Annotated in this window: 105 protein-coding genes, 1 tRNA gene, 5 pseudogenes and 1 riboswitch (2 of these 112 cut by a window edge); of the genes and pseudogenes, 49 read left to right on the top strand and 62 right to left on the bottom strand. The window is 55.7% G+C overall.

Features of this window, described 5'->3' with window-relative positions:
* Positions 1 to 993, top strand: partial view of a heavy metal translocating P-type ATPase gene (locus tag BC777_RS08895; RefSeq protein ID WP_100367710.1) — the 3' end only. Its footprint begins 1494 nt before the window's first position; the window shows 993 of its 2487 coding nt (coding positions 1495–2487); the start codon falls outside the window, past its left edge; the stop codon is at positions 991 to 993.
* Positions 990 to 1394 carry a Cu(I)-responsive transcriptional regulator gene (cueR, locus tag BC777_RS08890; protein ID WP_100367709.1) on the top strand — a complete coding sequence of 135 codons (405 nt, stop codon included), beginning with the start codon at positions 990 to 992 and terminating at the stop codon, positions 1392 to 1394. The genes BC777_RS08895 and cueR overlap by 4 nt, the downstream gene beginning before the upstream one ends.
* A 44-nt stretch (positions 1395 to 1438) precedes the next feature.
* On the opposite strand, the gene rpsU is transcribed toward cueR, so the two are convergent.
* Positions 1439 to 1645 (bottom strand): 30S ribosomal protein S21, encoded by a 207-nt coding sequence (gene rpsU, locus BC777_RS08885; protein ID WP_100367708.1) that lies wholly within the window; start codon positions 1643 to 1645, stop codon positions 1439 to 1441.
* Positions 1646 to 1752: 107 nt separating this feature from the next.
* On the opposite strand from rpsU, the gene BC777_RS08880 reads away from it, so the two are divergent.
* Positions 1753 to 2451, top strand: coding sequence for a COQ9 family protein (locus tag BC777_RS08880; RefSeq protein ID WP_100367707.1), 699 nt, complete (start codon positions 1753 to 1755; stop codon positions 2449 to 2451).
* Between the two features lie 13 nt (positions 2452 to 2464).
* Entirely contained in the window at positions 2465 to 3436 is a 972-nt protein-coding gene (locus BC777_RS08875; RefSeq protein WP_100367706.1) for an NAD(P)H-quinone oxidoreductase, read from the top strand.
* A gap of 7 nt (positions 3437 to 3443) precedes the next feature.
* Here BC777_RS08875 and rnhA read toward each other — a convergent pair whose 3' ends face one another.
* The 6 genes from rnhA to BC777_RS08845 form a co-directional block, all read right to left on the bottom strand.
* The gene (rnhA, locus tag BC777_RS08870; RefSeq protein ID WP_100367705.1) at positions 3444 to 3896 is read right to left on the bottom strand and encodes a ribonuclease HI; all 453 of its coding nucleotides are present in this window, start codon (positions 3894 to 3896) and stop codon (positions 3444 to 3446) included.
* 1 nt (position 3897) lies between these two features.
* Positions 3898 to 4491 carry a class I SAM-dependent DNA methyltransferase gene (locus BC777_RS08865; RefSeq protein WP_100367704.1) on the bottom strand — a complete coding sequence of 198 codons (594 nt, stop codon included), beginning with the start codon at positions 4489 to 4491 and terminating at the stop codon, positions 3898 to 3900.
* Positions 4491 to 4940 (bottom strand): DUF3429 domain-containing protein, encoded by a 450-nt coding sequence (locus tag BC777_RS08860; protein WP_100367703.1) that lies wholly within the window; start codon positions 4938 to 4940, stop codon positions 4491 to 4493. The genes BC777_RS08865 and BC777_RS08860 overlap by 1 nt, the downstream gene beginning before the upstream one ends.
* Positions 4937 to 5551, bottom strand: a complete 615-nt coding sequence (locus tag BC777_RS08855; RefSeq protein ID WP_100367702.1) for a LysE family translocator — start codon at positions 5549 to 5551, stop codon at positions 4937 to 4939. The genes BC777_RS08860 and BC777_RS08855 overlap by 4 nt, the downstream gene beginning before the upstream one ends.
* Entirely contained in the window at positions 5551 to 6501 is a 951-nt protein-coding gene (gene ispH, locus BC777_RS08850) for a 4-hydroxy-3-methylbut-2-enyl diphosphate reductase (protein ID WP_100367701.1), read from the bottom strand. The genes BC777_RS08855 and ispH overlap by 1 nt, the downstream gene beginning before the upstream one ends.
* A gap of 109 nt (positions 6502 to 6610) precedes the next feature.
* A complete protein-coding gene (locus tag BC777_RS08845; protein WP_100367700.1) occupies positions 6611 to 7186 on the bottom strand; it encodes a LabA-like NYN domain-containing protein in 576 nt (191 codons plus the stop codon).
* A gap of 112 nt (positions 7187 to 7298) precedes the next feature.
* Between BC777_RS08845 and folK the strand changes: the two genes are divergently transcribed.
* From folK to recO, 11 genes are all read left to right on the top strand, one after another.
* Entirely contained in the window at positions 7299 to 7886 is a 588-nt protein-coding gene (gene folK, locus BC777_RS08840) for a 2-amino-4-hydroxy-6-hydroxymethyldihydropteridine diphosphokinase (protein ID WP_100367699.1), read from the top strand.
* 98 nt (positions 7887 to 7984) lie between these two features.
* Positions 7985 to 8338 (top strand): DNA-directed RNA polymerase subunit omega, encoded by a 354-nt coding sequence (gene rpoZ, locus BC777_RS08835; protein WP_100367698.1) that lies wholly within the window; start codon positions 7985 to 7987, stop codon positions 8336 to 8338.
* 40 nt (positions 8339 to 8378) lie between these two features.
* A complete protein-coding gene (locus tag BC777_RS08830; protein WP_100367697.1) occupies positions 8379 to 10529 on the top strand; it encodes a RelA/SpoT family protein in 2151 nt (716 codons plus the stop codon).
* Between the two features lie 6 nt (positions 10530 to 10535).
* The gene (locus BC777_RS08825; RefSeq protein WP_100367696.1) at positions 10536 to 11177 is read left to right on the top strand and encodes a DUF2062 domain-containing protein; all 642 of its coding nucleotides are present in this window, start codon (positions 10536 to 10538) and stop codon (positions 11175 to 11177) included.
* Positions 11178 to 11204: 27 nt separating this feature from the next.
* Positions 11205 to 11948, top strand: a complete 744-nt coding sequence (locus BC777_RS08820; RefSeq protein WP_100367695.1) for a pyridoxine 5'-phosphate synthase — start codon at positions 11205 to 11207, stop codon at positions 11946 to 11948.
* Positions 11945 to 12346 carry a holo-ACP synthase gene (acpS, locus tag BC777_RS08815; RefSeq protein ID WP_100367694.1) on the top strand — a complete coding sequence of 134 codons (402 nt, stop codon included), beginning with the start codon at positions 11945 to 11947 and terminating at the stop codon, positions 12344 to 12346. The genes BC777_RS08820 and acpS overlap by 4 nt, the downstream gene beginning before the upstream one ends.
* A gap of 52 nt (positions 12347 to 12398) precedes the next feature.
* Positions 12399 to 13244 (top strand): signal peptidase I, encoded by an 846-nt coding sequence (lepB, locus tag BC777_RS08810; RefSeq protein WP_100367693.1) that lies wholly within the window; start codon positions 12399 to 12401, stop codon positions 13242 to 13244.
* Positions 13241 to 13921 (top strand): ribonuclease III, encoded by a 681-nt coding sequence (rnc, locus tag BC777_RS08805; RefSeq protein WP_100367692.1) that lies wholly within the window; start codon positions 13241 to 13243, stop codon positions 13919 to 13921. The genes lepB and rnc overlap by 4 nt, the downstream gene beginning before the upstream one ends.
* On the top strand, positions 13918 to 14835 hold the full coding sequence (gene era / locus BC777_RS08800; RefSeq protein WP_100367691.1) for a GTPase Era: 918 nt from the start codon (positions 13918 to 13920) through the stop codon (positions 14833 to 14835). The genes rnc and era overlap by 4 nt, the downstream gene beginning before the upstream one ends.
* Positions 14832 to 15158 carry a DUF1491 family protein gene (locus BC777_RS08795; RefSeq protein WP_100367690.1) on the top strand — a complete coding sequence of 109 codons (327 nt, stop codon included), beginning with the start codon at positions 14832 to 14834 and terminating at the stop codon, positions 15156 to 15158. The genes era and BC777_RS08795 overlap by 4 nt, the downstream gene beginning before the upstream one ends.
* A 69-nt stretch (positions 15159 to 15227) precedes the next feature.
* Positions 15228 to 15956 (top strand): DNA repair protein RecO, encoded by a 729-nt coding sequence (gene recO, locus BC777_RS08790; RefSeq protein ID WP_100368073.1) that lies wholly within the window; start codon positions 15228 to 15230, stop codon positions 15954 to 15956.
* Positions 15957 to 15969: 13 nt separating this feature from the next.
* Here recO and BC777_RS08785 read toward each other — a convergent pair whose 3' ends face one another.
* Positions 15970 to 17655, bottom strand: coding sequence for an acyl-CoA dehydrogenase family protein (locus tag BC777_RS08785; protein ID WP_100367689.1), 1686 nt, complete (start codon positions 17653 to 17655; stop codon positions 15970 to 15972).
* Positions 17656 to 17803: 148 nt separating this feature from the next.
* Here BC777_RS08785 and BC777_RS08780 point away from each other — a divergent pair, with 148 nt between their 5' ends.
* Entirely contained in the window at positions 17804 to 18574 is a 771-nt protein-coding gene (locus BC777_RS08780; protein WP_100367688.1) for a sulfite exporter TauE/SafE family protein, read from the top strand.
* Between the two features lie 368 nt (positions 18575 to 18942).
* Positions 18943 to 19098, top strand: a pseudogene (locus BC777_RS08775) (transposase); the annotation flags it as partial.
* Positions 19099 to 19191: 93 nt separating this feature from the next.
* Here the strand turns inward: BC777_RS08775 and BC777_RS08770 are convergent.
* Positions 19192 to 19878 carry an outer membrane protein gene (locus BC777_RS08770; protein WP_100367687.1) on the bottom strand — a complete coding sequence of 229 codons (687 nt, stop codon included), beginning with the start codon at positions 19876 to 19878 and terminating at the stop codon, positions 19192 to 19194.
* Between the two features lie 1123 nt (positions 19879 to 21001).
* Here BC777_RS08770 and BC777_RS08765 point away from each other — a divergent pair.
* Together BC777_RS08765 and BC777_RS08760 are read left to right on the top strand one after the other, a co-directional pair.
* Positions 21002 to 21490: a MarR family winged helix-turn-helix transcriptional regulator gene (locus tag BC777_RS08765; protein WP_100367686.1), complete on the top strand. Its 489-nt coding sequence runs from the start codon at positions 21002 to 21004 to the stop codon at positions 21488 to 21490.
* Between the two features lie 155 nt (positions 21491 to 21645).
* Positions 21646 to 22603, top strand: a pseudogene (locus tag BC777_RS08760) (integrase core domain-containing protein).
* Between the two features lie 260 nt (positions 22604 to 22863).
* Here the strand turns inward: BC777_RS08760 and leuS are convergent.
* From leuS to BC777_RS08735, 5 genes are read right to left on the bottom strand one after another with little or no spacing between them, the layout of a single operon-like run.
* Positions 22864 to 25320 (bottom strand): leucine--tRNA ligase, encoded by a 2457-nt coding sequence (gene leuS, locus BC777_RS08755; protein ID WP_211095343.1) that lies wholly within the window; start codon positions 25318 to 25320, stop codon positions 22864 to 22866.
* Between the two features lie 17 nt (positions 25321 to 25337).
* Entirely contained in the window at positions 25338 to 26051 is a 714-nt protein-coding gene (locus BC777_RS08750) for a hypothetical protein (protein WP_100367685.1), read from the bottom strand.
* Entirely contained in the window at positions 26048 to 27763 is a 1716-nt protein-coding gene (locus tag BC777_RS08745) for an asparagine synthetase B family protein (protein ID WP_100367684.1), read from the bottom strand. The genes BC777_RS08750 and BC777_RS08745 overlap by 4 nt, the downstream gene beginning before the upstream one ends.
* A 2-nt stretch (positions 27764 to 27765) precedes the next feature.
* Complete coding sequence (locus BC777_RS08740) at positions 27766 to 28035, bottom strand: hypothetical protein (RefSeq protein WP_100367683.1); 270 nt, start codon at positions 28033 to 28035, stop codon at positions 27766 to 27768.
* A complete protein-coding gene (locus BC777_RS08735; RefSeq protein ID WP_133122532.1) occupies positions 28032 to 28895 on the bottom strand; it encodes a nucleotidyltransferase domain-containing protein in 864 nt (287 codons plus the stop codon). The genes BC777_RS08740 and BC777_RS08735 overlap by 4 nt, the downstream gene beginning before the upstream one ends.
* A gap of 649 nt (positions 28896 to 29544) precedes the next feature.
* Here BC777_RS08735 and BC777_RS08730 point away from each other — a divergent pair.
* The 10 genes and pseudogenes from BC777_RS08730 to BC777_RS19610 all read left to right on the top strand — a co-directional run.
* Positions 29545 to 30516 carry a radical SAM protein gene (locus BC777_RS08730; RefSeq protein WP_100367681.1) on the top strand — a complete coding sequence of 324 codons (972 nt, stop codon included), beginning with the start codon at positions 29545 to 29547 and terminating at the stop codon, positions 30514 to 30516.
* A 282-nt stretch (positions 30517 to 30798) separates the two neighbouring features.
* Positions 30799 to 31983 (top strand): MFS transporter, encoded by a 1185-nt coding sequence (locus tag BC777_RS08720; RefSeq protein ID WP_168769114.1) that lies wholly within the window; start codon positions 30799 to 30801, stop codon positions 31981 to 31983.
* A 266-nt stretch (positions 31984 to 32249) separates the two neighbouring features.
* Entirely contained in the window at positions 32250 to 32915 is a 666-nt protein-coding gene (locus BC777_RS08715; RefSeq protein ID WP_168769113.1) for a CPBP family intramembrane glutamic endopeptidase, read from the top strand.
* Positions 32912 to 34534, top strand: coding sequence for an SDR family oxidoreductase (locus BC777_RS08710; RefSeq protein WP_100367677.1), 1623 nt, complete (start codon positions 32912 to 32914; stop codon positions 34532 to 34534). The genes BC777_RS08715 and BC777_RS08710 overlap by 4 nt, the downstream gene beginning before the upstream one ends.
* Positions 34531 to 36057: an aldehyde dehydrogenase family protein gene (locus BC777_RS08705; protein ID WP_100367676.1), complete on the top strand. Its 1527-nt coding sequence runs from the start codon at positions 34531 to 34533 to the stop codon at positions 36055 to 36057. The genes BC777_RS08710 and BC777_RS08705 overlap by 4 nt, the downstream gene beginning before the upstream one ends.
* Positions 36058 to 36076: 19 nt before the next feature.
* Positions 36077 to 37285 carry a KamA family radical SAM protein gene (locus BC777_RS08700; protein WP_211095342.1) on the top strand — a complete coding sequence of 403 codons (1209 nt, stop codon included), beginning with the start codon at positions 36077 to 36079 and terminating at the stop codon, positions 37283 to 37285.
* Complete coding sequence (locus tag BC777_RS08695) at positions 37282 to 38619, top strand: ATP-grasp domain-containing protein (RefSeq protein ID WP_168769112.1); 1338 nt, start codon at positions 37282 to 37284, stop codon at positions 38617 to 38619. Before BC777_RS08700 ends, BC777_RS08695 begins: the two co-directional genes overlap by 4 nt.
* Positions 38616 to 39326 (top strand): 2OG-Fe dioxygenase family protein, encoded by a 711-nt coding sequence (locus BC777_RS08690; protein ID WP_168769111.1) that lies wholly within the window; start codon positions 38616 to 38618, stop codon positions 39324 to 39326. Before BC777_RS08695 ends, BC777_RS08690 begins: the two co-directional genes overlap by 4 nt.
* The gene (locus BC777_RS08685) at positions 39323 to 40549 is read left to right on the top strand and encodes an MFS transporter (RefSeq protein ID WP_100367673.1); all 1227 of its coding nucleotides are present in this window, start codon (positions 39323 to 39325) and stop codon (positions 40547 to 40549) included. Before BC777_RS08690 ends, BC777_RS08685 begins: the two co-directional genes overlap by 4 nt.
* A gap of 241 nt (positions 40550 to 40790) precedes the next feature.
* A pseudogene (locus BC777_RS19610) lies at positions 40791 to 40976 on the top strand (DDE-type integrase/transposase/recombinase); the annotation flags it as partial.
* Positions 40977 to 41031: 55 nt separating this feature from the next.
* Here BC777_RS19610 and BC777_RS08675 read toward each other — a convergent pair.
* From BC777_RS08675 to BC777_RS08650, 6 genes and pseudogenes are all read right to left on the bottom strand, one after another.
* Positions 41032 to 41340: pseudogene (locus tag BC777_RS08675) on the bottom strand (transposase); the annotation flags it as partial.
* 230 nt (positions 41341 to 41570) lie between these two features.
* Positions 41571 to 41645 (bottom strand) — tRNA-Gln (locus BC777_RS08670).
* A 64-nt stretch (positions 41646 to 41709) separates the two neighbouring features.
* Positions 41710 to 42996, bottom strand: coding sequence for a mechanosensitive ion channel domain-containing protein (locus BC777_RS08665; protein WP_100367671.1), 1287 nt, complete (start codon positions 42994 to 42996; stop codon positions 41710 to 41712).
* A gap of 50 nt (positions 42997 to 43046) precedes the next feature.
* Positions 43047 to 43880, bottom strand: a complete 834-nt coding sequence (kdsA, locus tag BC777_RS08660) for a 3-deoxy-8-phosphooctulonate synthase (protein ID WP_100367670.1) — start codon at positions 43878 to 43880, stop codon at positions 43047 to 43049.
* Complete coding sequence (locus tag BC777_RS08655) at positions 43880 to 45433, bottom strand: KpsE/RkpR family capsule polysaccharide export protein (RefSeq protein ID WP_100367669.1); 1554 nt, start codon at positions 45431 to 45433, stop codon at positions 43880 to 43882. The genes kdsA and BC777_RS08655 overlap by 1 nt, the downstream gene beginning before the upstream one ends.
* Positions 45411 to 46070, bottom strand: a complete 660-nt coding sequence (locus BC777_RS08650; RefSeq protein WP_100367668.1) for an ABC transporter ATP-binding protein — start codon at positions 46068 to 46070, stop codon at positions 45411 to 45413. The genes BC777_RS08655 and BC777_RS08650 overlap by 23 nt, the downstream gene beginning before the upstream one ends.
* Positions 46071 to 46205: 135 nt before the next feature.
* On the opposite strand from BC777_RS08650, the gene BC777_RS08645 reads away from it, so the two are divergent.
* Both BC777_RS08645 and BC777_RS08640 read left to right on the top strand, forming a co-directional pair.
* Positions 46206 to 46802 carry a uracil-DNA glycosylase family protein gene (locus BC777_RS08645; RefSeq protein WP_245834211.1) on the top strand — a complete coding sequence of 199 codons (597 nt, stop codon included), beginning with the start codon at positions 46206 to 46208 and terminating at the stop codon, positions 46800 to 46802.
* A complete protein-coding gene (locus BC777_RS08640; RefSeq protein ID WP_100367667.1) occupies positions 46799 to 47575 on the top strand; it encodes an SseB family protein in 777 nt (258 codons plus the stop codon). The genes BC777_RS08645 and BC777_RS08640 overlap by 4 nt, the downstream gene beginning before the upstream one ends.
* On the opposite strand, the gene BC777_RS08635 is transcribed toward BC777_RS08640, so the two are convergent.
* The 8 genes from BC777_RS08635 to BC777_RS08600 all read right to left on the bottom strand — a co-directional run bounded on the left by BC777_RS08635 (position 47572) and on the right by BC777_RS08600 (position 56968).
* Positions 47572 to 48504: a 2-hydroxyacid dehydrogenase gene (locus BC777_RS08635; RefSeq protein WP_100367666.1), complete on the bottom strand. Its 933-nt coding sequence runs from the start codon at positions 48502 to 48504 to the stop codon at positions 47572 to 47574. The genes BC777_RS08640 and BC777_RS08635 overlap by 4 nt on opposite strands.
* Positions 48504 to 49643, bottom strand: a complete 1140-nt coding sequence (gene rodA / locus BC777_RS08630) for a rod shape-determining protein RodA (RefSeq protein WP_100367665.1) — start codon at positions 49641 to 49643, stop codon at positions 48504 to 48506. The genes BC777_RS08635 and rodA overlap by 1 nt, the downstream gene beginning before the upstream one ends.
* A complete protein-coding gene (gene mrdA / locus BC777_RS08625; RefSeq protein ID WP_100367664.1) occupies positions 49640 to 51580 on the bottom strand; it encodes a penicillin-binding protein 2 in 1941 nt (646 codons plus the stop codon). The genes rodA and mrdA overlap by 4 nt, the downstream gene beginning before the upstream one ends.
* Complete coding sequence (locus BC777_RS08620) at positions 51577 to 52116, bottom strand: rod shape-determining protein MreD (RefSeq protein ID WP_100367663.1); 540 nt, start codon at positions 52114 to 52116, stop codon at positions 51577 to 51579. Before BC777_RS08620 ends, mrdA begins: the two co-directional genes overlap by 4 nt.
* Entirely contained in the window at positions 52109 to 53032 is a 924-nt protein-coding gene (mreC, locus tag BC777_RS08615; RefSeq protein ID WP_100367662.1) for a rod shape-determining protein MreC, read from the bottom strand. Before mreC ends, BC777_RS08620 begins: the two co-directional genes overlap by 8 nt.
* Before the next feature lie 24 nt (positions 53033 to 53056).
* Positions 53057 to 54094: a rod shape-determining protein gene (locus BC777_RS08610; RefSeq protein WP_100367661.1), complete on the bottom strand. Its 1038-nt coding sequence runs from the start codon at positions 54092 to 54094 to the stop codon at positions 53057 to 53059.
* A 306-nt stretch (positions 54095 to 54400) separates the two neighbouring features.
* A complete protein-coding gene (locus BC777_RS08605; protein WP_100367660.1) occupies positions 54401 to 55960 on the bottom strand; it encodes a 2-isopropylmalate synthase in 1560 nt (519 codons plus the stop codon).
* Between the two features lie 246 nt (positions 55961 to 56206).
* Positions 56207 to 56968, bottom strand: a complete 762-nt coding sequence (locus BC777_RS08600) for a YjiK family protein (protein ID WP_100367659.1) — start codon at positions 56966 to 56968, stop codon at positions 56207 to 56209.
* Between the two features lie 62 nt (positions 56969 to 57030).
* Between BC777_RS08600 and BC777_RS08595 the strand changes: the two genes are divergently transcribed.
* Together BC777_RS08595 and BC777_RS08590 are read left to right on the top strand one after the other, a co-directional pair.
* The gene (locus BC777_RS08595; protein ID WP_100367658.1) at positions 57031 to 57693 is read left to right on the top strand and encodes an SDR family NAD(P)-dependent oxidoreductase; all 663 of its coding nucleotides are present in this window, start codon (positions 57031 to 57033) and stop codon (positions 57691 to 57693) included.
* On the top strand, positions 57690 to 59213 hold the full coding sequence (locus BC777_RS08590; RefSeq protein ID WP_281251785.1) for a cryptochrome/photolyase family protein: 1524 nt from the start codon (positions 57690 to 57692) through the stop codon (positions 59211 to 59213). Before BC777_RS08595 ends, BC777_RS08590 begins: the two co-directional genes overlap by 4 nt.
* A 61-nt stretch (positions 59214 to 59274) precedes the next feature.
* Here the strand turns inward: BC777_RS08590 and BC777_RS08585 are convergent, their stop codons facing one another.
* Positions 59275 to 60687, bottom strand: a complete 1413-nt coding sequence (locus BC777_RS08585) for an MORN repeat-containing protein (RefSeq protein WP_100367656.1) — start codon at positions 60685 to 60687, stop codon at positions 59275 to 59277.
* Positions 60688 to 60827: 140 nt separating this feature from the next.
* Here BC777_RS08585 and BC777_RS08580 point away from each other — a divergent pair, with 140 nt between their 5' ends.
* From BC777_RS08580 to BC777_RS08565, 4 genes are all read left to right on the top strand, one after another.
* Entirely contained in the window at positions 60828 to 62489 is a 1662-nt protein-coding gene (locus BC777_RS08580) for an NAD+ synthase (protein WP_100367655.1), read from the top strand.
* A gap of 43 nt (positions 62490 to 62532) precedes the next feature.
* Positions 62533 to 62961 carry a DUF1801 domain-containing protein gene (locus BC777_RS08575; RefSeq protein ID WP_100367654.1) on the top strand — a complete coding sequence of 143 codons (429 nt, stop codon included), beginning with the start codon at positions 62533 to 62535 and terminating at the stop codon, positions 62959 to 62961.
* Positions 62962 to 63079: 118 nt separating this feature from the next.
* Positions 63080 to 64405, top strand: coding sequence for a glutamate--tRNA ligase (gene gltX, locus BC777_RS08570; protein ID WP_100367653.1), 1326 nt, complete (start codon positions 63080 to 63082; stop codon positions 64403 to 64405).
* A 53-nt stretch (positions 64406 to 64458) separates the two neighbouring features.
* A complete protein-coding gene (locus tag BC777_RS08565; protein WP_100367652.1) occupies positions 64459 to 65871 on the top strand; it encodes an MATE family efflux transporter in 1413 nt (470 codons plus the stop codon).
* On the opposite strand, the pseudogene BC777_RS08560 reads toward BC777_RS08565, so the two are convergent.
* The 3 genes and pseudogenes from BC777_RS08560 to BC777_RS08550 form a co-directional block, all read right to left on the bottom strand.
* Positions 65842 to 66397: pseudogene (locus BC777_RS08560) on the bottom strand (gamma-glutamylcyclotransferase). The gene BC777_RS08565 and the pseudogene BC777_RS08560 overlap by 30 nt on opposite strands.
* Positions 66394 to 68910, bottom strand: coding sequence for an ABC transporter permease (locus BC777_RS08555; RefSeq protein WP_100367651.1), 2517 nt, complete (start codon positions 68908 to 68910; stop codon positions 66394 to 66396). Before BC777_RS08555 ends, BC777_RS08560 begins: the two are co-directional and overlap by 4 nt.
* Positions 68907 to 69599 (bottom strand): ABC transporter ATP-binding protein, encoded by a 693-nt coding sequence (locus BC777_RS08550; RefSeq protein ID WP_100367650.1) that lies wholly within the window; start codon positions 69597 to 69599, stop codon positions 68907 to 68909. The genes BC777_RS08555 and BC777_RS08550 overlap by 4 nt, the downstream gene beginning before the upstream one ends.
* On the opposite strand from BC777_RS08550, the gene BC777_RS08545 reads away from it, so the two are divergent.
* From BC777_RS08545 to BC777_RS08535, 3 genes are read left to right on the top strand one after another with little or no spacing between them, the layout of a single operon-like run.
* Positions 69577 to 70281, top strand: coding sequence for an arylesterase (locus BC777_RS08545; protein ID WP_100367649.1), 705 nt, complete (start codon positions 69577 to 69579; stop codon positions 70279 to 70281). The genes BC777_RS08550 and BC777_RS08545 overlap by 23 nt on opposite strands.
* A 21-nt stretch (positions 70282 to 70302) precedes the next feature.
* Entirely contained in the window at positions 70303 to 70866 is a 564-nt protein-coding gene (locus BC777_RS08540) for an SOS response-associated peptidase (protein ID WP_245834209.1), read from the top strand.
* 42 nt (positions 70867 to 70908) lie between these two features.
* A complete protein-coding gene (locus BC777_RS08535) occupies positions 70909 to 71109 on the top strand; it encodes a dodecin family protein (protein ID WP_100367647.1) in 201 nt (66 codons plus the stop codon).
* 60 nt (positions 71110 to 71169) lie between these two features.
* Here BC777_RS08535 and BC777_RS08530 read toward each other — a convergent pair whose 3' ends face one another.
* The 20 genes from BC777_RS08530 to BC777_RS08435 all read right to left on the bottom strand — a co-directional run bounded on the left by BC777_RS08530 (position 71170) and on the right by BC777_RS08435 (position 91509).
* Positions 71170 to 71379, bottom strand: coding sequence for a cold-shock protein (locus tag BC777_RS08530; RefSeq protein ID WP_100367646.1), 210 nt, complete (start codon positions 71377 to 71379; stop codon positions 71170 to 71172).
* A gap of 232 nt (positions 71380 to 71611) precedes the next feature.
* Complete coding sequence (locus BC777_RS08525; protein WP_008231132.1) at positions 71612 to 71818, bottom strand: cold-shock protein; 207 nt, start codon at positions 71816 to 71818, stop codon at positions 71612 to 71614.
* A gap of 213 nt (positions 71819 to 72031) precedes the next feature.
* Positions 72032 to 73501: a mannitol dehydrogenase family protein gene (locus BC777_RS08520; protein ID WP_211095341.1), complete on the bottom strand. Its 1470-nt coding sequence runs from the start codon at positions 73499 to 73501 to the stop codon at positions 72032 to 72034.
* Between the two features lie 29 nt (positions 73502 to 73530).
* Positions 73531 to 74304 (bottom strand): L-iditol 2-dehydrogenase, encoded by a 774-nt coding sequence (locus BC777_RS08515; RefSeq protein WP_100367644.1) that lies wholly within the window; start codon positions 74302 to 74304, stop codon positions 73531 to 73533.
* On the bottom strand, positions 74301 to 75305 hold the full coding sequence (locus BC777_RS08510) for an ABC transporter ATP-binding protein (RefSeq protein WP_100367643.1): 1005 nt from the start codon (positions 75303 to 75305) through the stop codon (positions 74301 to 74303). Before BC777_RS08510 ends, BC777_RS08515 begins: the two co-directional genes overlap by 4 nt.
* A gap of 12 nt (positions 75306 to 75317) precedes the next feature.
* Positions 75318 to 76148, bottom strand: coding sequence for a carbohydrate ABC transporter permease (locus BC777_RS08505; protein ID WP_100367642.1), 831 nt, complete (start codon positions 76146 to 76148; stop codon positions 75318 to 75320).
* 4 nt (positions 76149 to 76152) lie between these two features.
* Positions 76153 to 77016, bottom strand: a complete 864-nt coding sequence (locus BC777_RS08500) for a carbohydrate ABC transporter permease (protein ID WP_100367641.1) — start codon at positions 77014 to 77016, stop codon at positions 76153 to 76155.
* A 124-nt stretch (positions 77017 to 77140) separates the two neighbouring features.
* On the bottom strand, positions 77141 to 78454 hold the full coding sequence (locus BC777_RS08495; protein WP_100367640.1) for an ABC transporter substrate-binding protein: 1314 nt from the start codon (positions 78452 to 78454) through the stop codon (positions 77141 to 77143).
* Positions 78455 to 78548: 94 nt separating this feature from the next.
* Positions 78549 to 79574 (bottom strand): LacI family DNA-binding transcriptional regulator, encoded by a 1026-nt coding sequence (locus BC777_RS08490; protein ID WP_100367639.1) that lies wholly within the window; start codon positions 79572 to 79574, stop codon positions 78549 to 78551.
* A gap of 188 nt (positions 79575 to 79762) precedes the next feature.
* Positions 79763 to 80632, bottom strand: coding sequence for a type IV pili methyl-accepting chemotaxis transducer N-terminal domain-containing protein (locus tag BC777_RS08485; protein WP_168769110.1), 870 nt, complete (start codon positions 80630 to 80632; stop codon positions 79763 to 79765).
* A 391-nt stretch (positions 80633 to 81023) separates the two neighbouring features.
* Entirely contained in the window at positions 81024 to 82103 is a 1080-nt protein-coding gene (locus tag BC777_RS08480; RefSeq protein ID WP_100367637.1) for a BMP family ABC transporter substrate-binding protein, read from the bottom strand.
* 30 nt (positions 82104 to 82133) lie between these two features.
* Complete coding sequence (locus tag BC777_RS08475) at positions 82134 to 83048, bottom strand: ABC transporter permease (protein ID WP_100367636.1); 915 nt, start codon at positions 83046 to 83048, stop codon at positions 82134 to 82136.
* 25 nt (positions 83049 to 83073) lie between these two features.
* Positions 83074 to 83415, bottom strand: coding sequence for a hypothetical protein (locus tag BC777_RS08470; protein WP_100367635.1), 342 nt, complete (start codon positions 83413 to 83415; stop codon positions 83074 to 83076).
* Positions 83412 to 84491 (bottom strand): ABC transporter permease, encoded by a 1080-nt coding sequence (locus BC777_RS08465; RefSeq protein ID WP_100368069.1) that lies wholly within the window; start codon positions 84489 to 84491, stop codon positions 83412 to 83414. The genes BC777_RS08470 and BC777_RS08465 overlap by 4 nt, the downstream gene beginning before the upstream one ends.
* Positions 84492 to 84578: 87 nt before the next feature.
* Positions 84579 to 86102, bottom strand: coding sequence for an ABC transporter ATP-binding protein (locus BC777_RS08460; protein WP_100367634.1), 1524 nt, complete (start codon positions 86100 to 86102; stop codon positions 84579 to 84581).
* On the bottom strand, positions 86099 to 86836 hold the full coding sequence (gene xdhC / locus BC777_RS08455) for a xanthine dehydrogenase accessory protein XdhC (protein ID WP_100367633.1): 738 nt from the start codon (positions 86834 to 86836) through the stop codon (positions 86099 to 86101). The genes BC777_RS08460 and xdhC overlap by 4 nt, the downstream gene beginning before the upstream one ends.
* A complete protein-coding gene (gene xdhB, locus BC777_RS08450) occupies positions 86833 to 89160 on the bottom strand; it encodes a xanthine dehydrogenase molybdopterin binding subunit (protein ID WP_100367632.1) in 2328 nt (775 codons plus the stop codon). The genes xdhC and xdhB overlap by 4 nt, the downstream gene beginning before the upstream one ends.
* Positions 89157 to 90512: a xanthine dehydrogenase small subunit gene (xdhA, locus tag BC777_RS08445; RefSeq protein ID WP_100367631.1), complete on the bottom strand. Its 1356-nt coding sequence runs from the start codon at positions 90510 to 90512 to the stop codon at positions 89157 to 89159. Before xdhA ends, xdhB begins: the two co-directional genes overlap by 4 nt.
* 197 nt (positions 90513 to 90709) lie before the next feature.
* The gene (locus BC777_RS08440; protein WP_100367630.1) at positions 90710 to 91174 is read right to left on the bottom strand and encodes an SRPBCC domain-containing protein; all 465 of its coding nucleotides are present in this window, start codon (positions 91172 to 91174) and stop codon (positions 90710 to 90712) included.
* Positions 91175 to 91176: 2 nt separating this feature from the next.
* Positions 91177 to 91509: an ArsR/SmtB family transcription factor gene (locus BC777_RS08435; RefSeq protein WP_100367629.1), complete on the bottom strand. Its 333-nt coding sequence runs from the start codon at positions 91507 to 91509 to the stop codon at positions 91177 to 91179.
* 104 nt (positions 91510 to 91613) lie between these two features.
* Here BC777_RS08435 and dnaE point away from each other — a divergent pair, with 104 nt between their 5' ends.
* Positions 91614 to 95111 (top strand): DNA polymerase III subunit alpha, encoded by a 3498-nt coding sequence (gene dnaE / locus BC777_RS08430; RefSeq protein WP_100368068.1) that lies wholly within the window; start codon positions 91614 to 91616, stop codon positions 95109 to 95111.
* Positions 95112 to 95151: 40 nt separating this feature from the next.
* On the opposite strand, the gene BC777_RS08425 is transcribed toward dnaE, so the two are convergent.
* On the bottom strand, positions 95152 to 95355 hold the full coding sequence (locus BC777_RS08425; protein WP_100367628.1) for a SlyX family protein: 204 nt from the start codon (positions 95353 to 95355) through the stop codon (positions 95152 to 95154).
* A 163-nt stretch (positions 95356 to 95518) separates the two neighbouring features.
* Between BC777_RS08425 and hisS the strand changes: the two genes are divergently transcribed.
* From hisS to hisG, 3 genes are read left to right on the top strand one after another with little or no spacing between them, the layout of a single operon-like run.
* Positions 95519 to 97153, top strand: coding sequence for a histidine--tRNA ligase (gene hisS, locus BC777_RS08420; protein WP_100367627.1), 1635 nt, complete (start codon positions 95519 to 95521; stop codon positions 97151 to 97153).
* Positions 97153 to 98232 (top strand): ATP phosphoribosyltransferase regulatory subunit, encoded by a 1080-nt coding sequence (locus BC777_RS08415; RefSeq protein WP_100367626.1) that lies wholly within the window; start codon positions 97153 to 97155, stop codon positions 98230 to 98232. The genes hisS and BC777_RS08415 overlap by 1 nt, the downstream gene beginning before the upstream one ends.
* The gene (gene hisG / locus BC777_RS08410; protein WP_100367625.1) at positions 98226 to 98915 is read left to right on the top strand and encodes an ATP phosphoribosyltransferase; all 690 of its coding nucleotides are present in this window, start codon (positions 98226 to 98228) and stop codon (positions 98913 to 98915) included. Before BC777_RS08415 ends, hisG begins: the two co-directional genes overlap by 7 nt.
* Positions 98916 to 98924: 9 nt before the next feature.
* On the opposite strand, the gene BC777_RS08405 is transcribed toward hisG, so the two are convergent.
* The 3 genes from BC777_RS08405 to BC777_RS08395 form a co-directional block, all read right to left on the bottom strand.
* Entirely contained in the window at positions 98925 to 99716 is a 792-nt protein-coding gene (locus tag BC777_RS08405; protein ID WP_100367624.1) for a YkgJ family cysteine cluster protein, read from the bottom strand.
* 61 nt (positions 99717 to 99777) lie between these two features.
* The gene (locus BC777_RS08400) at positions 99778 to 101310 is read right to left on the bottom strand and encodes an AMP-binding protein (protein WP_100367623.1); all 1533 of its coding nucleotides are present in this window, start codon (positions 101308 to 101310) and stop codon (positions 99778 to 99780) included.
* Positions 101311 to 101357: 47 nt separating this feature from the next.
* Positions 101358 to 101789 carry a DUF1489 family protein gene (locus tag BC777_RS08395; RefSeq protein WP_100367622.1) on the bottom strand — a complete coding sequence of 144 codons (432 nt, stop codon included), beginning with the start codon at positions 101787 to 101789 and terminating at the stop codon, positions 101358 to 101360.
* Between the two features lie 216 nt (positions 101790 to 102005).
* Here BC777_RS08395 and BC777_RS08390 point away from each other — a divergent pair, with 216 nt between their 5' ends.
* The gene (locus BC777_RS08390; RefSeq protein WP_100367621.1) at positions 102006 to 105410 is read left to right on the top strand and encodes a ribonucleotide reductase barrel domain-containing protein; all 3405 of its coding nucleotides are present in this window, start codon (positions 102006 to 102008) and stop codon (positions 105408 to 105410) included.
* Here BC777_RS08390 and BC777_RS08385 read toward each other — a convergent pair.
* The 5 genes from BC777_RS08385 to BC777_RS08365 all read right to left on the bottom strand — a co-directional run bounded on the left by BC777_RS08385 (position 105407) and on the right by BC777_RS08365 (position 110725).
* Complete coding sequence (locus BC777_RS08385; protein ID WP_100367620.1) at positions 105407 to 106462, bottom strand: FecCD family ABC transporter permease; 1056 nt, start codon at positions 106460 to 106462, stop codon at positions 105407 to 105409. The two genes, BC777_RS08390 and BC777_RS08385, sit on opposite strands and share 4 nt — an antisense overlap.
* Positions 106463 to 106465: 3 nt before the next feature.
* Positions 106466 to 107401 carry an ABC transporter substrate-binding protein gene (locus BC777_RS08380; protein WP_100368067.1) on the bottom strand — a complete coding sequence of 312 codons (936 nt, stop codon included), beginning with the start codon at positions 107399 to 107401 and terminating at the stop codon, positions 106466 to 106468.
* A gap of 10 nt (positions 107402 to 107411) precedes the next feature.
* Positions 107412 to 108194 carry an ABC transporter ATP-binding protein gene (locus BC777_RS08375; protein WP_100367619.1) on the bottom strand — a complete coding sequence of 261 codons (783 nt, stop codon included), beginning with the start codon at positions 108192 to 108194 and terminating at the stop codon, positions 107412 to 107414.
* Positions 108191 to 108598, bottom strand: coding sequence for a DUF1636 family protein (locus BC777_RS08370; protein ID WP_100367618.1), 408 nt, complete (start codon positions 108596 to 108598; stop codon positions 108191 to 108193). The genes BC777_RS08375 and BC777_RS08370 overlap by 4 nt, the downstream gene beginning before the upstream one ends.
* A gap of 119 nt (positions 108599 to 108717) precedes the next feature.
* Positions 108718 to 108935, bottom strand: a riboswitch (cobalamin riboswitch).
* Positions 108936 to 109114: 179 nt separating this feature from the next.
* Positions 109115 to 110725, bottom strand: a complete 1611-nt coding sequence (locus BC777_RS08365) for a GMC family oxidoreductase (protein ID WP_100367617.1) — start codon at positions 110723 to 110725, stop codon at positions 109115 to 109117.
* Positions 110726 to 110815: 90 nt separating this feature from the next.
* Between BC777_RS08365 and BC777_RS08360 the strand changes: the two genes are divergently transcribed.
* From BC777_RS08360 to BC777_RS08345, 4 genes are all read left to right on the top strand, one after another.
* Positions 110816 to 112048: a TRAP transporter substrate-binding protein gene (locus tag BC777_RS08360; RefSeq protein WP_100367616.1), complete on the top strand. Its 1233-nt coding sequence runs from the start codon at positions 110816 to 110818 to the stop codon at positions 112046 to 112048.
* 121 nt (positions 112049 to 112169) lie between these two features.
* Positions 112170 to 112838 carry a TRAP transporter small permease gene (locus BC777_RS08355; RefSeq protein WP_100367615.1) on the top strand — a complete coding sequence of 223 codons (669 nt, stop codon included), beginning with the start codon at positions 112170 to 112172 and terminating at the stop codon, positions 112836 to 112838.
* Positions 112838 to 114196 carry a TRAP transporter large permease gene (locus tag BC777_RS08350; RefSeq protein ID WP_100367614.1) on the top strand — a complete coding sequence of 453 codons (1359 nt, stop codon included), beginning with the start codon at positions 112838 to 112840 and terminating at the stop codon, positions 114194 to 114196. The genes BC777_RS08355 and BC777_RS08350 overlap by 1 nt, the downstream gene beginning before the upstream one ends.
* Positions 114197 to 114214: 18 nt before the next feature.
* On the top strand, positions 114215 to 114982 hold the full coding sequence (locus BC777_RS08345; RefSeq protein ID WP_100367613.1) for an IclR family transcriptional regulator: 768 nt from the start codon (positions 114215 to 114217) through the stop codon (positions 114980 to 114982).
* Here the strand turns inward: BC777_RS08345 and BC777_RS08340 are convergent.
* Positions 114979 to 115343: the 3' portion of a hypothetical protein gene (locus tag BC777_RS08340; protein ID WP_100367612.1), read on the bottom strand. Its footprint extends 301 nt past the window's final position; only the last 365 of its 666 coding nucleotides appear in the window; the start codon falls outside the window, past its right edge — the gene reads right to left on this strand; the stop codon is at positions 114979 to 114981. The two genes, BC777_RS08345 and BC777_RS08340, sit on opposite strands and share 4 nt — an antisense overlap.

Genomic DNA, 115343 nt, shown 5'->3' with positions numbered 1-115343 from the left:
TTTGATAAGACAGGGACATTGACCCAAGGGCGGCCAGAGGTCACGACCATGTCCTTTGCCCCGCAGGTGGATGAAGCAAAGGTGCTTGGGCTTATCGCCAGTGTTGAAGCGTTGTCGGAACACCCCATCGCCGCCGCCATTGTGCGCAAAGCGGAAAAGCAAGGATATGTGCAGCAAGATGCTGACGCGTTCCGCGCAGAGGCCGGCTTTGGTGTCAGCGGTACCGTGGCAGGTTACCGTGTTCTGGTGGGGGCGGACCGGTTGATGCAGCGTGAAGGGATCATGACTGATGCGTTTGCGGCGCGCGCGGCACACATCGCTGAGGCAGGCGAGACCCCGTTTTACGCGGCTATCGATGGGCAGCTTGCGGGTCTGATTGGCATTTCCGACCCGATCAAACCAACAACACCCAGCGCAATTAGGACGTTGCATCAGTTAGGCCTTCGCACGGCTTTGATCACTGGTGACAGTCGCGCCACAGCACATGCAATTGCCTCTGAGGTGGGCATCGACACGGTTGTGGCAGAGGTTTTGCCAGATGGGAAAGTGGCGGCATTGGATGAGCTTGCGAAGACTGGTGAAAAGATCGCTTTTGTTGGTGATGGGATCAATGATGCGCCTGCTTTGGCTGCTGCCGATGTGGGCATAGCCATCGGCACAGGCACTGATGTGGCAATTGAAACTGCGGATGTGGTTTTGATGTCTGGCGACATTCACGGCGTGTGTCATGCATTTGAGGTCAGCAGGCGCACGATGCGTAACATCCAGCAAAATCTGTTTTGGGCCTTTGCCTATAACACCGCTCTTATTCCCGTCGCGGCAGGGGTGCTTTATTTATTTGGTGGGCCGCTTTTGTCGCCCATGCTGGCGGCAGGGGCGATGGCGTTGTCAAGCGTCTTTGTCCTGTCAAATGCGTTGCGTCTGCGCTGGGTGGCGTTGGGCCGATCAGCGGTGCAGAACGAACAAGCGCCCTACAGGGAGGTCACGGCATGAACATCGGAGAAGCTGCCGCAAAAGCAGGTTTGCCCGCCAAGACCATTCGCTATTATGAGGATATCGGTTTGGTCAAACCGGGGCGTGATACGAACGGATACCGCGCCTTTGTTGCGGCAGATGTTCACAAGCTGACCTTTCTGGCGCATGCGCGGACTTTGGGCTTTTCCATCGAAGACTGCCGCGACCTTCTCGCGCTTTGGGAAGATACAGACCGGGCCAGCGCGGATGTGCGCAGGATTGCGCAAGACCATCTGGCCCGGATCGAGGCAAAGATCGTTGATTTGCAAAATATGCGGGACACGCTGAAAACCCTGGTACGTGACTGTGCGGGGGATGACAGGCCAGATTGTCCGATCCTGCAATCCTTGGGTGACCCGCATAAGAAAACCCCCGCCTGATTGCTCAGTCGGGGGTTTGTTGATCGTAACGTCGAAAGGTCGCCTTACAGCATACCTTCGCGCTGGAGCTTCTTACGTGCCAGCTTGCGCTGACGACGGATCGCTTCTGCTTTTTCGCGCGCTTTACGGACGGACGGCTTTTCGAAATGTTGCTTGAGCTTCATTTCACGAAAAACGCCCTCACGCTGAAGCTTTTTCTTCAGAGCACGCAACGCCTGATCGACGTTGTTATCACGAACACTAACCTGCATGTGGTTTTCACCACCTCTCTAAGTTAAATTTGCAAAAATTGCAGGAAGTGGGCAGATAGCAAAGGCGGACTAGTTTGTCTAGTGCGCACGAATTGCAGGAGTGACCCATGACAAATGCCCCAAATGACCCCACCCTGGACCATTTATTGGATGCCGCCCTGCCGCATGTGGCTTTTGATGGCTGGTCGCCCGCGACATTTGAGGCAGCAGTTGCGGACGCCGGGATTGACCCGGCAGTCGCAAAAACCCTCTGCCCACGCGGTGCGACTGGTTTGGCGATTGCATACCACCAGCGTGGCGATGCGGCGATGGTGGAAGCCCTTGCCAAGGCTGACCTGCGCGACATGCGTTTTCGCGATAAGGTGGCCCATGCCATTCGCCTGCGCTTGACAGTCATTGACGACAAAGAGGCCGTGCGCCGTGGCACGACGCTTTTTGCCTTGCCACATATGGCTGCTGATGGGGCCAAGCTGATCTGGGGCACGGCGGATGCAATTTGGACGGCACTGGGGGATACATCACGTGATGTGAACTGGTACACCAAACGGATGACGCTTTCGGGTGTTTATAGTGCAGTCGTGCTTTACTGGCTGGGTGATGACAGTGTTGATATTCAGGCGACAGATGCGTTCATTGACCGTCGTATCGATAACGTCATGCAGTTTGAAAAACTCAAGGCACAGGTCAAGAGCAACCCTTTGCTCAAGCCATTAACGGGTACGTTGGACCGCATGATGGCGTCGGTCAAAGCGCCGGGTGCTGCGGCTGATCCAAACCTGCCGGGCATGTGGCGCGACCCGCGGTAAGGACGATTTGGCGATGAAAGCGATAGAGATTTCCCAACCGGGCGGGCCTGACGTGTTGCGCTTGGCCGATCGGCCGATGCCTGCACCCGCGTATGATCAGGTGGTGATCAAAGTGGCCTATGCTGGGGTCAACCGCCCCGACGCCTTACAGCGCGCCGGCCTTTATAATCCACCAAAAGGGGCGAGTGACCTGCCTGGGCTGGAAGCGTCGGGCGAAGTAGTGGCCTGCGGCGATGGTGTTGCGGGTCTGAAACCGGGTGATCAGGTTTGCGCGCTTTTGCCTGGTGGTGGCTATGCGGAATATGTGGCTACCCCTGCCACCCATTGCTTGCCGATCCCCGGTCGGCTGAGCTTGAAACAAGCGGCCTGCTTGCCAGAGACATTCTTTACGGTGTGGTCCAATGTTTTCATGCGTGGTGGACTGCGCGCAGGGCAAAGGTTCTTGGTGCACGGTGGCAGTTCGGGGATTGGCACAACGGCGATCCAACTGGCCAAAGCCTTTGGTGCACGCATCTTTACGACCGCCGGATCAGACGAAAAATGCACGGCTTGCGCGGCGCTTGGAGCCGAGGCCGCCTTTAATTATCGCGATGCCGATTTTGTAGAGGAGATGCGCGCCGTTGGTGGGGCTGACCTGATCCTTGATATGGTAGGTGGTCCGTACATCCAGCGTAACCTCAAAGCGCTTGCGGATGACGGCACCTTGGTGCAGATCGCTTTCCTGCAAGGACCGAAGATTGAATTGAACCTCGTGCAATTGATGACGCGGCGATTGACGATCACTGGATCAACCCTACGACCTCAATCAGATTACGCCAAAGCGCGAATTGCGGATGACCTGCACAAGCATGTCTGGCCGTTGATCGTCGCGGGCAAAGTGGCCCCGGTTATGGATCAGGAATTCGCGTTAGAAGATGCCGCTGCAGCGCACAGCCGCATGGAAAGCAGTACCCATATTGGCAAGATCGTTTTGAAGGTCAGCTAAACGACTGTCACGGCTTGAACGGCTCCATCCCAGCCCGTGCCAACTCATCCGCCCTTTCGTTCTCGGGATGCCCTGCGTGGCCCTTGACCCATTCCCATGTCACATCGTGGCGGTTGGCGGCATCATCCAGCCGCTTCCATAGCTCTTCGTTTTTGACAGGTTTCTTCGCGGCTGTCTTCCAACCACGCGCTTTCCAGCCATGAATCCACTTGGTGATCCCGTCTTTGACGTAGGAGCTGTCAGTGACAATCGTGAGCGTCGTTGGCCGGTCGAGTGTTTCTAACGCATTAATCGCGGCCAGCAACTCCATCCTGTTGTTGGTCGTCTCCGACTCGCCGCCGCTGAGTTCGCGTTCTTTCAGCACTTTGTCGCCATCGCGCGCGATCAGCAGCGCACCCCAGCCGCCAGGGCCTGGATTGCCTGAACACGCGCCGTCAGTATAGGCAAAAAGCTTGGGCATATCAGGGCTTTTCCCCGCGCATGATTGCAAAGGGATCAATTGTGCCAGCAAGACCTGCCTCTTTCCCTTCTTTCACAAAGGTCACGGCATAGCCTGCATCTGTGAACAAGCGCGACAAGTCACCTACGGTGACGTAAGTATAAAGTCGGTTGATCGCATCACGCGCTGTGCCTTCACCGGTTTTCATGCCCACATGCAGAACACCGCCGGGTTTTGTCGCTTGAAAGAGTGCATTGAAATAGCGTGGCAGATCATCGCGTGGGGCGTGAAGCAGGCTGAAATTGGCCCAAACACCATCATAAATCGCCACGCCTGCAACGTCATCAAACTGGCCGAGGCGTGCGTTAAGTCCAAATTTTTCCTGCGCAATCGCGACCATCTTTTCTGAGGCATCAATTGGGTCGGGAACCAGCCCTGCGTTTTGCATATGAAAAGAGGCCGCACCGGGGCCACAGCCAAGATCAAGGACTGCGCCGCCCTTTGGGAGCAGGTTGATGAAATCCTGCAGGCTTTGGTCCGGTTGATCGTTTGTCACGATCCGGGCGTATTCCTGTGCTTTTGCGTTATAGGTCGCGATGGTGCGTGCATCACTCATCAGAATACCAAGGGCAGGAAGGTGAGGATGACAATGGCCGTCAAAAGCCCCCGCAAATGCATCCACCATGCGGGTGCAAGGCCCAGCTTCCAAAAATGCCAGTCAAGCAAGAGCAGTCCAATAAATCCTACGATCATGTTCATTGCCGCAGTGGTCGGTCCACCGCCTGTCATGAAAAACGCCCACAATGCGGGAATGACGGACAGCACGTAACTTGCCGTGGCCGTCTGCCCTGCGGCCCTAGTTGCAAAGCCCCAAAGCACACCGGACATGAATGATAAAATCACAGCGCCATAGAAAAGCTGCACAAAAGGGCCGATGAAGCGTCCCCCAAGGGTCATCTGCCCCCAAAGGCCAAGGTCAGGCAGCAGCACCGTGGCCGCCCCCCACAGAAACGGGAGTAAGCCAGCAAGGCCAAGAAGCAGAGCAGAGCGTGGAATTGCGTTCATGCTTTTTCGAACGCCAGCCGCAATCCAAGTGCCGCAAAGATGCCTGCGAAAGAACGCGAGAGCCACTTCATTACTGTTTCGCTTTGCAACAGCCAGTCGCGTGCAATGGCGGCAAAGGCACCATAGAGCACAAAAATCACAAAGGTCAGCGCCATAAAGATACCGCCTAACATGACCATTTCGGCCGTTGCAGTAGCTGGGTTGCCGGACAGGAATGGGGGCAACAACGCCAAAAAGAAGATCGACAGTTTAGGGTTCAAAATGTTGATCAATGCGCCCCGCCGTGCGATCTTTAACGCTGATTGGGCCACCCCGTAAGGCCGTATTGCCAGCGCACCATCTGATTTAAGGGCCTGCCACGCCAGATAGAGCAGATAAGCAACACCCGCGAACTTGACGATCTGAAACAGTAAGGCGCTTGTATGCAAAAGTGCAGCCAGCCCCAGTGTGGCCGCAGCCAAGTGAGGCACGATCCCAAATGTGCAACCTGCTGCTGCCGCAATTGCGGCGCGCCGTCCTTGTCCCAACCCCAAGGCGAGTGTGTAAATCACACCGGTGCCGGGAGCGATGCAAACGACAATTGCCGTAATGAAGAACTGCAGGCTGATCATCAAGCTGGCTCCCGCAAGACACGCGGCACTTTGAATTCAACGTTTTCTTCTGCCGTGACCACCATCTCTACCGTGGTGTTGAAACGGTCTTTGAACGCGTCGATCACTTCGGTGATCAGCACTTCGGGGGCCGAGGCACCTGCCGTGATCCCCATGGATGTGATCCCTTCCAACGCGCGCCAATCGATATCCGTCGCACGTTGTACTAGCTGCGCATAGTTGCACCCAGCGCGCGCGCCCACTTCGACCAAACGCTTCGAGTTGGAAGAGTTGGGGGCGCCGACTACCAGCATCGCATCACATTTGGGTGCCATGGCTTTGACGGCTTCCTGACGATTTGTGGTCGCATAACATATGTCTTCTTTATGAGGCCCGACAATCTTGGGGAAGCGGTCATACAGTGCTGTGACGATATCGGCCGTGTCATCGACAGAAAGCGTTGTTTGGGTGACAAAGGCCAGCCTGTCCGGATCGCGGACATTTACTGATGCCACATCAGCCACCGTTTCAACCAAAAGCACTTCACCCTCGGGCAATTGTCCCATGGTGCCAACTGTTTCCGGGTGCCCTTCATGCCCTATCATAATCATTTGCAAGCCGTTATCGGCATGGCGCTGTGCTTCGATATGCACTTTGCTGACTAAAGGGCAGGTCGCATCGACATAGACCATTTCGCGTTTCGCGGCAGCGGCAGGTACTGACTTCGGCACACCATGGGCAGAAAAGATAACAGGGCGGTCATCGGGGCATTGATCAAGTTCTTCAACGAACACGGCGCCTTTGTCGCGCAGCGCATCAACGACAAATTTGTTGTGCACGATCTCATGACGCACATAGACGGGTGCACCCCATTTATCCAAGGCCATCTCGACAATCTTGATGGCCCGGTCAACGCCCGCGCAAAAACCACGGGGTGCGGCCAGATAAAGGGTAAGTGGTGGTTTTGTCATCATGCGCTCCGGTTACGATACCAGAGGTAAGGGTTTGATCCACGCAGGTCCAGCACCAGATGGTGCGACCCATTGCGGCGAAATGCACAGCGCCGCAATGGATGCTAGGTCAGGTCTCTTGTGTGACGTCTTCGCGTTCTACTTCCGGGCGCGGTTCACGGGCCGGGCGGCCCACTACGTCACGGAGTTCATCAAGCTCGATGAAACTATCGGCCTGCCGACGCAATTCATCAGCAATCATCGGCGGCTGACTGCGAATCGTTGAAACAACAGAGACGCGTACGCCTTTGCGTTGCAATGATTCAACCAAAGGTCTGAAATCGCCGTCGCCGGAAAATAGCACAATGTGGTCAACATAAGGGGCCAGCTCCATCGCATCGACAGTCAGTTCGATGTCCATGTTGCCCTTCACCTTACGGCGGCCCATGCTGTCTGTGTATTCCTTCGCAGGCTTCGTCACCATGGTGAAGCCGTTATAGTTCAACCAATCCACAAGTGGTCTGATAGGGGAGTATTCGTCGTTTTCGAGCAGTGCTGTGTAATAAAAAGCCCGAAGCATTTTCCCGCGACGCATGAATTCCTGTCGCAAGAGTTTGTAATCGATGTCAAAGCCAAGCGACTTCGCCGCTGCATAAAGATTTGATCCATCGATGAAGAGCGCCAATCGCTCGTCCCGATAAAACATAGAGTCGTCCTTCCAAATGTAGTCTTGCAAGCAGTTTTTTTCCGTGAGTGTTATGGAAGCTGCAAGATTGTAAAATTAGTAAAGGTTTTCACATTTGAGACAAGAGAGGAAAATGTCCCAAGTCAGCCAACATGCGCTGATCGCCCTTGGTAGCAACGAAAACTCGGCCTGGGGTGACGCAAAGGAAACTGTACAAAAGGCCATGCATTTGATCGCGGCACAGTCGTCGGGCGGTGCGCAGATCAGTGGATTATTCTCCACGCCGGCGTTTCCGGCAGGTACTGGGCCGGTCTATATCAACGCTGCGATGGCAATAGAAACCGCGCTTTCGCCGACTGACTTGCTCGATATTTTGCACGAAATTGAGGCGAAAGCAGGCCGCAAACGCATAAAACGTTGGGGTCAGCGCTCACTTGACCTTGATCTGATTGCGCTGGGCGCGTGCGTTTTTCCGAATGCGCAAACGCATCAGACGTGGCGCAACTTGCCGCTCCATGATCAACAGGTCATGTCGCCAAAGGAGTTGATCTTGCCGCATCCTCGGCTTCAGGATCGGGCCTTTGTTTTGGTGCCAATGTTGGACATTGCACCCGATTGGGAACACCCGATTTTGCGCCGCACGATTGCGCAACTCTGTGCCGACCTCCCCGCGGAATTACGCGCAGAAGCTACACGATTGAGTGATCCGGACAGCCTTTAGAAAACTACCCCGGCGCATACCTTAGCCTCTTGTCATTCTGGCGCGAAGCCACTAAGCAGACGGCTTCCAACATCATATGATCCGACTGGAGTTCGCCAATGGCCCGCGTCACCGTAGAAGATTGCGTCGATAAAGTTCCGAACCGCTTTGAGCTTGTTATGCTCGCAGCACATCGTGCGCGTGAAATTTCCTCTGGTGCACCGATCACCGTTGGTCGTGACAACGACAAAAACCCTGTGGTGTCGCTGCGCGAAATCGCGGAAGAAACACAGCAGGCCGCTGATCTGCGCGAGCGTATGATCGAAGCAAACCAAACGCAGATTGAAGTTGATGAACCCGAGGAGGACAGCATGTCTTTGCTTATGGGCGCTGAAACCGACAAACCTGCCGAGGACGACATGTCAGAAGAGAAACTGCTGCGCGCATTGATGGATGCGCAAGGGCAGCGCTAAGGCCGCCAAACCGGCCTTGCATGGATAGGCGCGGGACCAGATGACAACTGCAGATGATCTGATTGCTCTGGTCCGCACCTACAACCCGAATTCCAACCAAAAATTGCTGCGTGACGCCTTTGCCTTTGGTGCTGAAATGCATGAAGGGCAGTTTCGTCATTCGGGTGAGCCGTATTTTACACATCCTGTTGCTGTCGCGGGCATTCTGGCCGAACAGCAGATGGATGACGCGACCCTGATCACCGCGTTGCTACATGATACGATTGAAGACACCAAAGCGTCTTTTGCAGTGGTTGAAAAGCGCTTTGGCCGCGAGATTGCCGAGCTTGTTGATGGTGTGACGAAGCTGACCAATTTGCAGCTGACCTCGACCCAAACCAAACAGGCTGAAAACTTTCGCAAGCTGTTCATGGCCACGTCGCGCGACTTGCGCGTGACCCTTGTGAAACTGGCTGACCGTTTGCACAATATGCGCACGATCAAATCCATGCGCCCCGAAAAACAGGCACAGAAAGCCCGCGAGACGATGGATATCTTTGCGCCGCTTGCAGGCCGCATGGGTATGCAATGGATGCGTGAAGAACTGGAAGACCTGTCCTTCCGTGTCCTGAACTCCGAAGGCCGCAATTCAATCATCCGCCGCTTTATTACGTTGCAACGCGAAACCGGCGATGTGATCCAAAAGATCACCGCCGACATGCGGGTTGAGATGGAGAAGGCGAGTATCACCGCCGATGTGGTTGGTCGTGCGAAGAAGCCTTATTCGATCTGGCGCAAGATGCAGGAGAAGGAACAGGGTTTCAGCCGTTTGGCCGACATCTATGGCTTTCGCATCATCGTGGCGACTGAGGCTGATTGCTATCGCGTATTGGGCGCCATTCACCAGCGCTGGCGCGCCGTACCGGGCCGGTTCAAGGATTATATCAGTCAGCCGAAGTCCAATGGCTATCGTTCGATCCATACGACTGTATCTGGTCGCGATGGCAAGCAGGTCGAGGTGCAGATTCGCACCCGTGAAATGCACGAAGTGGCCGAAACGGGGGTGGCGGCGCATTGGTCGTATAAGAACGGTGAGCGGGTCGAGAACCGCTTTGCCGTTGATCCTGTGAAATGGATTTCGTCGCTGACCGAACGATTGGACGAGGATCAGGATCACGATGAATTCCTCGAAGCGGTCAAGCTTGAGATGTACCAGGATCAGGTGTTCTGCTTCACACCCAAGGGCGATGTGATCAAGCTGCCGCGCGGGGCGACGCCGATTGATTTTGCCTATGCGATCCACACGCGGATCGGGTCGGCCTGTGTGGGTGCCAAAGTCGACGGTCTGCGCGTGCCGCTTTGGACACGACTTAAGAACGGACAATCGGTAGAGGTGATCACGGCTGAGGGGCAAACGCCCCAAGCGACCTGGATTGATATCGCTGTCACGGGGCGTGCCAAAACTGCGATCCGTCGTTCGCTGCGCGAAGAGGACCGAGAGCGCTTTGTCCGGTTGGGGCGCGAGTTGGCCCGTGTCGCGTTCGAGAATGTGGGCAAGAAGAGTACCGAGAAGGCGCTGCGTACGGCAGCAAAAGCATTGGCGATTGACGGCGTCGAAGAACTGCTCGCCCGTCTTGGAAGTGCCGAGATTACGGGGCGCAAGGTTGTCACCGCGATCTATCCAGAGTTGGAGCACGCCCAAGGCGAAGAAATTGATCAAGGGCGTGCGGTTGTCGGGCTGGCGCCGGATCAGACCCAACAACGCGGCGCGTGCTGTCAGCCGGTGCCGGGGGAACGCATCCTTGGTATCACATTCCGGGGGCAGGGCGTTGTGGTGCATGCGATCGACTGTGCAGCATTGGCCGATTACGAGGATCAGCCGGAACGCTGGATTGACCTGCATTGGCAGGAAGGCACACACGGACCTGTGAATACCGTCACCTTTGACATCACGATTGCCAATGATTCTGGCGTGTTGGGACGTATTTGCACATTGATTGGTGAACAGAACGCCAATATCTCTGACCTCAAGTTCATTGACCGGAAACCAGACTATTTTAGATTGTTGATTGACGTAGATTTGCGCGACGCGGAGCATTTGCACCGCATCCAGACCGCGCTTGAGGCAGAAAGCAACGTGTCGACGATTACACGGCACAAGGATCCGGGGCTTGCAGCGCTGGGCGCGGGGACACCCCGCAGAGAAGGATGACGAGTATTGGTCTTCAAACGCAGGGATAGACGCGCGATCTGGCAGATCGTGCTGGATTTCTTCTATCCCCGCGGTGGCTGGACCCGTGCGTTTGAATACGTCAAACACCGGGTGCGCCGACTGCCGGATACGCCGCAAAAGATTAGCCGGGGCATCTGGGCAGGCGTCTTTATCTGCTTTACGCCGCTCTTTGGTCTCCATTTCGTGTTCGGGGCGATCATCGCCCGCCTGCTGCGCGGCAATATCTTTGCCGCACTCATGGCAACCTTCTTTGGCAATCCGCTGACTTTTCCGCCTATCGGGTATTTGTCGATCAGTCTGGGGTCGTGGATGTTGGGGTTGCCGCCGGGTGGCAATGACAGGCTGGGACAAAAATTTGCCAATGCCAGTTATGATTTGTGGAACAATATCATTGCGATCTTCACGCCTGATCGGATCAGATGGCACGGCCTGCGCGTGTTTTATGATGATGTGTTTTTTCCCTATCTTGTGGGTGGCATCATCCCTGGCCTGATTACTGCGACGCTTGCTTACTACCTGTCGGTGCCCGTCATCAGCGCCTATCAAACGCGCCGTAAGAAGGCGCTATTGGCAAAGCTTGACCAGTTGAAGAAAAAGGCATCACCTAGCGATCAATCCAGCAACTAACCAGCCTACGATAAAAGAGGGTGAAGGATGACACAAAAACTACGCCTTGGCGTGAACATCGACCACGTGGCGACCGTGCGCAACGCGCGCGGTGGGGCTGTCCCTGATCCTGTACGCGCTGCCGTGATGGCCGAAGAGGCAGGGGCCGACGGCATCACCGCGCATCTGCGCGAAGACCGCCGCCATATCTCCGACACTGATATTGAGGGGCTGATGGATGCTCTCAAAGGTCCGCTGAACTTTGAGATGGCAGCAACCGCCGAGATGCAGGCGATTGCTCTGCGTCACAAGCCACATGCAGTTTGCATCGTCCCGGAAAAACGCGAAGAGCGGACGACTGAAGGCGGACTAGAGGTCGCACGAGAAGAGAATTCACTGGCTCATTACATCGCACCTTTGCGTGATGCGGGCTGCCGTGTGTCCATCTTTATCGCCGCCGATCAACGCCAGATCGAAGCGGCGCACCGGATAGGCGCTGAGGTGATTGAGTTGCACACCGGTGCCTATTGCGACGCCCATGCCGAAGGGCGTTTTGAGGCGCGTGATGAAGAACTGCGTAAGCTGACCGATATGGCGGCCTTTGCGGATGATCTGGGGCTAGAGGTGCACGCGGGTCACGGGCTGACCTATGATTGCGTTGGTCCTGTCGCGGCCCTGCCACAGGTGATCGAGGTGAATATCGGGCATTTCATCATTGGTGAGGCTATTTTCCGCGGCCTTGGCCCTGCCATTGCTGAAATGCGCCGCGTGCTGGATGAGGCCCGCGCGTGATCCTTGGTGTTGGCACCGATCTGGCCAATATCGAACGGATCGCCGGAACGCTGGATAGGTTCGGCGACCGCTTTCGCGACCGCGTGTTCACCGAGATTGAACAAAGCAAGGCAGAGCGGCGCAAGGACGTGGCCGGAACCTACGCCAAACGCTGGGCGGCGAAAGAGGCCTGCTCAAAGGCGCTGGGTACGGGGCTGCGCATGGGCATTTCGTGGAAAGACATGGCCGTGTCCAACCTATCCACCGGCCAGCCTGTGATGGCTGTCACAGGATGGGCTAAGGAAAGGTTGAATCAGATGACACCAGAGGGGCATGAGGCGACTATTCACGTGACTTTGACCGATGATCACCCTTGGGCACAGGCCTTTGTGGTGATCGAGGCGCGCCCCATCGCTTGACAGTGCAGGCGCACACCCTCATGTAACCCCAAATCACAATAAGGATCGGGCAATGGCTGAAAAAGCTGAACAAGTAGGATTTATTGCCTGGCTCATTGAGACAGTGAAAACCGTTTTCTGGGCGCTGGTCATTGCGGGTATCTTTCGTACCATCTTCTTTCAACCTTTCTGGATTCCGTCCGGGTCCATGAAAGACACTTTGCTGATCGGGGATTTCCTGTTCGTCAACAAAATGGCCTATGGTTATTCCTACGCGTCCTGCCCTTCGATCCGCATTCCGCAAGTGGGGCTTGATCTGGGCGCGGATGACTTCTGCGGCTTTCTTGAGGACCGGGAAGACCGGATTTTTGGCTCTGATCCAGAGCGCGGTGATATTGTCGTCTTCCGCCATCCTGTGGATGGTCGCGATTTTATCAAACGCCTGATTGGTGTGCCCGGTGACCGTATCCAGATGATCGACGGTGTCCTGCACATCAATGATCAGGCTGTCGTGGTCGAGCCCGCAGGAACATTCACCGAAATGATGGAACCGCAAGGGCCGCTTGGTATGAGCCCACAATGCGCAAATGGCGCCGTTGGTTTGGGGGCGATCTGCGAAAAACAGCGGTTTATCGAAACGCTGCCCAATGGGGTCAGCCATGCTATCCTGAATATTGGACCTCGGCCAACCGACAACACAGGCGTTTTCACTGTGCCTGAAGGCCAGTTCTTCTTCATGGGTGACAACCGCGACAATTCAACCGACAGCCGTGTCGCGCAAACAGCGCGTGGTGTTGGTTTTGTGGAGCGTAAGGATATTGTGGGCCGCGCTGATCGTGTGATGTTCTCATCTGCGGGACGTTCCATGTTTGCTTTCTGGACATGGCGGTCTGATCGTTTCTTCAAGGCGCTGGATTGAAGCTCTCAGCTGAATTGAACGCCTTTTCCCAAAGGCTGGGGCATAGTTTCACCAAGCCCGAGATCTTGATACGTGCGGTCACGCATTCCTCTATCGTCAGCCCGCACCGTGATGACAATCAGCGGCTGGAGTTTTTGGGTGACCGCGTATTAGGGCTGGTGATGGCAGAGGCTTTGTTAAAGGCAGACCCATCTGCCCCTGAAGGCCTGCTTGCTCCACGATATAATGCGCTTGTTCGTCGCGAAGCCTGTGCGGATGTCGCGCGCCAGATTGATCTGGGCGCGGTGTTGAAACTGGGGCGGTCTGAGATGAAATCAGGCGGGCGCCGCAAGGAAGCACTGCTTGCTGACGCTATGGAGGCTGTGATTGCGGCGGTTTATCAGGACGGCGGGTTTGATGCCGCCCGCTCCGCCATTTTGCGCCTGTGGGGGGACAGGATTCACAATGTTGCCGCAGACGCACGCGACGCCAAGACAGCGCTGCAGGAGTGGGCGCAGGCCCGCGGAGAGGTTCCGCCGCAGTATGTTGAGGTTGCCCGCACTGGACCGGACCACCAACCGGTGTTTACCATTGAGGTGCGTTTGGCATCCGGTCCGTCCGAACGGGCGACTGCCGGGTCGAAGCGTCATGCCGAACAAGCCGCAGCGACCGCCCTTTTGAAGAAAGTTGATATATGACCGAGGCCCCAACCAAAGCTGGATTTGTCGCCCTGATCGGTGAGCCCAACGCGGGCAAATCAACATTGCTGAACCGCATGGTCGGCGCGAAAGTGTCGATTGTGACGCATAAGGTGCAGACGACGCGCGCGCGTATCCGCGGTGTAGCGATGGCCGAGAATGCGCAACTGATCTTTGTAGATACGCCGGGCCTGTTCAAACCGCGCCGCCGCTTGGACCGTGCCATGGTCGCGGCCGCATGGGGCGGAGCGGCGGATGCCGATGTGGTGGTGCTGATGATCGAAGCCCATCGTGGGATCACCGATGGTGTGAAAGCGATCTTGGAGACCCTTTCGGAACGGGCGGGAAAATCACCCGTCGCCTTGGCCATCAACAAGATTGATAAAGTGAAGTCCGAGGTGCTGCTGGCGCTGACGAAAGACATGAATGAAGCCTTTACCTTTGCGGAAACCTTTATGATCTCGGCTGAACGCGGGCATGGCTGCGACGACTTGCGCGATTGGCTGACGCGCCAGGTTCCCGAAGGACCGTATCTGTACCCCGAAGATCAGATCGCTGACCTGCCCATGCGTATGATCGCAGCAGAAATGACGCGCGAGAAATTGACGCTCCGCCTGCATCAAGAACTGCCTTATGAGCTGACGGTTGAGACGGAGAATTGGGAAGAACGCCCCGACGGATCGGCCCGGATCGATCAGTTGATCTATGTCGCCCGCGATGGTCATAAGGGGATCGTGCTGGGTAAAGGCGGCGAGACGGTCAAGGCGATCAGTCAAGCCTCGCGCTTGGAGCTTGAAGAGTTTCTGGGCCGCAGGGTGCATCTGTTTGTGAAGGTAAAGGTCAGGCCCAATTGGCTGGAAGAGTCTGAACGATACTCTGAAATGGGTCTTGATTTCAAAGACGGCAACGCTTGAAGCTGACGGCTGAAATATGGGTTTCGGCCTATCTGACACGGCTGCGATTGATCGAAATTCCGGCATTTATTGTGCAACGTGGCGACGGCACGGCTGGGGCTGTGCTGATCAAACTCAACACATTGGATGGGCAAGCTTGCTGTTATCAGCGCAGCTTTGATTTGATGACCGGCGACCGAAAGTGGATGGTCTTGGTTGAAGGTGCCGAGGCGGACGTTGATGCGTCAATCGCCAAGCAATGCAGCTTTGATCCTGACCTTTGGGTGATCGAGGTGGAAGATAAACAGGGCCGTCACTTGCTGGATGAACCGGGGCTTGATTGACTTTTATGCCTCCGGCGGGAGTTTATGGGCCAAGATGAAGAGCTGTTTGATCATAAATGGTTTGTCCCGATGATCGCTTGGCAAGATGAAGCTGCGGTGCTGGCGACACGCCCCTTTGGCGAAACCTCGGTCATTGTTGAGGTGTTCAGTGCGGCACATGGGCGGCATGTCGGCGTGGTGCGGGGCGGGACCAGCCGTAAGATGGCACCGATCTTGCAACCCGGTGCGCAAGTTGCCGTCGCGTGGAAGGCAAGGCTGGAAAGCCATTTGGGCAGTTTCACCGTCGAGCCTGTGCGCAGTCGTGCCGCTGCGGCGATGGGGGATCGTCTGGCTTTGGCGGGTTTGAATGCCGTGTGCGGCTTGCTGGCGATGGTTCTGCCAGAGCGCGAGGCGCATCTGCCGCTTTACCAGCGCACAATAGGCTTGCTGGATTTGCTGGGGCAGACAGAGCTTTGGCCGCTGGCTTATCTGCGGTGGGAGCAGGCGCTTTTGGAAGAAATGGGGTTTGGGTTGGATTTGTCGGCCTGCGCTGTGCGCGGGGTGAATGAGGATTTGATTTATGTCTCACCCAAGTCTGGTCGGGCCGTCAGCCGTGAGGCAGCGGGCGAATGGGCTGATCGGATGTTGCCGTTGCCAGAGGTCTTGGCTGGCAAAGGTGATGCATCCCCGGCTGAGGTGGTGAAGGCGCTAGGAACCACTGGTTACTTCATCGAAAACCGGTTGATGAAAGGGCTTGGTGATCGCCCCATGCCTGTCGCGCGCGCGCGGTTGATTGACGCAATTTCCCGCGCGACCTGATTGGTCACAGACCTTAGTCAAGCAGGCGACGTGCGATCACCTGCGCCTGAATTTCTGCAGCACCTTCAAAGATATTCAGGATGCGTGCATCGCAAAGGATGCGACTGACCTTATATTCAAGGGCAAAGCCGTTACCGCCGTGGATTTGCAGCGCATTATCCGCACAGGCCCAGGCCACGCGTGCGCCAAGCAGTTTGGCCATGCCCGCCTCAAGATCGCAGCGCCGGTCGTTGTCTTTCTCGTCAGCGCTGAAATAGGTCAATTGTCGCGCGACCATGATCTCAACCGCCATCATCGCCAGCTTGCCCGCGACGCGGGGAAAGCTGATCAGCGACTTGCCGAATTGTTTGCGGTCTTGGGCGTATTGCATGCCCACATCGAGCGCGGATTGTGCAACGCCGACGGCACGTGCGGCCGTCTGGATGCGTGCGCTTTCAAACGTCTGCATCAGCTGTTTGAAACCCTTGCCGGTTTCACCGCCCAAGAGGTTCTCACCTTTGATGGCGAACCCGTCGAATGCCAGTTCATATTCTTTCATGCCGCGATAGCCGAGCACTTCAATCTCACCACCTGTCATGCCGGGGGTGGGGAATGGGTTGTCTTCGGTGCCGGGTGTCTTTTCCGCCAGGAACATGGACAGGCCGCGATAATCTGTTGTGTCTGGGTCGGTCCGCGCGAGCATCGTCATGACATGGGTGCGGGTCGCGTGCGTGATCCATGTTTTGTTTCCTGTAACCTCCCAATCATCGCCTTTCTTGACGGCGCGGGTGCGCAGGCTGCCAAGGTCAGAGCCTGTGTTGGGTTCGGTGAAGACCGCCGTCGGCAGGACCTCAGCAGAGGCGAGGCCGGGCAGCCATTTTTGCCTTTGATCTTCGGTGCCGCCGCACAAGATTAGCTCTGCTGCGATCTCGGACCGGGTCCCAAGGGAGCCAACACCGATGTAGCCGCGCGACAGTTCTTCGGAGACAACGCACATTGACGCTTTGGACAGACCAAAGCCGCCGTATTCTTCGGGAATCGTCAGACCAAAAACGCCCATTTCGGCCATCTCGTCGATGATCTCAAGCGGGATCAATTCGTCTTTGAGGTGCCAGTCATGTGCGTCCGGTTCGACCCGTTCAATGCTGAAACGGCGGAATTGTTCGCGGATCATCTCAAGTTCTTCATCAAGGCCGGACGCGCCGACGGTGATGTTTGCCGATTGCTCTTCCATCAGCGCGACCAAGCGCATCCGCGCGGGTTGGGTATTGCCGGATTGGGTGAGTGTCATCACGGCAGGCTGCATCAGCGCACGCATATCGTCCTGTGACAGGCCAATGTCTTGCAGGCGCATGATTTCACCTTGGCTCATCGGGATGCCACCATAGATCTGCCAGAGGTATTCGCCAAAGGCGATCTGGTAAATCAGTTGTTCGATTTCGCCGAACTTGCCAGCCGCCTGCAAACGTGCGGCCCAGCTCTGCATCTGGTGCAACGACTGCGCATAGGTGGCCAGCCAGGCAAGGCCATGGGCCGCAGTCTGGTTTTCCTCGATCAGCTTTCCCGAAATACGCCCGCCGTCTTCGACGATTGCGCGCACAGCGTCTTTCGCGCGGGCCAGAACATCGTCAACGGCAGGAAGTGCTGCGGCCGTCAGCGCCACCAGATCAGCCAGAACCGGATTTTGTTTCAAAGTCATATCCTGACCATCATGCGCCATTTCGCGACTCCCTTCAATTTGCAGGCGCAGAGATAATCATTTTGCAGGTGCGGCGCAATAATTATTCGTATGTTTAGTTTAATGCGCACAAAAGTGTCGCATCAAATTTTCAAGCTGGTATGTCCTGCGCAATGTCGTAAGACGAAGCATGGCCATGTTTGTCCCCGATATCACCCTCGCGATTTTTGCATTTGCTTGCGTCGTGACGCTGGTTGGCGGCTTTGTAAAAGGTGCCGTCGGGTTTGCGATGCCGTTGATCATGATTTCCGGTATGGGTATTGTGATCCCGCCGGAACTGGTGGTCGCCGGGATCGTTATTCCGATCGTAATCAGCAATGGCCTTCAGGTCGCCCGTTCGGGTGTCGGTAATGCACAGGCGGCGCTGAAAGAGCATTGGCGCTATATTCTAGTCGTTTGCGTCATGATCCTTGTGGCGGCACAGTTTGTGCGCAGCATCCCCGGCAACGTCATGTTTATCGTACTTGGGGTGCCGGTTGTGGGTCTTTGCTTTATCCAATTGATCGGTTGGCGCCCGCAGATTACGCCACGTTGGCGACGTCCTTTTGAGTGGGTTGCGGGATGGCTGGCAGGTGTCCTTGGTGGATTGGCCGGCACCTGGGGTCCGCCCACGGTGCTGTACCTGCTTGCGCTGAACACGCCGCGGGACAAACAGATGTCGGTGCAGGGGGTGATTTACGGGTTGGGGGCGGTCATGCTTTTGCTAGGGCATTTGCAATCGGGCATCCTGAACGCACACACTTGGAGCTTCTCGGCCGCCCTTGTTCTGCCCGCCCTTATTGGCATGTGGTTGGGGTTCCGTCTGGGTGATAAATTTGATCAAGAACGGTTTCGGCGCGTGACGTTGTGGGTGCTGATTATCGCGGGGGTGAACCTGATCAGACGGGGTGTTATGGGTTAGGTGTTGTGACGATGTCCAAGCTGGCGGCTATCGTAGGGCAGTTGTCTACCCACAGTGCGTCGATCAACGCAGGATCGGCAAAAGTTTTAATCCTTATGCGATCGGGTGCGCGTTCAAGCCGTTCCTCCATCGACATGACAATGCGGAAATGTGTCAACCCATCCCACTCAACCGAACGCGTCAGACAGGTATCCGCCGCAGTTGTCTATGTCCTGTATCATCCGTCAGTAGAAACCCGTTTATCATTGTATCGCGAGTCTTTTCTGGGCCCCGCCATATCTCGGTGTTGAGCTTGAAGACGCTTTGGTCATAGCGGAAGCAATCGAAATATAGAAAATTTGGCTGCCTTAGTGGGCGGCCCAAAGTCGATGTCAAATCCGCAGCTTGGCGCGAAGGAGCTTTGCCGTAAGCACGGTGTCAGCGATGCGACGTTTTACAAATGGCGGTCCAAGTATGGCGGAATGGAAGTGTCAGACGCAAAGAAGCTGAAGGCCCTTGAGGCCGAGAACGCGCACAAAAGGCGCAGACCACTTTTCAAAACGAATGAGACTACTTCGATTGTGACTAATTGCGCCAAGCCAACACCGCTATTAGTACCATTAAATATGGCGGCGCAATCAAAACTGGAATAGTGCGCGGAGGGCTAAGGTCTCAAGTTCAGAATCTTCGATCGAAAAGTCAGAAGCATGGTCAAGATCACCGGATTGATCGCGCCGATAATACTCTAACCCTAAGGAATAGCGGGACCCAATCGCATAGTCGAAGCCCACACCATAGCTCATGCCATTCAGCGTGAAATAATCGCTGTCATTTTCTGAAAGTTGCGAAGCACTGTAGCCAACCGCACCATAGATCAATACAGAACCGATCGCGTAGCCAGCACGTGCCTTTACATCTATGATTGACGCATAGTCTAATTCAAGGCTGGCAAACTCATCAGATTGATCATAACTGATATCGCCAAAGCTTACATTTACTTCACCACCATACACGAAGCTACCACGCTGCGCATTGAAGCCCCCGACGATTCCTGTGACGGTGCCTTCCGAGTCAAATGGCCCACTAAAACTGGATCCATCTTGATAAAAGTTAAAGGTATCCTCGCCTTGTGAGAGCGACAGACCTGCATAAGGGCCACTCCAATCATGAACCGCCGTATGAGCGCCCACTGGCGCTGTCAGTGTTGGGATCACCACCGGGGTAATTACAGCATCATCCAAGCCACCAGCAAACGCGTTTCCCGTCGCCAAAGCACCTGCGAATGAAGTGATTATCATTATGGAGGATTGTTTTACTTGAGGCATGACTGATCTGCTCCCTGAGAAAAGATGATATCCAGATTTTTATTTCTGTCTCTCTGAACGTAATTTAAATTGTCAATCTTGAAACACGGCGGCACTTCCATCAAGTAGTGAAACGGCAGGTGGAATAGCTGGTCTACCAGCGGGTGTTGGAAATAGCGGGTTAGCAGCAGGTCTCTGATTTTCTGCTCTGTTTCTTGGTGTATTTCTTAAAGTGGCATGGATTCGAGGCAACCTAAACCCTGGGAAATCTCTCTGAAGCTGAGCGTTTGTCGCCTGGACTAAATTTGGCGTAGTAGTTTGGGCGGCAAGTAGTTTAGGAAATTGTGTTTTGAACTTTCTGATCGACCATCCCGGTTGTCCTACCGGTTTCGTTACCCTGACGATGCGCCAAGTAACTCTAATCAAATTTGGGCAGTAACTATATAGGTTATTCGAAGTTGCAAGAATAGCCCAAGGGGTCCTGGATGCCTGCACCCAATATTGAATGCAATACCAATACGCTACTTTCCCTCTGTGACGACGATCAAAACGATAAAACTCAGTTAAATAACGGTTAAGTCGTGTTTCAATTGTTGCATGATTTCTGTTTGCAACCGTAGTCAACGCAACCAAGTTGCACCAATTAAAACCGGATCCTCCCCAATAACCATTGATTAAGTGCCCCCTCACCCAGCGCGGACCTGCATCCATTGTGAAGTGAAGGGGCGGTGCATTAAGATGGCGCCAAGGTATATCCCATCCTGGGCCTCTTGCCGTCGGAGGGTTTGATGGTCTGTTGACCTGCTTCGTGATATCAGGGCCAAGCAAGAGACAAGCACTCGTTCCCCCGAATTGTACCCCTTGCCACCGTGCCGGTGGACCATATCTACCGTTTGCTGCCACGAACAAATCAGCGTCAGGTATCCAGCTGTGACCATCATACTGAAGTCCCGTCATCCAGTCGCCTTCCCAAAGGTAGGCCTAAATCCATCAAGAACCGAACACTTTTTATCAATCAGTTCATAGGTCGAGTATGTGTTCATCGGTATGTTCTTCTTTTAAAATAGGGTTTGGCGGTCACTTCTAACGTCCCTTGAAGTAGTCTATAACTCCATATGATTTAACTTTTCAAGTGAGTATCTTAATGGTGAAGGTAATAAATGCCGAGGATAAAGCCTTAGACAGTCTGAATGTTGCATCGCGAGCCGTATACATCGCAGTGGATGTGCTAGAAGATACAATTGCAGCACAACTTGGTGTTCATCGCAGCGACCTCAGGTGTCTGAATGTGCTCGGGAAGGGATCACTTACTGCAACCGAGATTGCCCGGCAGACTGGTTTGACAAGCGGTGCCGTTACGGCATTGATCGATCGACTTGAAAAAGCCCGCTTTGTCGAGAGGACGCGTTCACTAACGGACCGACGCTCTGTTGTTGTGGCCATACGCCCGGAAGCATATCCTAGCATTTCGTCTTTGTATTCGCACATTGGGCATGCACTATCGCGTCAATTCTCTGCTTCGGGAAAGTCAGATATTACTGTGTCGACCGAGGTATTGATCACCTTCTCCGAGGCTTGTCGTGAGGCGGTCAGAACCATGACCAAAGATACTCAAGATGTGCAGAAGGACTGACCTGACTGCTTTGGGCGACATGTCCGGAAATCTCAATCCGCTATTTTGCAAAGGTCTAAGAAGACGCGATGGGATAGAAACTCTTCCAGAGTGACCTGCTCCCCTGAAAAGTCCTGTGTTTTGAGTTAGCCTGTTCTCCAACAAGGAGACAGACGATGAAGAGAAGCCGTTTCAGCGAAGAGCAGATAATCGGGATATTGAAAGAGCATCAGGCTGGGCTTGGCGCGAAGGAGCTTTGCCGTAAGCACGGTGTCAGCGATGCGACGTGTTACAAATGGCGGTCCAAGTATGGCGGAATGGAAGTGTCAGACGCAAAGAAGCTGAAGGCCCTTGAGGCCGAGAATGCCAAGCTGAAGAAGTTACTGGCTGAGCAGATGATGGATGTGTCGACGCTTAAGGAAATGCTGGGAAAAACTTTTGAGGATGTGGCCATTTCCGCCATTGGTCCGAGGACAATGGACGCATGATCGCGACGCAATGCTGCGGCCTGGGCCATGAAAGAGAAGCGATACAATCAAAAGCGGGCCTGCGCCTTGGCTGGGATCGACCCGCGTGTTTATCGGCGTGTGTCGAAGCGGTCAGCGGATACTGACCTGCGAGACCGATTGAAGGAACTGCCATCTGAAAGACGGCGTTTTGGATATCGGCGGCTGCACATCTTGCTCAAACGTGAAGGCTGGGTGGTGAATTGGAAGAAGCTGTATCGGATCTACCGCGAAGAAGGGTTAACAGTGCGTAAACGGGGCGGACGCAAGCGTGCAGTTGGCACCAGAGCACCGATGGCGGTCCCGCAAGGGCCGAACCAGCGGTGGTCGCTGGACTTCGAATGCGATCCTGAAATGGCAGGAATACCGCAACGTTGACTGGCATTACATCGCCCCGGGGCGGCCCATGCAAAACGGGTTTGTGGAAAGCTTCAACGGGAGAATGCGGGACGAGTGTTTGAACGAACACTTGTTCGACAACCTGCGCCATGCCCGCCATCTGATCGCGACGTGGCGCACCGACTTTAACCATCACCGCCCGCACACAAGCCTCGCTGGCATGACGCCAGGAGAATATGCTAACCGGTCTAACGAAGGCCAAAACCTGAACAGAGCTAACCTAAATTAGCGGACTCAATGGGGAGCAGGTCACCTCCTTATCCTAAATAATAAGAAGTGCATTCATGCGCGCACACCCTTTGTACCACGATTTGATGGTAGTGATCGGTGGTTACAGTCAGCCTTTGTTTCCAGAAAACCGTTATCATTAGGGCATATAATTGGCATGCATCACGCGGCATGATTTCCGTCCGAGCGATATAACGATAATCTACTTTGCTGTCGACTTAGAGTCGGACCTATTGATTTATTACCAATCCCCAAGAAAGTTCACCTACAGGTCACATAATTGATGATCTTGTCCGGTACGAAAACGACCTTCTGAGCTGTCGCCGCTTCAATCGCAACTAGCTTTTGGTCGGCACGAATAGCGGTACGAACCATGTCCTCAGCAGCGCCGCGTGCGACCTGCACGCTCCCGCGTCGTTTGCCGTCCACTTGGACGACCACATTGACCGTTTCATTGACGCAGAACGCCGCGTCATAAGAGGGCCAGCAGGCATGTTCAAAAATGGAGGATTGTTCGCCAAGAACAGTCCATGCCTCTTCCGCGAAGTGGGGCGCAAAGGGTGCAAGCATGATGACAAGGGCCGTAGCTTCTTCGCGTGTCGCGGCGCGTTTGCGTGCTCGGATAGCGGAGGAGAGTTCCATCAGTGCGGCAATTGCTGTGTTATATCGCAATGCGACAACATCCTGCGTCACTTGGCGGATGGTATTATGTAGTTTGGCAAGATCGTCGCCAGAAATCGTTGCCGGCTGTGCCGCTCCGACCTGCCCCCATAGCCTGCGGAGAAACCGGGTGATCCCGATGATTCCGCTCTCCTGAAAGTCGCCCCCCTCGGTAAACGGGCCCATGAACATCAGATAACATCGGAGCGCATCGGCACCGAAACGACCCAAGTAGTCGTCCGGACCGACGACATTCCCTTTGGACTTTGACATCTTCTGTCCGTCCTTGACGATCATGCCGTGCGGGCGAAAGCGCAAGAACGGCTCTTCAAAGGGTAACTTGCCCAAATCACTCAAAGCCATGGTCACAAAACGTGCATACATCAGATGCAGTACGGCATGTTCTTGTCCGCCAATATAAAGGTCAACAGGCAGCCACTTGCGCGTCATATCAGGATCAAACGGTGCGGTGTCATCGGTGGTGCTGGGGTAGCGTAAGAAATACCACGCACTGTCGAGAAACGTGTCGGAGACATCGACTTCTCTTTGTGCCGGTTGACCGCAAGTCGGACAAGTGGCAGCAACAAATTCCTGTGCGCCCGAGAGAGGGCTTATACCGTCATTTTTCGCCTCGAAGTCGGGCAGGTCCGGCAGCTCAACAGGCAGATCATCCTCTGGGACAGCCTGTGGGCCGCAGGTGTCACAATAGATGATCGGGATGGGCGGCCCCCAATATCGTTGCCGGGATATGCACCAGTCCTTGAGTTTGTAAGTCGTCGATGCCACTCCCTGACCCAGAGTTGTGAGATGGGCAATGATTTTGACGCGTGCCTCTACCGGCGAAAGGCCGTCAAACGTGTCCGAATTTATAATGCGATCATCGGGATGCACGGCGGTATAGGCCTCCTCTGCATCAGTATTACCCGGTGTCTGGATCACAGGACGAATGGGCAGCGATCGCATTTTCGCAAAACGAAAGTCCCGGTCATCATGGGCAGGCACCCCCATCACCGCACCGGTCCCGGTTTCGTGAAGTACGTAGTCGGTGACAAAGACAGGCAGTTCCTCTCCTGTGAGTGGATTGGTGGCGGTACAGCCTAATGGCGCACCTTCAGGATCTTTGCCAACACCGGCGATACGGCGGCTGACGACATCCTTCCGCCGCAGACGATCGCGCAATGCAGCGACCTCCGCGATCCTTTCCGCTGCGATGATCTGATCAATGGCAGGATGTTCAGATGCAAGTGCGATGAAGCTGGCACCGAACGCCGTCTCGGCCCTGGTCGTAAACACCCTAAGTTCAACGTCGTGATCCTTCACCGTGAACGTGATCTTGGCCCCGTCAGAGCGGCCAATCCAGTTTTTCTGGATCATCTTGGTCGACGCGGCCCAATCCAGCTGATCTTCATCCAGATTAGCAAGCAAACGGTCCGCATAATCAGTGATCCGCAGGAACCATTGTGCAAGATTGCGCGTCTCAACCCGTGCACCGCATCGTTCGCAGTGACCGTCAACGACCTGCTCATTGGACAGCACTGTTTTATCAACCGGGCACCAGTTCACTGGGCCGGTACGACGTTCGACCAGACCTGCTTTGAAAAGCTGGACGAATATCCACTGCGTCCAACGATAATATGCTGGCTGGGTGGTGTCGACAACGCGTGACCAGTCATACATCATGCCCATAGCGCTAAGCTGACGGCTAAAATTCGCTATGTTGCGTGGGATCAACTCGGCCGGGTGCGTTCCCGATTTGATTGCAAAATTTTCCGCATTGATTCCAAAAGCGTCAAAGCCGATCGGCTCAAACACCGTATGCCCACGCAGACGCTGAAATCGGCCCTGAATGTCAGCGCCGCTAAAAGCGTAGATATTACCAATATGTAATCCGTCTGCCGAGGGGTAAGGAAACATCATCAGATTGTAGAAAGGGTTAGGTCCGTTTTTGAGATCAACCTTATTGGTTTCTCGGTCGCGCCAAACCGCTTGCCATTTCTTTTCAATGGCCAATGCATCATAATCCGCTGCAGCTATCGTTCTCGGCCCATTCTTTTTCAAGGTATTTTCCAACTTTGCTATTCTAGATCATGAATCCAAGCGTCAATCGTGGCTAAAAAATTGGCTGTTGTTTGCGCGACGGTTGTCGAGCGCAGGTTGACGCGTGGCACATCTGCGGGCAAGAGTTTGTTCACCGTTTGCGCAACGCGATATTGAAAATGGATGAAGTCTTCCTGCGGGTTTATCCCGGATCCAGTTTCAAGTGGCGAAATGCTGTCTTTTCGGGAAAAGGCGACACTGTAGTCGCAGGTCAGCTCCACCACCAGATCGGGGCGTGGCAAGCGCTGCGTCAGATCGGCGAAAACGTTGGCCCCATCTGGGTTTTGGAGCATTTCCTTGGCGAGATACCGATACCAGTAACTGTCGATAATGATTGGCCGTCGTCGGAAATTTGGTTTCACGTAGTGCTCGACCAGAACCGAGAAAGTTGTGACAAAGAACGCGCTGCGCACCATAGGCGCACATTTCCAGATGACTTCACGTGGGTGGGTTTGCAGGGCCCAGTCCATATGTGGTGCCTCCTGAAGCGGATAAAGAAAAGTCGGATCAATAGAGCAAAAGGCAACATCCTGCATCAGCGGTTCTAACCCGGCGAGCAGCGTTGACTTGCCCGCACCGTCGCCTGCTGTCAGTACGATCATCGGGCATGGATCACGCGCGCACAGCAGGCGGGTCGTTGCTGCGGCTTGATCTGATAACCGGTCGCGTTGCCTTCCTGATGGTCGGTTCATAGCGACGGCTCCATGTCCCAGGTCACCTCTGCCCACCTCGCCATCATATAGATGCCCCAGATGCAGCGGTCCGACAATTTGGCGAAGTCATCCTTGTGCAGTTTCGGGTCTAGCCCAATTTGCATGAGTGCGCGAGGACTGACATGCCGAGAGACATCTGCAGCCAGCTTCCCTTGGCGCCATTTAGCGACTGGTGCCACGAACCGTTTCTTTGCCAAATCTCTGACGCACGGGGCGACATGCGGGCGAACAGCGAGGCCAAGCAATGATTTCCGGCCGGCAGCAAGATGCAAATCTCGCCCGACCGACAATGCCCATTGCACCACATCTCGCCGCAGGAATGGTACGCGTGCCTCAATCCCGTGTGCCATAAACAACCGATCAAGCCTGTGAGCTTGGTAGTCGGGGATACGGTAACGTAATTCAAACGCTTGATATTGACGCCAGGTTTCCGTTTTGTCCGGCCCGGATAGCGCTCCCATCACGCGGTCGCGCAGGGCTGCTTCAGGCTCACCTGTCAATGCGGCCGACGTGGCGATATCAGCAAGGCCGATGCGGGACTGATACACATCTGGTGGTGCATCAGGAGGCTGCATAAGCTGCGAGTAACCGAAGAAAAGCTCATCCGAGCCATCGCCTACGATCACCATTTTGACGCCTTGATCCGCCAATTGCTGCGCGATTGCTAGGATCGCCGTAGCAGAGGAAGAATAGGTCGGTGCTTCCAGATGCGACAAGGCGCCCCCCAGCATCTCAGCGCTTGCAGTCACCGGGACGATACGCATGGGCAGACCATAGTGCCGGGCAGCAAGGGTGGCCAAACTCGATTCGTCCTGCGCTGTCGATATGCCCGGATAGCTCGCTGTGACGGCGCTGATACCGATACCGCGCGACCCGTAAATTGTACCAAGCGCGTTTGAATCCATCCCGCTCGACAATAGCAGCGGCACATCCGCGATACCTCGGTCGCGATGCGCCACGGTTGATAGCGCTGCGTTCTGCAGAACATCCCACAGCTCTTTAGGATCTGCCTGATCCTGGCGCTGTCCAAAACAACGCGCACCAATATCAGTGATCCAAGTGTCAACTTGGTTCCCGACCTGATCAAGAACGACGGTTTCTCCAGGGCGCAGTCGCGTAATTCCCTGATAGAATGTCTTTCGACCCAACGGCACCCGAAAAAGAAAATTCTCGATCAAGGCGTCGCGCTCCGGCATGCCGCGGGTGGCGCGAATATCCAACAATGGCGCAATTTCAGAGGCAAAGACAGGTCGGCCCCGATGTGTTGTCACATGAAGCTGTTTCAGTCCCATAGGATCGCGGTGGACAATCACGTGCCGCTTTTGACGATCATATGCGACTATCGCATACATGCCATCAAGCTGATCAAGGCCCCGTGCCCCATAATGCGTCAGCAGTCTAGCAATCGCTTCAACCTCTGACGCGACGGGCTGGTCAAGCTTTGCTGCGATGTCTGCGACATTATAGATTTCGCCCACCAAGAGGATGAGAAACCGGTTATCCACATACGGCTGTTGCCCTTCCGGCCCAGCCATAAGGGACAGCCGGTAGTGGCCTGCAAAGATCCCGCCGTCTTCCAAATAGGTTTCATTGCGTGCGTCAGGACCCCGGTGTGCCATCTTCGTGAGTGCCCGACTGTGGTCTCGCCGTGTGCGCTTCGCGACGCCGGTGGTGAAATAAAGCCCGCACATTGTCAGATATCTACCCGGTCATCGGCCAAGGCGGTTGCAACAAAGCCCTTTTCCAGAAGCGTTTGCACCAGTTTATCACCTGCGGCTCTATCAAGCTTCAGGGCGTCGCACAGGTCATGAACAACCGCGTTATCGAACTGAGTGCGCCGCGCCAACAAATGCCAAAGCTGCATGAATGAGGCAGATAACTGCATTGCGACAGGACCCCGCAAAAGCAAAAGCCCCCCTTTGTGACGGCGGGCACGCACATCAAGATGCGTATGGTAGGTCATGCCGCACCTTCCAAATCACCGATCTGAGAGGTTAAAAATGCGTTAGCGTTGGCGAGAGACGTACGGATATCTGACTTGCTTAGTTTTTGTACCGCAGGAAAGGTGATTGCATAAAGGCTCCGCCAGAGATCACTCTCAACGCCAAAAGCGCGCGCAATCTTTTTCCATCGCCACTTTTCGACCCGTGTATTTGTCTCACCAAGCTGGGCCAGCAAGCTATCGGCCACACATTCTATCCTGCACCGGGTGAGAGTGGTTGCGTTGATCAAATCATCCTCAGCCAGCGCCCCAACGACATCTTCGAGGTAAGAGTCAGCGCGGCGCAAATGGACATCGGCGAAATACTGCTGCAAGGCCCCGCGATTGATACGTGCCTGGCGATCAGCAAAAGTTCCGTGTGCCGCTAAGGGTACACCTGTTGAAAACCTGTGAAGTATCTCCATCGCTTCAGGACCCAAAGCCATTGGCGCGCTTTCTTGCGTAAGATAGTTGTCAAAATACGCTCCGTACACGGAATCAAAATTCTGTGGTAGGTACGTCACTTCCACTCTTTGTAAATCAGGCACCAACTTCCGGCGCGCGCGAGGTAAGTTCGGTCCCAGATCGTAGCATAAATCATAACTTAGTGGGTTATCGGAAAAAGCGTATATATCGATATCAGATTTTTCATTCCAAAATCCATCTATCAATGAACCTGAAATATATGCGTCGCCCGCAACACTGATTAGCGGACTTTTGATTAGCGAATCAAGTGAGATGCCAAAAGATATTTCTAGCAACTCGGATAGTTCTTTTGTTGATTGAATACGTGACTTAATCATTGTGGATATCGCTTTTTGACTGAGTTGCAAAGCTACCATAACAAAATCTTCGTCAAATTTGAATAGAAATTCGTACCACTCCTTAACGAGAAAGCTGCCTGTAACTTCAAAAATGTTCGAATTTTTATTATTGATTCGGATTCTTCTAATCGAAATTTGGCAAGAGGAACTCCTGAGAAATCAGCATATGCACAAAACATAGGCACAACTTGGAATGGTGTCATGTTCGAGCAATGAGATATTTAATTGTTTATTTTCAATAGTTTAAATTTGAGTCATCGTAAGGTATCAAGATGTGTCTAGTCAAATTTACGCCTATAGTTGTTGACTTGCGTTGACACAGAAAAAGAAACGGAACAGTGTTTATGTAGTTGAAAGAGCGCAATCTCGTTCGACACTCTGAATATTAGTCTGACACGATTAGATGAATTAAGGAGGTGATTTTTGTGAAACTAGCGAGCAATTCTGTTGCTACCGTCGAGACGGAGCCAACTGATACAGATATCGTTCAAGTCGAGAGTACAGACATTACTTTCGAAACTGATGAGCCTGCACTGGAAGAGGTCGATCTACCAATGGCAAGCCTTATCGGATAATTAAAATTTTTATACCGCTGTATTGGCGGCGATGAAATTTGTCGCCAATACGCTGTGCGTCTTCCCTTTACCCATGCAATATGGAGTGAGATATGTCGGAGATTGTCGAAAATTCCAAAAAGGGTGAAATTCCAATATCTGCAGCGGAATTAAAAATCACCTATAAATGCAACATGGGGTGTCGGTTTTGCTGGGTAGGTGACCGTAGATCTGTGAAAAACATGAATCTATCCGAACAGATTGAAAATCTTCGCTATCTGTCGAAACATGCTAAACAGAAGGAAATCCATATTTCCGGTGGTGAGCCTACTACTCGTGAAGAGCTATATGAGATTTCCAAGGCGGCACACGCGCTATTTGACAGGGTTATTCTGCATTCAAATGTTATGGCTTTTGCAGATGACTACTATGCCGCAAGGCACGCAAAATATTTTACGCATGTGATAGCTTCGCTTCAGGCCGCGACGCCAGAAAGTCACGTATATATCACCAGATTGAAAGATAAACTCGACACGCAGTTGGTCGGTATTCAAAACTTAATTGGGCATAACGTTCAAGTCGGTGTCAATACCGTGATGTCGCGCCCCATTGTACCGGAGTTACCGCTTTTTCCAGATATTCTGGCAGGTTTGGGTGTTCGGTTTTGGTTGATGACGTTTCCGTTCATGCATGGTTGGGCCGCCCAGAAACAGGAAGAGCTGATTCCACAAAGCTTTGAAGAGCTGATACCCAGCATGGAAAAGGCGATGGATTGCGCGGCCGCTCTTGATTTGCCTGTCGTACTAAACGGTGTGCCGGCCTGCTATCTCAGTGAGCGGACGTTACAGATCCTGAATGGCTTGAAACGTGCACATGAGTTGGGTTTTGGCGGATATGGCGCCGAACGGATCATGGTGGACAGCAAAGAGCAATTCCTCAGCGGAAATGCATTTGCCTATGACACAATCCACGTGCGGCATTCTGAATGCTGCAAAGATTGTGTGCTGATGAAAGGGCCGTGTACGGGATTCTGGCCCGATCTGGTTACGAAAGATGCGTGGCCCGATCTGCACCCAATTATCTAAAAACGGAGAGTATGTCATGTTTAAGTTATCTAACGATACAACCCTAAGACAGATTGGGTCGGACTTTCTTATTCGACAGGGCCGCACACTGTTTAAGACCGATCAGGCCGGTTTTGATATTTTGTCCCGTATGCAAGCAGGGAATTCGGTGGCGGCTGCAGATATGCCGAGCGGTCACCAAAGGTTCTGCAGCAAAGCGGCTGACCTTGGCATTCTGATTGCGAAACCCTGATGTCACATTCGTTTACAGAGCAATCGGACGCAGGAAAAAGCGCAAACATCATGCGGCTGGTATTTTCTGGTGGACTGACTGCATTGGGCGATCAGATCACGCTTATTGCGCTGTCACTCTATGCATTCTTTCAGTTTGAGAGCACGCTTGCTGTTGCTGCACTTTTTGGGATCCGTTCTGCTGCGGGCCTTGTTGGCCTTGCCTTGCGCCACATGCCTGACTTGGTAGTCACAATGCGCGCCCTGGCGGGGCTGGACATTCTGCGCATGCTTTTGATGTTTGCCATGATTGCCACTGTCGACGTACTTTGGGTACTGATCGCATTGTTCTTTCTACAAGATGTCATCGGGACACTGCAGGCGAGCGCGCGGATGGCTATGCTGTCGCAAAATGCGGCGCGCCCTGTGCGGCAGGCAGTCAATGCGCTGGATGTCACTGCGTCCCAAGTGATGCGGATGCTTGGTGCCATTGGTGCGGCGGCGTTCTTCGACCTGCAGAATATTGGTGTCTTTCTGGGGTTAAACGCTGTTGTGTTTTTGTTGGCAGCTCTTTTGCTGATAGCACCGATAAAGGTCGGTTTGCCAAGCTTTGTTAACGCCGAAGCAATCACGCAAAAGCAGGCTGCATCTCCTACCGATGGTGCAAAGGCAGTTGAACTGCAATTACTCACCATTGGTAATAGTCTCATTTCGGCGAGTATCGCACTCTTTTCGGTAGGCATCATCCCTTATCTGGCGGAGGTGCTGAATGACCCGCAGACGGGACTTAGCCTACTTCAAGCCAGCCAATTTGGCGGCTTAACGCTGGCGGGTCTTGCAATTTTTACCGGCCTTTGGGTTTTCAGCGACAGAAAGGCCATTGTGGCCGGAAACGCGCTTTTGGGGTTGGCGACGATTTTGATGGCGCAATCGGGTGTTCTATTTGTCTTGCTAGTATTGGGCGTATTTAATGGTCTGTGCAACATGGTGTCCAACAGTGGTGCCCGCGCGCGCCTTATGGCGATCGCACCGCAAGAAGCGCTTGGTGGACATATGCAAGTCCGCGTCGCATTGGGCGCACTGGTTAGCGGAATTGCCGCACTGGCCTCCGGATGGGCAATCGATGCCGACATAATGAAACCAGCAAGCGTTCTAATCTTTGCCGGAGTCGGATTTGCCGCATATTCCGTCCTTTACGCGATACAGCCTTCAACCGTCAGAGTGGAGCGCAAAAATGACGTACGAACAAACGCTTAAAGAATGTTCTGTCAGCGCGCCAATTGGGCGGAAACAGTATCGCGACATCCAAGGGATGGTCTTGCTGTATCTCGCCGTTTCGGGTGCCTGCATCGCGCAGGTGTACTGAGATGTCTCAGGCGCAGACACGCATTGAAGCAATTTACGGGATGCGGCTGCCGTCGGACCAGCACGCCCCGTTTTTCCCTCGCCGAACAAAGGCGCTCTTTGCCTTCACCATTCTAGGTGCACTAATTTGTGCAGCATACAGTTTCGATGGTCTTGCGATGGTGCTTGCGCTGTTTTTGTTGATCCTGTTTGGTCAGATCGCCAATCCAATGATCCGCGCTGCGCGCTATCGCGCTTCTCCGCGCGTTGCAGAATTTCTTTTTGCCGTTCCGTTTGTTGGGTTCTTTTTACCGTTTTACATTGGTCTCTTTTGGGTCGATCTTCCGCTTTCATCAGCAACTTGGTTTGTGATAGCGGGTTTGTTTGCCGGGCTGATGATACGGTGCTCTGAATTTTCCAAAGTCGCCAGACTTGTTCGGGCAATTTGGGGAAGGCCAAACAATGACGTGCCCGGCATGCGGGTCGTATTCCATGGCTACCAGACGCTGATGTCCGCGATCTCTCAAGAAGTGTTTTACCGTGGCGTTGTCTTTGCTTTTCTGGCGGGTGCGCCGTTCGCTGCGATTGCGGTGGTCTCTACCATCCTTTTTGTAAGCGAACATGCGGCGAACCGTTGGGCGCATCACAAGTATGGTGTGCGCGACTACTTGCGGCTCGCTGCGCTGTCGCTTTTCTGGTGCGGCCTGACGGCGGCCAGCGGGTCTTTGCTGCCCGCCTTGCTGTCGCATGTCGCATACAACGCGTTCGCGCAAATTCCGCTTTGCACCGCCTGGCTGCGCAATACCACCGCGCGGCATCACGATGCGGGAAGGGTATCGCAATGAAGGATCAGTTTTACGACAGTTCGATTGAAACGCTGCCGCAACAGCACGTGCGTGAACTCTCAGACGAGGCATGGGGTCAGCGCGTCGCTTTTGGTAGACAAATGGTGTCAGACGTTACACTGCGTGAGGGTCATGGACTCACCCGGCGTCAGGTGCTGGTAGAGGCGCTTTGCAACACGCCTGATAAGGACATGCTCCATGATCCCTTATGCGCCGCCCGATATGTCAGCAGTGTCGATTCAGTTGACCTGCGCCGTTTGCTGCCGGTTCTTCTGTTTCATGGGACGGGTACAGCTTCGTGGACACTTACGGTCAAGATTGATGCCGTCGCCGCGCTTTGTATGGGTGACGTCGCAAACGCAGAACGCGCCGCCTTCAAGGCGGCATTGACACGGGCAACGCAACTCCCGGTTTTTGATAATATTCAAGACTATCTAAGCGCCGGAGTGTTGCTGGATAGTGCACTGTGTTTGCAAGAGGGGTGGTATATCGCAAGAGGGTTAACGCGTCAGGTCGTCGCTGCCGGCCTTGCGGATGTTGTTGATAAGCTTGTTCTGCTGACCGGTCAAAGGCAACTTCAGACGATTACCACATCGCAGGCCATCGCAGACTGCCGTGCTGATTTAGGCGGTGGCAAGCGTCAGTCGGTGGTGATCTGGGAAGAGGACACCGGCCATCATGCCCGTGCCACCGCGCATACGCCGCAAGGCGCCCAGCACCGACTATCACAGTGGCAGTTCGCCAAAGCACTTGCGCCCAGCGACAGATGCGGCAGAAACTATGACCTCCCGCCCTGCACAGATATCGACAGAGCTGCTGTACCATTTCTGGGCCATTGTGCCATCGTCACGGGTGCGAGTTCTGGCATCGGGCGGGCCACTGCTATTGAGTTGGCCGGGCTTGGTGCGAATGTTTTTGCCGCTGATATCGACACCAACGGACTTGAGGCGCTGTCCGAAGGGCTTGAAAAGACCGAGACCCCCCTACAGGGGCAGATGACCTGCGACATGAGCGATGAAGATGCCGTCAAAAAGATGATGGATGCCGCTGTAACGACCTTGGGCGGGCTGGATCACGTGGTGTCGAATGCAGGACGTGGCAGCACCGGCTTTTTGCGCCAGATGAATCGGCACGATTGGGATGTGACCTTAGCGCAGAACGCGACGAGTCACTTTTTCCTTACTCAATGGGCGCTCGACTATCTTGAAAAACAGGGAATGGGCGGGGCGATTGTTTATATCGCCTCGAAAACTGCCGTGGCACCTGGACCCGGTTTTGGGGCCTATGCCATTGCAAAAGCGGCAGAGCTACAGTTAGCGCGTGTGGCCGCAATTGAAGGCGGAGCCTTTGGCGTGCGGGCAAATGTCGTGAATCCGGGCGCGATATTCAGCGACTCGAAATTCTGGACGCAAGACATCTGTGAGGAACGCTCGCACTTGAATGCCGTGCCGGTTGATAGTGTCGCGAAGTATTATGCTGATCGCAACCTGCTGTGCACAGAAGTAAAGCCCGACGACGTCGCACGCGCAGTTACATTTCTGCTATCGGATAATGCCAGCAAAACAACTGGTTGTATCCTGACTGTAGATGGCGGTGACGACGGAGCCTTTCCAAGATGACCGGCGCGCGCGTATCACTTGACCGTTGGCAGGAGGTGTCAGGCCCACTGTCAGACAATACATCACTTGCGATTACTGATCCAGCAACCGAAAAAGTCTTTGCCACAGCGCCGGTTGCGACCATAGCAGATGTTGGCGACGCCATTGCACTGGCACGGCAAAACGTGCGCGCAGGTGCGATGCAGAACATACCACTGACCGATCGTGCCCTTCTATTGCGCACCATTGCGGCGCGTCTTTTGGCACAGACAGAGGCCTTCGCTTGGATGCTTGTGCACGAAACCGGGAAAGCCATATCTGTCGCGCGTCGGGAAGTGGCCGGGGCGGCGCGCCTATTTGTGTATTTCGCAGACCTCTGCGCCAATATCTGGGACAGGGAACTGTGGGGCGACGCGGATCATGATTTATCCGTCAGACAAGAACCAATGGGTGTTGTCGCACATTTCGTCCCTTGGAACTTTCCGCTACTGCTGGCGGCGCGATCTCTGGCGCCGGCGCTGGCGGCAGGCAACGCCAGCATCGTGAAAGCGTCGGAACTTGCACCGTTGGCATGCATGCAGCTTGTTGATCTGATTGCAGCATGCGACCTACCTGCGGGAACGGTTGCCGCCATCACCGGAGTGGGGCCGGGCATTGGTGAACATCTGGCGCAACATCGTGATATTGATCTGATCGTGTTCACTGGGTCCTTTGAAACGGGCCAAAAAGTCATGCAATCCGCGGCCAAGCATGTCACTCCGGTGGTGCTTGAGTTGGGTGGCAAATCTGGCGCTATTGTCTGCGAGGACGCGGATATTGCAGACGTCCTCTCAAGCTTGGATGACGGTATGTTCCGCCATTCGGGTCAGGTCTGTGATGCGATGTCACGCCTGATCGCTTTGGATGGTATCCATGATCGCCTTCTGACCAATGTTATTGCGCATGTTAGGAACTTGCCCATGGGGTCCGGTGCCCGTGACAATGTGATCGTGCCCTTGATCAGTGCCCGTCAGCAACAATCCGTTGCTAGGGCGGTTTCTCAAGCCCAGGCAGGTGGCGCGCAGGTGGACACGGGCGGAACTCTTCCCCAGCGCACCGGTCATTATTATCCAGCGACCGTCATCTCGCACGCATCTCCCGACGCCAGTATCAATCAAGAAGAGGTTTTTGGCCCTGTCTTATCGATCCAGCGGGCGGCAAATCTCGACCATGCCATCAATATAGCGAATGGGACGAATTACGGATTGGCCGCTGGTGTGTTCACCTCAAGCATAAATCGGGCGCGTAACTGTGCAGCGCGCCTTCAAGCGGGCCAAATTCACATCAACGAATGGGGTCAGGGTGGCTGTAGCGCGCCCTTTGGCGGCATCAAGCATTCAGGAATTGGCCGGGAAAAAGGGCGTGAGGGACTTGCTAACTATTTGCGTCCCAAGAGCGTCGGGATGTTTCGCGGCCCTATTGATGCAGACATCTGGGGGCAGCGCAAAGATCAAACGGGCAAGGTAGCCGCCGCCGAAACGGAGTTTCATCGCCGCGACCAATAAACATCAGGAGGACCAATTCATGAAAGATCTCGCCAATACCATAGAGGTGCCTTTTCACAGCTTGATTGATAACGCGCTCGCCGCGCGCCTGGGCTGGAGCGACGACTGGATGGACCATTGGGACGATTGGCGTTGGCAACAACGCAACGCGGTTCGCGATTTAGACGCATTGATCTGCGCGTTTCCGCATGCGGAAGAAGGTAACCTCAGGCGAAACATGGTAGGCCAGCGGGTTCAAGTGACGCCTTATGTCCTTGCACTGGCGCGGTCGGCGGCCAACACTCATTCTGAATTGCTTAACCCCATTACCGCTCAGATCCTACCCGATGCTGCGCCAGAGCGTGAGACTGGGTTTGATGCGCATACAGAGAATTGGGAGCAATCAGCAGAGATGGTCACACCGATTTGTCAGCACAAATACGATAACCGTGTCATTATTCGCGCATCCAATACCTGCAACGCCTACTGCCAGTTCTGTTTTGAAGCGCTGCGGACGCTTTCACGGGAACCCGAAAGCCGCAAGGCAGCGCTGCAACGGTCCTACTGGAGCGATACGCTCGCCTACATCGCGTCCAAACCCGAGATTGAAGAGGTCATTTTGAGCGGTGGTGACCCCTTGATGTTGTCAGATGCAAAGTTGGCATCAATGCTGCATGACCTGAGGTATCTACGTGCGGATCTGATCATCAGGGTTCATAGCCGCGCGTTGAGCTTCAATCCGTATCGCGTGACGGACGCATTGCTGTCTGCGTTAAGGGATGCCAAAGTCGCTGCTTTTGGAGTGCATGTCTGCCACCCCGCTGAGCTTTCGACGCCGTTCTGGGAGGCCATCGGGAAGCTGCGCCAGCATGTACCGCTTTTGTTTGCGAACATTCCTCTGCTTGGGCAGGTCAATGATCGTGACGATACGTTAGGCACACTATGCATGTCGCTTTATCGCGGCGGGGTGCTGCCGTACTATCTTTATCACTTTATGCCATTTTCACCGGGTTCGGCGCGCTTTGGCGTGCCCATCGCGCGCGGTCAGGCATTGATGCGCAAGCTCAAACGGCGGCGCAGCAATCTTGCCGTTCCGGAATACGTTTTGCCGCATGTCACGGGTAAATATACGCTGCCACTTGATGCGCCCGACGCCCCCGCACCCGCGATGAGCACTGATACGGCAGGGCGCGCGGTATTTCGCTTCACTAATTGGAAAGGAGACCGATGCACATGGATCGATCAATGAAACAGCCCGCCCTAGTCTATGTGGATGACGACTTTTCACCCGATGGTTTGTACTCTTTCCAGCGCAATCACTTCGCCAGTGCCAAAGCAATGGGCTGGGCCCGCGTTACGCTGGTCCAGGATTCGCATCCACACCCCGGACGGCCAGAGGCGCTGAGCGATGAGACAGTAACAATCCGCGGAACGGGCGTCGATACAATCATCAGCGCCGTCAAGGCCTTACAGACCCGTTATGATGTGCGACTGGTCCTGACATATCCCGGCCAATGCCGCCCAGGCAGCACGCTCCACGATGATCTTGCAGCTGCTTGCGCAAAGCTTGACTTGCCGCAGCGCGATCCCAAATCGCTGCAATGCGTCAATGACAAATCTCTCATGCGCGCCCGGCTCGCGGACCGTAATATTCCTTCAGCGCGCTATGCGACCGTCTTTGACACTGGCGGTCTGCAACAAGCGGCAAAAGATGTGGGTTTTCCACTTATCCTGAAACCAGCAGCAGGCACCGGATCGGTTCTGATCCGGCGCTGCGACACCATGGAAGAGCTGTCCGAACACTATGCTTTGTTTTGCCGGAAATTTGCGGAAACACCGCTGACGGCAGATTTCGCGGGGGGTGGACGTATTGCTTTGATTGAAGAATGTCTGATCGGCATTGAGCTGACGATCGAATGTATGGTGCGCGGCGACACACCACATGCGTTGCTCGTGAACGAGAAGTTGCATGTCTCATACGAGCAGAGCACAGTTTTGGAACACCTGCTGATAACACCACCAACCAGTCTTTCGGCCAGTGACGTCAGCACTGTCAAACGCTACGCTGAGGACGTCTTGCGCGCAGTCGGCCTCAGGGACACAATGGTGCATCTGGAACTGTTCTTGACAGCAGACGGGCCGCGGGCTGTTGAGGTCAATCCGCGTGTGGGTGGCTTTGATGTGCCAACGCAGTTTCGCGAGCTGCTTGGTATCGACCCCTTTGAAACAGGCATGGCGCTCATGCGAGGCGATGTTGATGAAGACACTTGCGCGGGTATTCTTTCGCGGGCAGAGCAGTTGAATGATGCTTATGCAATGTTTGTGCTTTATCCGCCTGCGCCTGGTTTTGTGACCGGACTGACGGGCTTGCAAGAGGCCGCGCAACAAGAGGGTGTTTTGCACCATACGACGCATCTGAGTGACGACTACTTTGATATTTCCCTTTCCGAGAGATTCGTCGCGAAATTCTGGACCCGTGTAAAGGACGCAGATCATGCGTGGGCGCTTTACACTCAAACATGCGAAATGGTCCGTGTGGATATGGCGACAGGTCAGCCGCGACAGATCGCAGGTGTGGCATGACAAGCGCCCAAGCGATCGCGCAGAAACACTTTGTCCATATCCCGGCCTTGGCCGATACCCTTGCGGTCACGACAGATGAGTTGCGTGGTTTTTCAGCCTTCTGGAATGATTTGGTTCGGGATGAAAAGTATCGCGAGTTTACCAACCGGCGTCGCAGGCTGCTGCGATACTCTCGCTCGTGTGATGGTGTTCTGACACCACGAAAGGACATGACCATATTGCCCAAGGTTAAACGACCTATCGCGGGAAGCCACAAGCCAAACCATGTGTCTGCCGCCCCAGCGTCTTTCGCCGGCCATCCCTTGACAAAAAGGCTGTTGGCCTTTGATCTGCAAATGATACCGCAATCCGCCCAACCGGCGGAAATAGACATACACCTGTTCCGCGTGATCGCAGACCATCAGCAATGCAGCCCAACCACCTCGGGCATTCACAAGGACGGCGCAGATTGGGTCTTCATGCACTTTATCAAAAGTGACGGATGTGAACCGGTGCCGTCGCGCCTTTTTGCGGATGCGGCTGGAAAAGAGAAGGTTTTCGAAGCCGTGCTCAGCCAATTCTGCGAAACGTTGGTGGTGGATGATATGCACCTCTATCACGAGGCGGGCCCGGTTCAGGCCAAGCAAACATGCCATGCCGCCTATCGTGACATGCTCGTTGTTACGGTGCATACCCAAAGACATCGGCCAAAGGAAAACCTGACTTGACCAAAACGCGCCTTGTCGCACCGGCTGCATTAAACACTATTTTGGCGGGCCGCTTTATGTCGGCTAGTCTGTCAACGATCACAAGTATCTTCATTAGTGTCGAGGCGATGGCGCTGTCCGGCAGCCCAGCCGCCGTTGGTATTTTTGTGGCGCTGCGCATGGTTGGCAGTGCGGCGGGTGGGGCCCTATCGGCCCGGTCGCGGCGGCGTATTGGCCTATCAAAGCTCTTCTTTGCCGCAGATTTCGTTGCTGCATTGGCCATGCTTTTTTGTTTCGCCTTGCCTGCGGCCTGGAGCCTGACCGGCCTTGCTGTCGTGACCTTCATCCTGGGAGCCAGCTTTGGCCTGTCACAAATATCGCTGTTGTCAACGGCACCAGATCTCGTTGGCGCACAGGGGCGGCATCGGCTCAACGGACAGATCCAAATCGTACAATCTGCCGCGACGATAGGTGGGGGCGTTATTCTTGGCATGACGTCAGCAATATTGCAGATGGAGACCTTCCTGCTCTTCGGCGCACTGATATTTGTGACCTCTTCGCTTCTGACCAGCGCACGCGCACCGCAGCTAAAGATCGGTGCACCGCAAGTCCAGGCAGCCGCCACATCACGTTGTGGGATCTTTAAAGTGGGACTACCCGCCGTGTTTATCTGCGTCATCGTCGCTAGACTTGTGGAGGCATTCGGCTCCGGCATGCATAATGTAGGTTTCCCAGTGCTGTCGACATCTTTCGACCCTAGCAATCAGGCGCAGCTTGCCGGTTGGCTCTTTGGCGCTTGGGGTCTGGGGAAGATGATCGCAGGCTTGACCATCGCCCGCTCATTGGCCTGGGCCCGCATAACAGATATCCACTTGCCACAGATCTTCGTGGTCATGGTGGTGTTGACATTTGCAATGTTCTGGATGGTTTTTAGCGTGACCGCGCTACTGGCCTATCTGATCTTCGCCTTTCTTGCGGGTCTTTTCGATGCGGCGACCGAAGTCTGCTACTATTCGACCTTACAGGGTGCAGAGCCGGTCTTGCGAGACCGGATGATCAGCTTTGGATACATGGCCGAGCGTCTGGCATTGTTTTCGGGGATCTTGCTTGCCGGGCTCATCCTAGAAGTCGTGTCGTTAACAATAGCCGCCTCCATTCTGTACGGCGCGGCCATATTAATCACGGTTCTTGTGGCATTTGTGCTGTGGCGATACGTAAACTTAACCATTCCTGATGTGCCTTGAAGCATGTCCGAAACATTTGTTTCATAATGCCCATGTCCTGATTTCGCCTACTCGTTTCTGGTTCGGCGCATCTGCCATGAACACACAGTCCAGCACATTGACCGGGTTCTGTCGCAAAGTTTTGTTATGTTGGTTGTAAGTTTGGTGCGATGACGGATCCAGCAACATGCTTTGCAATGACATAATCTCCTTCAAAGGCGCGCACTATCTAACTACGGTGATCATTTATGGGTTGTAAAATAACGGCATCCCGAAACGGATCACGATCAACAGAATTTTCGAGCGGCTGGGTACGACGGTCAAGATCGACATGGTCAGATCCAAATACCTGAACAAAATCATCGAGCAAGATCACCGCCTCATCAAGCGCATCACACGACCGATGCTTGGCTTCAAAGGCGTCGTGTCAGCCGCGGCAATGCTCGCTATGTCTGACGTCAGCACCCATGGGTCCAAAGAAGGCAATTTGCTAGGGTCAGGACTCATAACCAATAGGTGACGGTTGTGGCGAGTGCGATTGCGGATAGGAAGACCTTTGGACATCGGCCGTATCGGGTTGCGACCCTTCGCCAGTCTTTCAATCTACCGAACATAATCTCGATACGATTGCGACGTTTGTATCTGCGCTTGTCGTACCGCACGGCTTCGACGCGGGACTTTCGACCGGGGATGCATGGCCGAATACCCTTGTCTTGCAGGGCTTCTCGGAACCAATATGCATCATGGCCACGGTCTCCAAGTAGCCATTCGACGTTTGACAGGCTGCTCAGCAGCGCCCTTGCCCCGATATAAGGCGGATACAAACACCGCCTTTGCGCCGACACCAAAGCTGCAGCTGTTTCCATTTAAGTGATGATAGCAAGCTGAGGGCAATTTTAAGTAACCGAGGAAAGGCAAACTGAACCACTCAAGAGGTCGAGAAACCGGAGGCAGTGCCCGAAGTCTCTTTCTTACCTTACAAAAGTTGCAACTCTCGCCAGACAAGTTGCGATTCATGCCGGACGGCACACAAGAAAAATGCTGGCTGGGATGGTAGGATTCGAACCTACGGTACACTGTACCAAAAACAGTTGCCTTACCACTTGGCTACATCCCAGCAGCGAGGGGCTAGATACTGCGAAGGTGGGATTGGTTCAAGCCCTGTTTTGCAAAGAATTGACCTATTCTTTGAGGCTGTCTTCGCGCAGCAGGTCTTCAGAGATTTCCTCTTGCCGCTCGGCTTCGACAATCCGGTCGAGGGCGGCGTCTTCGCTGGCATCGACAGTTTCCACTTGTGTGCTTTCATGCAAGTCTGGTGCAGTTGGTTTGGTCTCACGGGACAGGTGAATGGCCTGTGTCGCATCAGGGATCACAATGCCTGCGGCTTGGATCGCCAGTTTTACCTGTCGCAATGCCTCGCCCTTGCCCAAGACGATTGACGTCTCGTTCTGGTCGACCCAACCGGTGATCACCAGTTCGACCCCAGCAGGGTGAAGTGCTTCTATCCATGTTTGTGCGGCGGGCTCGTTCAGCACGAAGGGCAAGTCTTGCACTGTTTTGGCGACCATAGCGCGGGTTTCCTGCAAGTCAGCATCCCGTTCAACCATGACCGAGAACATAAAACGGCGTTCAGCGTTCTGCGTGTAATTTATGATCCGGCTCTTAAAGACCGTCGCATTGGGAATGCGGATGTGGTTGCCGTCAAAGGACAAAAGGATTGTCGCGCGGCTGGTCAGTCGGATGACCTTGCCGATGTCGCCATTGATCTCGACCGTGTCATTGGGTCGAAAGGGTTGTCGGAAAGATAGCATGACCGAGGCGATGAAGTTTTCGACCGTATCTTTCACCGCAAAACCCAAAGCAAGACCGATAATACCGGCGGCCCCCAGGATCGTGCCGAGCAACGCTGTAGCGTTCAGGATGTCCAATGCGATTATGATACCGAAGATCACAAAAGCAATACGCATCAGCTGACGGTAAATCTCGGCGATGAACATGTTGGGTGCCAGCCGTTCCCACGGTTGGCGCATGCGTGCAAGGGTGAAACCGATGAAGACCACAACGACAAAGGCAGCCCCCGCGATCAGGGCGAGCGGGAAGAAGATAACAAACTGATCGACCCGCCCGCGGAACCGTTCAATCGCTGGGTTCAGCCGTTCCCCGATATCCGCCGTTTCGGTGACTTGATTGCGTACAGCAACGACCCCTTCAATACGGGCCGCCAATGGTTCCAGTTCAAGCGCTTCAACAGCAGATGCAGTGGTGCCCCGCAGGGTGACCACCCCTTCATTTACCGTGACGCTAACATCGTCGTAATTTCCCAGCTCACCCAAGATTTCTCGGATACGCAATGCGATTGCGGCGTCCTGCTGAGCCGAGTTTTCGGTGGCGATTGTGCCATTGGCCTCTTGCGCGGCGATGGGCAGGGCAAGCGTCAGGAACAAGGCAAAAATCAAAAAAAGGCGCATAAAATCAATCCGTCAGGCAATGCCGTACCATAACAAGGAAATCGTTCCTGTCACACCCGTAGCGGATCGTCCTTGGCCAACGCGTCAAAGGCCATCAGGCTTTTGACGACCCCGTCCATTTGATCAAGCGGGATCATATTGGGCCCATCTGATGGTGCGTTGTCCGGGTCTTCATGGGTTTCGATAAAGACCGCGGCGATCCCAAGTGATACGGCCGCCCGCGCCATGACGGGTGCGAATTCCCGCTGCCCACCCGATGAACCGCCCATCCCGCCGGGTTGTTGGACCGAGTGGGTTGCGTCCATTACCACAGGATAACCCGTGCGCGCCATGATCGGTAGCGACCGCATATCGGCAACCTGCGCGTTATAACCAAAAGATACGCCACGCTCGGTTAGCAAGAGGCGTTTGTTGCCTGTGCTTTCGACCTTAGCGACGACGTTGTTCATATCCCAAGGCGCGAGGAACTGACCCTTCTTGATATTGATGACAGCGCCCGTTTCGCCAGCCGCAAGCAATAAATCGGTTTGGCGGCACAGGAATGCAGGGATTTGCATCACGTCACAGATTTCTGCCACTGTCGCGCATTGATCAGGTGCATGGATATCGGTCAGGACCGGGCAACCGATGCTGCCCTTGACTGATTGCATGACCTTCAGGCCTTCATCCATTCCAAGCCCGCGTTTGCCCCCAAGCGAGGTACGATTGGCCTTGTCGTAGGACCCTTTGAATACGAACTGCGCCCCATGTGCTGCACAAACCTCTGCCATTTTGCCCGCAATCATCTGTGCGTGGTCGGTGCCTTCTAACTGGCAGGGACCCGCAATGACCAAAAGGGGCAGGTCATTGCTGACCGCGAGTTCACCAATATCGACTGTATGCATCAAGAGCTGACCTGTTCGCGAAGGATCGAGGCGGTGATTGAGACCATCAGGTAGATACCCGAAAAGATCAAAAACGCCAGGATCGTGTTTTCAAAGGCGCGTGGATAAGTCGCCTGATCGGGAATAACCGGGCGCACGCTTTGTGACAGGTAACGGACCTGCCGGTTGGCTTCAATACGCGCGGTCTCCATCTGTGTCAGGGCTTGTTGCACCATCGCCGTCTGAAAGCTGTAGTTTTCTTCCGCTGTCCGTAGTTCCGTGTTCCGCGCCGCCAAGGATACCTGCTCGCCCGTGCCACCGACCAGTTGATCGCGTAAATCCATGATCAATACATCAATATTGGCAATCTGGTCGCGCAAGGATTGCACCTGCACTTCGCTTGGCCGGTCTACATTCAGCCGCGATTGCAGTACCAACTCCAACCTTTGCTTTTCACTTTCCAGCGTGTTGATCTGCCCCATGCGGGCGGTCGTTTCGCTTTGCGGGTCAATCTGGCGCACGTCTTCCTGAATGGCCAGCCATGTGGCAAGCGCTTCGGCGCGGCGCTCTTCGGCCTCTTCATAGCTTTGTAGCGCACCGCGCATCTGGTCCTCGCGCAGGCGCCCGGTCAGCTGGTCAACCTGTTCCTCGGCATACCCGATCAAGGCTTGCGAAAAGTCATAGCTTTTGACCGGATCGGCAGCGATCACTTCCATGCGGATCAGCCCCTCGGTCGGGTCATAGCTGATCTTGACGTGATCTTTGTAAAGATCGAAAGCCTGCTCGTTTGTGGCACCTTCTTCAAGCCGTTGGATGGAATCAATTTCTGGGTTGGCGAAATGCGATTTGAAGCCGTGATCCCCATCGAGACGCAACATTGCCTCGCGCGATGCAAGATAGGATTGCACGGCGATGCTGTCTTGCTGGGTTGCCATCGAGGTGCCTTGAAACAGTGTTGCCAACCCCTGCGGTCCGCCGCCCTGCTGTTGCGCCTGCTGGATTACGATCTCGGAATTGGTTGCGTACATGGGTGTTGCGATGTTGTAGAAGTACCAGCCGATCAGGAATGTGGGTAGTAAGACAAAGAACGACAGCCGCGTGAACAAAAGCGCCAGCTTGCGCTTGCGCCGGGCCGCAATATCGCGCTGGATTTGCAAAATTTCGGCAGCATTGCGATTGAGTGCTGTTTGATTGTTGGTAGAGGGGAGCGAGATACCCTCGTCCTGCCGCGTATCTGGCAACTGAATGCGACCACGTTTACCAGGTACTTTTGTACTATCGGGTTTAACAAGCTCTAGCACAGAGCTGCGTTGAAACGGGTCAATCCCCGCTGCGCGCAGCTGGCGCACTGCATCATAATCCGAGGATGCTTCAAACCCGTTCTTCATGGCAACGCGCCGCGCCATGCGCAATTGACGCCCCGTTAGGCCTTCTTTGCTGATGGCTGCGATCTGTTCGGCGTGCGAGGGTTCTTTGACGTCTTCCACAGCTTCTGCGCCGGCCGCGGCTTGGGCCTGCTCATCAGGTGTTTTCCGCCGGATGCGGAACTTTTTAACCTTGGGTTTGGTAGTCATAAAGCACGCGCGCCTCTTCCAAGGTGTCAAACATATGCAGCTGCCCATTTTTGAGCACTGCCGCCGTCTTGGCCAGACGTTCAAGCACAGCAGGTTGGTGGGATACAATGATCACCGTGGCTTTTTCCAGCCTTTCGCGCAGGATTTCTCCGGCCTTACGGTTAAATTCTGCGTCAGTGGCACCGGGCATGCCTTCGTCGATCAGGTACATGTCAAAATCAAGCGCCAGCAAGAGCGCAAAGGAAAACCTCGCGCGCATACCAGCAGAATAGGTGCCCAGCGGCATATCAAAATATTCTTCCAGACCGCAAAGCCATCGGCAGAAGGCTTCAACATAGTCGGGGTCCAACCCGTAAAGCCGCGCGATAAAACGGCTGTTTTCCATTGCTGAAAGCGTTTGGTCGGTACCGCCCATGAAACCCAGCGGAAATGAAATGCGACAGCCGCGCCGGATTGTCCCTTCATCAGGTTTTTCCAAACCTGACATCATATTGATTAATGTGGTCTTGCCTGTGCCATTGGGCGCCAGAATGCCTAGCGAATTTCCCAACTCCACGCGGAAAGAGGCGCGGTCAAGGATCACCTTGCGCTGCGTGCCTGTCCAAAACGATTTGCTGACTTCCGCGAATTCCAGCATCTTATCCTACTTAAGCCCTGTCTTGGGCTATATCCTCTTATAGCGCCAATAGGTTAACACGCCTCACCACGTTTCCATACAGCGACTTTAAGGCATGAATATAGCCGTGCTGAGGCGTGACAGTCGGATACGTCCATGCAAAGTTTCGCCATGTCCGTCCAAGATGAAATTTCGGCCTGCAGATTATGTGCCACGCGTTTTGCTGCGACCGCATCGCGCCATGCTCCGCGCCCCGTAGTTTGGTTTGATAACAAGCCACGCATTTTGATTGCAGGGCAGGCACCGGGGCTGCGTGTGCACAAGTCCGGACGGCCTTTCACCGACCGATCCGGTGATCGATTGCGCGAATGGTTGGGGCTGGATGAGGCGATATTCTATGATCGCAAGCGTGTTGCTATTGTCCCGATGGCGTTCTGTTTTCCTGGCTATGACGCCAAAGGATCAGACCTGCCTCCACCAAAAATCTGCGCAGAAACATGGCATGCCCGCGTCATGGACGCACTGGGTGATCCACCTTTAACGGTTCTCGTGGGTGGGTATGCGCACCGCTGGCACTTGGGCAAAGGGGCGGGCGTGACCGAGGCGGTCCGCAGTTGGCGCGACCTTGCACCGCGTGTCTTTCCCTTGCCTCATCCGTCGTGGCGGAATACCGGATGGTTGAAGAAAAACCCGTGGTTTGAGGCTGATGTGCTGCCCGATCTGCGCGCTGTTGTGAAAGATGCTTTGAAATGACCGACCTGGACCAAGCCCACGCCGCAATGGAGGCCGCGCCCGAGGATGACACGGCACGCCTGCAGTTTTACGAACGGCTTGCTGATACCGAATTGTTCATGCTGCTCGGGGCGGAGGCCGAGGGTGATCAGATCCAACCGGAACTGTTTGAGATCGAAGATCAGACATTTACGCTTGTCTTTGACCGAGAGGAACGCCTGTCGCAATTCGTGGGCCGTGTTGCACCCTATGCAGGTGTTCCCGGCCGTGCCTTGGCGCAGATGCTGACCGGGCAGGGGATTGGGCTGGCGCTGAACCTTGAAGTGGCCCCATCCGCGATGCTGATCCCGGCAGAAGCTGTTGAATGGCTGGTGGCAACCCTGTCGCATGGTCCCGATGAAACCGAAGCGCGGCTGACTGAGGTTTCCGCGCCCGTTGGCCTGCCACAGGCGGTTGTCACAGGCCTGGATCGCAAGCTGGCCATTGCAGCAGGGCTTGCGCGGTTCGCTTATCTTGCGGCTGCGACTTACGAGGACGGCGCGCGCGGTCATGTGCTGGCCTTTGTTGATGCAGTGGAGGGCGCGGAAAAGGCGCTTGCTTCTGCCGCTAGCGAAGCGCTGACGTTCTCGGGTATTGAGGCGGGTGTCATGGACGTGCTGTTTGTCCGGGCAAGTGACCCCTTGGCAGCACATCTGGCCAAAGTTGGCCTGCGGTTTGATCTGCCCGAGCCAGAGACACCACATGTGCCGGGCGCGCCGGGGATGGACCCCGCAAAGCCGCCCAAACTGCGTTAGTAGCCCCGCGTACGATCCACCAGATAGTGGAAAGGTTGGCCCGCTTCGCCGCGCGCGATATTCTCAGCAATAACCATTGACGCGGTCTCTGGCCGGGTGCTTGAGGCGATGTGTGGGGTCACGGTGATCTGTGGATGCGCCCAGAAAGGATGCGTCGCGGGCAATGGCTCTGTCCGAAAGACGTCCAATGTAGCATGGGCGATTTGGCCGCTGTCGAGTGCTGCAAGCAAAGCCGCATCATCAATTAAAGGGCCACGACCGGGGTTGATGATGAATGCACCTCTTGCCGGTAGGTTCAGGCTTTGCGCGTTCAGAATGTTCTCAGTCTGTGGTGTTTGTGGCAAAAGCAGGATGACGACCTGCGCATCGGACAATGCGGCGCGCAAACCGTCATCCCCATGCATGCAGGTGATATTGGGAATGTTTTTCGCGCGCCTGCTCCAGCCTGTGACTGGGAAGCCTAGCTGATGCAGAGCTTGCCCACACGCAGCCCCCAAAGCGCCGATCCCAAGTATCGTAACCGGCCGATGCGCGGCAACGGGTGGATAGGTAAAGTTGCGCCACACCCCATCCTGTCTGGTGATATGCTCATCCATGCCAAGGTGATGGCGCAGCGTATGCCCAACGACCCATTCAACCATCCCGTTCGTCAGGCTGTCATCCACCAAGCGACACAGCGGTTGGGTAAGCGTTGGATTATCTACAACTGTCTCAACCCCAGCCCAAAGGCTCATGATCGCCTTTGTCTTTTTGTAGGGCGTGAAGTCGGTGACGGGTCCATTGGGTGCGAAGACGATGTAGTCCACATCGGCTGGGCCATGGTCTCGTGACAGGTTGGCTTGCAGCCCCGCTTTTGCAAAAGCTTCGGTCAGTGGGCGTTGATATTCATCCCAACGCGCGGGTTGGGCAGAAAACAGGATATTCAGCATTAGCGCGGCCTGTGCACATGGGCACTTTGTACAAGACCAAAAGCAACCAAGAGTACCAACATGGCCGATCCGCCGTAGCTGACCAATGGCAATGGCACACCCACCACAGGGGCCAGCCCCGTGACCATCGCCATATTGACCGCAAAGAATAGAAAGAACGTCATTGCGATACCAAGTGTCAGTAAAGATGCAAACCGATCACGGTTGCCAAATGCCGAGATGATGCAAAAGAGCACGATCAGCAGGTAGAGCACCAGCAAGGTAGAGGCACCAACAAAGCCAAACTCTTCGGCCAATGTGGTGAAGATGAAGTCTGTGTGCTTTTCAGGCAGGAAATTCAGTCGAGACTGTGTGCCTTGCATAAACCCGCGTCCAGTCCAGCCGCCTGATCCCAACGCGATCTTGGCTTGCGTGATATGATAGCCCGCGCCCAGCGGGTCATTTGCGGGGTCAAGAAACGTATCAATCCGCCGGTATTGGTAATCTTGTAAGAGCTGCCAAGGCGTGCCGCGGCTTTGGAAAACCGCAACGATGGCGGCGACGCCACCACCAATCACCGTCGCAAAATAGGCCCAATGAACGCCTGCCAGAAACATGACGGTAGCCCCGCCGATCAAAAGTAGCAGCGCCGTGCCCAAATCAGGCTGGCTCAGAACCAGCATCGTGGGCGCAAGGATAAACAGGACGGGAATGACGACCCAAAGGGGGTGCGACGTTTTCTTATTCGGCAGCCAGTCGTAATAAGCAGCCAAGAACATCACCAGCGTGATCTTGGTCAACTCAGAGGGCTGCAAACGCATGAACCCGATGTCGATCCAGCGCTGCGCACCCATGCGGACCTCGCCAAAAAACTCGACCCCCAAAAGTAGTAACAGGGATCCGCCATAGGCAACAAAAGCCATGTTGCGCCAGAACCAGATCGGGACCATCGCGACAATGATCATCAGCACCATGCCAAGTGCAAAACGCTCCATTTGCGGTGCGACCCACGGCGTCATAGAGCCCCCCGCAACGGAATAAAGCATCAAGAAACCTGCACTTGCGACCGCAATCAGCAACAAGATAATCGGCCAGTTCAAGTGTAGAACTTTGCGAAGCCCGGTTGGTACGTATTTGGTATTATACTCAAGATAGCTCATACGCGGTCGCGCCCCTTGGCACCCGGTGGCACACGCGCTTCAATCCGACGCTGCTGTTCGGCAATCTGGTCCCTTACGCTCGTGGGATAGGCTTCCAAAGGTGGCGGTCCGCCGTATTGGGCTTGCAAAATGATGTCGCGCGCGATGGGGGCTGCCGCGCGCGATCCGCCGCCGCCGTGTTCCACAATAACAGACACGGCATAACGGGGGTTGTCGAAAGGAGCATATCCAACAAAGAGTGCATGATCGCGGCGTTCCCATGGCAGGTCTTCGTTGCTGGTTACGCCTGCCGCGCGTTCCTCAGGCGTGATGCGACGTACTTGGCTGGTCCCTGTTTTGCCCGCCATCTTATGCGCATCATCCATGATCCGCGATCCATAGGCGGTGCCCCGGCGATGGTTGCAGACATCAACCATAGATGCACGGATGCGGCGTAGCGTGTTTTCGTTGATGCCAAGGCTCTCGCCCAGGCCGGATGGTTGTTCGACCCCGTCAATCAGCCGGATCAGGCGTGGTGTGATTTCTCGGCCTGTCGCGATACGGGCCGTCATGACGGCCAGTTGCAAAGGCGAAGTCAGCACATAACCCTGTCCGATCGACGCGTTCACGGTGTCGCCAATACGCCATTCTTCACCGCGCACACGGGATTTCCATTCCTTATCAGGGGCAAGCCCTTCTGCAACCGCAGACAGTGGTAAATCATGGCGCACCCCAAGGCCCAGCTTGCGCGCCATTTCGGCCATTTTGTCGATGCCGACGCGCTGCGCGATTTCATAGTAGTAACAGTCGCAGCTTTGTTTCAGGCTTTCATGTAAATCGATGTTGCCATGCCCGCCGCGTTTCCAGCAGTGGAAACGGATGTTGAAGACATCTGTAAAGCCGGGGCAATAGACCGTCTCATCCGGGGTCACGAGGCCGGCCTCCATGGCGGCCATGACAGTGACCATCTTGAAGGTCGACCCGGGGGGATAGGTGCCTTGCACTGCCTTTGCGGCAAGTGGGCGGTATTTGTCTTCGTTCAGGGCGGTCCAATCCGGCACTGAAATGCCACGCACAAAAAGGTTTGGGTCAAAGGCCGGGGCCGAAGCAATCGCGCGCAGATCGCCATTTTCAAGATCGATGACAACGGCACCGGCGGATTCACCATCCAGCCGGGCCTGCACATAGCTTTGCAAGCGGCTATCGAGCGTCAACTGAATGTCTTTGCCGGGATCGCCTTCCTGCCGGTCCAACTCGCGCATGATCCGTCCGGCTGCGTTCACCTCAATCCGGCGGGTACCTGCGCTGCCGCGTAAAGTGTGCTCCAACTTATTTTCGGCCCCCGTTTTGCCGATCTGGAACTTGGGGATTTGCAGCAATGGATCAGCATCATCAATCCGGCTGAGATCATAGTCGCTGACCGGACCCACGTAACCCACAACATGCGCCAAATCAGCACCCCAAGGGTAGACGCGGCTGAGGCCCACTTCCGCCTGAATGCCGGGCAGGGCTGGGGTGTTGAGGTTAATCTGTGCGACATCTTCCCAAGACAAACGGTCCGCAATAGTCACGGGCACAAAGGGTGAGCGACGGCGCATTTCTTCCATGGCGCGAGACAGGTTAGCGGGGTTGATATCCACGATCTCGGTTAACTTGGCGAGGACTTCGCCAACGTCGCCTGCATCTTCGCGGACCATTACAACGCGGTAGTTTTGTTCATTGGCAGCAATCGCGATGCCGTTGCGGTCAAAGATCAACCCTCTTGAGGGGGGCAAAAGGCGTATGTTAATACGGTTTTCTTCTGCAAGTAGGCGGAATTCATCAGCCTGCTCGACTTGCATGGATTGCAGACGCCATCCCAACGCACCAATGACGCCCAATTGTGCGCCACCCATCACCAAGGCGCGGCGGCTGATTGTGCTGGTGCTTGCTATGACATCCTTGGCTGACCGTTTCATAAGACTTGCCCCTTAGTGCCGATTTCGCCGGGCGCTGTGCGCGAGACGCCAAAGATGAAATGGGCAATCAGTAACACGATGGGATACACAAGGATTGTTACCATCATTTCAATCAGGCTTAGCCCCAACGGTGCCTGCGGGGACATGACGATAGCCAGCACGATACGATTGACGATGGTGATGGCCACGATCCCAAAAGCGACGGTCCCCCATTCGATCAGCAAGGGCATGTTGCGGAATTCACGGTGCTGACGGCGCAGCATCTCGCTCAGTATCACGACCAATGCTGCCCATAGGCCCGGTGGCCGCATGAATAGAAAGTCAGTCATCAAAAAAAGGAAGGCGATAACTAGGACCGGGACATAATTGGGCTTGCGTACAACCCATGCCAAAGTCACAGCCAGCAACAGATCAGGTGCGACCCACAGCGACGGGCGCATGTCGAGTGGCACAAGATCAACCACGATCAAAACGAAAGCTAAACCGACGAATACCGCACCTTGCACCCATGTTTTGCGATCCACCCGTTCAGCCATCTGTCAGCTCCGATGCGCTGATAGAGGCGGGGTTGATCCCTGCAGGGCCAAAGAATTCTGCCTCAGGCGCCAGCAGGTTATCTGGATCTTCAATCTCTTCATGAGGTTGCGATCGCAGAACGCGCAGGAATTCAAGCCTTTGATAATCTGCCGCTAAACGTACGCGCAGGCGGTCATCTGTACCCAAGGCGACCTGACCAACCAGAAGATCGGCTGGAAAGACACCGCCATCGCCCGACGATACCACACGGTCGCCGGGGCGGACCAAAGCTGTGTCTTCCAAAAACTCAAGTGGCGGATTGAGTGAGTTATCACCGGCCAAGATAGCCTTTTGCCCAGATGGTTGGATCGTGACGGGGATGCGGCTGGATGTATCGGTCAGCAACATCACACGGCTGGTATTCTGGCCAACACCGGCAATACGACCCACAAGACCGATGGCATCCATGGTTGGCCAGCCATCGACAATCCCGTCACGCGCACCGACGTTGATCAGCACGGATTGACGGAATGGTGAGCCGCTGTCGGTGATCACAACGCCGGTGACGACCGTTAGTTGCGGATCGAGGCTCACATTATTGAGGTCGAGAAGCTTTGCGTTCTCCTGTTCCAATTGTAGTGCGGCCTCTTTCCAGGCCTTCATCTGCTGTAATTCGCGACGCAAATCCTGATTTTGTGCGCGCAGTTGTTGATAGCTTTGGAAATCATTGATCAGGTTTGCGGCCCCGGTGATGGGGGCCATTGCCCAATCAAATGACGGCACGAAGGTGTCTATCGCTGCCGCCCGTAACCGTTCCACCCGCGGGCTGTCGATGCGCCAGACCAGAAACAGACCGACCAATGCCAACACCAACACCCCGACCAGCAATCTGCGGATCGGGCCGATAAAGTCTTCGCTGTTCTTGTCGCGTGCCAAGGGCCGGTATTCCCTCGCGTTGGTTTAGCTATCGTAGTCTATCACATGCCGCAGCTGTTTTTCATATTCCAGAGCGCGACCTGTGCCCAATGCTACACAATTGAGTGACTCATCCGCTACGGAAATCGCCAGACCCGTCTGTTCACGCAGGGCCAGATCCAATTGACCCAGCAAAGCTCCACCCCCAGTGAGCATGACACCACGGTCGACGATGTCTGCGGCAAGATCGGGCGGGGTCGCTTCCAAGGCTGTCATCACCGCCTCGCAAATCTGTTGCACGGGTTCGGCCAAAGCTTCGGCCACTTGCGCCTGGCTGATCTCGGTTTCCTTTGGCACACCGTTCAGCAGATCACGGCCCCGAATATGCATCGACTGGCCACGGCCATCGTCGGGCATCCGCGCTGTGCCGATGGATGTCTTGATCCGCTCCGCCGTGCTTTCACCGATCAGCAGGTTATGCTGGCGGCGCAGATAGTTGATAATCGCCTCATCCATGCGGTCACCACCGACGCGGACGGAACGCGCATAAACGATGTCACCCAGCGACAGCACCGCGACTTCGGTAGTCCCACCACCGATATCGACGACCATGTTGCCAGTGGGGTCGGTGATTGGCATGCCAGCGCCAATGGCGGCCGCAATTGGTTCGGCAATCAGCCCCGCGCGGCGTGCACCAGCAGACAACACAGACTGACGGATCGCACGCTTTTCAACAGGTGTCGCGCCGTGTGGGACGCAGACGATGATCTTGGGCTTAGAAAACGTCGAGCGGCGATGCACTTTGCGGATGAAATGCTTGATCATCTCTTCGGCGGTGTCGAAGTCGGCGATGACACCATCACGCATCGGGCGGATCGCCTCAATGCTGCCGGGGGTGCGACCCAGCATCAGCTTGGCGTCTTCGCCAACGGCCAGAACTTTCTTCACGCCGTCTTTGACATGGTAGGCAACCACCGAAGGTTCGGACAAAATGATGCCCTTGCCTTTGACATAGACCAGCGTGTTCGCTGTGCCCAAATCAATCGCCATATCTGATGAAAACAATCCGCCGAAGCCTGCCATGCCAGTGGCCTTCCCAATCCCAGTGTGTCTTTGCCGCGTAATCCCAGTCTTGCGGCTTCATGTGGTTATAGAGACAGTGCAGTGGGGATAGAACCCCTTGCAATAGGAAACGCGGCAGCAATCTGCCACTTGCATTTTCCTGCTCTATTTGGCCCATATTTCAGAAATGAAACGAGAGATATTATACTTTTTCAACTATGGCAGTGAATAGGGCGTGGCTTCCAGATCATTCTGGCTTTGTCCAAAAGAAAAGCGGCGACCCATCGAAATGGATCGCCGCTCCAAGACTGAGTCGCCCTTGTTGTCTTAAGCGTCCTTGTAGCTGACGCCTTTGACGTCATATCCAGGCTCTGATTGTTCACGCCGCACAAGCAGTCGGTTCAGCGCATTGATGTAGGCTTTGGCGCTTGCCACAACCGTATCAGTGTCCGCAGATTGACCCGTCGCAATACGCCCATCCTCTTCCATCCGGACAGAAACCGTTGCTTGCGCATCGGTCCCTTCAGTCACTGCGCTCACCTGATAAAGCTGCAGGCCTGCGCCATGCGGAAAAATGGCTTTCACCGCATTGAAGGTGGCATCCACCGGGCCATCGCCCGTGGCTGATGTTTCAACCTCCGAGCCGTCAACCTCCATCACCATATCCGCCTTCTGGGGCCCATCCGTGCCGCAGATGACGCGCAGGGATTTCAGCTTCAGCCGGTCGTCCTCTGCGTCATTTTGGGTGACCAATGCCATTAAATCATCGTCAAAGACTTCCTTCTTACGATCGGCCAAATCCTTGAACCGCACGAAGACATCGTTCAACTGATTGTCCGCCAGGTCGAACCCCAGCTCATTCAGCTTGGCGCGCAACGCAGCCCGACCAGAATGTTTGCCCAAAGGCAGGGACGTTCCCGCCAGACCCACATCTTCGGGCTTCATCACCTCGAAGGTTTCGCGGTTCTTCAGCATGCCGTCTTGGTGGATACCGCTTTCGTGGGCGAAAGCGTTCTTGCCAACGATGGCTTTGTTGAACTGAACAGCAAAGCCCGAAACCGTGGCGACGCGGCGCGAGATATTCATGATCTTACGTGTGTCGATTTTGGTCGTGTACGGCATAATGTCGCCGCGCACTTTCAGCGCCATCACGACCTCTTCCAATGCCGTATTGCCGGCCCGTTCGCCCAGTCCGTTGATCGTGCATTCGATCTGACGCGCACCGCCTTCGACAGCGGCTAGCGAGTTTGCGGTCGCCATGCCCAGATCATTGTGACAATGGGTAGCAAAGATCGCGTCATCCGCACCGGGCACAGTTGCGATCAGGTTGCGGATCAGATCGGCGCTTTCAACAGGTGCCGTATATCCGACGGTATCTGGAATGTTGATCGTCGTCGCACCTGCCTTGATCGCAATCTCGACCACACGGCACAGATAATCCCACTCGGTCCGGGTCGCATCCATGGGCGACCATTGCACGTTGTCACAAAGGTTGCGCGCATGGGTTACGGTATCGTGGATACGCTCGGCCATCTCGTCCATATCAAGGTTCGGGATCGCCCGGTGCAGGGGCGAGGTGCCGATGAAGGTGTGGATGCGCGGCGATTTGGCGTGTTTCACGGCCTCCCAACAGCGGTCGATGTCTTTGTAGTTGGCGCGGGACAGGCCGCAGATCGTGGCTGATTTGGCCAGTTTGGCAATCTCGCTCACCGCCTGAAAGTCGCCTTCTGAAGCGATGGGAAAGCCCGCTTCGATGATGTCGACGCCCATGTCGTCCAACATCTCCGCGATTTCCAGTTTCTCGTCATGCGTCATGGTCGCACCCGGTGACTGTTCGCCGTCGCGCAGGGTGGTGTCGAAGATCAACACTTCGTTCGATTTGGTCATTTTGAAATTCCTTTAGTCCTTAGCATATTTTGGCGCGTTTCACCCTCTGAGCGGTCGCGCCGGCAGGCACGCTCAGAGGCAGCTAAGGAGTAGGATGTCGCGCGAAAGCAGCCCCGCGAGGGCTGAGTTTGTGATATGTGCGCAGATCATCATTCTCGCAGTTATACAAAGCTCTGCGCTGTTGGAAAGTGTCAAATGCGCTCCGTGCGGGAGTTTTTTGTTCCAGTTGAAGCAGGGGCAATTGCGTTAGAACATCAGGCAATCGGATTCTGGCGGCAGTGGATCGGCACCTGTAGGAAGCGTTGGCTGGTAATCGAAAGATGCAATTGTAGCCCCACTGTCAAACGCAATGAAGACCTGGCCTGAGCCGGGGCGAATGGCGATCCCTTCAGGGTCCATGCCGTAGGGGCGCAGGGATGTCGTCCCCAGCAAAGTGCCCGTCGCGTCGAATTCATACAGGCTGTTGGTGCCTTCCATGTCATCCACGATCAGCAGATGCCCTGTGCGTGGATCACGCGCGATGCCTTGCGCTTCGGTCAGGGGTGGGTCGAGTGACAGCGTGCTGATTTGGCGCTGGATGGTGCCATCGGGGTTCAGCCAGGTCATGCGTTCAGGGTCATCCTCGACCATGATCACGGTCCCGTCCTCGGTGATAGTCAGCCCTTCGGTATCCGCCCAGCCCACATCAGATTGGAATGGATCAGCCAGCGCCACACCGTTCTTGGTGATCCTTTGGAAACTGCCCAGACCATCCGCCACAAGAAGGTTATCGCCCTCTATCGTGATCGCCTTGATCCGGGTCAGGTCGCTGGTGAGGCGACGCAGTTCATCACCCTGCAAAGTGACCAAGATCACCTCTGGCCCTTCGTTGGCGATCCAAAGCCCACAAAAGGTTGGGTCGTAATCAAGACTGGCGGGGCGGTTGAGGTCGTAGCTCGTCTGATAAGTCAGCTCTAGCGCTGTTGCGGGAGCCGCCAGCAACATCAGGAACGTGATAGCGGTGCGCATTGTCATCCTCCTTGTCCCTTGCTGAGGTGGCGCTAAATCGCAACAAGTCAAAGGAGAATTAAATGCGCGCATTGGTGATTGGGGCAAGTGGCGGGATTGGATCGGCGGTTTCGGCGCATTTGATGTGTGATGGATGGGACGTCACGGGCCTTTCGCGGTCGGTTGATGGGTTTGACGTGGCCAACCCGGCGTCGGTTGAACGGGGCTTGGCCGCGCAGACGGACCCCTTTGACCTGGTTTTCGTGGCTGTTGGCATTTTGGCGCCATTGTGGGGAGCACCTGAAAAGGCACTTTCTGCCATCAAGCCTGATGATATGGCCCGTGTCTTTGCGGTAAACACGATTGGCCCGGCTTTGATCTTGCGGCATGCCGCCCACCTTTTGCCCAAAGACAGGCGCAGTGCTATCGCCACGCTTTCTGCGCGCGTGGGCTCAATCGGCGACAATAGTATCGGCGGTTGGCACTCTTACCGCGCCTCCAAAGCGGCGCTGAATCAGATTGTGCATGGGGCAGCGATTGAGTTGGGGCGCTCGCATAAGCAATCGATCTGTGTGGCGTTGCATCCCGGTACCGTCGAAACGCCTTTCACGCAGAATTACGCTGGCCGTCACAAGACCGTTCCGGCAGAGCAGGCAGCGGCCAACCTGCTGGATGTGATGGCCAAGCTGAGCCCGGAACAATCTGGTGGTTTTTATGACTACGCTGGGCAGGAGATTGTCTGGTGAGGTTGGTTCTTGTTCTGGGTGATCAGTTATCAATAGACCTGTCGGCCCTTCTCAAAACGGATAAGGCTGAGGATGTCGTGGTCATAGCAGAGGTGGCGGATGAGGCGTGCTATGTGCCGCATCATCCTAAGAAGATAGCGTTCACTTTTTCTGCGATGCGCAAGTTTGCGCAAAAGTTGCGCGATGACGGTTGGACAGTTGCCTACACTAAGCTGGATGATCCCGAGAATTCAGGCTCGATCACAGGAGAGCTGATCCGCCGTGCTGTAGAACATGATGCAGCTGGCGTGGTTTATACAGAGCCCGGTGAGTGGCGCTTGATTGAAGCGTTGGGAAATATGCCCCTCAAGACCCATAGCCTGCCGGACACCCGTTTTATCGCGACACATCAAGAGTTTGAAGAGTGGGCCGAGGGTCGTAAGCAGTTGCGAATGGAGTATTTCTATCGCGATATGCGACGCAAGACCGGCCTTTTGATGGACGATGACAAGCCCGAGGGTGGCAAGTGGAACTACGATCACGACAATCGCAAGCCTGCCCCCGATCAGGTGGACTACGCCGGGCCGATGCAATTTGCCCCGGATAAGACGGTCGCCGAGGTGCTTGCGCTTGTGGGTGCCCGTTTTGGTGACAACTTTGGCGACTTACAGCCGTTCTGGTTTGCCACCGATACCGGGCAGGCCCGTCAGCATCTGGCGCATTGGCTGAAAGGCGGCTTGCCGAAGTTTGGCGACTTTCAGGATGCGATGTTGAACGACAACCGGTTCCTCTATCACGCGATCATCGGGCTTTATATTAACGCAGGCCTGCTTGATCCGTTGGAGGTCTGCCAGAAGGCAGAAGAGGCTTATCGCGCAGGTGCGGCACCCCTGAATGCTGTGGAAGGGTTCATTCGCCAGATCATTGGTTGGCGTGAATATGTGCGTGGCATCTATTTCCGCGAGGGGCCGGATTACACCGCGCGTAATGCGTTAGGCCATGATCGCAAGCTGCCTGCGATGTACTGGGGCGGGGAAACCAAGATGAACTGCGTCGCCAAATCGGTGGGCCAAACCAAGGCCGAAGCCTATGCGCATCATATCCAACGCCTGATGGTGACGGGCAACTTTGCGCTTTTGGCGGGGATTGATCCAGCAGAGGTGCATGAATGGTATTTGGCGGTTTATGCCGATGCCTACGAATGGGTTGAGGCGCCCAATGTGATCGGAATGAGCCAGTTCGCCGATGACGGGATCATTGCGTCAAAGCCCTATATCTCATCAGGGAATTACATTCACAAGATGTCAGATTACTGCGGGTCCTGCGCATATCGGGTGCAGGACAAAACGGGCGAAGATGCCTGTCCGTTCAACCTTCTGTATTGGCATTTTCTGGACCGGCACCGAGAGCGTTTCTCGGGCAATCCTCGGATGGGCAATATGTACAGGGTTTGGGACCGTATGGACGGTGCGCGGCGCGAGACGGTTTTGCAAGAAGCAGATAATTTCTTGCAACGCATGGATGCGGGTCAGCCAGTTTAGGCACCTGAAACGAACAACGCCAGCCCAAAGGACCGGCGTTGTTCTGCAATGCTAAGAGTGTTTATTCGCTACCGGTCGTCTCGGACACCAGCGCACCATCGGACCAGATGCCGATGCTTTCCTGACCTGTGGCATAGCGCATTGTGCCTTCGCCTTCGCGGCGCCCACGTACAAAATTGCCTTCGTAGACATCGCCATTGGCATAGGTCGCAAGACCTTCGCCGCTGATCTCGCCGTCTTGCCATTCGCCAACATAGTTGAAGCCATCGGGCAAAGTGATCTCACCATCGCCATTGCGCTGGCCGTTCAGGAATTCACCAACGTAGACAGTGCCATCGGCATATACCGCCCGGCCCAAGCCGTTGCGCTGCCCTTCGGACCATTGCCCTTCATAGACGTAGCCATCCGCATAGGTCATCTTACCTTGACCGTGGTTCTTGGCGTTCAGGAACTCGCCTTCGTAAACAAGACCATTCACATATGTCGCTACACCCGCACCATTGATCACACCTGCTTGCCACTCACCTTCATAGGTGGATCCATCAGGATAGGTGATCTTGCCAGTCCCATCCGCCAGATCGTTGACAAATGTGCCCGCGTAAACAGAACCGTCCGGGTAGGTCACTTCACCTTCGCCTTCGATCTTACCTTCGACCCAAGCGCCGACATAGACGTAGCCATCTGTGCCTCGGAATGTGCCAGTGCCGTGGCGGCGATCATTGAGGAACGTTCCCTCATAGCTATCGCCGTTGGCATATGTGACCGATCCTTCGCCTTCGCGGCGGCCATTGACCAAGGAACCTGCATAAACATCACCGTTTGGCTGGGACAATGTGCCGTCACCTTGGATTTGTCCGTCAACCCAAGCGCCGCTGTACACAAGGCCATCAGCCATGGTCAGCGTGCCGTTGCCGTCACGTTCCCCGCCTCGCAGCGTCCCTTCATAGATAGCGCCATCAGGATAGGTGATTTTGCCTTCACCTTCCTTTTCGCCATTCAGCCAGGCGCCTTCGTAAATATATCCACCCGGGCTGGTCATCGTGCCGACACCGTGATGCATCGCATTGCGGAATTCACCTTCGTAGGTCACGCCATTGGCGTATTGCGCAACGCCTTGTCCTGTGATGTTGCCATCGACCCATTCGCCTTCAAAAGTGCCGCCATCGGCAAAGGTGATGCGCCCCTGACCCTCTGGCTTTCCTGCGGCGAATGATCCTTCGTAAACCGACCCATTGGGGAATGTCGCGATACCTTCGCCACGAATTTCACCTGCAACCCATTGACCTGTATATTCATAGCCATTGGGGAGGCGGTAGGTTCCAGTGCCATCCTGTTTGCCATCAACGAAGGTGCCCTCATAAATGCCACCATCATCATATTGCTTGGTTTGAACGTCTTGTGCTGCCGCACCCGATGCCACACTTGCTGCGATAATGGCGACCGCCACAGCTTTAGGTAATCCAAACAACGTCATCAGTTTCTCCGATCGCTCTATAGTTCGCGCAGCTTATGAGACGAGATGCCACCTGACAACGGCTAACAGCCGAAAGTGTCAAACGGCTTTCCCCCGCGCCTCTTTCTGCTACATGCATGACAAGTTATTTGGACAAAACTATGACAAAAATTCTACGCCTCACCATGGCACAGTTAAATCCCACAGTAGGGGACATTCCAGGCAACGCAGACCAAGCGCGCGCGGCCTGGGCCGAAGGCAAAGCGGCTGGTGCTGATCTGGTTGTATTGCCAGAGATGTTTTTGACGGGCTATCAAACGCAAGACCTTGTCGCAAAGCCTGCCTTTGTGGCCGATGCAATGGTCCATTTGCTGGCTCTGGCGCAGGATTGTGCAGACGGCCCCAGCTTGTCTATCGGTGCGCCAGTGGTCGAGGACGAGCGGCTTTACAATGCCTATTTCACTTTGCGTGGCGGCGAAATCGTATCGCGTGCGCGCAAGCATTTCTTGCCAAACTTCAACGTCTTCGACGAAGTCCGCCTTTTCAAGAGCGCTGACATTGCAGGCCCCCACGCCCTTAACAACGGGGCACGCATCGGCAATCCGATCTGCGAAGATGCCTGGTACCCGGATGTCTGCGAAGCGATGGTCGAAAGCGGTGCCGAGATTTTGGTGGTTCCCAATGGCTCCCCTTACTTTCGCGGCAAGTTCCCTATTCGCATGCATAACATGGTCAGCCGGGTGATCGAAAATGACGTGCCTTTGGTCTACGTCAATATGGTTGGCGCGCAGGATGATCAGATGTTCGATGGGGGGTCTTTTGTCCTTAATCGTGGCGGAAAATTGGCAGTTCAGATGCCGATCATGGACGAGGGATTCGCCCATGTTGACTTCGCGCTGACAGATGACGGCTGGGTCGCGCTGGACGGCGACAAGGCAACATTGCCCGACATGTTGGAGCAGGACTACCGTGTCATGGTCGAAGCTTTGCGTAACTATATGCGCAAGACGGGCTTTCAAAAAGTGCTGCTGGGCCTTTCTGGCGGTATCGACAGCGCCATCGTTGCGGCAATTGCGACTGATGCGCTGGGGGCAGAGAACGTGCGCTGTGTCATGCTGCCGTCCGAGTATACGTCACAAGGTTCACTGGATGATGCCGCCGCTGTCGCCAATGCGTTGGGATGCAAATACGACACGATCAGTATCGCAGGGCCGCGCGCAGCAGTGACCGAAGCGCTCGCCCCCCTCTTTGAGGGGTTGGCGGCTGACCTGACCGAGGAAAACATCCAATCCCGCCTCCGTGGTCTGCTGCTCATGGCGCAATCGAACAAGTTCGGGGAAATGTTGCTGACAACCGGCAATAAATCCGAAGTCGCCGTCGGCTATGCCACGATCTATGGCGATATGGCGGGCGGCTATAACCCGATCAAAGACATGTACAAGACACGCGTCTTCGAAGCCGCACGCTGGCGCAACGCCAATCACCGAAATTGGATGAAAGGCCCCGCAGGCGAGGTGATACCTGTCGCGATCATTGACAAACCACCCTCTGCCGAATTGCGGCCCGACCAGAAAGACGAAGACAGCCTGCCGCCCTATGACGTGCTGGACGGTATTCTTTACATGCTGGTCGATCTCGATCGGTCTGTCGCCGATTGCGTGGCAGCGGGATATGATCGCGATACAGTCAAACGGGTCGAACATCTGATCTACATCAGCGAATACAAACGCTTCCAGTCTGCGCCCGGTCCACGCTTGTCAGACCGCGCATTTTGGCTTGATCGGCGTTATCCAATCGTCAACCGCTGGCGCGATAGTAGCTGAAACGATCGTTTTGAGATCGCATGAGCAGGTGCTAAAATGCCTCATGGCCGATAACAAAACCAAAGCGACAACTCAAAGCGTCGATGATTTCCTCGACGCAGTTGACCATCCTGTACGACAGGCCGATGCACAAACGCTCAACCAACTCTTTCAGGATGTAACGGGTTGGCGACCGCAAATGTGGGGGCACAGCATTATCGGCTATGGCCAGTACCACTACACCTATGACAGCGGGCGGAGCGGTGATTTCCTCGCCACCGGTTTCAGTCCGCGTAAGGCCAACCTCTCGATTTACATCATGCCCGGATATGCCGATTTCAAAGCAATTCTCGCGCGTTTGGGCAAACACAAGATCGGCAAGTCCTGTCTCTACGTGAACAAACTGGCTGACATCGACATGGCTGTGCTGGAAGAGTTGATCCACGCAGGCCTCGCCGATTTGGGCAGCCGCTGGCCGATCATGCCGACATAAACCCTCTTTCTTCGTCCAATCAAACTTCGGGGTCCGGGGCCGCGCCCCGGTCCGGCATCTGCCAAACTGGACATCGCTCGCGTCTCATGCTCAAAGCCCTCCAACAGGAGACGCATTCATGACCACCACCAGATTCGCCCCATCGCCTACAGGCTGGTTGCATATCGGCAACCTACGTGCCGCGCTCTTCAACTATGCCATTGCGCGGCAGCAAGGCGGGACCTTCATCCTGCGGATCGACGACACGGATGCGGAACGGTCCAAGGACGAATATATCGCAGGCGTTAAAGATGACCTGACATGGCTTGGCTTCACGTGGGACCGGATCGAGCATCAGTCGGCACGGATTGAAAATTATCTGGCCGCCAAGCAAAAGCTGATCGATATGGGGCGGCTTTATGAGTGTTTTGAGACGCCAGTTGAGCTGGACCTCAAGCGCAAGAAGCAACTGAACATGGGCAAACCCCCGGTCTACGACCGTGCGGCGCTGGAACTTTCAGATGACGAGAAAGACACATTGCGCGCTGAGCGCGGCTCGCATTGGCGGTTTAAGCTGGATCACAAGCGGATCGAATGGACCGACGGGATTATCGGCGATATCTCGATTGATGCGGCATCGGTAAGTGACCCGGTGCTGTTCAAGAACGATGGGCAAATTCTATATACTTTGGCGTCTGTCGTGGATGACACCGAAATGGGGATTACCGACGTCGTGCGTGGCTCTGATCACGTCACGAACACCGCAACCCAAATCCAGATGATCGCAGCACTGGATGGTGCGGTGCCTCGTTTTGCCCACCACTCATTGCTGACCGGACCTCAGGGTGAGGCGTTGTCAAAACGCCTTGGTACATTGGCGCTGCGTGATCTGCGCAAACAGGGGATCGCACCGCAGGCGATCCTTTCACTTATGGCACGTCTTGGGTCATCCGATCCGGTTGAGCTGCGCAGCAATATTGACGAGGTGGTTGCAGGCTTCGATCTGTCAAAATTTGGCTCTGCTCCCACCAAGTTCGACGCCGAAGACCTGATCCCATTGACTGCGCGCTATTTGGCCACGCTGAGTGCTGATGACGTGGCCGATGTTTTAACATCGGCTGGTGTGCCGGATGACCTGGCCGAACCATTCTGGAACGTGGTGCGTGATAATATCAACAGCCTAGATGATGTGGCAGACTGGTGGGTGCTGTTCCGCGATGGGGCTACACCATTGGTCGAAGACGAAGACCGCGCCTTTGTGGCAGAAGCCTTCGCCATGCTGCCGCCGCTGCCCTATACGCCGGAAACATGGGGTGAATGGACAACCGCGGTGAAAGAGGCGACGGGCCGCAAAGGCAAGGGCCTTTTCATGCCGCTGCGTAAAGCGGTGACAGGGCGGCAACGCGGGCCGGAGATGGCGGATGTCATGCCACTTTTGCAGACGCGCCCTACATTCGACGCCTAAGCTTCACAACAAAATCGCTTGATATTTGCGCGCTGTCCTGCGCTCCATAAGTGATGAGTGACACCAAAGTCCCAGATGCCCAGGCCAAGTTCACGCACGGCAGCCTTTTTGGCCATATCTCGGTGATGTCACTGACCGCATCCGTTGGTCTCATGGCTGTTTTCCTTGTCGACTTTGTCGATATGATCTTCATCTCGATGCTGGGTAAGGCCGAACTGGCTGCCGCAGTTGGATATGCCGGTGCCATCCTGTTTTTTACCACGTCATTCGGCATCGGCATGGCGATTGCAGCAGGGGCGCTGGTCGCCCGTGCATTGGGCGCAGGTGCGGCAGAAGAGGCCCGCAGGCGCGCGATAAACGCGCTGATCTACGGCGTAATCTTTGGCACGCTTTTTGCCGCTACCGTATGGTTCAATCTCAGCTATCTGGCATCGCTTCTTGGGGCGACAGGCGAAACGCGCGAACTTGCGGTGCACTACCTGCAAATCATCGTCCCCTCGCTGCCCTTCTTGATGATCGGGATGATCGGTGGTGCGATCCTGCGTGCGCATGGTGATGCACGCCGTGCCATGATGGCGACGATCTGGGGTGGGTTGGTCAATGCGGTGCTTGATCCGATCCTGATCTTCGGGCTCGATCTGGAGTTGACGGGTGCGGCGCTCGCCAGTGTTTGTGCGCGGGTCGTGATTGCGATCACTGCCTTGCTGCCGTTGATCCGCCACTATGGCGGGTTCGACAAGCCCACACCAAGCAGCCTGACGATCGATCTGCGCCCCATTCTTGCCATTGCTATCCCTGCGATCCTCACACAGCTGGCCACACCCATTGGCCAAGCCTATGTCACCCGCACCATGGCCGAATTCGGGGAAGAAGCCGTCGCTGGCATGGCTATCGTCGCCCGCATGACGCCTGTTGGTTTTGCGGTCATCTTTGCGTTGTCGGGCGCGATCGGGCCGATCATTGGTCAGAACGCTGGCGCCGCGTTACATGACCGCGTCAGAGGCACTGTCCGCGATGGCATGCTTTTTACGGGTATGGTCGTGATTATTGTCTCAGCTCTCTTTTACCTCGCGCGTCCGGGACTGCAGATACTGTTTCAATTGGAAGACGGCATCGCCCTTACAATTGTGTTCCTTTTCGCTGGCCCTTTGTCGCTGATGTTCTTTTTCAATGGCGTGATCTTTGTGGCCAATGCGGCGTTCAATAACCTTGGGCATCCGTTCTATTCCACAATCGTGAATTGGGGGCGGCACACGCTGGGCACCATCCCCTTTGTGATCGTGGGTGCGGCCTGGTTTGGCGCACCCGGCGTCTTGATCGGGCAGTATCTGGGTGGTGCGGTCTTTGCGACTGTTGCTGTCCTGCTGGCCCGCCATGTTCTGACCCATCAAGAGGCAGAGGCAGAGGAAACGGAGCCCTTCTCCCGGCAAGCGCGCTTATTCAGCCTGCTCCATCACCGCCGCTAGGTGACGATCCACCAAGGCCTGTTCTTTAACGCTCAAGCTTTGATGACGCGGATAAATCGGGTCCGCACGGTCATTCAAAACAGGCAAACCCCACCCGGCGGTCGTTTCAAAGAAATGCGCAACGCCGCCCAGCCCATGCATCCGCAGATAGCCTTGCACGACCACATCGAGATAGCTCAGCAGAATGGGGTGATCTTCGTGTTCTATAATATGCTCTGGCCTGACTTCATAAACTGCCGTGGGTAGCTGCGGGGCCATCATGTCGGATTGTTTTACTGACATCATGCCGCTGATACGCCGCCTCGCGCTGGTCCAGCGCGGCCCAATCTGCGCCGGGGACACGGGCGATCACGCCATGCAAACTGGTCTGTCCGCAGGGCATGATTGAAAGGTAGGCCACCTCGCGCAAATGCGTCCGCCGCTAAACACGCCGCCAGCCATGCAGGACAGCCGGGCGCGGATCGTCATAAGCATGGGTCGCAAGGTTCACGAGGCTGCCATAACCGAAAAACGCCGGATTGTTCATTCGCGCGCCCGCAAGACCTGCGCCGGTTTGGCCGACAGCGGACGCCATGCAAATGCGAGGCCGGCCAATAGTGAAGCAAGCACCCCACCGCCAATGATCATCAGTGCGTTTGACCAGATGATCGTATAGCTGGTTTCCATAATAAAGGTCGAGACCGCCCAACCACCAATGATGCCAGCACCCAAGGCAACGATCCCTGCAGCCAAGCCGAGGATCGCCGCACGTAACGCAAAGCTGGTGATGATACGCCGCCGCGATGCGCCCAGTGTTTTGAGGACTGCGGCCTCAAACGTCCGGGCGCGTTCACCAGCGGCTGCAGCACCGATCAGCACCAGAAAGCCAGTAACCAGCGTGATTAGCGCTGCATACCGCGTGGCTGCGGAAATCCCGCCAACCAGTTCAATTACCTGATCAATCGCGTCGCGGATACGGATCGCCGTGATGTTGGGATATGCGGTGGCCAGATCGCGCAGGATCTCGGCTTCGGCCTCTTCGTCTGCGTAAACGGTAGAAATCCAGCTATGTGGCGCACCGGCCAGCGCGCCCTGGTTCATGGCCAGAACAAAGCCGATCCCGGCATCTTCCCAACTGACATCGCGAAAACTGGTGACCTCTCCTGTAATGTCGCGGCCCAGCACGTTGACCGTCATCATATCACCCAGTTGCAGGCCCATCTCTATCGCCTCTTCGGCAGAGAAACTGATCTGCGGCGGGCCCTCATAGCCTTCGGGCCACCATTGGCCAGCGGTCACTTCTGTGCCGTTGGGCTGCGTGTCGGCGTAGGTGATGCCGCGGTCGCCCTGAACGACCCAGTGCTCTCCCGCGACCTCAGAGGCGGGCTGTCCGTTGATCTGCGTGATAATACCACGCAGCATAGGTGCCGTATCGACGCGGGCAACCGCGCCGTCGCCATCAAGGCGCGCACGAAAGTCGTCGATCTGGTCAGGTTGAATATCGACAAAGAAATAACTGGGCGCCACGTCTGGCAGATCGTTTGAAAAGGAATTGCGCAGGTTGCCGTCAATCTGGCCCACTGACGCAAGGACTGTGAGCCCCAGACCTAGCGATAGGACCACAGATGTTGCCTCGCCCCCGCGCGCGCCAATTGCGCCGAACGCCAGCCGCAGGGCAGGGCGCCCGCGTGCAGGTTTGCGGAACCGCCGGGCCAGCCAGCGGATGATGATGGCGGCGCACACAAGAATAGCCAGTGATCCCGCAATGCCCCCCGCCGTCCACAGCGTCAGGAAAACGGTCCCTGAAAACAAGATCGCAGTACTGATCAAAATGATGATCAGACCGGCAATCACGATCAGATAGCGCCGTGCAGGCAAGACAGAACTGGCCGTAAAGGCATCCCGGAACAAGGTTGCAGCACGGATATCATCCGTTTTGGCGAGTGGCCAAAGGGTGAAAACAAGTGCGGCAAGCAGGCCGTAAATCGCAGCCTCAATCAACGGTGCCGGATAGAGGGCAAATACCGCGGGAATAGGCAGGCGTGCTTCGATCAAGGGGGCGAAGAGGAGGGGTAGGGCCGCGCCGATGACCACGCCAATCAGAACGCCCAAAAGGGTGAGCACCCCGATCTGAATGAAATAGGTTTGAAAGATAATCCTGCGTGTGGCCCCCAACGTCTTGAGCGTTGCAATCACGCTTGTCTTGCCCGCCAGATAAGCGCGCACAGCGGCTGAAACGCCAACGCCGCCAACCGCAAGACCAGAAAGGCCTACAAGGATCAGGAACGCGCCGATCCGGTCTACAAAGCGCGCAACACCACCAGCGCCCCGCCTGCTATCGCGCCAGCGTAAGCCACTGTCGGCAAACTGAGCGTTGGTTTGGTCTTCCAGTGTTTGCAGAGGCGCATCATCGGGTAGGTCCAGCCTATATTCTGTTGAAAACAGCGTCCCTTCCATCAGCAAACCAGATGTCGCCAGATCATCGGTTAATACTACAGTACGTGGCCCAAGGCCGAAACCGCCAGCGGCATTGTCGGGATAACGTTCCAGAATGGCGCGCAGGGTAAATGCCTGCTCACCCAGCCGAAATGTATCACCCGCTTGTAAGGCCAGCCTGTCGGCAAGCACAGGTTCCATCACGGCACCTTTATCTGCCAGCGCTGCGTCCAGGGTCATCGGCGGTTCCAATTGCACCGCACCGATCAACGGATACATGTCATCGACCGCACGTACCTGGGTCAATCCACGCTCTGTTTCGCCGTCTCGTTCAACCACAACCATGGACCGGAAATCGACGGTTTCAGAAACATTTTCTGCAATCTCTTCCAACCACGCCAGTTCAGCATCGCGCGCAAAGCGGTAGGTGAATTCGACCTCTGCATCACCGCCCAGCAGGGCCGCGCCATCGCGCTTGAGCCCCGCCTCAATCCCGGCGCGGACGGTGCCAACGGCGGCAATGGCTGCCACACCCAGCGCCAGACAGGCCAGAAAGACGCGAAACCCGCGCAAGCCGCCGCGCAATTCACGCGCAGCCAGCCGGGCTGAGATGGCGAGGCTCATTCCGCAGCCTTTGCAACAGGTGCATCAATACGCCCGTCGCGCAGACGCACGACCCGGTCGCAGCGGTTTGCCAATTCGTTCGCATGGGTGACCATGATCAACGTGGCCCCATGCCGGTCGCGCAGACCAAAAAGCACATCAATAATCGCCTGCCCGTTGGTTTCATCCAGATTGCCTGTTGGCTCATCGGCCAGCAGGATGCGCGGGCGCGGGGCCGATGCGCGGGCAAGGGCGACGCGTTGCTGTTCGCCACCAGACATTTGGTTGGGGTAATGATCGACGCGGTTGCCAAGGCCCACCGCTTCCAGCTCGGCCTTGGCGCGGTCGAATGCATCCTTCGCACCGGCCAATTCCAATGGGGTTGCGACGTTTTCAAGTGCTGTCATCGTCGGGATCAGGTGGAAAGATTGGAACACCACCCCCATATTGTCCCTACGAAAGAGGGCAAGCTGGTCTTCGTCCATCGCCGTCAGATCCTGGCCCAATGCCGTGATCTGACCCGATGTTGCCTGTTCCAGCCCGCCCATGAGCATCAGGAGCGATGATTTGCCAGACCCACTCGGCCCGACCAGCCCCAGCGTTTCCCCGGCGGTGACCTCAAGCGAAATGTCATGCAGTATATCGACCTGTCCCGCGTTGCCGTCGAGCGACAGGTTTGCATTGGCGATGGATAAAACAGGTTCTGTCATCTTGGCGGCCTTTGTGCAGGGGTCTTACGTTGCATATGGTGCCGTTTGGCGCGCTGCCAAGTTGGGTGCCGCAGTTTTGCTGACAGCGACTTTGGTGCAGGCCGAAACCGTGACAGTTGCCGCCTTGGGTGACAGCCTGACGGCAGGGTATGGTCTAACGCAGGGCGATGGTTTTGTACCCCAGTTGGAAAGCTGGCTGGCCGCGCAAGGCGTGGATGTGACGGTGATGAACGCGGGCGTATCGGGTGATACGACTGCAGGCGGGCTTAGTCGTGTGGCGTGGACATTGACACCGGATGTGGACGCAATGATCGTGACCTTGGGTGGCAATGATTATTTGCGCGGGATTGATCCCGCGGTCAGCCGTGCCAATCTGGACGGCATTTTGGCGGCAGGACAAGAGGCAGGGGTGGAGATGCTCTTGGTTGGTCTATCGGTGGGCGCCAATTATGGGCTGGATTACAAGCAAGAATTCGAAGGCATGTATGCCGATCTTGCAGTGAAATATGACATTCCGCTTTACGCTGACTTTGCTGCAGGCCTGCGCGCGGCAGCTGGTATGCAGGATGGCATGTCAGAATTCATGCAGGCCGATGGCATTCACCCCAATGCCGAAGGGGTTTCGGTCATTGTTGCGGCGATCGGGCCGACTGTGCGCGATCTTGTGACAGCGGCTCAATAGGCGATGCCTGGGCGGTTCTTCTTGATCGAAAGTATCGGTGGCATGGATGATCCGCCACGCCTGAATATCGCGCCGGGCCAAGAGGTGATCGCACTGACTTCAATGGGTGTGCAGCATATGCGCTGGGGTATGATCCCTGTTGGGCGCATGAATGCCCGCGGGCGCCCGGTGATGGAAACCATCATCAATGCGCGTTCTGAGACTGTGTTCGATAAATCCGCCTTTGCAGACGTGAAACGCGCGATCGTGCCGGCAAGTGGCTGGTATGAATGGACCGGTGCGGTGCGGCGCAAACAGCCGTGGCGGATCACCCGCAAGGATGGCGCATTGCTATATTTCGCCGCGATCTATGACGTGTGGCACGGGCCGGGCGGCGTACAAGTGCCTCAGGTGGCAACGATAACCTGCGCGCCATCGGCGGATGTTCGCGACATTCATCATCGCATGGGGGTCATCCTGACGGAAAACCAGCTTATGCAGTGGTTTAATGATGACGACGACCCGGTCAAAGAACTGATGAAACCCTTCCCGGACGGTCGGCTGCGGGTTGAAAAAGCTGATGATGTGGACTGGGCCGGGGCATAACGCTAGGCTGTGACACCAACGACCAAAAATAGGGAGAAGACCATGTCAGTTGCAAAGGTGACAGAGATCATTTCGTCCTCATCAAAGTCATTTGATGATGCCGTCGAGAATGGAATTAAGCGGGCTTCTAAAACCCTCAAGGGAATTACGGGTGCTTGGGTTGCTGATCAGAAAGTCACTGTGAAAGACGGTAAGATTGATGAATACCGTGTCGTGATGAAAGTCACTTTCGTTCTGGATTAAGAAAATGGGCGCCTGATGCAGGCGCCCATTTCCATAAATGCGCTAAACAACAAATTTGCCTTAATCGGCGAGTGTCAGGTTCACGGCGCTTTCACGCCCATCACGCCCAGCTTCGATATCAAAGTTGACCTTCTGGTCATCCTTGAGCCCGGTCAGACCAGACCGCTCAACGGCTGAGATGTGAACGAAAACGTCCTTGGTACCGCCGTCGGGTGCGATAAAGCCAAAGCCTTTGGTGGTGTTGAACCATTTGACAGTGCCTGAAGCCATGTCCTTGTTTCCTTATATTACCCGCTCGCGGGAATGCAGCGGCGCGGCGCGGTCAAACGTGATCGAAAGACTGGGCCGGTTGGGAAACAGTGGTCGATTAGTCAACGTTGCCGCGACATTCTGCCACAATCTGGGTCAAATTTCAAGGATATGAGGGTTTGATTGATCACTATTCGTGAACAATGGTGTGTAGCGCGCGAAACCCGCGCGCTACGAATGCTCAAACAATCGCTTACGCGAGCGCGAGGTTTACCGCAGATTCGCGGCCATCACGGCCAGCTTCGACGTCAAAAGTAACTTTTTGGTCGTCCTGCAGGCCTGTCAGGCCAGAACGCTCAACAGCGGAGATGTGAACGAAAACATCCTTAGAGCCGCCATCGGGTGCGATAAAGCCGAAGCCTTTTGTTGTGTTGAACCATTTCACGGTGCCAGTAGCCATCGTGTTTTTCCTTTAGTATCAATGCTGTCCGCGAGATTGCGACAGCTTGGCCGAGTCAGTGTCAAGATCGAGAGACTGTAGCCGAAAGGGAAAACAGTGGTCGAGTTGTGTAACGTCTGCAAGATGCATGTGGGGCCTAAGCCCTCATAATTCAAGTAAAAGTTTTGTAACTGGTCCTGCCCGGCGGAAAATATCCGCCAGTGCAGCGCCAGTTTAGGGGGTCTGAAGATACTCTGCCATGGCTGCTTCGACCCCGTCGCGCCATATCAATTGTAGCCAGTGATCAAAGCGTTCTGCAAAAAGCGCGTTCTGTGCCAGATCGCCGTAATACTGTTCCTGCGACAGCCAGATCTGCGCCGATGATTTTGCTTTCAGCGCGGTTGCTTTCAAATCATCCCAGAATGGGTCGTTCGCCGCGATCTCGCTGCCGTCTTCGCGTGTTCCGGCGCACATGCGCGCCCAAACCGCCTCGACCAAGGCCAGCCCCGCGATAGGGGTATTCCCGGCCAATCCATCTTTAATCGAGGGGATCACAAAGCCGGGATGACGCGAAGAGCCGTCAAAGGCCACACGCCGGGTTGTGTCGACAATGCGTGGATTGGCGAAACGCTCTTTGATCAGGTCCACATAGGCTGTTGGTTCCATGCCTGGAACCGCCATCAGATGCGGTAGGATTTCCTCTTGTGCGGTCTTTTGGAAGAAGGCAGCGATTTTTGGGTGCGCTATACATTCGGCAATCGTTTCGATTGACAACAGTTCACCCGCATTTGCAACGATCTGGTGGCCACCGTTCAAGACACGAATTTTCATCGCTTCAAAGTCGTGCACGTCATCCGTAAATGTCGCCCCAACCTTGTCCCAATCGGGTCTGCCAGCGCAAAAGCTGTCTTCGATTACCCATTGGCGATAGTTTTCATGTGTCACGGGCGATGCATCATCAATTCCCAGACTATGCACCAATTCCATTTCACTCGGTCCGGTGGCGGGAACAATGCAATCGACCATGGAATTGGGAAACGTGCAGTTGGTATCGATCCAATCGGCCAGATCAGGGTCTGACAAGCGGGCCAGCGACACCACAGTTTGCCGTAGTATTGCACCATTGCCTTGCAGGTTGTCGCAGCTCATGCAGGTGAATGGTCCTGTCCCTGCGCTGCGCCGCTGTTTCAAAGCAGCGATAATCGCGCCAAAGGCCGTGCATGGTGTATCGGGGTGTGCGGCATCATGCTGGATATCCGCATGTTGTGCGTCAAACCCCTTGGTCGCGGGATCAATGAAATAGCCACCTTCTGTCACGGTCAGCGATACGATCCGGATGACGGGATCAGCCATCTGCGCAGTCAATGCGGCATTATCGGGGGCGACCAGGGCAAAACCGATCATGGAACCGATCACTTCGGCTGTGGTGTCCGATGGTTTCAATTCAATCAAGGTGGTCAGATAGTCTTGGGCGGCCAGCCGGTCGCGCTGCTGGGCGTCGCCGGGGCGCACGCCTGCACCAACGATAGCCCAGTCATGCGCGAGGCCCTGTTGCATCAGGCGATGCAGATACCATGCCTGATGCGCACGGTGAAAATTGCCCAACCCGATATGGACAATGCCAGGGGTCAACACGTCCCGGTCATACTGCGGCACTATAACAGATGCCGGCAAGTTCTGAAGACCCGTGTTACTGAGTGTCATGGGGCCCTCCTGCCGTACGTTGTCTTTCATCAGTTCATCCAATTGCCACCGTCCACATTGTATGTTTGTGCAACGATATAATCTGCCTCAGGCGAGGCGAGGAAAACGGCCATGCCAGTCAGATCCTCTGCCTTGCCCATCCGTCCAAAGGGGACAGCGGCCCCCACTTCGGCCTTTTTCTGGCCGGGTGCTTTGTTTTCATATTTCGCAAAGAATGCATCAACGCCATCCCAATGCGCGCCATCAACGACACCTGGTGCGATGGCGTTCACGTTGATCCCATGTTCAATCAGGTTCAGTCCCGCCGATTGCGTCAGGCTGATCACTGCCGCCTTGCTGGCGCAGTACACCCCTACAAGGCTTTCACCACGTCGTCCTGCCTGAGAGGCCATATTGATGATCTTGCCGCCCTTGCCCCGTGTGATCATGTGTTTGGCTGCGGCCTGCATTGTAAAGAGCGTTCCCGATACGTTGATATCAAAGACACGTTTGTAATCTTCCTGTGTGATCTCGATAATCGGTGCGGCGGTAAAGATCGCAGCGTTGTTGACCAGAATATCGATCTGACCGAATGCTGCCACCGTTGCGGCGATACCGACATCAATACTGGTTTGATCAGTCACGTCCATCTTAACGGCCATTGCCCTATCACCGATGTCTGCGGCGGCGGCTTGTGCCGCTGCAAAATCAACGTCGGCCAGCGCCACCTGTGCACCCTCGGCCACATAGGCCTTGGCAAAGGCCAGCCCGATCCCGCGGGCGGCCCCTGTAATCAGTGCGGCTTTGCCGACTAGCCGGTTCATGCGATGCGCAAACCGTCCGGGTCGAACCGATGCATTTCATCTGTGCGTGGCGTCAGATGGATTGTATCGCCATGTTTCAGGTTCACATCGCCAATCGCGCGAACCGTCAGCGTTTCGGCTAATCCAGTGTTGTTGATATGGAAAAACGTGTCAGAGCCAAGGTGCTCGGCCACACCGACCGTGCCCTGCCACTGACCGTCACTTTCAACGACGTCGATGTGTTCGGGCCGAACACCGATGGTTGCTGCACTGTGCTTTTCAGCTTCGGCCCCTGTGATCAGGTTCATCTTTGGTGAGCCGATGAAGCCTGCTACAAAGGTGTTACGCGGTTTGCGATAGAGCTCAAGTGGTGAGCCAACCTGCTCGATCACACCGGCCTGCAGTACAACAATTTTATCGGCCATCGTCATCGCTTCAACTTGGTCGTGCGTGACATAAATCATCGTCGTGGCAAGCTTTTCGTGCAATTCCGAGATTTCCATGCGCATGCCCACACGCAGTGCGGCATCAAGGTTGGAAAGCGGTTCGTCAAAGAGGAACGCAGAGGGTTCACGTACAATCGCGCGCCCGATCGCCACGCGCTGACGTTGACCACCGGACAACTGACCGGGGCGACGATCCAGATAATCGGTCAGGTTCAGAACACTGGCAGCCCCTTCGACCCTTTTGTCGATCTCGGCTGTGTCCATCTTGGCCATCCGCAGGGGAAAGGCGATGTTCTTGCGTACCGACATATGCGGATAAAGCGCATAGGACTGGAACACCATCGCAAGACCGCGCTTGGCAGGTACAAGGTCGGTGGCGTCTGTGCCATCGATTTCGATATGGCCGCTTGTGATATCTTCCAACCCGGCGATCAAGCGCAGGAGCGTGGATTTACCACAGCCCGACGGGCCGACGAAAACCGTGAATTCCCCATCTTCGATGGTCAAATCAAGCGGTGGTATCACCTGTACATCGCCGAAGCTTTTTGTGATTTGTTTGAGTTGTATTTGTCCCATGTGTCGACTTCCTTACTTCACGGCGCCAAAGGTCAGGCCGCGCACAAGTTGTTTCTGGCTAAACCAGCCAAGGATGAGAATTGGCGCGATGGCCATTGTCGAAGCAGCACTTAGCTTAGCAAAGAACAATCCCTCAGGGCTGGAGTAGCTTGCAATGAATGCCGTCAGCGGTGCTGCATTGACGGCTGTGAGATTGAGTGTCCAGAAGGCTTCGTTCCAAGCAAGAATGAAGTTGAGTAGAAGTGTTGACGCAATGCCCGGAATAGCCATTGGTGTCAGCACATAGATCAGCTCCTGCCGCAATGTTGCACCGTCCATACGGGCAGCCTCAAGGATCTCTCCGGGGATTTCCTTAAAGTAAGTATAGAGCATCCAGACAATGATCGGCAGGTTGATCAACATCAACACGACAACAAGACCAGCCCTGCTATCCAACAGCCCCATTTTGATGAAAAGCAGGTAGATCGGGTAAAGTACGCCCACCGCTGGAAGCATCTTGGTCGAGAGCATCCAGAGCAGGATATCTTTGGTGCGTCTGGATGGTACAAAGGCCATCGACCATGCCGCAGGGATGGCAATCATACAGCCAAGAACCGTAGATAATCCTGCGATGATGATAGAATTCCACAAAAAGCGGCCGTAGTCAGAACGCTCAAGCACGACCCGATAGTTTTCCAAAGTCCAATCAAAGCCAATAAAGATCGGCGGCGCAGCAATGGCTTGTGCCTCAGATTTGAAACTTGTCAGGATCGTCCAAAGGATTGGAAAGAAAATCAGCAGGCCAATCGCCCAAGCGAAGGTTGTGTTGATGATCTTGCGGTTGTTTGTAACAGAACGTGCCATGATATTAATCCAAGTTCTTACCAACGATCCGCATCAGGAAGATCGCGATGATGTTTGCAAGGATGATGGCGTAAACGCCACCGGCGGAACCAAGACCAACGTTTTGGCTTTCCAGCACGCGCTGGAAAATGAGATAGGACAATGTCCGCGTTCCAAAGGCACCACCTGTGGTGACGAAAATCTCTGCAAAGATCGCAAGGAGGAAGATCGTTTGGATCAGGATCACGATCGTGATCGCGCGGCTAAGGTGTGGCAGGACAATGAACCAGAAGCGTTTGAGATGCGGTGCTCCGTCCATTTCGGCCGCTTCTAGCTGTTCGCTGTCCAATGACTGCACTGCGGTCAACAGGATGAGCGTTGCGAAAGGCAACCATTGCCAGCTGACGATCATGATGATTGACGGCAGTGATGCATCCGACAACCAACTGACAGGTTCGGCGCCAAAGAACCGCCAAACATGCGAAAACACACCATTGACGGGATCCATGAACATGTTCTTCCACACCAACGCGGATACGGTTGGCATGACAAAGAAGGGTGCAATCACAAGAATTCTGACGACACCTTGACCCCACATTGGTTGGTCAAGCAACAGTGCCAACAAAATGCCAAAGATCACTGTAATCGCAAGAACACCAAGCACGATAACCAAGGTCGTTTGTACGGACGGCCAGAACGCACTGGACGTCACAAAGCGGGTGTAGTTATCAAACCCGGCCCAGCCCAGATCACCACCACGCAGTGGTAGATAGTTCCGGAAAGAGAACCATAGTGTCATAATTAGGGGGACCAGCATCCAGCCCAAGAGCAGGATCACGGCGGGCGCCATCATGATACGGGCAGCGGATCGGGAAGCTTTGGTGGCCATTAGATACACCTCGAGCGTGGACGGACAAGCCGTCTGATTACGTTACGGATCGAAAATAAGAGAGGTCTGGGTAGATGATCGTGGGGCGGTGCCGGGGCGCCGCCCCACGATACGGGAGAAACGCTTAGCGGTAGCCAGCAGCTTCCATAGCTTCGTTTGTGATCGCCTGTGCTTTCTCAAGTGCTTCTTCGACGGTCTGCTGACCAGCGTAAGCGGCTGAGAATTCCTGGCTAACTTCTGTTGCGATACCCGCAAACTCTGGGATCGCAGCGAATTGAACACCAACGTATGGGGACTCTTCGACAGTCGAGTCAGTTGGATCAGCCGACAGGATCGAGTCCAGTGTCATCTGGGCGAAAGGCACTTCTTGGTACGCAGGGTTCTCATACAGCGATGTACGCGCGCCCGGTGGTACATTTGCCCAACCTTCGTTTTCAGCAACCAGTTCGATATAGCCAGTGGACGTTGCCCACTCGATGAACTGCTTGGCTTCTGCTTCTTGCTGTGTACCGGCAGGAATTGCCAGCGCCCATGCCCAGAGCCAGTTAGAGCGCTTGCCCAAACCATTGTCTGGTGCCAAAGCGAAGCTGACGCTGTCTGCGACAGTTGAATCGTCGCCTGTCACGAAAGAAGCAGCCACTGTGGCATCAATCCACATGCCGCACTTGCCTTGGTTGAACAACGACAGGTTTTCGTTAAAGCCGTTTGTGGCATAACCTGTAGGACCGGATGCATCCATCATGTCCTTGTAGAAGTTCAGCGTATTCGCCCATTCTTCTGTATCGAACTGTGCGTTCCAGTCCATGTCGAACCAGCGTGCACCGAATGAGTTGGACATCGCAGTGATGAATGCGCCGCCTTCACCCCAACCGGCCTTACCACGCAGGCAAATCCCGTTGATGTCGTTGTCGCGGTCGGTCATCGCAGCAGCTGCTTCGGCGATGAAGTCCCATGTCGGTGCGTCTGGCATTTCAAGGCCAGCAGCTTCCATCAGGTCTGTGCGGTACATCACCATGGAGCTTTCGCCATAGAAAGGTGCCGCATAAAGTGTGCCCTCATGGGACAAACCACCTGCCATCGCGGGCAGGATATCACCGACATCATACTCTTCTGACAAGTCATCAAGTGCAACGAGCCAGCCGTTGGCACCCCAAATCGGTGTTTCGTACATGCCGATTGTCATGATGTCGAACTGACCACCGTTGGTGGTGATGTCCGTTGTGACACGCTGACGTAGTACGTTTTCTTCCAGTGTAACCCATTCGACGGCGATCCCGGTCTCTTCGGTAAACTGGTCTGTATAGCCTTGCATACGAATCATGTCGCCGTTGTTCACTGTCGCGATGGTGATTGTAGCGCTGTGGCCTTCTGCAAAAGCGCTGCTCGATGTAATTAACGCGAGCGCGGTTGCGGCACGAAGTGTGCTCTTCAAAGACATCCGGTATCCTCCCTGGTTGGATGTGGTTTGTTAACGCTAGTGGAAAGAGCAACGCAAGGTCAACATAAAATTTACGCGCGTAAAGAAAACCGCGTCAGGCAGAATGCCTCAGGATAAGCTTGCCTTCTATTCTCGTGCTTTTCCAAGGCTCTACATGACCATCAATCGCGGCCAGCAAACTGTCGGCTGCATGTTTGGAAACCGCGTCATAATCATGCGATATCGTTGTCAGTGGCGGACAGGTATAGCGCGAATGGGGGTGTCCGTCTTGCCCAGCAACGCGAATCGCACAGTCCGCGCCACGGCCTACTTTGATGCCCTGTTCGTAACAGGCCGTCAGCAATCCAATCGCCAAACGGTCATTGCTGCATAGGATCGTATTGGTTGAAAACTGCTTGTTCGAGAGCGCCTCGTGACCACCAAGCCGCCCGATTTCCTCAAAAGCCCAACCCTCGCCATCGATAGAGATCACCTGTGGCTCATGTCCGAATGCCTCCATCGCGTTGAGATAGCTCTGCCGTCGCCGATGTGCATTCGGGTTTGCAGGTGTCTTCATCTCAAAAAAGCAGGGTGGTTCACCGGTTCGACAGAGGTAGTCGGAAATATGCGATGTGAACTGGAAATTGTCTGACCCGACAAATGCCAGGCCAAGCTCATCCACGCTGCTGTCGAAAATCAAGGTCGGGACATCATCGCAAAACTTCTCTAACGCGGCACGATGCGATGCGCGGCCCAAAGGGGCCATCAAAACGCCCGCTGGCTTGAGGGCGCGTAAATTCTCCAGAACCTCGATTTCCAAATTCGGGTCGCCATGGGCGCTGAACAATGTGGGCCGATAGCCTGCATCGATGCACCGCTGTTCCAGATTACGCGCAATTTCAGCGAAATAGGGATCGGCCAGCAAAGGCACCACTATGCCAACATTCTTCGTCAGCTTGCGGTTCTGGTTCATCGCAAAGATGTTGGGGCGGTAGTCGTATTTTTCCAGCGCTGTCTCAATGCGTTGCCGCGTCGATTGGCGCACGCTGTCGGGGTCATGGAAGTATTTGGACACTGTGGGTCTTGAAATACCGCTGACGGCAGAAAACTCTTCCATGTTCTTGATGGTCGTTTCAGACATGGCCGCGGTCCACCTGTGCTTCGAAGTATTTTACATACGAAACAATTTCTTTCCGCGCGTCAACAATTTGTGCACTCTGATGCTTGTTTAGGCAGAGTAAGGTGCATGAGCCGGGCTAAGGTTTTGGCAAGGCGGTACCTTTTGCGATGACCACCTTGCCGATCTTGTTCAGCATCCGCCGTGCTGCGCTAGCCGCCCAGCTTGGACGCCTCAGCGTAAAGGCCAACCGCTGTATTCATACCCCCGGTCAGACGGTTCGCCGTCGAAAACATGGTAGCCAGATCGTCCGCATTGATCTGTTCGCCGGAAAGGACAGTTGCGATCAGTGGTTCGGCGACGCCCCAATCGGTGATGACACCGTCAAGACCTGCCGCAATCTCGGGGGTTGGTGGGCCTTGAACACCGGCGTCTGGCATGCCGTTGCGCAATGCGCGCAATGAAGCATCAAACATATCTGCCGCGCTTTGGAGTTCTGCCAGAACTGCATCGGACCCCAAACCAACCGAAAAGAGGCAAACATTCTTGGATACGCGTTGCGCTAACATGCGCTGGCGGCCCGCGATATCAATGACCAGCGTGTCCCGCAAAAGAAGCTCGCCGGGGTTGGAATATTGCTGCGATATTTCTGGTACAAGTTTCTGAGCCATTTCCAACAAAGGCGCTGAGTCGGTTGCGATTTGTTGCACTGTCTCTTGTGATCCGTTTCCTGCGGCGATCTCGTCCGCGCCCGCGCTGACGGGGACCCAAAGATCGCGTAACAGTTCAATCCCTATCAGCGTTTTGCGCCGTGTCTCTTCTCCGAACACGCCCAGATCGTCATTCCCATTCTGCAAGGCGTCTGTAATCAGCGCGAATTCTTCTTGTGCGGCAACCAGCATCGCACCACTGTCGTCGCTGCTGACACCGGCTTGCAGATAACATGCGGATGCGACGATCCGTTGGCTCAGCATGCGCAATTTACCCGATAAATTGATACGCGCGCCACCGCCTGCATCGCCGTTTGTGGTTGCGGCATCTGCCGCCGCTGCTTGCGTTTCTTGCGCATGAACCTGTGTCATGGCGACGGATAGACATAAGACTGACACGGCAATTTTTTGTGTCACGCAATAAAAGTTCTGCCATGGGGCAGAATACCAATTCATTATCATACAACTTCCTAACTCTGGCTCGCGTGCTGATAGGCACGACAAAACCAACTAAATACAACTGCGGTGATGCGCGGTCGCCGCCGACTACCTTCTCTTTCTGCTGTCTTCCACTACAGGTGGTTACCAATTGCGCTCTGCCCTCACTGATTGCAAGTGAGACGCCGTGGGCGCAACAATTTTGATCGTCACACTGTACAAAAGTGAATGATTCGAGCGAGATAGAAGTTTTTTTGACACAGTTATGACAAGAAAAAGCCCCGCTTGATGCGGGGCTTTCAGGGTTTCACCAATGCTGGTGTGTTTATTGCGGGATCTCTCCAGTGATGCCTTCAACGTAGAAATCCATACCAGCCAGCGTGCCATCATCTGCGATTTCACCATCGGCCAGCCAGGCTGATCCGTCTTGCTTGTTGATTGGGCCAGTAAAGGCGTGGTACTCGCCTGTCCGCAGACTCTCGACCAAGGCTTCGGCAGAGGCTTTGATCTCGGCCGGCACGGCATCAGTAATCTCACCAATGCCAACCATGCCCGGCCCGATGCCGTCCCATGTGTCGGTACTTTCCCATGTGCCATCGATCACCGCTTGTGTGCGGGCGATGTAGTAAGGTGCCCAGTCGTCGATGATGGATGATACGCGCGGGAAGGGTGCAAATTCAGCCATGTCAGAGGCCTGACCGAATGTCACAACATTGCCAGCTGCCTGCGCTGCCGCTTGCGGTGCGGTGGAATCTGTGTGCTGCAAGATGACATCGGCACCCTGTTCGATCAGCACATTGGCAGCCTCAGCTTCTTTTGCGGGATCAAACCACGTGTAGACCCAGATGATTTTGAATTCGACGTCAGGGTTCACTTCGGCTGCGTGCAAATAGGCAGAGTTGATGCCGCGAATAACCTCTGGGATCGGGAAGGATGCGATATAGCCGATCACATTGCTTTCGGTCATCTGGCCCGCAATGTGGCCTTGAACCGCGCGACCTTCGTAGAACCGGGCGGAGTAGGTGGATACGTTGTCGGCGCGCTTATAGCCCGTGGCGTGCTCAAACTTCACATCGGGGAACTTTTCAGCCACCGCTATGGTCTGGTCCATGTAACCGAAAGAGGTTGTGAAAATCAGGTCAGCACCTTGCAGCGCCATCTGTGTCATCACCCGCTCCGCGTCCGGGCCTTCTGGCACGCTTTCGACGTAAACAGTTTCAACCTGATCGCCAAAAGCCTCTTCCACGGCCAAGCGGCCCTTGTCGTGCTCATAAGTCCAGCCGCCATCACCGATTGGCCCGACGTAGACGAAACCAACTGTTGTCGGCTCATGCCCATCGGCCGCAGCCCCTGTTGCAAGGCCAAGAGCGAGCGTCGCCCCAGCCAGAAGTGTTTTCATTGTCATGTGTTTCCCCTTGGTAGTCTTAGTGTCGCCTCAACGTGAGGCATGGAATGATTGGCCCAATGATCCGGGCGCACGTCCGGCACGCATAATAACCAGAACAGCGATGGTGGCCAGATAGGGCGCCATAGAAAGATATTCGACCCCAATGGCTGCACCGGCTGCTTGCAGGTTCAACTGCAAAACAGTCACGCCGCCGAACAAATAGGCACCCAGCAAAAGGCGGCCCGGTCGCCAGCTGGCAAAGACAACGATGGCAAGTGCGATCCAGCCTGCACCAGCAGTCATCCCTTCGGTCCATTGCGGCACACGCACCAGGCTCAGGTAGGCGCCACCCAGCCCCGCACAGGCCCCGCCAAACATGATCGCCAGCATGCGCACACGGACCACATGGTAGCCCAATGCATGGGCGGCTTCATGGTTTTCGCCGACGGCCCGCAGGATCAAACCGGCGCGAGAGTACTTTAGAAAGGCCCAGACGCCTGCGACAATCACAAGACCAACATAGACCATCGGATCATGTTGGAAGACGATTGGCCCGATCACCGGAATATCGCCGAGCAACGGAATATGCCAATCGGGAAACTCCGGCGCTTTGATCCCGATATAGCCTTGCCCCATCAAGGCAGATAGCCCAAGGCCAAAGAGTGTCAGCGCCAATCCTGTGGCCACTTGGTTAGACAACAACAACTGCGTCAGAAAGCCAAAGATCACAGACAAGAGCGCACCGCCAATGGCGGCGCCAAGGAACCCAAGCCAAGGTGAGTTGGTACCAACCGCCACGACGAACCCGCAAACCGCCCCGGTGATCATCATCCCTTCGACGCCAAGATTGAGGACACCTGCACGCTCCACCACCAACTCGCCAATAGCCGCAAGTAGAATGGGGGTCGCCGCAACCATGAGGGATGCGAGCAACAAAACGGGATTGATCGAGGAGAGGTCCATCAGTGCCCTCCGATGCCGAGGGAGATTATAGCCATCCAAGGATCTCCTCGGGAAAAAGCAACACCGCGCTAAAGCCAATGATCACGCCAAAGACCCATCCAAAGCGTACAAACCAGTGCGGCGTTTCGGCCTTTGCCGGTTGCATGGGTTTCTTGAGGCCAAAGCCCGTGAGCCTGCCGAAGCCCCAGTCCAAAAATCTGTCCAGAACAAGGACAAGACTAAAGAGTAGCATAAGAAAGACGGCCCAGCCGACGGCAAACATCCAGCCGGCGCTTTGAGCAAGTTGGAAGGTGTAAGCAAGCGCCGTACCCAGAAAGAATCCCACGAGAGGGCGAAAGATGCCGTTGATCATATCTTCGCTGTTCATGCCACTTGCCGCCCCCAGATTACGCGATAATTCGTCAGCACATCCACGGCCAGAAGGAAAAACAAGAGCATCCCCTGCAAGATCTGGATTGCCGCAATGGGCAGGCCCAGATTGGATTGCGCGATCTCGCCGCCGATATAGGTCAGCGCCATCAGCCCGCCTGCAAGTAAGATGCCAACCGGGTGCAACCGTCCAAGGAATGCCACGATGATCGCGGTAAAGCCGTAGCCTACGTTAAAGTCGATGCTGATCTGTCCCGCAGGTCCGGCCACTTCAAATAGCCCGGCAAGCCCGGCCAGCGCCCCCGAAATGCCCATACAGCTCAGGATTAGCATACCGGGGTTCACCCCGGCGAACCGTGCTGCCCGCGGGCTTTGCCCTGACAGCCGCACATTAAACCCAAAGATATGTCGCGATAGGGCGACATAAGCCAATATCACCGCAAGAAAGGCCGTGAGAACCCCCCAATGCATCCCGCTGCCTGCAATGATTTCAAGGTTTGCCGCACTGTCATATTGCGACAGATTACGACTGCCCGGAAATCCCATGCCGTCAGGGTTACGCAAAGCGCCCAGCGCCATTGAGGCCAGCAATTGTTCGGCCACATAAACCAGCATCAGCGAGACAAGGATTTCGTTGGTGCCAAAGCGTACCCGGAGGATGCCGGGGATCATCGCCCATAGCAGACCGCCAATCGCACCGGCGATAATCATCAGCGGAAAAATGACAAAGCTTTCTATCGGATAGAACGCCAGGCCCACCGCGGCGCCACAAATCGCGCCAACGATGTATTGGCCCTCGGCCCCGATATTCCAGATACCTGCCCTGAACCCAAACGACAGACCAATGGCAATCAACACCAGTGGCGCGCCTTTAATCAGCAACTGCGGACGATAGAACCAAGCAAATTCTGAAAACAACGGATCAAGAAAGATCGTGCGGATCGTCACCAGCGGATCTTGGCCAAGGGCCGCAAACAACAGCCCGCCAAAGAACATTGTCAAAACGACAGCGACAACCGGGGTCGCAAAAGTCCAACCACGCGAGGGCTGCGGGCGCTTTTCCAGCATGATCATGCGCAGCCACCTGACTTTCTTCGTCCAATCAAACTTTCGGTCGTCATTTTTGCGCCATTGGTCCAAGCGGAAATTGCGACGGCATTCTTACGCATCAACATGCGCCATCTCCATATCATGTGCGCCACCCAGCATCAGACCGATCTCCTCCACCGTTAGCCCTTGCGCCGGGCGCGGAGCGGAGAGCCGTCCCTCATTCAGTGCCGCAAATCGATCAGAGATTTCCATCAACTCATCCAAGTCCTGACTGATCACGATCACGGCAGCACCCTTCTCCGCCAAATCCAGCAGGGCCTGCCGGATCGCCGCAGCGGCAGAGGCATCAACGCCCCAGGTCGGTTGGTTCACGACCAAAACCTCAGGCGATTGCATGATCTCGCGCCCAATCACGAATTTCTGGAGGTTGCCACCCGACAACGACCGTGCCGCGTTTTCCGGCCCCGGCGTGCGCACATCAAAGGCGGCAATCACCTCATCGGCGAAACTGCGCGCTTTGCCCCAGTGTAGAAAGCCCTTACTGGTCAGATTTTGTCGGGTCATCGCCGTCAGGATCGCATTTTCGGTCAGGCTCATATCCGGGGCGGCCGCATGACCCATGCGTTCTTCGGGTGCGGCAAGCAAGCCGATCTTGCGCCGCGCATTCGGGGGCATCTGCCCCACATCATCGCCTTTATAACGGATCATCCCCTTGGCCGATTTCATCTCGCCCGACAGGGCCGCGACCAACTCGTCTTGCCCATTACCCGCCACACCACCAATGCCCAGCACCTCACCCTTGCGGACCTCCAGGTTGATTTCGCGCAATGCGGTGCCAAATTGATGTGGTGCTTTCGCGCTGAGCCCCGCCAATGCCAGCACGGTATTGCCGCTAGGCTTTTCAGCTTTTTCAGGGACATGTAGTGTCGCGCCAACCATCAGTTCCGCCATGTCGCGGGCAGAGGTCTGGCGCGGATCGCATTCACCCACAACCTGCCCCAAACGCAGCACGGTGGCATTGTCGCAAAGCGTGCGGATTTCTTCGAGCTTATGTGAAATATAGAGGATCGCGGTTCCCTCCGCGCTTAACTGGCGCAGCGTCTTGAAGAGGATCTCAACCTCTTGCGGGGTTAACACCGACGTGGGCTCATCCATGATCAACAGCTTGGGGTCTTGCAAAAGACAGCGAATGATCTCGACCCGCTGGCGTTCACCTGCCGAAAGCTCGCCCACAATCCGGTCAGGGTCCAGCGGCAGCCCGTATTGATCCGATACGCTGCGCACCCGTGCGGCAATCTCGGCCTGTGGCGGTGGGTTTTCCATGCCAAGGGCGATGTTTTCGGCCACATTCATCGCATCGAACAGCGAGAAATGCTGAAAGACCATCGCGACACCCGCTGCCCGTGCCGCGCGGGGTTCGGCAGGTTGGAATGGTTGTCCTTCCAAAGCCATCGTTCCCGCATCCGGTTTCACCAACCCGTAGATGGTTTTCACCAGCGTCGATTTTCCCGCCCCATTCTCACCCAACAGCGCATGTACCTCGCCCGGTCCGATTGTGAACGAGACATCCTTGTTGGCGACCACCCCAGGATACCCCTTGGTCAGGCCAGACAGGCGCAAAAGCGGTTCGGTCATGCAGTGCGGTCCTTTGTCTGGCTTTGTGCGGGGCTTATCATGGCAGTTGCAACGCCAAGTGCAATCGCTGCGGGGTGTTTTCCCAAGGTCGGATCACCGATTGGACACGCGATGCGTGCAATCTGTGCGGGCGCATGCCCCAATGCGGCGAGACGGGTCTTGAACCGCGCCCATTTTGTTGCCGATCCAATCAATCCGATACTATGGAAATCGTGGCTGAGCAGCGCATGGCACAAGGCGAGATCCATCTCGTGGCTGTAGGTCAGGATCAGATGATCCGCATGATCAGGCGCATGTTTGACAACGCGCGCGGGGTCCGCCGCGACAAGTGTGGTCACATCCGCCGGCGGAAACCGGTCTGCGTGCGTGTCGACCCATGTGATGTCAAATGCTGGCAGCGGGTTCATGACATTAACCAAGGCGCGCCCGACATGCCCCGCCCCGTAAATCCACAGCGGGCGCGCAGAGGACACATCCATTGTCGCAGCTTCTTCCCAAAGCAGGCTAACCGACCCGCCACAACATTGGCCCATCGCCGGACCCAACGGAATGCGCGCGGTGTGCGTCTTGCGTCCGTCTTGCAGCATACGGCGGGCCTCGGCCATTGCTTCCCACTCCAAGGTGCCGCCGCCGATGGTGCCTTCGATACGGTCCTCCCACACAAGCATCTGCGTGCCCGCCTCGCGCGGAACTGACCCTGCGGTCTTGGTCACAGTGATGCGGATCGCCGTCATGCGCGCGTGCGTCCAACAGCGCGCAGCACTTCTTCGGCGGTCGCGGGGGCTTGCAGGTCCGGGTAGGTCGGCCCGCAGGCCGCGACCGCATCAGAGAGTGCCAGAAAGGCGGACGTGCCCAGCATGAATGGCGGCTCACCCACTGCCTTGGAGCGATAGATCGTTTGTGCTGGGTTCGGTTGATCCCAAAGTGCCACATGAAAGATATCCGGCCGGTCCGAGCAGGCAGGGATTTTATACGTCGCAGGCGCATGGGTGCGCAGGCGGCCTTTGTCGTCCCAGACCAGTTCTTCGGTGGTGAGCCAACCCGCGCCTTGTACATAGCCGCCCTCGATCTGGCCAATATCCAGAGCGGGGTTCAGAGAGGCCCCTGCGTCATGCAGGATATCGGTACGCAGAATGCGGTTTTCGCCAGTCAGCGTGTCGATCACCACTTCGGTTACTGCGGCCCCTTGGGCAAAATAGAAGAACGGTGTCCCTTCGCCTTTGATCCGGTCCCATGCCAGATCGGGCGTTTTGTAGAACCCAGTGGCCGATAGGCTCACGCGGTTAAGGTAGGCGGTTTGCGCTGCCTTGGCGAAACTCATCTGAGTATCGCCGACAAAAACCTGCCCTTCATCGAAACGTACGTTTTCAACCTGGGTCTGGTGCAATTCAGCCAGACATACAGCGATCCGGTCACGGATAATGTCACAGGCGTGCGCCACAGCCATCCCGTTCAGGTCGGTCCCGGAAGAGGCTGCGGTTGCGGATGTATTGGGCACCTTGCCGGTGTCCGTCGCGGTGATCTTGACCGCGTCCACATCAAGCCCAAACCGATGGGCGGCAACCTGCGCCACCTTTTGAAACAGGCCTTGCCCCATCTCGGTCCCGCCATGGTTCATATGAACCGAGCCATCCTGATACACATGCACCAATGCCCCCGCCTGATTGAGGTGGGTCAGCGTAAAAGAAATTCCGAATTTTACCGGACTAAAGGCGATCCCTTTCTTCAAGATCGATTGGTCTGCGTTCCATTCCGCAATCGCCGCGCGACGAGCGTTGTAATCGGATGACGCGAGCAAAGCATCTGTCATCTCGTGCAGAATGAAATCCTTGATCGGCATATGATAGGGCGTGGTCTGCGCCTGAGGCTGTGGCGAATATTGACCGCCAAATCGTGTGCCCCGCCCCTGTCCACCCATGGCGTCATAGTAGTTGCGCTGGCGAATAAGCACCGGATCAACACGCAATTCAGCGGCAATATGATCCATCACCCGCTCAATCCCCAGAACACCTTGAGGGCCACCAAAGCCGCGAAATGCTGTGGCCGACTGCGTATTGGTCCGAAACCGATGCGAGGTGATGCGGGCCGCAGGCAGGTGATAGGCATTGTCGGCATGCAGCATGGCGCGGTCGGCAACGGGCAGTGACAAATCCAGCGCCCAGCCACAGCGGGTCATCTGCGTAAAATCAACGCCGGTCAGGCGCCCCTCGCGATCAAAGCCCGCGTCATAGGAAATACGAAAATCATGGCGCTTGCCCGTGATCATCATGTCATCGTCGCGGTCATAGCGCATCTTGCACGGCTGGCCAGTTGCACGTGCGGCCACTGCGCATCCGACCGCAAGTGCATTGCCCTGACTTTCCTTGCCGCCAAATCCGCCGCCCATCCGCCGTACTTCGCAACGTACCGCATGCATTGGCACGCCTAATGCGTCGGCGACCTTGTGCTGAATTTCGGTAGGGTGCTGGGTGGAGCTGTGGACCACCATATCGCCACCCTCTTGCGGCAGGGCGAGGGCGGCCTGGCCTTCAAGATAGAAATGTTCCTGCCCGCCCATCTCAATCGTGCCTGTCACGCGATGCGGGGCTGTCGATAGTGCTTGGTCAATGTCGCCTTTGGTCCAGATACGCGGCCCATCCTCAAAGTGACTATCTGCTGCGATGGCATCATCAATCGTCAGTATCGGTGTCTCTGCATCGTAGTCGATTTGGGCCAACCGCGCGGCCTTTCGCGCTGCCAGATGGGTCTTGGCGATCACCAGAAAGAGCGGTTGGCCAAGGTAGTGCACCGTGCCGGTGCCCAGAAAAGGTTCGTCATGGACCGAAGGGGAGACATCATTGGCAAAGGGCAGGTCATCCGCTGTCAGCACAGCGACAACACCCGGCGCGCCTTTTACCTCTGCGAGGTTCATCGCGCGGATCGTTCCACATGCGATCTCTGCCGTTCCAAAGGCCAGATGAAGGGTGCCAGTGGGCGTTGGTATATCATCGATATAGCGTGCAGCCCCGGTTACGTGCAGGGCAGCGGCATCATGGGGTAGTGGTTTGGTAACACTCATGGCGTCACCTCCAGTACAGAAGTGACCTGCCCTGTCATTTCGGCGAAGTAGCGACGCAGCAGGTTTTTTGCGATCTCCAAACGGTAGGCGGCGCTGGCGCGCATGTCTGACATCGGGGTGTAGTCTTGACTGAACTGTGCCGCTGCTTTGGTGATTGTATCCGCTGTCCAGAGCTGTCCGACGAGCGCAGCTTCAACCTGATGCGCGCGGTGCGGCGTGCCCGCCATGCCGCCAAAGGCGATACGTGCAGCGGTTACCACGCCATCTTGCACTGTGACGTTGAAACATCCGCAAACGGCGGAAATATCCTGATCAAACCGTTTCGAGATTTTATAGCAGCGCAGTGCAGGGGCCTGTTTGGGAAGGGTGACCCCCGCCACCAACTCTCCCTGCGCACGATCTTGTTTACCATAGGCGATAAAGAAATCCTCTATCGGCATCTCGCGGGTTTTGTTGCCATGGCGCAGATGCAGATTAGCACCTAAGGCGATCAATGCAGGTGGGTTATCCCCGATAGGGGAGCCATTGGCGATATTGCCGCCAATGGTCGCGGCGTTGCGCACCTGTTCAGAGCCATAACGGCGGATCATCTCGGCATAGGATGTGTGATCCTCACCCACGGTAGCCAAAACCTCGGTCATCGTCACGGCAGCGCCAAAGTGGATGCTGTCATCTGTCTGGGTAATCGCCCGCAATTCCGTACAGCGGTTGAGGAAAGCGACTTGTGGCAAATCCCGCAGTTGCTTGGTGACCCAAAGCCCCACGTCCGTTGCGCCTGCGATCAAGGTGGCGTTGGGGTTGGCGGCATACCAATCCGCCAGATCATCCAGCGTTTCCGGTGCATAGGGCTGTGGATCAACCGTAGGTGTTTCATCCGTCATCCATGCGGGAACGGGCGCTGTTGCCGCCGCCTCTGCCGCCCGCACAATGGGCGCATACCCCGTGCAGCGACACAGGTTGCCTGCCAGCACATCATCGTGGTCGGTCCGGCCTTGCAGATGGCCGATTGCCATGGACGCAATAAACCCCGGCGTGCAGAACCCGCATTGTGATCCGTGATGGTCGATCATTGCCTGTTGCACGGGATGCAGCGTGCCATCAGGGCCGCTGATCCCCTCGACAGTGCGCACTGCCTTGCCGTGCAGTTGTGGCAGAAACAGGATGCAGGCGTTCAGCGCCTTAGCGCCATCGGCGTCCGTGACTACCACCGTACAAGCGCCGCAATCGCCTTCGTTGCAGCCTTCCTTGGTTCCGCAAAGTGCTGTGTCCTCGCGCAGCCAATCGAGCAGGGTGTGCGTTGGGTCCGCCTCCACCTGCACGGTTTCCCCATTGAGAAGAAACGTGACGTTCATGATATTAACCTGCCGCCTTACCCATGTGTGAGAGGTATGCCAGATGTCGATGCGGCGTAGACATCTGCCTCTTTCCGAAGTGTATCAAAGCGGGGCGGGCGAAGTTTGGCAAGTGTTTGTTGTGCGGCGGCGCGCAAGATGGGGTCAATTGCACAAAGTTTGCGCCATGTAAGGTGGATTGAAATCCACCTTACGCTTCAGGTCGGCTGTGCAACGCTTTGGGCGTAGTTCTCAAGATTGGTAAGCCCGCCGTCCCAACCGTTTTGGAATTCTCCCAGGGTTTCTGGCCCACTGAACGAGGACACCGCCACCGTGACGCCAAGCCGTGTTCCTTTACCTGCCGCCTCAAGATTATAGGTGACAAGGCTGGTGCAAACAGCCTCGCCCCCAAATATCAGCGTTTCTGTAAAGACGGCCCGTTCTGGCGCAGTCAAATCATACCAGCGTGTTGTCACTTCAAATTCGGGCGCTTCGGCTGGCCCGCACCTGTGGCGGTCTTCACCGCCAACCCGGACGTCCGCGACATCGACAACCAGCACCGTTTGATCATCCGGTCCGCCCCATTTTTCGCGGTGGTGCGCATCGGTCATCAGCTCCCACAGTTTTGCAGGGCTAAGTGGCAATGTGCGGTGCAGGTCAAATGACTTGGTATCAAGGGGCATGGCTATTCCCCTGTTGTATTCGCGATTTGCTGCGCAAGCGCATCCAACCTGTCCAGACGGCTTTCCCAAATCTCGCGCTGCCAGGCGAGCCAGCCTTGCGCTTCGATCAGAGGGGCCGCTTCTATGTGGCAGGTACGAACCCGTCCTTTTTTGATGGACCGGACGATGCCCGTGTCCTCCAATACCTTGAGGTGCCGCATGAAAGTGGGCAGCGCCATCTGATGCGGGGCGTGCAGTTCGCTGACACTGGCGGGACCAGAGGCGAGCCGTTCGATCACCGCCCGGCGGGTGGGGTCGGACATAGCGCCGAAGAAGCTGTCAAGTTGGTTAGTCATGTGGCTAAGTATGACATGTTGCGTTTGCCCTTGTCAAGATGGTTAGTCAAATCACTAACAAATACGCCGCTTGCAGCCCAACCTGCTTTCGCTACCTTGCATCTATGACCAATGATCCCCGATTCATTCACCTGCGCGTCCATACCGAATATTCGCTTCTGGAAGGCGCTATTCCGGTCAAGAAACTGCCCGGATTGGCCGTTGATATGGGGATGCCCGCCGTCGCCGTGACTGACAGCAACAACATGTTTTGCGCGCTGGAATTTTCGGAAGGGGCCGCCAAGGCTGGTGTGCAGCCCATCATTGGCTGTCAGATCGATGTGACCTATCTGCCCGCGGAACCCGGCAAGCGCCCTGAAGCGCCCGCACCCATCGTCCTGCTTGCCCAGTCTGAGGCGGGGTATATGAACCTGATGAAGCTGAATTCTTGCGCCTATCTGGATGCGGACGGGCAATTGCCGCAAGTTTCGGTAGAAGAATTGGCCACATATCATAATGGCCTGATTTGCCTGTCGGGCGGGCCGGATGGCCCTGTTGGCCGCTTGCTCCGTCAGGGGCAGCGCCCCAAGGCCGAGGCATTCATGGATCGCTTGGCGGCGATTTATCCGGACCGGCTCTATGTCGAGCTGCAACGCCATCCGGGGGAAGGCTTGCCCGAAGCAGAGCGCCTGTCCGAGCGTGGGCATGTTGAGATGGCATATGCCAAAGGCCTGCCGCTGGTCGCGACCAATGATGTCTATTTTCCCAAATCAGAACTTTACGAGGCACATGACGCGCTGATCTGCATTGCCGAAGGCGCCTATGTTGATCAGCAGGAACCGCGCCGTCGGCTGTCCCCGCAGCATTATATGAAGTCGCCGCAAGAGATGGTGACGCTCTTTGCCGATCTGCCGGAGGCGATTGAGAACACGGTTGAGATTGCCAAGCGCTGCGCGTTCAAGGCTTACAAGCGTGACCCGATCCTGCCAAAGTTTGCTGATGACGAAGTCGCAGAATTGCGCCGTCAGGCGGAGCAGGGGTTGAAGGACCGTTTGGCGGTTATCCCGCATGCAGCCGACGTGGCTGAATACGAAAAACGCCTTGAGTTTGAATTGGGCATCATCGAAGGGATGGGTTTTCCGGGTTACTTTCTGATCGTTGCCGACTTCATCAAGTGGGCCAAGGATGAAGGTATCCCCGTTGGTCCGGGCCGTGGGTCTGGTGCGGGTTCGCTTGTGGCCTATGCGCTGCTCATTACCGATCTTGATCCGCTCCGCTATTCGCTGCTCTTTGAACGCTTCCTCAATCCCGAACGTGTTTCGATGCCGGACTTTGATATCGATTTCTGTATGGACCGCCGCGAAGAGGTGATCCGCTACGTACAGGAGAAATATGGGCGCGATAAAGTAGGACAGATCATCACCTTCGGTGCGCTTTTGTCCAAGGCTGCGGTGCGTGACGTGGGCCGGGTCTTGCAGATGCCATATGGGCAGGTGGACCGTCTCTCAAAAATGATCCCGGTTGAGGGGGTCAAACCAGTTTCTATTGAAAAGGCGCTGGCTGATGAGCCGCGTTTGCGCGAGGAGGCGAAAGCGGAAGAGGTCGTGGATCGCCTGTTGACTTATGCCCAGCAAGTTGAGGGGTTGTTGCGGAATGCATCGACCCATGCCGCCGGTGTTGTGATTGGCGACCGTCCGCTGGATGAACTCGTCCCGCTTTACCAAGACCCGCGCTCGGATATGCCAGCCACCCAGTTCAATATGAAATGGGTGGAACAGGCCGGGTTGGTGAAGTTCGACTTTCTGGGTCTGAAAACACTGACGGTCATTCAGAACGCTGTCGCGCTGATCAAAAAGGCGGGTCGTCCGCTGAATATCGCAGCGGATGGTGCGCAGCTTTACGATGTGGTTGAGGGGTTCGAATACGATATCGGGGCGATCCCATTGGATGATGAAAAGTCCTATGCACTCTATTCCAGTGCCAAAACGACTGCGGTGTTCCAGGTGGAATCCAGTGGTATGATGGATGCGCTCAAGCGCATGAAACCGAACTGCATTGAGGACATTGTGGCCTTGGTGGCGCTTTATCGTCCCGGGCCGATGGAGAATATTCCAACCTATTGTGAGGTGAAGAACGGACAGCGAGAGTTGGAGTCGATCCACCCTTCCATTGATCACATCCTGAAAGAAACCCAAGGCATCATCGTTTATCAGGAACAAGTGATGGAGATCGCACAGGTGATGGCAGGCTATTCGCTTGGCGGCGCTGATCTGCTGCGCCGGGCGATGGGTAAGAAGATTGCCGAGGAAATGGCCAAGGAGCGCCCAAAGTTCGAGGAAGGCGCAAAGGCAAACGGGGTTGAACCCAAGAAGGCGCGCGAGGTCTTTGACCTGCTTGAGAAATTCGCCAATTATGGCTTCAACAAATCCCACGCGGCGGCCTATGCGGTGGTCAGCTATCAAACGGCTTGGCTGAAGGCGAACCACCCTGTGGAGTTCATGGCCGGTGTCATGAACTGCGATATTCATCTGACTGACAAGCTTGGCGTCTATTTCCAGGAGGTGAAGAAAGGCCTTGGCATTGAATATACGCCGCCCTGCGTGAACCGTTCTCAAGCGACCTTCGATGTGAAGGATCAAAAGCTGGTTTACGCGCTCGGCGCCCTCAAGAATGTCGGTGTAGAAGCGATGAGACTGATCGTCGAAGGGCGTGAAGACAAGGAATTTGTGAATCTCTTCGATTTTGCTCGCCGCGTCGACCTCAAACGCATCGGCAAACGACCATTGGAAATGCTGGCGCGCGCCGGGGCCTTTGACGTGCTGGACGCGAACCGCCGTCGGGTGATGATGAGCTTGGATGCGCTGACGGCTTATTCGGCTGCAATACATGAGCAAAAGTCGTCCAATCAAGTATCGCTCTTTGGCGATGCGGGCGACGATTTGCAGGAACCGCGTTTGATGGGCGGTGAAGATTGGCTGCCTGCTGAACGGCTGGCCGAGGAGTTCAAGGCCATTGGGTTCTATCTGTCGGGGCATCCGCTGGACGACTACATGGGGCCACTCAAGCGCAAGCAGGTGCTGACTTTGGATGATGTCATTGCGCGGGCCGGCAAGGGCGCTGCGATTGTGAAGATGGCAGGAACCGTTTCCGGACGGCAGGAGCGGAAGTCGGCACGGGGCAATCGCTTTGCCTTTGTGCAATTGTCTGATCCGACGGGGCAGTATGAAGTCACAATGTTTTCAGACACGTTGGAGGCTGCGCGGGAGTTTCTGGAAATCGGCAGTCAGGTGGTGTTGCAATGTGAAGCGACAATGGAAGCTGATCAGCTCAAGCTGCTGGGCCGCTCTGTCTCGCCGGTGGATGCCGTGGTGGCCGATGCAGGGGGTGCAGGTTTGCGTGTGTTCATTGATGGGCCAGAGGTTATTGGATCGGTCGCCAGCGTATTGGCCAATGCCACAGGCGGTGCGGTGCGCGCAGGGCGTGGACCGGTTTACTTTTGTCTGATGCAGGATGACCTGCCGGGCGAAGTGGAGTTGGACCTAGGTGAAGAGTTCCCGGTCAATCCGCAGATCAAAGGTGCGATCCGGTCTTTAGGTGGCGTCATTGAGGTGGAGGACGCGTGACGTAAGGTGGATCATGATCCACCTTACCTGAACCACGCTTTCACCAGTGCGGTGGTTTTTGGTCCGCCAGAGGGACCGTCCCGCCAGCATCCATTTCCCGTCCAGCTTCCCGCTCCATGAGCATGGCCAGACGCCGCTGCGCCAGGGCAAGCTCCGTTTCCTGGCGTGCAACGATGTCTGAGAGTTCCTCGACCGTGCGGGTCAAGTGAGCAATTTGTTCTTCAAGATGGGTGCTGTCTGCCATGGGCTCTATCAAGGCGAAGTTGCACCACTTTGCAAGCCTTGCGCTTTGAGTTTTTTTGCCAAGATGAAGATGGGATTAGGGCGGCATCGCAACAGTGCATTGCTCCTGTGACATTGGCGGGGTAAACGGCGCGGGAATGTGACGGACTGGCAGGACCAACCCAATGGCCAAGATCAAGAAACAACCCCGGCCCAAGGCGCAGACGCCGAAGGGCTTTCAGGATTACTTTGGTGCGGATGTGACCGCGCGCGCCGAAATGCTGAGCACGATTGCGGGTGTCTATCATCGATATGGGTTTGATGCACTGGAGACCTCTGCCATTGAAACGGTCGAGGCGCTGGGCAAGTTCCTGCCCGACGTGGACCGCCCGAATGAGGGTGTCTTTGCCTGGGAAGAGGACAATGACTGGCTGGCGCTGCGCTATGATCTGACGGCGCCTTTGGCGCGCGTTGCCGCACAGTATCGCAACGACTTGCCCTTCCCCTATCGTCGTTATGCGATGGGGCCCGTCTGGCGCAATGAAAAGCCCGGACCGGGCCGCTTCCGCCAGTTTTATCAATGTGATGCGGATACGGTCGGCGCTAGCTCTGTCGCGGCAGATGCCGAGATTTGCGCGATGCTGTCGGATACGTTGGAGGCTGTGGGGATCGACCGGGGCGACTATGTGATCCGGGTGAATAACCGCAAGGTGCTGAATGGTGTGATGGAAGTCGCCGGGCTTTCGGGCGACGACAAAGAAGCCGAGCGCGGTATCGTATTGCGCGCCATCGATAAGCTGGATCGGCTGGGACCGGACGGTGTGCGTGCCCTGCTGGGTGAAGGCCGTAAGGATGACAGCGGTGATTTTACCAAAGGCGCTGGGTTGAGTGAGACGCAGGCTGATTTGATTATGATGTTTGTGGAAGCCAATGCCGCAGTCGACCGCAAACTGCTTTCTTCGCAGGCGGAAGCCAACGACCTTGAAGACGAAAAAACGCGAGCAATCATTTCAAAAAGAGTTGCTGAAGTACGCGACGCCGGGTCCGTTGAAGCGCGAAAGGTTCTTAACTTACCAGTTGAGTCACTTGCAGCACGTAACAGGGTTACACTCAGATATTTGTCAGAAGTGGTCGGAGAGTCAAATGTTGGACAGGACGGGGTTGCAGAGCTCGAACAGATTGCCAAGTTACTAGAATCTCAAGGTTACGGTCCCGATCGTATCGTCATTGACCCCTCTGTCGTGCGCGGCCTTGGCTACTATACCGGCCCCGTCTACGAAGCCGAACTGACCTTTGAAATCACCGACCACAAAGGCCGCCCCCGCAATTTCGGCTCTGTCGCTGGCGGCGGGCGTTACGACGATCTCGTCAAGCGCTTTACCGGGCAGGAGGTGCCTGCCACCGGTGTCTCGATTGGTGTGGACCGGTTGCTTGCGGCGCTGCGTGCCACGGGGCGGATTGATACGGCTGCGCAAGGCCCTGTCGTCGTGACCGTCATGGACCGTGACCGAATGGCGGACTATCAGACGATGGTCGCTGACTTGCGCAATGCCGATATCCGGGCCGAGGTTTATCTGGGCAATCCCAAGAACTTTGGCAATCAGTTGAAATATGCGGACAAGCGTGCCTCTCCGGTCGCCATCATCGCGGGCAGTGATGAGTTTGATCAGGGGATCGTGCAGATCAAAGACCTGATCCTCGGGGCCGAGATTGCCAAGAACGCGACGCTGGAAGAGTGGAAAGACCGTCCGAGCCAATATGAGGTGCCCCGTGATCAGATGATTGCGAAGGTGCGTGAGATTTTGGACCGCAACAACTGATGCCCACCTCACCCGAAACACTCACCGAAGCGCGCCGCCTGCGTGATCTCTTTGCCGCCAAGGGCGCGCAGGTGTTCAAGGCGGATGTCTTGCAACCCGCCGATACTCTGCTCGATCTCTATGGCGAAGACATTCGTGCGCGCGCGTATCTGACCACTGATCCCTTGCGCGGTGAGATGGTCTTGCGTCCTGATTTCACCGTGCCTGTGGTGCAAATGCATATGGAGGCCCATGCTGATCCGGCGCGCTATACCTATGCAGGCAAGGTGTTTCGCAAGCAGGAAACGGATGAGACCCGCGCCAATGAATACGTGCAGGTTGGATATGAGGTCTTTGACGGGCAGAACCCGGCTGCTGCGGATGCAGAGGTCTTTGCCGCGATTGCACAAGGCTTGGCCGGGCTGCCGGTACGCGCGGCCACCGGGGATATCGGCGTACTGATGGCGGCGGTCCGTGGGTTGCGCACGACGGATGCACGCAAGGCTGCCTTGTTACGCCATATCTGGCGGCCAAGCCGGTTTCGCGCCCTGATGAAGCGGTTCGGATCGGTCAAGGTGACGCCCGCGCGCGCGGCCTTGTTGGCGGCGGATGATCCGTTTGCTGATGCCGGGCCAGACATTGGTTTGCGCAGCCGCGAAGACGTTATCGCGCGTATTGATGCTTTGCGCGCTGATGCCGCGGCCCCCCCAATCGCCGCAGAAGAGATCGCTTTGATCGATGCTATTCTTGCGTTGCGCGAGACCGCACCGAATGTGCTGAGCGCGCTGCGCGATATTGCCGTCGATATGCCCGCGATTAGCGATGCGGTTTCGGGTATGGGCGCGCGACTGGAGGCACTGGCGGATCGTGGTGTTGATGTGGCGACCCTTGAATTCGAAGGCAGCTATGGGCGCACGTCGTTGGAATACTATGATGGTTTCGTTTTCGGTTTTTACGCCACGGATCGCCCTGACCATCCGCCTGTCGCGACCGGTGGGCGATACGATGCGCTGACCGCGCAATTGGGGCAGGGCCGTGCCGTGCCTGCGGTGGGTGGTGTGATCCGCCCTGATCTGGCTTTGGGGTTGTTGCCATGTTGAAGCTGGGTGTGCCCTCCAAAGGCCGGTTGATGGAAAAGACCTTTGATTGGTTCGGTGCGCGGGGCATTGGCCTGCGCAAATCTGGATCGGATCGCGAATATGCTGGTGCGGTCGAGGGTATCGACGGGGTTGAATTGGTGTTGCTGTCGGCCGGTGAAATCCCGCGTGAGCTGGCCGCCGGGAATATTCATCTGGGTGTCACCGGCTCTGATCTGGTGCGCGAGAAGCTGGCCAATTGGAATGCGCAAGTGTCTGAATTGGCGTCGATGGGTTTTGGTGGGGCGGATCTAATCATCGCGGTACCGCAGGTTTGGGTGGATGTCAGCACTTTGGATGATCTGGATGCAGCAGCGGCGGCCTTTCGACGGACGCACGGGTTTCGCTTGCGGATCGCGACGAAGTATCACCGTTTGGTGCGCGATTTTATGCGCGAACAGGGTGTGGCAGATTATCAGCTGGTGGATAGCCAGGGTGCGACCGAAGGCACCGTCAAGAATGAAACGGCCGAGGCGATTGCCGATATCACCTCAACCGGTGAGACATTGCGCGCCAATGGTTTGAAAATTCTTGATGATGGGCTGATCCACGCCAGCCAGGCGACCTTGTTCAGGGGGCGTCGCCGTGACTGGAGCGATGCCCAGCGGGCGCAGCTTAAGACCTTGCAGATGGTGTTGGGGTTGTAGGGGCCGTTGCTACGAATGCGCCGCTTTCGATCCGTCTTTGCATGCCGTTTCAAGTGCCGAAGGCTTGTGGCGTGCACGTGCCAAGCCGTTTTCGATATTGTCGCCCGCCACGGCTGAGGCGGCAGTCGCCGCCATGCTGTATGTATGCACCTGCGTGATCCCCTTGAGCGTTTGGCGGCACAGCGCGTGGACCACCAGATAATCAAGATGGCTGCCCAAAAGCCCCGCACCTTGCTCTGCTCCGCCTGCCGCATTGCGCTCACAGGCATCCGCATTTGTTGACAGAAAGGATCGGCAGAGCATTGGTCTTGCATCATACGCCCGGCAACTACGCGTGGCGGGGTCAAGGGCAGGGCAGGCCTCTGGGTGCCAGTCACGGCCATCAGCTTGGCCCGTCAGTGGGCTGACGGCAGCATGCAATTGTGCCGCTTCGAACCCGGTAATGACCCCACCTTCGCCCCCGGACAGGATGCAACAGAATGCGCAGCCTTGGGCGCAGGCGGCCTTGCGGACAGCGTCGGGTGGTGTTTTGAGGATTTCTGCGCGTACCGCCGATCCCAATCGCCAAGCAGTCTGGCCGCTGGCCATCTCGGCCACGACGTCTTTGACCGGCATCGCATAGGATTGCGCGGTTTCAAGGTATGACGTCAGGATGCGCTTGCCTCGTGTCTCAAGGGCTTTGTCCACGCCCTTCACCTTGGCCTTGGCCACCAGACCGATCAGGTTAGCGACAGACAGCGGCGCGGATTTGCCTCCCCTCTGGGCTAGCCGGCGGGCGGCGCGTGAAGATGTTGGTTTCATAGTCAGAAGCCTTTTGATCGCACCGCCGAACTATAGAGGTACGCGCGCGCCCGTCCAGTGATCAGCCTTGCAAACCGTCGCGCAACAGACGCCGTAATATCTTTCCTGATGCAGATTTGGGAATCTCGTCTATGAAATGTATCTCGTGTAGCTGTTTGTAGTGCGCCAGTTGCTGTTCAATATGCGCCTTGATTGCGATCTCATCTGGGGCGGGTTCACCAGTAACCACAAATGCAATCGGCAATTCGCCGGCTCCTTCATCAGCTTTGCCGATGACAGCGGCGTCAACGATGCCCTCCATAGCCACAAGTGTCGCTTCCAGCTCTGCTGGGGCGACTTGGAAGCCTTTGTACTTGATCAACTCTTTTAGCCGGTCCGTGATGAACAGATAGCCATCGGCATCAATCCTGCCGATATCGCCGGTACGCAGCCAATCGCCCTCTGCCATCGTCTCTTGCGTGGCTTTGGGATTGTTCAGGTAGCCCTGCATCACATGCGGACCTTTGATCCAAAGCTCACCTTCCTCGCCCGCTGGCAGATCGGCCCCGGTTTCGATATCAACGATCCGGCAATCCGTGTTGGGCACGGCAAGACCGGCAGCCCCGGAGCGGGGTGCGCGGCCCGGAACAACATGAGACACAGGGCTAAGCTCTGTCATGCCGTAGCCTTGCAAAGCGACGCAGTTCAATCGGGCAGCGATCGTGTCAGAGAGTTCGGGGCCCGACGGGGCGGCTGCGATAAAGACCTCTTCCAGCGAAGTCAGGTCGTAATCATCAACCAACGGGTGCTTGGCCAAGGCCAGCGCCACGGGTGGAACAACCCACATGCGTTTGGCTTTATGGTCCTGACTGATCTGCAAAAAGAGCGGCAGATCAAAGCGTGGCATCGTCACAAGGGCACCGCCACCAGCAAGGTGGATATTCATCAGCACAGTCATGCCGTAGATGTGAAAGAACGGCAGGAAGGCGGCGGTGACTTCGCCTGGTTTGAAATCGGCACCCACAATAGACTGATCCACATTGATCACCAGATTACGGTGCGAAAGCATGACCCCCTTGGGAAGACCCGTAGTACCCGATGAGTAAGGCAGCACGACCGTGAAATCATCGAGATGTACCGGCACTTGATTTGGGATCGGATCACCAAAGAGCGCCTTATATTCAGGTGTGCCGATTGCGATGACAGGCGTATCACCTGCGCCTTCTTTTGCGGTCTCAAGAAAGTCGGGAATGGTGATCAGAAGTTGCGCACCGGAGTCTGCCATTTGATGGGCCACTTCATGCGCGGTGTATGTCGGGTTGAGCGTGGTGATCGTACCGCCGCCCCAGGCAACCGCATGAAAAACGACACAATACTCCGGCATATTGGGGGCCATGATGGCTACGGTCTTGTCTGCCCCAAAACCAGCCGCACCCAATCCACCAGCGAGACTTTTGACTTGGTCCATAAAGGTCGCGGCAGTTAGGCTGCGACCCGTCGGGCCATCCGTCAGGACTACGTCATCCGGTCGGTGCTCAAGACCTTGAAAAACGCGCTGGGTGATCGACAAATCCGTCGCGGCAACGTCCGGGTACGGACTGGTAAAGACTGCCATACTGGTTCCTCCCTGCGCGCGATCATGGCACAGGCATTGCAGTCTGCCTAGCGGACGCCGATTGCGGCAAGTGCCTTGGACAATTCGGGCGGCAGGGCTTCTTCGTCTTGCCGACCCTCTGGCAGGTCGCGTGGTGCATCTGCGACGGGCAGATAGCGCCAGCCTTGGAAGGCGCGTTTTGGTGTGGCCTCTACCCGGATCAGACCGGGTTTGCACACGATGGCGCAGCGGCGGATACCATCGGCTGACAGATATTCATCAAGCCTAAGGATCGGTTGGCGACACAGGATCACCCCTTTGATCACCCAAAAGATCGACCCGCCATTGAGGATTTCATCGCCCCGTTTGGGCCACATCCGGGTGATATGGCGCGGAAAGCCGTCCTCGGTCTGCGCGCGCTTGGTCGATTGCCATGCTTCTAGCCCGGCAACATCATCCGTGCCGACTGACAGCTTGAGCATGTGAACGGTTTTCGACATCAATCCCCCCCGGGATGAACTAAGAGGTAAGCCTTGCGCGGTTCGTTTCAATGGACCGCCGGAAAATGGTTTATGTGGTGTATTTCTTGAGATCAACCACTATATATGGTATTATCTTGATGTGCGGCGTTTTCACCAACAATTCGCCATTTCAATGTTGCACCCCAACTCGTAAGATACAGGCCTTGCCTGCCGCCCTATAGGAGATTCCCCGCCATGACCGCGTTTTCTGCCCCTATTGCTGAACAAATCTGGGACATGAAGTACCGGTTCAAAGAGGCCGATGGCACGCCGATTGACGAAACGGTCGAGGATACATGGCGCCGGATCGCTGGGGCCTTGGCAGCGGTTGAGGATGATCCCAAGGCGTGGGAAGGCAAGTTCTACGACGCATTGTCGGATTTCAGATATCTGCCCGCGGGCCGGATTACGGCTGGGGCAGGCACGGCGCGGTCAGTGACGCTCTTTAACTGTTTTGTTATGGGCACTGTGCCGGACAGCATGGGCGGCATCTTTGATATGCTCAAAGAGGCGGCGCTGACCATGCAGCAGGGCGGCGGGATCGGTTATGATTTTTCAACCATCCGCCCCAAGGGTGCCGGGGTGATGGGGGTGGCTGCAGATGCCTCTGGCCCGCTGTCATTCATGGATGTCTGGGATGCAATGTGCCGCACCATTATGTCTGCAGGCTCGCGCCGGGGTGCAATGATGGCGACGATGCGCTGTGATCACCCGGATGTTGAGGATTTTATTACGGCCAAATCAGACCCCGCGCGCCTGCGCATGTTTAATATGTCGGTCCTGATCACAGACCCGTTCATGGAGGCGGTCAAGTCGGATGCATCCTGGGATTTGGTCTTTGGTGGCGAGGTTTACCGCACCGTGCAAGCCCGTGACCTGTGGGATGCGATTATGCAGTCCACCTACGACTACGCGGAACCCGGCGTGATCTTCATCGACCGCATCAACCAGATGAACAACCTGAATTACTGTGAAACCATCGCGGCGACGAACCCTTGTGTGACTGCCGATACTTGGGTGCACACGGTTGCAGGTCCGCGACAGGTGGCCGATCTTATCGGGCAGCCATTTACCGCATTTATTGACGGAAAACCCCATCACAGCGGTGCGCAGGGGTTTTTCGCAACCGGGCACAAGGCTATCCTTCAATTGTCGACACATTGTGGTCGTACGCTGCGCCTGACCGCGGATCATTTGGTCCGGCGTGTCAGTCAGATGACCCGCTACCGGCAAGAAACCCAGTGGGTCGCCGCCGGTGATTTACGGCCTGATGACCAGATTGTCTTGCACAATCATACCGCAGCCGACTGGGGGCAGAATGACCCGAACGCGCAGAACGGGTATCTTTTGGGTCTTTTGATTGGTGATGGTGTCATCCGCGATGATAAAACGCTGCTCAGCGTTTGGGCCGCTGCGCCTTGCGCAGATGGGACGCTGCCGGCAGGCCCCTCGGCCGTGATGGCGCATGTTGAAACGTTGCTGCGGGCGATGCCACATCGTGCAGATTTTGCGGGTTGGCAGGCTGTCACTGGCCGCAATGAATACCGTATTGGTACGAAAACCTTGCGTGATTTGGCCGCCCGCTTTGGTTTGGCGCGCGGGAACAAGACGATCACGCCTCAGATTGAAAAGACGAGCGCGGCGTTCACAGCGGCAGTGTTGTCCGGTTTGTTCGATGCTGATGGGTCGGTGCAGGGCACACAGCAAAAGGGCGTATCAGTGCGTTTGGCGCAGTCTGATTTGCCACTATTACAAGCAGCGCAACGCATGTTGGCCCGGTTGGGGATCAACGCAACGATCTATCAAAATCGGCGGGACGCAGGTGTGCGTGATTTGCCTGATCAACGTGGCGGGATGCGCGTCTATCAGACCAAAGCGCAGCATGAACTGGTGATATCGGGCGCTAATTTGGCAGTATTTGCCGCGCGGGTGGGTTTTGTCGATGTCGATAAATCAACCCGTCTGACAAACGCGCTTGGCCATTACAAACGTAGCGTCAATCGCGAACGGTTTGTGGCACAGGTGGCCGACATAAGCATGGCTGGCACAGCGGATGTGTTCGACGTGCAGGTACCGGGTGTGAATGCCTTTGATGCGAACGGTCTTTATGTCCACAATTGCGGGGAGCAGCCTTTGCCGCCTTATGGCGCGTGCTTGTTGGGCTCGATCAACATGGCGCGTTTGGTGAAAGACCCATTCGGCGAAGAGCCCGTCTTGGATGAAGCGGCGCTGACTGATCTGGTCGCGACGGCTGTGCGGATGATGGACAATGTGGTAGACGCCTCGCGTTTCCCGCTTGACGCACAGCAGGCAGAAGCGAAAGCCAAGCGGCGTATCGGCTTGGGCGTGACTGGTCTGGCGGATGCCCTGTTGATGGTTGGTTTGCGTTATGGATCAGAAGAAGCCGCGACCCAGACCGACAGATGGATGCATCAGATTGCGCGGGCCGCATATCTGGCCTCTGTCGATCTGGCGAAAGAAAAGGGCGCGTTTCCGCTTTTTGATGCGGATCAGTTCCTAGCAAGCGGCGCCATGCAGGATATGGATGACGACGTGCGCGAGGCGATCCGCGCGAACGGCATACGCAATGCGCTTTTGACCTCGATTGCACCGACCGGGACGATCAGCCTTTATGCAGGCAACGTTTCATCCGGGATCGAGCCGGTGTTCGCCTATGCCTATACCCGCAAGGTTTTGCAAAAAGACGGATCGCGCACCGAAGAAGAGGTCGTCGATTACGCCGTGCAGCTATGGCGCGAGCTAAAGGGCGATGCCCCGCTGCCCGACTATTTCGTGAATGCGCAAACATTGGCCCCGCTGGATCATGTGCGCATGCAGGCGGCAGCGCAGAAGTGGATCGATTCATCCATTTCGAAAACCATCAATTGCCCCGAGGATATCAGCTTTGATGCGTTCAAAGAGGTTTACATGGCCGCCTGGGATCAAGGCTGTAAGGGCTGCACAACGTATCGCCCGAATGACGTGACAGGTTCGGTCTTGTCCGTGTCAGATGAAGCGTCACCCTCTGAGGTTCCTGATCAAGTGCGGGACGAGGGTGAAGGGGCTGAGGTCGTCTATATGTCCGAACCGCTTGATCGTCCGCAAGAGCTGGAAGGGGCAACCTACAAGCTGAAATGGCCCGATAGCGAACATGCCATCTACATTACGGTGAATGATCTGGTGATTGCTGGCCACAGACGTCCGTTCGAGGTCTTCATTAACTCAAAGAACATGGAACATTTTGCATGGACGGTTGCGCTCACGCGCATGATCAGTGCCGTGTTCCGGCGTGGCGGCGATGTGTCCTTTGTGGTGGAGGAACTCAAAGCTGTGTTCGATCCGCGTGGTGGTGCATGGATGCAGGGCAAATATGTGCCGTCAATCCTTGCTGCGATTGGCGGCGTGATTGAGAAACATATGATATCAACCGGGTTTCTGGCGGGCGAGGGAATGGGCCTCAAGGCCGATCCACAAGCTGATGTGGTGGCAATCAATGGCGGGCCGCGCGGCAAGGCCTGTTCGTCTTGCGGATCTTATGAGGTACGGATGATCGAAGGCTGCATGACCTGCGCGTCTTGCGGTTATTCGAAATGCGGCTAGACCGGGTTCCGGCGCAAGAGCCACACAAAAAAGGCCCCACCGATTAGCCCGGTGACGATCCCTATGGGAATATCATCGGGCGACATGACCGTGCGTGCCAGTATATCTGCCCAAAGCAGAAAGATCGCCCCGCAAAGGGCCGAGACGGGTAAGACACGCTTGTAGTCCCCGCCCACAAACAGCCGCACGATATGTGGGATCATCAGCCCGACAAAGCCGATAATGCCGGAAAAGGCCACCATGACGCCTGTGACCATCGCCCCCACAACAAACACCGTTAGCCGGAAACGCCCGACAGGGATACCAAGGGTTGCGGCTGTTTCGTCCCCTACTGTCATTGCGTTAAGGCTACTGGCGTTCGCCCAGAGGTAGGCCCCGCATAGGGTCAGGATCGCGAGCGGATAAATCAACTGGCTCCACTGCGCGAGCCCGAGTCCACCCAGCATCCAGAAGACAACCGTGTGTACCGCACGCGGATCACCAAGGAAGATCAGCACGTTGGCCCCTGACATCACGATGAAAGAGACCGCAACGCCAGCCAGTACGAGCCGGTCTGCGCTGGTGGCGGCTGCGAATTGCGAGACGCCAAGAACGATCAGGGTTGCGCCGAGTGCCCCGAGGAACGCCATCAAGGGCACGGTGAGCAGCCCGAAAAAAAGCCCGGTATGCAGCAGCGCGAGGATCGCGCCAAAAGCACCACCTGCCGAAATCCCCAGAAGATGCGGATCAGCCAGCGGATTACGTGTCACCGCCTGTAGGCTGGCCCCGACGATGGCAAGACCAGCACCTACGAGACAAGCAAGGATTGCACGTGGAAAACGGATATCCCAGACAATCGCTTCGCGTCCGGCAGACCAGTCAGGTATAACGAGGCCCGGGGCGAGCTTATTTGCCAGTACGCCCCAGACCGTCGAGAAAGAAACCGAAACCGCACCAACGCTGACGGCCACCGACAACGACAGAAAGAGCGCGACAATGCCCAGCCCAAAGGTCAGCCGCAAACGGGCCTTCTTCGGGCTGAGGGTCGCGATCTGTCTGTCGGCTTGATCCATCGGTTAGTTGTCGCGGAAGGCCGCAGCAAGAGTTTTGACCGCCGCAATATTGCGTGGCCCCGGAGTGGCCTCTACGTATTCGAGCACGACGAAACGATCGTTCTTGATGGCATCCAGCTCCGCAAAAGCAGGGTTCGACATCATAAAGTCGCGCTTTTGCGCGGCGGTCACTTCGCCATAGTCCACAATCACGATAACCTCGGGATTGCGTTCAACAACGGCCTCCCAGCCGACGGTGGCCCAGCTCTTTTCAAAGTCCTCCATGATGTTCACGCCGCCTGCTGCTTCGATCAGCGCATTGGGCATGGCATAGCGGCCTGCAGTGAAGGGGGCATCCTCGCCACTGTCATAGACAAATACGCGCGGAGCGGGCGCGAGAGCGGGCTGACTGGCAAGGAAAGCGTCCAGCTCGGCCTCATAGCCGTCAATCAAGGCTTCTGCGCGTTCTGACACGTTGAAAATCGCGCCAAGATTCCGCAGATCGTTGTACATATCATCCATCGACGCGGCACCTTTCTCGCCGATGTGAATGCAGCTTTCGGTCAGCTCATAGACCGCGACCCCAAAAGGTGCGAGCGTCTCTGGCGTGACTTCGCCGCCGACGCGCATCCCGTAGTTCCACCCAGCAAAGAAGAAATCGGCATCCGCGCCAATCAGCACTTCTTTGGAAGGGTATTGCGCAGACAGTTCGGGCAACTCATCGACGCCTTCGCGCATCGCTGCGTCTAGTTTGTTCCAGCCGGAAATGCCGGTGTAGCCGACCATATGGTCAGTCAGGCCAAGCACCAACATCATCTCGGTCAGGTTCACATCGTTTGAGATCGCGGCCTGTGGGGGCGCGTCAAACGTCACCTCCCTGTCGCAGCTTTGGACGGTTGCTTGGGCAAAGGCAGTGCTTGCCGCAAGGGTGAAAAGTGCGGTTGTCGTGGTGAGTTTCATCATGAAATCTCTAGCTTGGTAGATGGAAAGAAAGGTGATTTGTATCGCTTGGCGCCAGCTTTTCGCGGCGGGCATCGACACGGAAGGTGTTGGACACCAGCGCCTCGGTCAGCAGGCTGTCGGGCGTGCCAAAGCCGCGCGGCTGCCCATCCTCAAGCACGAGGATGTTGTCGCAGATATCAGCGGCCATATTCAGATCATGCAATGACACTACGATGGTCAGGTCAAGCTGCCGGATCAGGGCCAGAACCTCCAGTTGATGCCTGATATCAAGATGGTTGGTCGGCTCGTCAAGGATCAGGATTTCAGGTTCTTGCGCTAGTGCGCGCGCGACCATGACCCGCTGACGTTCACCGCCCGACAATGTGCCAAAGTCGCGATGGGAAAGCCCCTGAAGGTCGAGCAACGCCATCACCCGATCAATCACCGCAAGATCATGGGGATCTGCGCTGCGATACCCGCGCCGATGCGGTGTGCGCCCCAACGAGATAATCTCGCGAACGTTCAGCCCAAATGCGGCCGCTTGCTCTTGTAGGACGGCGGCGACATGTTGGGCCGCTTGGCGGGCAGGGATGGCCCAGATGTCTTGGCCGTTCACCATCACTTGACCCGTTGTCGGCGCCTGAAAGCGGTAGAGTAGACGCAACAGCGTTGACTTGCCTGCGCCGTTTGGACCGACAACGCCAAGAACGTGACCTTTTGCGACGTCAAAGCTGGTGGCGTGCAAGACAGGCGCGCTGCGTTTGTGCGGACGCCAACTTACATCCGTTACGCTAAGATGCATGCCGCTCATGACACCAGTGCCTTACTGTCTTCCAGCGCAATCATCGCAGCGGGCACACGCGCCAGCGTGGATTTGCGCAGCTTGCCGGGACGGTCGACAGATGAGCACCAGCCATCATGCAGGACAGCATATTGTTTTGCGAACGCGACCAGATCGTCGATATCATCCTCGGGGGTCATATCGCCAAAGAGGTAGGTTGCCTTTTGGGTGCCGTGGTAGGCGACGGTGCAAGGACGGTCACAACCGGCCATGCAGGCAACGCCAGAAATAGCGAAGTCTTCGGTTATACTGTCGCCCGCTGCGGCAATTGCCTTGCGCAGCTTTTCGATCAGTTCATATCCGGGGCGGCAATCCGTCCCTTTATGTTTGCACGATGTACAAACGGTGATGCGATGTTGTGTTGTCCGGTCCATGCAGCCCTCCGCGCAAATGCGGGGCTTGAGAACGGCATGTTTGTGTGGCCAATAGAGCCTGTTTCACCATCATGATCTCCGCTCCGGACACCCCGCCCGGTTTGAGTTTCCTTGGCACATCTCTGCACCCTTTGATGGCAGGTCTCCTGACTTTGCGGGTCGCCGCTTGCCCGATCCCTTCCCGAGCGTTTGCTCAGTGGTGATCATCGGGGTCGCTCGCCGCTCACAGTTGCGGGGGCAGTCACGGATTTGGCGCGCTTTGGCTCTTCCTCACCGTATTCCCTTTTCATCCCAGACGCATTTTCGGCGGCTGGAAACCATCTGCAACACTGTTCGCGATTCCGCAGGATGGGTCAAGCGGGAAGTGGACAGTTGATACTGTCAATCTTGCGGATGTACTGGCCCGCATGCGCTAGGCAGATTTGGCTGGAGGCATAAAGAACCAAGCCAAATCTGCCCCGATGATGCCGATCACGATGCCGAGGGGCGGGCAGAGACGTAGGATCAGTGGCTTTCCTAAGCATCTTCCAAAATCAAATCCGAGGCCTTCTCGCCTATCATAATGGCGGGCGCATTTGTATTGCCCGACACGATCTCTGGCATGATCGAGCAATCTGCCACTCGTAGTCCGTCTATCCCGTGCACCCGCAAACGCGCATCCACCACGGCCCCTTTATTCTGACCCATCTTGCAGGTGCCGGTGGGGTGATAGATCGATGCAGTGTTGTTGCGCGCCCAATCAAGTGTCGCTTCATAGTCATCCATCGGCAGATCGGCATGTGGACGGAATTCTGAACTGATTTTTGAAGTCAGCGGTGCATGCCGTGCAATCTTGCGGGCGATGTTCACGCCAGCCACGACGGTGCGGCAGTCCGTTTCGGTGGACAAGTAGTTGGGTATAATCCGAGGGTAGGCCTTGGGATCATTGCTTTGCAATCTGATTTCACCCTTGCTTTCAGGCCGCAATTGGCAAACCGACATCGTGAAGGCCGAAAATTTGTCGGCTCCCTTGCCGGGATTTTCTGCTGAGAGCGGTTGAACATGGAACTGAATATCTGGCGTTTCGATATCATCGCGGGTTTTCAGAAAACCGGTCGCTAGGCTTGCGGCCATTGTCATCGGGCCTGCGCGGAACATCAGGTATTTAAGCCCGATCTTGGCCTGACCCAGCAGCGAACTTACCTCGTCATTCAACGTAGGCTCATTGCATTTATAGACCAAGCGCGCCTGTAAATGATCTTGCATATTTTTGCCAACGCCGGGCAGATCGGTAACCACGTCGATCCCGTTCTCGGAAAGCTGTTCTGCTTCCCCAATACCCGACAGCATCAAAAGCTGAGGCGAGTTGATGGCCCCCCCCGACAACACCACCTCTTTGCGGGCTGTGACCGTTTGCACCGTCCCGCTGCGGTCGGTGTAGGTCACGCCTGTGGCGCGCTTGCCCTCGATGATAATTTTCTCGACCTGCGCATGTGTTATGATCTGCAAGTTCTGGCGCGATTTGACCGGATTGAGGAAGGCCACCGCCGAACTGCACCGCCGCCCGTTGCGCGCCGTGAGTTGAAAGAAACCGACGCCTTCTTGGTCAGCGCCGTTATAATCTGAATTGAATTTATACCCTGCCGCCTGCGCCGCCGCGACCCATGCATCGGTGATGGGGCGCTGGATGCGCATGTTGGAGACCGACAAGTTCCCGTCGTCGCCGTGAAAGTCATCCGCTCCGCGTTCGTTTTTCTCGGAGCGTTTGAATAGTGGTAATACATCATCCCAACCCCAGCCAATATTTCCCATTTGGCGCCAGCGGTCATAGTCTTGTGGTTGCCCACGGACATAAAGCAAGCCGTTCAAGGACGAAGATCCCCCCAGCACCTTGCCGCGGGGCCATTCGATAGAACGGCCATTCAGGCCGGGATCGGGCTCTGTCTTATAGCACCAGTCCACTTTGGGATTGTGAATGGTTTTGAAATAGCCGACCGGAATGTGAATCCAAGGATTGCGATCAGGACCGCCGGCCTCAAGCAGAATCACCTTATGCGCGGGGTTTGCGCTTAGTCTATTGGCCAAGACACAACCAGCAGAGCCTGCTCCAACAACAATAAAATCAGCTTCCACTGCTTCATTCTCCATCAATGTGAGAAAACTCTATGCAGAACGCGAAGACTATACTAGGCTTTTTTGAAACTAATAGTCTCAATAATCAACAACATGGGAGGAAACATGATGATTGGAGATAAACTCAGCCGTATTTCGCGGCGGGACCTGTTCAAGCTGGCAGGGCAATACGGGATGAGCTCGACGCTGATGGCTGCGGGCACATTCGGGGGAGCGATGAGCCTTGCAAACTTGGCGTCTGCTGCTGAATCAACTTACGAGCGTCGCTTCTCAAAGGAAGCAAAATATACGCTGAAATTTGGTGCTGCAGGCTTTAATGCACGCAACCTGCTGATCGAGCGCGCAGGCGCGCTGGAATTTGCACGCGACCTTGAAGCACGGACCGATGGTGAGATTCGGATCGAGTTTATCGGGGATAACCAAATCTGTGGTCAGACGTCCTGCGTCGAGAAAACGCAGCAAGGTATCGTCGATATCTATGCGGCATCGACACAAAACTCTGCCGGTGGTGCGCCTTATCTGAACGTTCTGGACTATGCCTATATGTTCCGAAACCGTGCAGACCAGTACCACTTCCTGTACTCACCAGCCTCCATGCGTCTGCTGCGCGAACCGTATGAAAAGCGCCACGGCCTGAAGTTCTTGTTCAGCCATGCAGAACTGCGCGGCATCCAGATGGGTCTGAACTTTGAAGACAAGCCAACGGTGACGTCGGTTGAGGAACTCTTTGGCACAAAGAACCGTGTGACAGGGACACAGCTGGGTCGCATCGCGATGAACGCGCTGAACCTGAACCCTGTTCCAGTGGCTTGGGAGGAAACACTTGATGGTCTGAAGCAAGGCCTGATCGATGGTGCGGAAACATGGGCCTCTGCTGTGGCATATGCAAACATGGCGCCTGTTGTGTCCCAATCTGTTCACCTGAACTTCTTCTGCGGGACCGAGCACACAGCGATGTCTGCCTCTGTCTTTGATAGCCTTGAAGGGTATTTGCAGGATGCGGTGATGGAATCGTCTTACTGGGCGCAGACGCATGTTCAGGCTGCAAACGAAGTGGCCCTGATCAACACCGTTGGTCAGTCTGATCCACAGCTGCCAAACACAATCTTTGCGCAAAACAACGTGCGCAACGCGTTCCTGTCTCCGGAAGAGATCAAGAAGGCCGAAGAGATGTGTTCACCTGAGTATCAGCCCGCACTTTGGGAAGAGTGGCGCGAGCGCCTGAACGGCTGGTCCGGTGGTCTGGATACGTATCAGGAGATCTATGACGAAGTGCGCACGATCGACGCGAATACTTTGCCAGAAAACGTTGAACCACGCCGTTGGTGGAAGGGCTAAGTTAGCCTTTGCATAACCCGTAAGAATTGGGCCGGCCGAATGGGAGTTCGGTCGGCCCTTTTCAACTAAAATTGACCGCCCCATAGTGGCGGCACTCTGACACATTAGGGGGGAGACCTATATGTCAATCTTGGCTGAAGCGGTGGCTGTTGTGCCCGCTATCTTCTCGGGCAGTTCGTGGGACATGCGGCAAGCATTCGATGCTGACGGCATGTGGCTGTTCTGTTTTGTCTTTACCTTTGTCGGCGGTGTGCTGGCGCATTTGATATATCACTACATCCCCTTCCTTGAACGCCATCTAGAGCGGACGATCGCGGTGGTCATGTACCTTATTATTGCGGGCATTATTTGCTGGGGCGTGATTGACCGGTTTGTCTTTTCCAGCCAGTGGTCAGGTTCGACCACGGTTCCGCCATTCTTGTTCATGGTGATGGCGTGGTTTGCCTGTTCTTACAATGTAAAGCTACGGACGCACCTGAGCTTTAGCGAATTCCGCTCCAAGATGCCGCCTGCTGGTCAGATGGCAACGCTGACATTGGATGCCATGCTTTGGTTTGGCTTTTGCTGGATTGCAATCACAACATCGCTCCGCTTCACCGCCTTGTCCGCGGACAACTTTCAATTGGTCGATGGTGTCGATGACGTCATGAAATGGTGGTTCTACATCACGGTCCCGATTGCCTTTACCCTGATGTCTGGCCGCGTGATCGGCAATTGGTTGGAGGATTGGCGCAACTACAAATCTGGTGATCAGATCATCAAGCAAGCTGTTATCGGGGGGGATGTCTGATGGCCGATAGTACTTGGATTACGCTTATTTCACTGGGTGTGACACTCTTCTTCATGTTGGGTACACCTGTCCTTCTTGTTATCTTCTACTGGGTTATTGGCATCAGCTTTGTCATTGATCTGCCTTTGGCGAACACGGGTAACGAACTTATCAACGTCTTCAGTAAGGGCTTTGCGCTGTTAGCGATGCCGCTCTTCATTCTGACAGGGGATTTGATTAACCAGTCTGGTATTGCCCGACGATTATCAGATTTCGCCTATTCGGTCCTTGGCTGGCTGCGCGGCGGTCTGGCAATGGCTTCCATCGCGGCTTGCGGTCTCTTTGCTGCAATCTCTGGATCCAACTCTGCGACCACGGCAACCATCGGCTCGATGCTGCACCCTGAAATGGTGAAGGGTAACTATGATGAACGCTTCTCGGCGGCGACCGCTGCTGCAGGCGGTACGGTTGGTATCATTATCCCGCCGTCCATTATCTTCATCGTGTACGGTTTCTTGCTGAACCTGCCGATCTCTGACCTGTTTGTGGCGGGTATCATTCCCGGCTCACTGATGGTTTTGGGTATGATGACCGCCGCGTTTATCATCTGTACTGTCAACGGCTGGGGCGTTTTGATCGGCTTGTCGATTTCGCGGATGATCAAGACCGGTATCGGTGCTTGGTTGGGCTTCTTTGCCATTGGTCTGGTGCTTTGGGGTATCTACACCGGTCGCTTCTCTCCAACTGAAGCGGCGGGCGTAACCGTGGGCTTCTGTGTGCTGGTTGGTCTGATCTGCTTCCCGCTGAACAAGATGATGGGCAGTTCTGCTGATCTTCCTGTCGAACAGAAAAGCTATGGCTCAATGTTTGTCGTTGAAGGTTTCACCGTTCCACAGATCCCATCCATTGTGTCGCGTTCTGCGCAGATCTCGGGTATTCTTGTGCCGTTGATCGCCGTATCAGTAGCGATGCAGCAGGTGATGTCGTCGCTGGGCGCCAAAGACTTTATCGGTGAATTTGTGACCGGTATGGGCGGCTACTATGCGGTGCTGTTCACGTCGATGGCGATTGTGTTTGTCACAGGGATGATCCTTGAATCGCTGCCGGTGACCATCATTCTTGCACCAATCCTCGCGCCAATCGCGGCGTCGGTCGGTATTGATCCGATCCACTTTGCTGTTGTGTTCCTTGTGGGTGCATCCATCGGCTTTGTGACACCACCCTATGGGCTCAATCTCTATGTGGCCTCTGGCGTGACGGGCGTGCCTTATTTCCGTCTGCTGCGCTACATCGTACCTTATCTGATCGCGCTGATCAGTGTGTGGTTCTTTGTAGCCCTTGTGCCTGAAACTGCGCTAATGATCCTTCCAGACAGATAAGAGGGATAGTTGAGCGATATGAAAGATGAGGACACCGGCCAAATTCCGACAAACCTGCGGCTCTTGTTGCTGCTGGAGGAAGTCGCGAAGGTCGGTGTTCCCGTAACCCCGTCGGTGGTGAACGAAACACTTGGCCTGCCGAAGCCGACTATTCATCGCCTTTTTGCCACGGCAGAAGCCGAAGGTTTTCTGCAACGCGACATTGACGGTCGGTCCTACAGCCCTGGTCGCCGTATGCGCCATCTGTCGATCAATACCCTGTCGTCCGAGCGTATTCGCACTGTCCGTCTTGCGGTGCTCAAGTCGCTGGCGATGAAGGTGGGCGAGACATGCAATCTTGCGATCCCTGAACGCGAGGGGATGTTTTATTTGGACCGGGTTGAGACACATTGGCCATTGCGTATTCAACTGCCCGTTGGCACGCAGGTGCCGTTTCACTGCACTGCCAGCGGCAAGATGTACTTGTCGACCTTAAGGCCCGACTACCTTGAACGTTTCTTGAAGAACCACAGCCTTGATAGGCAGACAGATCAGACCATTACATGCCCTGAAAAGCTGCAGGATGAGCTGACCAAAACACGTGGGCGCGGCTATGCCACCGACAATGAAGAGTTCATGCCGGGCATGACAGCAATAGCCGTTCCGATCGTCGACAACCGCGGCCGGTTGTTGTCGACATTGTCCATTCATGCGCCGGAACAACGCCGCGATCTACCTGACTTGGTTGAGTATTTGGAACCGCTGCGCGCGGCAGCGGATGAGCTATCGGTCATCGCAGGGCGCTAAATCGACGTTGTGTGCGATGCGGTCATAATTCCGATGCCGCCGACAAGGATCAGGCTAAGCGCCCAGACAACATCCAAGTTGAACCACGTTCGCGACAAAAACTTGAGACCCAGCCAGAAATACATGCCGGCAGCCAGCGCCCCGCCTGCCATGGTCATCGCAGCCGTGTGAACGCCCGCCACGACAAAGGCCATTCGTATATTGCTGGCCATCAGGCTTTCGGCGGCTTGGTGTCCTGCGTTGAGGCTCTCAGGCGCGCAAATGCCCAGGAATATCGGTACCAACATCAGCCCCGCCCCATGCGCCATTGCGGCAAGAAACGACCAAAGTGCCAGCTTTGATGGCGGCACGCGGGCCAAAA

This window comes from Yoonia maricola (assembly GCF_002797915.1).
Taxonomy (GTDB): Bacteria; Pseudomonadota; Alphaproteobacteria; order Rhodobacterales; family Rhodobacteraceae; genus Yoonia; species Yoonia maricola.
Note: the sequence above shows the minus strand (reverse complement) of the source record. Positions and strands in the feature narration are given on the sequence as shown.

Coding starts and splice junctions, on each gene's coding strand:
- BC777_RS08645 (WP_245834211.1), top strand. CDS start 46,206: ATGCAAAGTTTCGCCATGTCCGTCCAAGATGAAATTTCGGCCTGCAGA.
- xdhB (WP_100367632.1), bottom strand. CDS start 89,160: ATGAGTGTTACCAAACCACTACCCCATGATGCCGCTGCCCTGCACGTA.
- BC777_RS08415 (WP_100367626.1), top strand. CDS start 97,153: ATGCCCACCTCACCCGAAACACTCACCGAAGCGCGCCGCCTGCGTGAT.
- BC777_RS08565 (WP_100367652.1), top strand. CDS start 64,459: ATGAGTGACACCAAAGTCCCAGATGCCCAGGCCAAGTTCACGCACGGC.
- BC777_RS08365 (WP_100367617.1), bottom strand. CDS start 110,725: ATGGAGAATGAAGCAGTGGAAGCTGATTTTATTGTTGTTGGAGCAGGC.
- BC777_RS08855 (WP_100367702.1), bottom strand. CDS start 5,551: ATGATCAGCCTGCAGTTCTTCATTACGGCAATTGTCGTTTGCATCGCT.
- rpoZ (WP_100367698.1), top strand. CDS start 7,985: ATGGCCCGCGTCACCGTAGAAGATTGCGTCGATAAAGTTCCGAACCGC.
- BC777_RS08500 (WP_100367641.1), bottom strand. CDS start 77,016: ATGGCCACCAAAGCTTCCCGATCCGCTGCCCGTATCATGATGGCGCCC.
- BC777_RS08750 (WP_100367685.1), bottom strand. CDS start 26,051: ATGAACCGACCATCAGGAAGGCAACGCGACCGGTTATCAGATCAAGCC.
- BC777_RS08780 (WP_100367688.1), top strand. CDS start 17,804: ATGGCCATGTTTGTCCCCGATATCACCCTCGCGATTTTTGCATTTGCT.
- BC777_RS08770 (WP_100367687.1), bottom strand. CDS start 19,878: ATGCCTCAAGTAAAACAATCCTCCATAATGATAATCACTTCATTCGCA.
- rnhA (WP_100367705.1), bottom strand. CDS start 3,896: ATGCCCAAGCTTTTTGCCTATACTGACGGCGCGTGTTCAGGCAATCCA.
- BC777_RS08440 (WP_100367630.1), bottom strand. CDS start 91,174: ATGCCCCTTGATACCAAGTCATTTGACCTGCACCGCACATTGCCACTT.
- ispH (WP_100367701.1), bottom strand. CDS start 6,501: ATGACAAAACCACCACTTACCCTTTATCTGGCCGCACCCCGTGGTTTT.
- BC777_RS08595 (WP_100367658.1), top strand. CDS start 57,031: ATGCGCGCATTGGTGATTGGGGCAAGTGGCGGGATTGGATCGGCGGTT.
- BC777_RS08505 (WP_100367642.1), bottom strand. CDS start 76,148: ATGGCACGTTCTGTTACAAACAACCGCAAGATCATCAACACAACCTTC.
- BC777_RS08875 (WP_100367706.1), top strand. CDS start 2,465: ATGAAAGCGATAGAGATTTCCCAACCGGGCGGGCCTGACGTGTTGCGC.
- xdhA (WP_100367631.1), bottom strand. CDS start 90,512: ATGAACGTCACGTTTCTTCTCAATGGGGAAACCGTGCAGGTGGAGGCG.
- BC777_RS08535 (WP_100367647.1), top strand. CDS start 70,909: ATGTCAGTTGCAAAGGTGACAGAGATCATTTCGTCCTCATCAAAGTCA.
- BC777_RS08490 (WP_100367639.1), bottom strand. CDS start 79,574: ATGTCTGAAACGACCATCAAGAACATGGAAGAGTTTTCTGCCGTCAGC.
- BC777_RS08495 (WP_100367640.1), bottom strand. CDS start 78,454: ATGTCTTTGAAGAGCACACTTCGTGCCGCAACCGCGCTCGCGTTAATT.
- BC777_RS08385 (WP_100367620.1), bottom strand. CDS start 106,462: ATGGATCAAGCCGACAGACAGATCGCGACCCTCAGCCCGAAGAAGGCC.
- BC777_RS08730 (WP_100367681.1), top strand. CDS start 29,545: ATGTCGGAGATTGTCGAAAATTCCAAAAAGGGTGAAATTCCAATATCT.
- BC777_RS08830 (WP_100367697.1), top strand. CDS start 8,379: ATGACAACTGCAGATGATCTGATTGCTCTGGTCCGCACCTACAACCCG.
- BC777_RS08400 (WP_100367623.1), bottom strand. CDS start 101,310: ATGGCAGTCTTTACCAGTCCGTACCCGGACGTTGCCGCGACGGATTTG.
- BC777_RS08525 (WP_008231132.1), bottom strand. CDS start 71,818: ATGGCTACTGGCACCGTGAAATGGTTCAACACAACAAAAGGCTTCGGC.
- BC777_RS08345 (WP_100367613.1), top strand. CDS start 114,215: ATGAAAGATGAGGACACCGGCCAAATTCCGACAAACCTGCGGCTCTTG.
- BC777_RS08820 (WP_100367695.1), top strand. CDS start 11,205: ATGACACAAAAACTACGCCTTGGCGTGAACATCGACCACGTGGCGACC.
- BC777_RS08705 (WP_100367676.1), top strand. CDS start 34,531: ATGACCGGCGCGCGCGTATCACTTGACCGTTGGCAGGAGGTGTCAGGC.
- recO (WP_100368073.1), top strand. CDS start 15,228: ATGATCGCTTGGCAAGATGAAGCTGCGGTGCTGGCGACACGCCCCTTT.
- BC777_RS08465 (WP_100368069.1), bottom strand. CDS start 84,491: ATGATCATGCTGGAAAAGCGCCCGCAGCCCTCGCGTGGTTGGACTTTT.
- BC777_RS08655 (WP_100367669.1), bottom strand. CDS start 45,433: ATGACTACCAAACCCAAGGTTAAAAAGTTCCGCATCCGGCGGAAAACA.
- BC777_RS08575 (WP_100367654.1), top strand. CDS start 62,533: ATGGCCGATAACAAAACCAAAGCGACAACTCAAAGCGTCGATGATTTC.
- BC777_RS08585 (WP_100367656.1), bottom strand. CDS start 60,687: ATGACGTTGTTTGGATTACCTAAAGCTGTGGCGGTCGCCATTATCGCA.
- BC777_RS08550 (WP_100367650.1), bottom strand. CDS start 69,599: ATGACAGAACCTGTTTTATCCATCGCCAATGCAAACCTGTCGCTCGAC.
- BC777_RS08390 (WP_100367621.1), top strand. CDS start 102,006: ATGACCGCGTTTTCTGCCCCTATTGCTGAACAAATCTGGGACATGAAG.
- BC777_RS08610 (WP_100367661.1), bottom strand. CDS start 54,094: ATGGCAGGCTTCGGCGGATTGTTTTCATCAGATATGGCGATTGATTTG.
- BC777_RS08360 (WP_100367616.1), top strand. CDS start 110,816: ATGATGATTGGAGATAAACTCAGCCGTATTTCGCGGCGGGACCTGTTC.
- xdhC (WP_100367633.1), bottom strand. CDS start 86,836: ATGACGGCGATCCGCATCACTGTGACCAAGACCGCAGGGTCAGTTCCG.
- BC777_RS08845 (WP_100367700.1), bottom strand. CDS start 7,186: ATGTTTTATCGGGACGAGCGATTGGCGCTCTTCATCGATGGATCAAAT.
- BC777_RS08460 (WP_100367634.1), bottom strand. CDS start 86,102: ATGACCGAACCGCTTTTGCGCCTGTCTGGCCTGACCAAGGGGTATCCT.
- BC777_RS08370 (WP_100367618.1), bottom strand. CDS start 108,598: ATGGACCGGACAACACAACATCGCATCACCGTTTGTACATCGTGCAAA.
- BC777_RS08665 (WP_100367671.1), bottom strand. CDS start 42,996: ATGCGCCTTTTTTTGATTTTTGCCTTGTTCCTGACGCTTGCCCTGCCC.
- BC777_RS08545 (WP_100367649.1), top strand. CDS start 69,577: ATGGATAAAACAGGTTCTGTCATCTTGGCGGCCTTTGTGCAGGGGTCT.
- BC777_RS08480 (WP_100367637.1), bottom strand. CDS start 82,103: ATGACAATGAAAACACTTCTGGCTGGGGCGACGCTCGCTCTTGGCCTT.
- BC777_RS08635 (WP_100367666.1), bottom strand. CDS start 48,504: ATGCTGAATATCCTGTTTTCTGCCCAACCCGCGCGTTGGGATGAATAT.
- BC777_RS08690 (WP_168769111.1), top strand. CDS start 38,616: ATGACAAGCGCCCAAGCGATCGCGCAGAAACACTTTGTCCATATCCCG.
- BC777_RS08765 (WP_100367686.1), top strand. CDS start 21,002: ATGGTGAAGGTAATAAATGCCGAGGATAAAGCCTTAGACAGTCTGAAT.
- BC777_RS08375 (WP_100367619.1), bottom strand. CDS start 108,194: ATGAGCGGCATGCATCTTAGCGTAACGGATGTAAGTTGGCGTCCGCAC.
- BC777_RS08650 (WP_100367668.1), bottom strand. CDS start 46,070: ATGCTGGAATTCGCGGAAGTCAGCAAATCGTTTTGGACAGGCACGCAG.
- BC777_RS08620 (WP_100367663.1), bottom strand. CDS start 52,116: ATGGCTGAACGGGTGGATCGCAAAACATGGGTGCAAGGTGCGGTATTC.
- BC777_RS08350 (WP_100367614.1), top strand. CDS start 112,838: ATGGCCGATAGTACTTGGATTACGCTTATTTCACTGGGTGTGACACTC.
- BC777_RS08745 (WP_100367684.1), bottom strand. CDS start 27,763: ATGTGCGGGCTTTATTTCACCACCGGCGTCGCGAAGCGCACACGGCGA.
- BC777_RS08425 (WP_100367628.1), bottom strand. CDS start 95,355: ATGGCAGACAGCACCCATCTTGAAGAACAAATTGCTCACTTGACCCGC.
- cueR (WP_100367709.1), top strand. CDS start 990: ATGAACATCGGAGAAGCTGCCGCAAAAGCAGGTTTGCCCGCCAAGACC.
- BC777_RS08530 (WP_100367646.1), bottom strand. CDS start 71,379: ATGGCTTCAGGCACTGTCAAATGGTTCAACACCACCAAAGGCTTTGGC.
- BC777_RS08695 (WP_168769112.1), top strand. CDS start 37,282: ATGAAACAGCCCGCCCTAGTCTATGTGGATGACGACTTTTCACCCGAT.
- BC777_RS08740 (WP_100367683.1), bottom strand. CDS start 28,035: ATGACCTACCATACGCATCTTGATGTGCGTGCCCGCCGTCACAAAGGG.
- BC777_RS08355 (WP_100367615.1), top strand. CDS start 112,170: ATGTCAATCTTGGCTGAAGCGGTGGCTGTTGTGCCCGCTATCTTCTCG.
- kdsA (WP_100367670.1), bottom strand. CDS start 43,880: ATGCATACAGTCGATATTGGTGAACTCGCGGTCAGCAATGACCTGCCC.
- BC777_RS08600 (WP_100367659.1), bottom strand. CDS start 56,968: ATGCGCACCGCTATCACGTTCCTGATGTTGCTGGCGGCTCCCGCAACA.
- BC777_RS08700 (WP_211095342.1), top strand. CDS start 36,077: ATGAAAGATCTCGCCAATACCATAGAGGTGCCTTTTCACAGCTTGATT.
- hisG (WP_100367625.1), top strand. CDS start 98,226: ATGTTGAAGCTGGGTGTGCCCTCCAAAGGCCGGTTGATGGAAAAGACC.
- BC777_RS08605 (WP_100367660.1), bottom strand. CDS start 55,960: ATGACCAAATCGAACGAAGTGTTGATCTTCGACACCACCCTGCGCGAC.
- BC777_RS08555 (WP_100367651.1), bottom strand. CDS start 68,910: ATGAGCCTCGCCATCTCAGCCCGGCTGGCTGCGCGTGAATTGCGCGGC.
- BC777_RS08580 (WP_100367655.1), top strand. CDS start 60,828: ATGACAAAAATTCTACGCCTCACCATGGCACAGTTAAATCCCACAGTA.
- hisS (WP_100367627.1), top strand. CDS start 95,519: ATGGCCAAGATCAAGAAACAACCCCGGCCCAAGGCGCAGACGCCGAAG.
- BC777_RS08735 (WP_133122532.1), bottom strand. CDS start 28,895: ATGGTAGCTTTGCAACTCAGTCAAAAAGCGATATCCACAATGATTAAG.
- rodA (WP_100367665.1), bottom strand. CDS start 49,643: ATGAGCTATCTTGAGTATAATACCAAATACGTACCAACCGGGCTTCGC.
- BC777_RS08515 (WP_100367644.1), bottom strand. CDS start 74,304: ATGAACCGGCTAGTCGGCAAAGCCGCACTGATTACAGGGGCCGCCCGC.
- BC777_RS08510 (WP_100367643.1), bottom strand. CDS start 75,305: ATGGGACAAATACAACTCAAACAAATCACAAAAAGCTTCGGCGATGTA.
- folK (WP_100367699.1), top strand. CDS start 7,299: ATGTCCCAAGTCAGCCAACATGCGCTGATCGCCCTTGGTAGCAACGAA.
- BC777_RS08720 (WP_168769114.1), top strand. CDS start 30,799: ATGCGGCTGGTATTTTCTGGTGGACTGACTGCATTGGGCGATCAGATC.
- gltX (WP_100367653.1), top strand. CDS start 63,080: ATGACCACCACCAGATTCGCCCCATCGCCTACAGGCTGGTTGCATATC.
- rpsU (WP_100367708.1), bottom strand. CDS start 1,645: ATGCAGGTTAGTGTTCGTGATAACAACGTCGATCAGGCGTTGCGTGCT.
- BC777_RS08405 (WP_100367624.1), bottom strand. CDS start 99,716: ATGAAACCAACATCTTCACGCGCCGCCCGCCGGCTAGCCCAGAGGGGA.
- era (WP_100367691.1), top strand. CDS start 13,918: ATGACCGAGGCCCCAACCAAAGCTGGATTTGTCGCCCTGATCGGTGAG.
- mrdA (WP_100367664.1), bottom strand. CDS start 51,580: ATGAAACGGTCAGCCAAGGATGTCATAGCAAGCACCAGCACAATCAGC.
- BC777_RS08785 (WP_100367689.1), bottom strand. CDS start 17,655: ATGGCGCATGATGGTCAGGATATGACTTTGAAACAAAATCCGGTTCTG.
- dnaE (WP_100368068.1), top strand. CDS start 91,614: ATGACCAATGATCCCCGATTCATTCACCTGCGCGTCCATACCGAATAT.
- BC777_RS08470 (WP_100367635.1), bottom strand. CDS start 83,415: ATGAACAGCGAAGATATGATCAACGGCATCTTTCGCCCTCTCGTGGGA.
- BC777_RS08715 (WP_168769113.1), top strand. CDS start 32,250: ATGGTGCTTGCGCTGTTTTTGTTGATCCTGTTTGGTCAGATCGCCAAT.
- lepB (WP_100367693.1), top strand. CDS start 12,399: ATGGCTGAAAAAGCTGAACAAGTAGGATTTATTGCCTGGCTCATTGAG.
- BC777_RS08520 (WP_211095341.1), bottom strand. CDS start 73,501: ATGACACTCAGTAACACGGGTCTTCAGAACTTGCCGGCATCTGTTATA.
- BC777_RS08710 (WP_100367677.1), top strand. CDS start 32,912: ATGAAGGATCAGTTTTACGACAGTTCGATTGAAACGCTGCCGCAACAG.
- BC777_RS08395 (WP_100367622.1), bottom strand. CDS start 101,789: ATGTCGAAAACCGTTCACATGCTCAAGCTGTCAGTCGGCACGGATGAT.
- BC777_RS08380 (WP_100368067.1), bottom strand. CDS start 107,401: ATGAAACTCACCACGACAACCGCACTTTTCACCCTTGCGGCAAGCACT.
- BC777_RS08475 (WP_100367636.1), bottom strand. CDS start 83,048: ATGGACCTCTCCTCGATCAATCCCGTTTTGTTGCTCGCATCCCTCATG.
- BC777_RS08860 (WP_100367703.1), bottom strand. CDS start 4,940: ATGAACGCAATTCCACGCTCTGCTCTGCTTCTTGGCCTTGCTGGCTTA.
- BC777_RS08640 (WP_100367667.1), top strand. CDS start 46,799: ATGACCGACCTGGACCAAGCCCACGCCGCAATGGAGGCCGCGCCCGAG.
- BC777_RS08865 (WP_100367704.1), bottom strand. CDS start 4,491: ATGAGTGATGCACGCACCATCGCGACCTATAACGCAAAAGCACAGGAA.
- BC777_RS08435 (WP_100367629.1), bottom strand. CDS start 91,509: ATGACTAACCAACTTGACAGCTTCTTCGGCGCTATGTCCGACCCCACC.
- BC777_RS08485 (WP_168769110.1), bottom strand. CDS start 80,632: ATGACACAGGTTCATGCGCAAGAAACGCAAGCAGCGGCGGCAGATGCC.
- BC777_RS08880 (WP_100367707.1), top strand. CDS start 1,753: ATGACAAATGCCCCAAATGACCCCACCCTGGACCATTTATTGGATGCC.